At 52.0% G+C, this 115,343-nt stretch carries 96 protein-coding genes (2 of these 96 running past the window's edge); 43 read left to right on the forward strand and 53 right to left on the reverse strand.

Going from position 1 to position 115,343, the window contains the following annotated elements:
- From ACVB80_RS10360 to ACVB80_RS10375, 4 genes are all read left to right on the forward strand, one after another.
- Positions 1-391: the 3' portion of a GumC family protein gene (locus tag ACVB80_RS10360; protein WP_481081212.1), read on the forward strand. It extends 1,031 nt beyond the left edge of the window; only the last 391 of its 1,422 coding nucleotides appear in the window; its start codon lies beyond the left edge, outside the window; it ends in the stop codon at positions 389-391.
- A gap of 170 nt (positions 392-561) precedes the next feature.
- Positions 562-1,650 carry a glycosyltransferase gene (locus ACVB80_RS10365; protein ID WP_481081213.1) on the forward strand — a complete coding sequence of 363 codons (1,089 nt, stop codon included), beginning with the start codon at positions 562-564 and terminating at the stop codon, positions 1,648-1,650.
- A gap of 2 nt (positions 1,651-1,652) precedes the next feature.
- Positions 1,653-2,840, forward strand: coding sequence for a glycosyltransferase family 2 protein (locus ACVB80_RS10370; protein WP_481081214.1), 1,188 nt, complete (start codon positions 1,653-1,655; stop codon positions 2,838-2,840).
- 9 nt (positions 2,841-2,849) lie between these two features.
- A complete protein-coding gene (locus ACVB80_RS10375; protein ID WP_481081215.1) occupies positions 2,850-3,479 on the forward strand; it encodes a sugar transferase in 630 nt (209 codons plus the stop codon).
- Between the two features lie 47 nt (positions 3,480-3,526).
- Here the strand turns inward: ACVB80_RS10375 and ACVB80_RS10380 are convergent, their stop codons facing one another.
- The gene (locus ACVB80_RS10380) at positions 3,527-5,572 is read right to left on the reverse strand and encodes an alpha-amylase family glycosyl hydrolase (protein ID WP_481081216.1); all 2,046 of its coding nucleotides are present in this window, start codon (positions 5,570-5,572) and stop codon (positions 3,527-3,529) included.
- 293 nt (positions 5,573-5,865) lie between these two features.
- Here ACVB80_RS10380 and ACVB80_RS10385 point away from each other — a divergent pair, with 293 nt between their 5' ends.
- Both ACVB80_RS10385 and ACVB80_RS10390 read left to right on the forward strand, forming a co-directional pair.
- Positions 5,866-6,960: a NapC/NirT family cytochrome c gene (locus tag ACVB80_RS10385; protein WP_481081217.1), complete on the forward strand. Its 1,095-nt coding sequence runs from the start codon at positions 5,866-5,868 to the stop codon at positions 6,958-6,960.
- 20 nt (positions 6,961-6,980) lie between these two features.
- Positions 6,981-9,440 (forward strand): trimethylamine-N-oxide reductase 2, encoded by a 2,460-nt coding sequence (locus tag ACVB80_RS10390; protein WP_481081218.1) that lies wholly within the window; start codon positions 6,981-6,983, stop codon positions 9,438-9,440.
- Between the two features lie 111 nt (positions 9,441-9,551).
- Here the strand turns inward: ACVB80_RS10390 and ACVB80_RS10395 are convergent, their stop codons facing one another.
- Both ACVB80_RS10395 and ACVB80_RS10400 read right to left on the reverse strand, forming a co-directional pair.
- Positions 9,552-11,108, reverse strand: a complete 1,557-nt coding sequence (locus ACVB80_RS10395) for a hypothetical protein (RefSeq protein ID WP_481081219.1) — start codon at positions 11,106-11,108, stop codon at positions 9,552-9,554.
- A gap of 188 nt (positions 11,109-11,296) precedes the next feature.
- Positions 11,297-12,928 (reverse strand): glycoside hydrolase family 13 protein, encoded by a 1,632-nt coding sequence (locus ACVB80_RS10400; protein ID WP_481081220.1) that lies wholly within the window; start codon positions 12,926-12,928, stop codon positions 11,297-11,299.
- A gap of 221 nt (positions 12,929-13,149) precedes the next feature.
- Here ACVB80_RS10400 and ACVB80_RS10405 point away from each other — a divergent pair, with 221 nt between their 5' ends.
- Entirely contained in the window at positions 13,150-14,061 is a 912-nt protein-coding gene (locus ACVB80_RS10405) for a LysR family transcriptional regulator (protein ID WP_481081221.1), read from the forward strand.
- Between the two features lie 52 nt (positions 14,062-14,113).
- On the opposite strand, the gene ACVB80_RS10410 is transcribed toward ACVB80_RS10405, so the two are convergent.
- Together ACVB80_RS10410 and ACVB80_RS10415 are read right to left on the reverse strand one after the other, a co-directional pair.
- Positions 14,114-15,367: a hypothetical protein gene (locus ACVB80_RS10410; protein WP_481081222.1), complete on the reverse strand. Its 1,254-nt coding sequence runs from the start codon at positions 15,365-15,367 to the stop codon at positions 14,114-14,116.
- A 22-nt stretch (positions 15,368-15,389) separates the two neighbouring features.
- Positions 15,390-16,784 (reverse strand): thrombospondin type 3 repeat-containing protein, encoded by a 1,395-nt coding sequence (locus ACVB80_RS10415; protein ID WP_481081223.1) that lies wholly within the window; start codon positions 16,782-16,784, stop codon positions 15,390-15,392.
- A 255-nt stretch (positions 16,785-17,039) separates the two neighbouring features.
- On the opposite strand from ACVB80_RS10415, the gene ACVB80_RS10420 reads away from it, so the two are divergent.
- On the forward strand, positions 17,040-18,428 hold the full coding sequence (locus tag ACVB80_RS10420; protein WP_481081224.1) for an SLC13 family permease: 1,389 nt from the start codon (positions 17,040-17,042) through the stop codon (positions 18,426-18,428).
- Between the two features lie 54 nt (positions 18,429-18,482).
- Here ACVB80_RS10420 and ACVB80_RS10425 read toward each other — a convergent pair whose 3' ends face one another.
- On the reverse strand, positions 18,483-18,878 hold the full coding sequence (locus ACVB80_RS10425; protein ID WP_481081225.1) for a PaaI family thioesterase: 396 nt from the start codon (positions 18,876-18,878) through the stop codon (positions 18,483-18,485).
- Positions 18,879-19,069: 191 nt separating this feature from the next.
- On the opposite strand from ACVB80_RS10425, the gene ACVB80_RS10430 reads away from it, so the two are divergent.
- A complete protein-coding gene (locus ACVB80_RS10430; protein WP_481081226.1) occupies positions 19,070-19,417 on the forward strand; it encodes a RidA family protein in 348 nt (115 codons plus the stop codon).
- A gap of 49 nt (positions 19,418-19,466) precedes the next feature.
- Here ACVB80_RS10430 and ACVB80_RS10435 read toward each other — a convergent pair whose 3' ends face one another.
- The gene (locus ACVB80_RS10435; RefSeq protein WP_481081227.1) at positions 19,467-19,886 is read right to left on the reverse strand and encodes a PACE efflux transporter; all 420 of its coding nucleotides are present in this window, start codon (positions 19,884-19,886) and stop codon (positions 19,467-19,469) included.
- A gap of 126 nt (positions 19,887-20,012) precedes the next feature.
- Between ACVB80_RS10435 and ACVB80_RS10440 the strand changes: the two genes are divergently transcribed.
- The 3 genes from ACVB80_RS10440 to ACVB80_RS10450 all read left to right on the forward strand — a co-directional run bounded on the left by ACVB80_RS10440 (position 20,013) and on the right by ACVB80_RS10450 (position 23,948).
- Complete coding sequence (locus ACVB80_RS10440; protein ID WP_481081228.1) at positions 20,013-20,891, forward strand: LysR family transcriptional regulator; 879 nt, start codon at positions 20,013-20,015, stop codon at positions 20,889-20,891.
- Between the two features lie 62 nt (positions 20,892-20,953).
- Positions 20,954-22,372, forward strand: coding sequence for an ATP-binding protein (locus tag ACVB80_RS10445; protein ID WP_481081229.1), 1,419 nt, complete (start codon positions 20,954-20,956; stop codon positions 22,370-22,372).
- Between the two features lie 871 nt (positions 22,373-23,243).
- Positions 23,244-23,948 (forward strand): response regulator, encoded by a 705-nt coding sequence (locus tag ACVB80_RS10450; RefSeq protein ID WP_481081230.1) that lies wholly within the window; start codon positions 23,244-23,246, stop codon positions 23,946-23,948.
- Between the two features lie 656 nt (positions 23,949-24,604).
- Here the strand turns inward: ACVB80_RS10450 and ACVB80_RS10455 are convergent.
- On the reverse strand, positions 24,605-25,075 hold the full coding sequence (locus ACVB80_RS10455; protein WP_481081231.1) for a GNAT family N-acetyltransferase: 471 nt from the start codon (positions 25,073-25,075) through the stop codon (positions 24,605-24,607).
- 1,127 nt (positions 25,076-26,202) lie between these two features.
- On the opposite strand from ACVB80_RS10455, the gene ltrA reads away from it, so the two are divergent.
- Entirely contained in the window at positions 26,203-27,675 is a 1,473-nt protein-coding gene (gene ltrA / locus ACVB80_RS10460) for a group II intron reverse transcriptase/maturase (protein ID WP_481081232.1), read from the forward strand.
- Positions 27,676-28,227: 552 nt separating this feature from the next.
- On the opposite strand, the gene ACVB80_RS10465 is transcribed toward ltrA, so the two are convergent.
- Positions 28,228-29,115: an NAD(P)-dependent oxidoreductase gene (locus ACVB80_RS10465; RefSeq protein WP_481081233.1), complete on the reverse strand. Its 888-nt coding sequence runs from the start codon at positions 29,113-29,115 to the stop codon at positions 28,228-28,230.
- 165 nt (positions 29,116-29,280) lie between these two features.
- On the opposite strand from ACVB80_RS10465, the gene ACVB80_RS10470 reads away from it, so the two are divergent.
- Both ACVB80_RS10470 and ACVB80_RS10475 read left to right on the forward strand, forming a co-directional pair.
- On the forward strand, positions 29,281-30,621 hold the full coding sequence (locus ACVB80_RS10470; protein WP_481081234.1) for an aminotransferase-like domain-containing protein: 1,341 nt from the start codon (positions 29,281-29,283) through the stop codon (positions 30,619-30,621).
- 367 nt (positions 30,622-30,988) lie between these two features.
- Positions 30,989-32,530: an Lcl C-terminal domain-containing protein gene (locus ACVB80_RS10475; protein WP_481081235.1), complete on the forward strand. Its 1,542-nt coding sequence runs from the start codon at positions 30,989-30,991 to the stop codon at positions 32,528-32,530.
- Positions 32,531-33,147: 617 nt separating this feature from the next.
- Here ACVB80_RS10475 and ACVB80_RS10480 read toward each other — a convergent pair.
- The 8 genes from ACVB80_RS10480 to ACVB80_RS10515 all read right to left on the reverse strand — a co-directional run bounded on the left by ACVB80_RS10480 (position 33,148) and on the right by ACVB80_RS10515 (position 45,192).
- Positions 33,148-34,686, reverse strand: a complete 1,539-nt coding sequence (locus ACVB80_RS10480; protein ID WP_481081236.1) for a phospholipase D family protein — start codon at positions 34,684-34,686, stop codon at positions 33,148-33,150.
- A 99-nt stretch (positions 34,687-34,785) separates the two neighbouring features.
- A complete protein-coding gene (locus ACVB80_RS10485; RefSeq protein ID WP_481081237.1) occupies positions 34,786-35,580 on the reverse strand; it encodes a hypothetical protein in 795 nt (264 codons plus the stop codon).
- A 124-nt stretch (positions 35,581-35,704) separates the two neighbouring features.
- Positions 35,705-36,085: a DUF3574 domain-containing protein gene (locus tag ACVB80_RS10490; protein ID WP_481081238.1), complete on the reverse strand. Its 381-nt coding sequence runs from the start codon at positions 36,083-36,085 to the stop codon at positions 35,705-35,707.
- Between the two features lie 10 nt (positions 36,086-36,095).
- Positions 36,096-38,297, reverse strand: coding sequence for a nucleoside hydrolase (locus tag ACVB80_RS10495; RefSeq protein ID WP_481081239.1), 2,202 nt, complete (start codon positions 38,295-38,297; stop codon positions 36,096-36,098).
- Entirely contained in the window at positions 38,288-43,345 is a 5,058-nt protein-coding gene (locus tag ACVB80_RS10500) for a diguanylate cyclase (RefSeq protein ID WP_481081240.1), read from the reverse strand. The genes ACVB80_RS10495 and ACVB80_RS10500 overlap by 10 nt, the downstream gene beginning before the upstream one ends.
- Positions 43,346-43,567: 222 nt before the next feature.
- Positions 43,568-44,299 carry an HAD-IIB family hydrolase gene (locus tag ACVB80_RS10505; RefSeq protein WP_481081241.1) on the reverse strand — a complete coding sequence of 244 codons (732 nt, stop codon included), beginning with the start codon at positions 44,297-44,299 and terminating at the stop codon, positions 43,568-43,570.
- 31 nt (positions 44,300-44,330) lie between these two features.
- Positions 44,331-44,684: an SH3 domain-containing protein gene (locus tag ACVB80_RS10510; protein ID WP_481081242.1), complete on the reverse strand. Its 354-nt coding sequence runs from the start codon at positions 44,682-44,684 to the stop codon at positions 44,331-44,333.
- Positions 44,685-44,820: 136 nt separating this feature from the next.
- Positions 44,821-45,192, reverse strand: coding sequence for a zf-TFIIB domain-containing protein (locus ACVB80_RS10515; protein ID WP_481081243.1), 372 nt, complete (start codon positions 45,190-45,192; stop codon positions 44,821-44,823).
- A 248-nt stretch (positions 45,193-45,440) separates the two neighbouring features.
- Between ACVB80_RS10515 and ACVB80_RS10520 the strand changes: the two genes are divergently transcribed.
- On the forward strand, positions 45,441-46,772 hold the full coding sequence (locus ACVB80_RS10520; RefSeq protein ID WP_481081244.1) for an Lcl C-terminal domain-containing protein: 1,332 nt from the start codon (positions 45,441-45,443) through the stop codon (positions 46,770-46,772).
- Between the two features lie 75 nt (positions 46,773-46,847).
- Here ACVB80_RS10520 and ACVB80_RS10525 read toward each other — a convergent pair whose 3' ends face one another.
- The 6 genes from ACVB80_RS10525 to ACVB80_RS10550 form a co-directional block, all read right to left on the reverse strand.
- Positions 46,848-48,734 (reverse strand): methyl-accepting chemotaxis protein, encoded by a 1,887-nt coding sequence (locus ACVB80_RS10525; RefSeq protein ID WP_481081245.1) that lies wholly within the window; start codon positions 48,732-48,734, stop codon positions 46,848-46,850.
- 283 nt (positions 48,735-49,017) lie between these two features.
- On the reverse strand, positions 49,018-49,215 hold the full coding sequence (nqrM, locus tag ACVB80_RS10530; protein WP_481081246.1) for a (Na+)-NQR maturation NqrM: 198 nt from the start codon (positions 49,213-49,215) through the stop codon (positions 49,018-49,020).
- A complete protein-coding gene (locus tag ACVB80_RS10535; protein ID WP_481081247.1) occupies positions 49,212-49,658 on the reverse strand; it encodes a NifB/NifX family molybdenum-iron cluster-binding protein in 447 nt (148 codons plus the stop codon). The genes nqrM and ACVB80_RS10535 overlap by 4 nt, the downstream gene beginning before the upstream one ends.
- On the reverse strand, positions 49,655-49,942 hold the full coding sequence (locus tag ACVB80_RS10540; protein ID WP_481081248.1) for a DUF134 domain-containing protein: 288 nt from the start codon (positions 49,940-49,942) through the stop codon (positions 49,655-49,657). The genes ACVB80_RS10535 and ACVB80_RS10540 overlap by 4 nt, the downstream gene beginning before the upstream one ends.
- A gap of 89 nt (positions 49,943-50,031) precedes the next feature.
- Complete coding sequence (locus ACVB80_RS10545) at positions 50,032-50,847, reverse strand: substrate-binding periplasmic protein (protein WP_481081249.1); 816 nt, start codon at positions 50,845-50,847, stop codon at positions 50,032-50,034.
- 8 nt (positions 50,848-50,855) lie between these two features.
- The gene (locus tag ACVB80_RS10550) at positions 50,856-52,751 is read right to left on the reverse strand and encodes a methyl-accepting chemotaxis protein (RefSeq protein ID WP_481081250.1); all 1,896 of its coding nucleotides are present in this window, start codon (positions 52,749-52,751) and stop codon (positions 50,856-50,858) included.
- A 203-nt stretch (positions 52,752-52,954) separates the two neighbouring features.
- Between ACVB80_RS10550 and ACVB80_RS10555 the strand changes: the two genes are divergently transcribed.
- A complete protein-coding gene (locus ACVB80_RS10555; protein WP_481081251.1) occupies positions 52,955-53,407 on the forward strand; it encodes an Mpo1 family 2-hydroxy fatty acid dioxygenase in 453 nt (150 codons plus the stop codon).
- Between the two features lie 31 nt (positions 53,408-53,438).
- On the opposite strand, the gene ACVB80_RS10560 is transcribed toward ACVB80_RS10555, so the two are convergent.
- Together ACVB80_RS10560 and ACVB80_RS10565 are read right to left on the reverse strand one after the other, a co-directional pair.
- Complete coding sequence (locus ACVB80_RS10560; RefSeq protein WP_481081252.1) at positions 53,439-54,020, reverse strand: HD domain-containing protein; 582 nt, start codon at positions 54,018-54,020, stop codon at positions 53,439-53,441.
- Between the two features lie 77 nt (positions 54,021-54,097).
- The gene (locus ACVB80_RS10565) at positions 54,098-55,165 is read right to left on the reverse strand and encodes an MBL fold metallo-hydrolase (RefSeq protein WP_481081253.1); all 1,068 of its coding nucleotides are present in this window, start codon (positions 55,163-55,165) and stop codon (positions 54,098-54,100) included.
- Between the two features lie 160 nt (positions 55,166-55,325).
- Here ACVB80_RS10565 and ACVB80_RS10570 point away from each other — a divergent pair, with 160 nt between their 5' ends.
- Complete coding sequence (locus ACVB80_RS10570) at positions 55,326-55,940, forward strand: TetR/AcrR family transcriptional regulator (RefSeq protein ID WP_481081254.1); 615 nt, start codon at positions 55,326-55,328, stop codon at positions 55,938-55,940.
- Between the two features lie 97 nt (positions 55,941-56,037).
- Positions 56,038-56,886 carry a TPR end-of-group domain-containing protein gene (locus ACVB80_RS10575; protein ID WP_481081255.1) on the forward strand — a complete coding sequence of 283 codons (849 nt, stop codon included), beginning with the start codon at positions 56,038-56,040 and terminating at the stop codon, positions 56,884-56,886.
- Here the strand turns inward: ACVB80_RS10575 and ACVB80_RS10580 are convergent.
- From ACVB80_RS10580 to ACVB80_RS10595, 4 genes are all read right to left on the reverse strand, one after another.
- The gene (locus ACVB80_RS10580; protein WP_481081256.1) at positions 56,836-57,417 is read right to left on the reverse strand and encodes a GNAT family N-acetyltransferase; all 582 of its coding nucleotides are present in this window, start codon (positions 57,415-57,417) and stop codon (positions 56,836-56,838) included. The genes ACVB80_RS10575 and ACVB80_RS10580 overlap by 51 nt on opposite strands.
- Positions 57,418-57,423: 6 nt before the next feature.
- On the reverse strand, positions 57,424-58,200 hold the full coding sequence (locus ACVB80_RS10585; RefSeq protein ID WP_481081257.1) for a substrate-binding periplasmic protein: 777 nt from the start codon (positions 58,198-58,200) through the stop codon (positions 57,424-57,426).
- 219 nt (positions 58,201-58,419) lie between these two features.
- On the reverse strand, positions 58,420-58,872 hold the full coding sequence (locus tag ACVB80_RS10590) for a GNAT family N-acetyltransferase (protein ID WP_481081258.1): 453 nt from the start codon (positions 58,870-58,872) through the stop codon (positions 58,420-58,422).
- A gap of 171 nt (positions 58,873-59,043) precedes the next feature.
- Positions 59,044-59,574, reverse strand: a complete 531-nt coding sequence (locus ACVB80_RS10595; protein WP_481081259.1) for a GNAT family N-acetyltransferase — start codon at positions 59,572-59,574, stop codon at positions 59,044-59,046.
- Positions 59,575-59,838: 264 nt separating this feature from the next.
- On the opposite strand from ACVB80_RS10595, the gene ACVB80_RS10600 reads away from it, so the two are divergent.
- The gene (locus tag ACVB80_RS10600; RefSeq protein ID WP_481081260.1) at positions 59,839-60,720 is read left to right on the forward strand and encodes an NAD-dependent epimerase/dehydratase family protein; all 882 of its coding nucleotides are present in this window, start codon (positions 59,839-59,841) and stop codon (positions 60,718-60,720) included.
- A 24-nt stretch (positions 60,721-60,744) separates the two neighbouring features.
- On the opposite strand, the gene ACVB80_RS10605 is transcribed toward ACVB80_RS10600, so the two are convergent.
- The 8 genes from ACVB80_RS10605 to ACVB80_RS10640 form a co-directional block, all read right to left on the reverse strand.
- Complete coding sequence (locus ACVB80_RS10605; protein ID WP_481081261.1) at positions 60,745-61,209, reverse strand: N-acetyltransferase family protein; 465 nt, start codon at positions 61,207-61,209, stop codon at positions 60,745-60,747.
- A gap of 16 nt (positions 61,210-61,225) precedes the next feature.
- On the reverse strand, positions 61,226-61,696 hold the full coding sequence (locus tag ACVB80_RS10610; RefSeq protein WP_481081262.1) for a GNAT family N-acetyltransferase: 471 nt from the start codon (positions 61,694-61,696) through the stop codon (positions 61,226-61,228).
- A gap of 90 nt (positions 61,697-61,786) precedes the next feature.
- The gene (locus ACVB80_RS10615) at positions 61,787-62,797 is read right to left on the reverse strand and encodes an alpha/beta hydrolase (protein ID WP_481081263.1); all 1,011 of its coding nucleotides are present in this window, start codon (positions 62,795-62,797) and stop codon (positions 61,787-61,789) included.
- A 194-nt stretch (positions 62,798-62,991) separates the two neighbouring features.
- Positions 62,992-63,183, reverse strand: coding sequence for a hypothetical protein (locus ACVB80_RS10620; RefSeq protein ID WP_481081264.1), 192 nt, complete (start codon positions 63,181-63,183; stop codon positions 62,992-62,994).
- Positions 63,184-63,270: 87 nt separating this feature from the next.
- Positions 63,271-64,116, reverse strand: coding sequence for an arginase family protein (locus ACVB80_RS10625; RefSeq protein WP_481081265.1), 846 nt, complete (start codon positions 64,114-64,116; stop codon positions 63,271-63,273).
- A gap of 3 nt (positions 64,117-64,119) precedes the next feature.
- Positions 64,120-64,842, reverse strand: a complete 723-nt coding sequence (locus tag ACVB80_RS10630; RefSeq protein WP_481081266.1) for an IclR family transcriptional regulator — start codon at positions 64,840-64,842, stop codon at positions 64,120-64,122.
- A gap of 118 nt (positions 64,843-64,960) precedes the next feature.
- Positions 64,961-67,300: a glycosyl hydrolase family 18 protein gene (locus tag ACVB80_RS10635; protein ID WP_481081267.1), complete on the reverse strand. Its 2,340-nt coding sequence runs from the start codon at positions 67,298-67,300 to the stop codon at positions 64,961-64,963.
- Positions 67,301-67,701: 401 nt separating this feature from the next.
- Entirely contained in the window at positions 67,702-69,015 is a 1,314-nt protein-coding gene (locus tag ACVB80_RS10640) for a carbohydrate porin (RefSeq protein ID WP_481081268.1), read from the reverse strand.
- Positions 69,016-69,391: 376 nt separating this feature from the next.
- Between ACVB80_RS10640 and ACVB80_RS10645 the strand changes: the two genes are divergently transcribed.
- The 6 genes from ACVB80_RS10645 (at position 69,392) to ACVB80_RS10670 (ending at position 74,470) form a co-directional block, all read left to right on the forward strand.
- Positions 69,392-70,396, forward strand: coding sequence for a LacI family DNA-binding transcriptional regulator (locus ACVB80_RS10645; protein ID WP_481081269.1), 1,005 nt, complete (start codon positions 69,392-69,394; stop codon positions 70,394-70,396).
- 310 nt (positions 70,397-70,706) lie between these two features.
- Positions 70,707-71,414 (forward strand): winged helix-turn-helix domain-containing protein, encoded by a 708-nt coding sequence (locus tag ACVB80_RS10650; protein ID WP_481081270.1) that lies wholly within the window; start codon positions 70,707-70,709, stop codon positions 71,412-71,414.
- Positions 71,392-71,925 carry a hypothetical protein gene (locus tag ACVB80_RS10655; protein ID WP_481081271.1) on the forward strand — a complete coding sequence of 178 codons (534 nt, stop codon included), beginning with the start codon at positions 71,392-71,394 and terminating at the stop codon, positions 71,923-71,925. The genes ACVB80_RS10650 and ACVB80_RS10655 overlap by 23 nt, the downstream gene beginning before the upstream one ends.
- 1 nt (position 71,926) lies before the next feature.
- A complete protein-coding gene (locus tag ACVB80_RS10660) occupies positions 71,927-72,691 on the forward strand; it encodes a winged helix-turn-helix domain-containing protein (RefSeq protein WP_481081272.1) in 765 nt (254 codons plus the stop codon).
- Positions 72,675-73,157 (forward strand): hypothetical protein, encoded by a 483-nt coding sequence (locus ACVB80_RS10665; protein ID WP_481081273.1) that lies wholly within the window; start codon positions 72,675-72,677, stop codon positions 73,155-73,157. Before ACVB80_RS10660 ends, ACVB80_RS10665 begins: the two co-directional genes overlap by 17 nt.
- A gap of 314 nt (positions 73,158-73,471) precedes the next feature.
- Complete coding sequence (locus tag ACVB80_RS10670; RefSeq protein WP_481081274.1) at positions 73,472-74,470, forward strand: GlxA family transcriptional regulator; 999 nt, start codon at positions 73,472-73,474, stop codon at positions 74,468-74,470.
- Between the two features lie 54 nt (positions 74,471-74,524).
- On the opposite strand, the gene ACVB80_RS10675 is transcribed toward ACVB80_RS10670, so the two are convergent.
- Together ACVB80_RS10675 and ACVB80_RS10680 are read right to left on the reverse strand one after the other, a co-directional pair.
- Positions 74,525-74,821, reverse strand: a complete 297-nt coding sequence (locus ACVB80_RS10675) for a hypothetical protein (RefSeq protein WP_481081275.1) — start codon at positions 74,819-74,821, stop codon at positions 74,525-74,527.
- Between the two features lie 12 nt (positions 74,822-74,833).
- Positions 74,834-75,406 carry a nucleoside 2-deoxyribosyltransferase gene (locus ACVB80_RS10680; RefSeq protein WP_481081276.1) on the reverse strand — a complete coding sequence of 191 codons (573 nt, stop codon included), beginning with the start codon at positions 75,404-75,406 and terminating at the stop codon, positions 74,834-74,836.
- A 431-nt stretch (positions 75,407-75,837) separates the two neighbouring features.
- Between ACVB80_RS10680 and exaC the strand changes: the two genes are divergently transcribed.
- A complete protein-coding gene (gene exaC / locus ACVB80_RS10685; protein ID WP_481081277.1) occupies positions 75,838-77,343 on the forward strand; it encodes an acetaldehyde dehydrogenase ExaC in 1,506 nt (501 codons plus the stop codon).
- Positions 77,344-77,416: 73 nt separating this feature from the next.
- Here the strand turns inward: exaC and ACVB80_RS10690 are convergent, their stop codons facing one another.
- A complete protein-coding gene (locus ACVB80_RS10690; protein WP_481081278.1) occupies positions 77,417-77,836 on the reverse strand; it encodes a GNAT family N-acetyltransferase in 420 nt (139 codons plus the stop codon).
- A gap of 169 nt (positions 77,837-78,005) precedes the next feature.
- Between ACVB80_RS10690 and ACVB80_RS10695 the strand changes: the two genes are divergently transcribed.
- The 3 genes from ACVB80_RS10695 (at position 78,006) to ACVB80_RS10705 (ending at position 82,877) form a co-directional block, all read left to right on the forward strand.
- On the forward strand, positions 78,006-79,181 hold the full coding sequence (locus ACVB80_RS10695) for an MFS transporter (protein WP_481081279.1): 1,176 nt from the start codon (positions 78,006-78,008) through the stop codon (positions 79,179-79,181).
- Positions 79,181-81,037, forward strand: coding sequence for a methyl-accepting chemotaxis protein (locus tag ACVB80_RS10700; RefSeq protein WP_481081280.1), 1,857 nt, complete (start codon positions 79,181-79,183; stop codon positions 81,035-81,037). The genes ACVB80_RS10695 and ACVB80_RS10700 overlap by 1 nt, the downstream gene beginning before the upstream one ends.
- Positions 81,038-81,299: 262 nt before the next feature.
- Complete coding sequence (locus tag ACVB80_RS10705; protein ID WP_481081281.1) at positions 81,300-82,877, forward strand: ABC transporter substrate binding protein; 1,578 nt, start codon at positions 81,300-81,302, stop codon at positions 82,875-82,877.
- Positions 82,878-82,932: 55 nt separating this feature from the next.
- On the opposite strand, the gene ACVB80_RS10710 is transcribed toward ACVB80_RS10705, so the two are convergent.
- Entirely contained in the window at positions 82,933-84,651 is a 1,719-nt protein-coding gene (locus ACVB80_RS10710; protein WP_481081282.1) for an ABC-F family ATP-binding cassette domain-containing protein, read from the reverse strand.
- A gap of 491 nt (positions 84,652-85,142) precedes the next feature.
- Here ACVB80_RS10710 and ACVB80_RS10715 point away from each other — a divergent pair, with 491 nt between their 5' ends.
- The 5 genes from ACVB80_RS10715 to ACVB80_RS10735 all read left to right on the forward strand — a co-directional run bounded on the left by ACVB80_RS10715 (position 85,143) and on the right by ACVB80_RS10735 (position 91,148).
- The gene (locus ACVB80_RS10715) at positions 85,143-86,663 is read left to right on the forward strand and encodes a DEAD/DEAH box helicase (RefSeq protein WP_481081283.1); all 1,521 of its coding nucleotides are present in this window, start codon (positions 85,143-85,145) and stop codon (positions 86,661-86,663) included.
- Between the two features lie 104 nt (positions 86,664-86,767).
- On the forward strand, positions 86,768-87,262 hold the full coding sequence (locus tag ACVB80_RS10720) for a hypothetical protein (RefSeq protein WP_481081284.1): 495 nt from the start codon (positions 86,768-86,770) through the stop codon (positions 87,260-87,262).
- A gap of 200 nt (positions 87,263-87,462) precedes the next feature.
- Positions 87,463-87,969 carry a type II secretion system protein gene (locus tag ACVB80_RS10725; protein ID WP_481081285.1) on the forward strand — a complete coding sequence of 169 codons (507 nt, stop codon included), beginning with the start codon at positions 87,463-87,465 and terminating at the stop codon, positions 87,967-87,969.
- 134 nt (positions 87,970-88,103) lie between these two features.
- A complete protein-coding gene (locus tag ACVB80_RS10730) occupies positions 88,104-89,705 on the forward strand; it encodes a sensor domain-containing diguanylate cyclase (protein WP_481081286.1) in 1,602 nt (533 codons plus the stop codon).
- Positions 89,706-89,879: 174 nt separating this feature from the next.
- Complete coding sequence (locus ACVB80_RS10735) at positions 89,880-91,148, forward strand: amidohydrolase (RefSeq protein WP_481081287.1); 1,269 nt, start codon at positions 89,880-89,882, stop codon at positions 91,146-91,148.
- Positions 91,149-91,222: 74 nt separating this feature from the next.
- On the opposite strand, the gene ACVB80_RS10740 is transcribed toward ACVB80_RS10735, so the two are convergent.
- The 6 genes from ACVB80_RS10740 to ACVB80_RS10765 form a co-directional block, all read right to left on the reverse strand.
- Entirely contained in the window at positions 91,223-94,642 is a 3,420-nt protein-coding gene (locus ACVB80_RS10740) for a hypothetical protein (protein WP_481081288.1), read from the reverse strand.
- Positions 94,643-94,749: 107 nt separating this feature from the next.
- Positions 94,750-95,724: an ABC transporter ATP-binding protein gene (locus ACVB80_RS10745; RefSeq protein WP_481081289.1), complete on the reverse strand. Its 975-nt coding sequence runs from the start codon at positions 95,722-95,724 to the stop codon at positions 94,750-94,752.
- Entirely contained in the window at positions 95,718-96,689 is a 972-nt protein-coding gene (locus ACVB80_RS10750; protein ID WP_481081290.1) for an ABC transporter ATP-binding protein, read from the reverse strand. The genes ACVB80_RS10745 and ACVB80_RS10750 overlap by 7 nt, the downstream gene beginning before the upstream one ends.
- On the reverse strand, positions 96,686-97,642 hold the full coding sequence (locus ACVB80_RS10755) for an ABC transporter permease (RefSeq protein WP_481081291.1): 957 nt from the start codon (positions 97,640-97,642) through the stop codon (positions 96,686-96,688). The genes ACVB80_RS10750 and ACVB80_RS10755 overlap by 4 nt, the downstream gene beginning before the upstream one ends.
- A 20-nt stretch (positions 97,643-97,662) precedes the next feature.
- On the reverse strand, positions 97,663-98,637 hold the full coding sequence (locus ACVB80_RS10760) for an ABC transporter permease (RefSeq protein ID WP_481081292.1): 975 nt from the start codon (positions 98,635-98,637) through the stop codon (positions 97,663-97,665).
- 49 nt (positions 98,638-98,686) lie between these two features.
- The gene (locus ACVB80_RS10765) at positions 98,687-100,321 is read right to left on the reverse strand and encodes an ABC transporter substrate-binding protein (protein ID WP_481081293.1); all 1,635 of its coding nucleotides are present in this window, start codon (positions 100,319-100,321) and stop codon (positions 98,687-98,689) included.
- Positions 100,322-100,954: 633 nt separating this feature from the next.
- Between ACVB80_RS10765 and ACVB80_RS10770 the strand changes: the two genes are divergently transcribed.
- The gene (locus tag ACVB80_RS10770; protein WP_481081294.1) at positions 100,955-101,716 is read left to right on the forward strand and encodes an ABC transporter substrate-binding protein; all 762 of its coding nucleotides are present in this window, start codon (positions 100,955-100,957) and stop codon (positions 101,714-101,716) included.
- 8 nt (positions 101,717-101,724) lie between these two features.
- Here the strand turns inward: ACVB80_RS10770 and ACVB80_RS10775 are convergent, their stop codons facing one another.
- Positions 101,725-102,222 (reverse strand): NUDIX hydrolase, encoded by a 498-nt coding sequence (locus ACVB80_RS10775; RefSeq protein WP_481081295.1) that lies wholly within the window; start codon positions 102,220-102,222, stop codon positions 101,725-101,727.
- Between the two features lie 117 nt (positions 102,223-102,339).
- On the opposite strand from ACVB80_RS10775, the gene ACVB80_RS10780 reads away from it, so the two are divergent.
- Together ACVB80_RS10780 and ACVB80_RS10785 are read left to right on the forward strand one after the other, a co-directional pair.
- Positions 102,340-104,034 (forward strand): ABC transporter substrate-binding protein, encoded by a 1,695-nt coding sequence (locus ACVB80_RS10780; protein WP_481081296.1) that lies wholly within the window; start codon positions 102,340-102,342, stop codon positions 104,032-104,034.
- Positions 104,018-104,749, forward strand: a complete 732-nt coding sequence (locus ACVB80_RS10785; RefSeq protein ID WP_481081297.1) for a substrate-binding periplasmic protein — start codon at positions 104,018-104,020, stop codon at positions 104,747-104,749. Before ACVB80_RS10780 ends, ACVB80_RS10785 begins: the two co-directional genes overlap by 17 nt.
- Positions 104,750-104,809: 60 nt before the next feature.
- Here ACVB80_RS10785 and ACVB80_RS10790 read toward each other — a convergent pair whose 3' ends face one another.
- Positions 104,810-105,385, reverse strand: a complete 576-nt coding sequence (locus ACVB80_RS10790; RefSeq protein ID WP_481081298.1) for a class I SAM-dependent DNA methyltransferase — start codon at positions 105,383-105,385, stop codon at positions 104,810-104,812.
- Positions 105,386-105,763: 378 nt separating this feature from the next.
- Here ACVB80_RS10790 and nhaD point away from each other — a divergent pair, with 378 nt between their 5' ends.
- Positions 105,764-107,134, forward strand: a complete 1,371-nt coding sequence (gene nhaD, locus ACVB80_RS10795; RefSeq protein WP_481081299.1) for a sodium:proton antiporter NhaD — start codon at positions 105,764-105,766, stop codon at positions 107,132-107,134.
- Between the two features lie 62 nt (positions 107,135-107,196).
- On the opposite strand, the gene ACVB80_RS10800 is transcribed toward nhaD, so the two are convergent.
- Positions 107,197-108,579, reverse strand: a complete 1,383-nt coding sequence (locus tag ACVB80_RS10800) for a diguanylate cyclase domain-containing protein (protein WP_481081300.1) — start codon at positions 108,577-108,579, stop codon at positions 107,197-107,199.
- A 318-nt stretch (positions 108,580-108,897) separates the two neighbouring features.
- Here ACVB80_RS10800 and ACVB80_RS10805 point away from each other — a divergent pair, with 318 nt between their 5' ends.
- The 4 genes from ACVB80_RS10805 (at position 108,898) to ACVB80_RS10820 (ending at position 111,215) form a co-directional block, all read left to right on the forward strand.
- On the forward strand, positions 108,898-109,899 hold the full coding sequence (locus tag ACVB80_RS10805) for a substrate-binding domain-containing protein (RefSeq protein ID WP_481081301.1): 1,002 nt from the start codon (positions 108,898-108,900) through the stop codon (positions 109,897-109,899).
- A gap of 129 nt (positions 109,900-110,028) precedes the next feature.
- Complete coding sequence (locus ACVB80_RS10810; RefSeq protein WP_481081302.1) at positions 110,029-110,271, forward strand: DUF6868 family protein; 243 nt, start codon at positions 110,029-110,031, stop codon at positions 110,269-110,271.
- Positions 110,272-110,329: 58 nt separating this feature from the next.
- Positions 110,330-110,833: a GNAT family N-acetyltransferase gene (locus tag ACVB80_RS10815; protein WP_481081303.1), complete on the forward strand. Its 504-nt coding sequence runs from the start codon at positions 110,330-110,332 to the stop codon at positions 110,831-110,833.
- Positions 110,820-111,215: a GFA family protein gene (locus ACVB80_RS10820; protein ID WP_481081304.1), complete on the forward strand. Its 396-nt coding sequence runs from the start codon at positions 110,820-110,822 to the stop codon at positions 111,213-111,215. The genes ACVB80_RS10815 and ACVB80_RS10820 overlap by 14 nt, the downstream gene beginning before the upstream one ends.
- A 275-nt stretch (positions 111,216-111,490) precedes the next feature.
- Here the strand turns inward: ACVB80_RS10820 and galM are convergent, their stop codons facing one another.
- From galM to ACVB80_RS10835, 3 genes are all read right to left on the reverse strand, one after another.
- A complete protein-coding gene (gene galM, locus ACVB80_RS10825; protein WP_481081305.1) occupies positions 111,491-112,519 on the reverse strand; it encodes a galactose-1-epimerase in 1,029 nt (342 codons plus the stop codon).
- Between the two features lie 30 nt (positions 112,520-112,549).
- Positions 112,550-114,670 carry an alpha-galactosidase gene (locus ACVB80_RS10830; protein ID WP_481081306.1) on the reverse strand — a complete coding sequence of 707 codons (2,121 nt, stop codon included), beginning with the start codon at positions 114,668-114,670 and terminating at the stop codon, positions 112,550-112,552.
- Positions 114,671-114,913: 243 nt separating this feature from the next.
- Positions 114,914-115,343, reverse strand: the 3' portion of a protein-coding gene (locus ACVB80_RS10835; protein ID WP_481081307.1) for a methyl-accepting chemotaxis protein. The gene runs 1,259 nt beyond the window's last position; 430 of the gene's 1,689 nt are visible here — the last part of the coding sequence; its start codon lies off the right edge, out of view; its stop codon occupies positions 114,914-114,916.

Here is a 115,343-nt window from a genome sequence, read left to right on the forward strand (position 1 = left end):
GCGCCAGATGATCCTGACCCTTGAGCAGAGCGCCAACCGCTTTGGTGACACAGCCAAACAGCTCTACCGCCTGCAGCGGGATGTGGACATTAAACGTCAGCTCTATGACGAGCTGATGGAGCGATATGAAATGGCCCAGCTGACCGGGGCGCTGGGCATATTTGAACAAAACAAACGGGTCAAAGTTATCGACCTTCCCTACACCCCAAGTGTGCCCGCCAACCTGCCGGTCATCGTGTTTATTCTGGCCGGGGTTATCGCCGGTATCGGACTGGGCGCCGGACTTGCAACACTGCTGGAGCTGTTTGACTCGACCATTCGCAGCCGCGAAGAGCTGGAACGAATTTCCGGGCTGCCGGTCCTGACCTCTATTCCACGGATACGCCAGTAACAGGCCAGGGACGTGCTGGCCTGGTCTCTTTCAGAATGATTCCTTATTTGATAAACAGAACTCAAAAGCTCACCACAAGCTCGTAACACCATGAATTTTAACGACATTCAATCTGGCACGCTCCATGCAGTCTCTTGTTAACCGAACCTAACTCATTACAGGGATGCGTTATGCAAAAACAAAATGGAAAAACAGTCATTCACGTAGTCCAGAGACTGGCCCCGGGTGGGCTGGAAGCCATGGTGCTGGATATGCTGGTCAGCTGTCAGCCTGCTCATAAGGTCACCATTGTCAGCCTTGAGGGCAGCAAAGATGACAGCCTCAAAGCCTGGCCAAGACTGACTCCGTTTTCAGACCAGCTGATTTTTCTGGAAAAGCCTCCGGGTGTTCGCCTTTCACTCATCTGGAAGCTGAGCAAACTCTTCTCACTGCTCAAGCCCGATGTGGTCCACAGCCATCATATCGGCCCGCTGCTGTATGCGGGACTGGCCGCCAAAACCGCCGGTGTCCCGGTTCACATTCATACCGAACACGACAGCTGGCACCTAAGTGATCCCAAACGCAGAAAAGTACAGGCACTGGCGCTGAAACTGAGTAAACCGACCCTGGTCGCAGACGCAGACCAGGTACTGCTGCAGATAAAACGCCACTTTCAGTACCGCCAGGTCTCCGTGATAAAAAACGGCATCGACTGCCGCAAGTTTGCCCCCGGCCCTCAGCACAGAGCCCGCCAGGAGCTGGGGCTGCCCCAAAAAGCCTGTCTTATTGGTACTGCCGGTCGCCTTGAGCATGTCAAAGGCCACGACACCCTGATCGCCGCACTGCGTTTTCTGCCCCGCCGGGTCGGGCTGGTCATCGCCGGAGACGGCAGTCAGAGACATCAGCTGTACGCACTGGCGCGCAGACTGGGTGTTGAGAAGCGGGTAAAGTTTCTCGGCCAGACCGATGATATGCCGCGTTTTTACCAGTCCCTGAATCTGTTCTGTCTTCCTTCACGCAACGAAGGCTTTCCCCTGAGTCCGCTGGAAGCTCAGGCGTGCAATATCCGGACTCTGGTCACCGACACTGGCGCAAGCCGCGAGACGTTGTGCCCGATCTCCGGCGGCGTTGTCAGACCGGAAAAACCACTGGAGATGGCGTTCATGATCGAACGGATGCTGCGCAGGCGCTGCCTGCAAAAACCAAGGGAGTTTGTGCTGGAAAACAACACCATTCAGAAAATGAGCGCCTCCTATCAGGCCCTGTTTAACGGAGTATGACCATGGCAGAACTGATTTTAAGCTGTCTGTTTGTGGTGTGTGCCACGCTGATTGTCTATCACCATATCGGCTATCCGCTGCTGCTGAAAAAGCTGGCAGGAAAAATTCCACAACGGGAAACAGACACAGCCCAGCGGGGTTATCGCAGCCATCAGACAGACTCCGGCCTCCCATCGGTCACCATACTGGTGCCCGCTTATAACGAAGCGCGCTGGATAGCAGACAAGATCCGAAACCTGGCCTGTCTGGATTACCCGCGGAACAAACTGGTTATCCGGATCGTCTGCGACGGATGCAGCGACAACACGGCGAACATTGCCCGGGATACCATTCAGGAAGCCACCTGTGCTGATACCCATTTTGAGATCCGTGAATATCAGCAAAACAAGGGCAAAGTAGCAATAATCAATCAGGAAATGGCTGAAACAGAAAGCGACATTACCGCCATGAGCGACGTCTCAGCGCTTATCTCTGTCGATGCGCTGCTGATTGCCGCAGAGCACTTTGAAGACATTCATACCGGCGTGGTTAATGCCACCTATCAGTTGCTCGACCAGAGCAACGCAGGTGAGAGTGGCTACTGGCGCTATCAGAGCCAGCTCAAACAGAGCGAAACCAGCCTGGGATCTTCACTGGGCTCTCACGGCGCGTTTTACCTGTTCCGTACTCATCTCTTCCGTCCGCTGGCGGCTAATACCATCAACGATGACTTCATTTTGCCAATGAACATCGTCCGTCAGGGGTACCGGGCTGATTACAACACCAGCATGGTCGCGCTGGAGCAGGAGCCCACCCCGCCTCAGGCTGACTTTCGCCGCCGTTTGCGCATTTCAGCGGGCAATATGCAGCAGGCCATTGAGCTGGCCGCCCTGTTCCTTCCCAAATATAAAGGCGTGGCCTTTGCGTTCATCTCCGGCAAAGGACTGCGCCTGGCAACGCCATACCTGATGATCCTCTGCCTTGGCACCAGCCTTGCCCTCGCCTGGCAGCCCCTGTTCGCCCTGATGCTTGGGCTTCAGCTGGCCGTCTATACGCTGGGGCTGGCGAGCTGGCGCTGGCCTGCTCTCTTTAGTCATAAAATCTGCCGCTGGCTCAGTTATCTGCTGGTTGGCCATACTGCAAATCTTCTCGGCGGACTCCGCTACCTGCTGGGAATGGAATCTCAACGATGGACCAAAGTGTCCCGTTAAGGAGTGAACATGAACACCTCAACCACCATCACTGTCACCAAACGTCTGTTCGACCTGGCCGGCGCCATCGCCGGAATACTGCTGACCCTGCCACTGTGGCCGGCTATCGCCGCCGCCATCGCTCTGACTTCACCCGGGCCAGTGTTCTACCGCCAGCTCAGGGTGGGGAAATCCACCCCGGAAAAAATGGAGTTTTTCGAAATCATTAAGTTCCGCACCATGTACCAGGACGCCGAAGCCCGCTCCGGCGCGGTCTGGGCAACCGAGGGTGACCCGCGTATCACCCCGGTTGGCCGCTTCCTTAGAAAGACCCGACTCGATGAACTGCCTCAGCTGATTAATGTGCTCAAAGGAGAGATGTCGTTGATTGGCCCAAGACCAGAGCGCCCGGGCTTTTATCAGAAGCTGGAAAACGCGATTCCGTTTTTCGTCGAGCGAACGTATGGCGTGCTGCCTGGGATCACCGGGCTGGCGCAGGTCAACCAGGGCTATGACACCTGTATTGATGATGTACGGCGTAAAGTCGGCTTTGACCACAGCTACGCGCTGTCACTGACCTCGGTATTCCGCTGGTTTGTTACTGATGTGAGCATTCTGATCCGTACCCTGTGGGTCATGGTGGATGGACGGGGACGATAGAGCCAAAAAAACAGGAGCCCGCAGGCTCCTGTTGTCTTTTTTTACGATTACTGACACTTAGCCAGCATCACCGACTCCGGCGCGCCGTTGTCCTTAAACTTCAGGCTCCAGACGTACTGGCCTGCATCCAGAACCGTAGCAGCGGTGTTTTTATCGTAACCACCGTGAGTCAGCGTGGTTTCTTTGCCCAGCGGCAGCATCAGACCATCAGCCGTGTACTGCGGGCTCCAGTCCGAGTCGGCAAACTGCACCCGGTAACCGCCCTTCTTCTCATCGATCACCAGCTGGTACACGCCCTTGCCTTTGTATTCCATCAGGCGCGAAGACTGATGCTTCCAGCCCGTCAGGTCGCCCACCACATACAGCTTGTCACTGACCGGCCCGGCCTCTGACACCGTTGGGTTATCACAGGAGGCCATAAACGCATCGCCTTCAATAACAGAGCCAGCCCCTGCTGTCGCGGCACCGACAGGGCCACTTTCAAGCGGGGAGTCCACTTTCAGGAACCGTGCCTGGAATGGGTCAAGGGTAACCGAATAGTGACCAGAAGCCGCGCTCATCGAATGCCCGCTTTCAAGGTCAGTCAGTGTCCCCGCAGAACCGAGCTGTTCTGAACTCAGGGACAGGGTCTGGGCCTGATTACTGGTGCTGACCAGATACACGACCGCATCATCACCGGACTGCTTGTGGTCCACATACGCGGTCTGAGAAGCGACGATATTAGTGCGTTTACCTCTGTAGAGCGCCGGGTGCGCACCACGAATGGTCATCAGGCTGGTGACGTACTCTTTCAGCGCTTTTTGCTCTGTGGTCAGGGTGTGCTTTGTCACCCCATCCACTTTACCGTCGGTACGGGCTACGTGGTCATCACACAGGCCCTGTACTGCGCAGTCGTTATCGACCTTAGCAGCAAACCCATCGAGTTCGTCGCCAATTTCATCCCCATAGTAAAGTGTGATAGGGCCGGTGTAAGCCGCCTGGAAAGAGAGAGCGGCGCGGTACCGTTGCCAGTATTCAGCGTCAACCGGGTCGGCAATATTGCCGCGTTGAAGCAGGTCGCCAAAGCGCACCAGGTCGTGGTTACCAATCATCAGGTTAGGTTTGGCATGATCAGGATAGATGCTGTGCAGGCGCATGCCTTCGTCCAGCCAGTCACCACCTTTTCCACCGGTACCACCTTCGCTGACCGCAAAGGTCTCAACCAGACGGTAGCGAACCGGGAAGTCAAACGCTGAGCAAAGGGCTGGCGCGCCTTCTGCGCCATAGCCGGTCTCGGTAATGTAGTTTTCGTTGTTCCAAATCTCCGCCACCATATAACCCAGCGGATTCACGGTTTCGCCTTTGGCGTTCTGGTAAGTCACCGAAGCCGATGCCTCATCAACCGCTTTACGGATTTCAGTCCAGGCCGGTGTCGGTACCTGATAAGCCTGGTCGAGACGCCAGCCGTCAATCTTCAGCTCTTTAATCCAGTACTGCGCCACCTCTTTGTAGAATGGCAGGCTCTCAGGGTAAGAAACCGGGTTGCTCTTACCGACCGGTTTCAGGCCAGACGGTGAAGCCACAACGTTCTCTTTGTGGTGACCAAACACCCCGTCAAACAGCACATACATGCCTCTGGCGTGGGCTTTTTCCACCAGTTCACGGGCATCTTCCATGGTGCCAAAACGCGGATCGATAGCGAAATAGTCAGTAGCAAAGTAACCGGTCGCATCCAGACGATCCGCCCAGTGATCCTGACCGTCCACCGGGACAGAGTTAAATACCGGTGTCAGCCACACCGTATTCATGCCCAGCGACTGAATATAATCGAGAGAATTGATGATCCCGCGGATATCCCCGTTGTGCGCACTGGTGCCATAACCGGTACCGTGGCCAATCGCCGGGTCTCCGTCCACAAAGCTCTCCACCATCACCTGGTAGATCCGAAGATCGTCTTCCGCCACTGCTTTACAGGCATAAGGCGCGACCGCCACTGCATCCGATGTTTTGTCTGCACTGGTACTGCTGCAGCCAGCAAGTAATCCACCGGCCAGCAGCGCAAGTGTCAGTTTGGTAAGTTTCACGTTTTGGCATCCTTTTCTGGTTATAGTCATGCCATGATATGCAAACTTATAAAAGTTAAATCATCCTTTAAAACATGGAGTTAGGGAGTAGACAAAGGGGTGAGTTATCCCGGTCACATTCGGTGATAACCCGAAACGACACCGGTCACATTTTGTACAGGCATTAACCTGAAAAATGCTTTCATCACGCGCAAAAGTGACGTGCTGCACAAATCCTCATCATTACCAGGGAAATGGTCAGTTATTCCCTGCACCAGCTTTACCTACCCCTAAAGTGTTACTACCCTCAAAGTGTTCAAAATACATACAGGGTGTAACAGACTATGTCGACAAAGAAACGCCTCGTTATTGTTGCTGCCGTCATCGGCCTGATCGCCGGCTGGATCACGCTGGGCGGCACTGCAGCCATCATGCACTATACCTCAGACACCAAATTCTGTGTCTCCTGTCACTCGATGCAAATCCCGTTTGAAGAGTATGAGGGTTCCATTCACTACAGTAATGCCAAAGGCATAAGGGCAGAGTGCTCTGACTGCCACATCCCTTCCGACCCCATTGGCTATGTCGTGACAAAAATCCGCGCCTCCAAAGACATCTACCACGAGTACATCACCGGAAAGATCGACACCGAAGAGAAGTATGAACAGCACAGAATGGCCATGGCTGAGACCGTCTGGGCGCAGTTCCGGGCCAACGACTCTGCAACCTGTCGTTCCTGTCACACCTTCGATGCCATGGATACTTACGAACAGAGTGAGGAAGCGGTAAAGATGCACGAGTACGGTATCGAAAACAATCAAACCTGTATCGACTGCCACAAAGGGGTTGCTCACTTCGCACCTGAACCTGAAATGGACAGCGAAGCGCTGGACCGTCTGATGGCCGCGACTGAGAACACCGATGCCGCTGCGAAAACCGTCTATCCGGTCACTCAGATTGATATCGGAGAGCTGGGCAGTATCAATCCGACAGCGAAACTCGATGTAATTGCTTCTGAAAACGGAATCCGAACCGTCGAGCTGCACGGGTATCAGATGAAAAATGCCGAACAGGTCCTGTACTTCGGAGAAGGCCAGCGGGCCATCGTTGCCATGCTGACCGAAGAGGGCCAGAAAGCACTCAAAACCGGAGAATACAAAGCAGACGAATACGGCAATGAATGGCGCAGCGCGATACTGACCGCACAAACCGACGCCCCGGTACTCGACTCACTTGAGCCGGTATGGGCGTACGCAGAGCAGCTCGATACGGTCTACTGCTCCACCTGTCACGCCAAAATCCCGGGCCATCACTTCACTGTGAATGCCTGGGGCCCGGTAGCCAAAGGGATGGGTGAACGTACTGATATCTCGGACGAAGACCTTGAACTTCTGACCAAATACTTCCAGAACCACGCCAAAGACGTGGCTGGCCACTGAGAAACAAAAGGACATAAATCATGACTGATATTACCCGTCGCGGATTTTTGAAAGGTACAGGCATGGCCGCTGGTGCGCTTGCCATCAACTCCCTCACTCCTCTGCCTGTCTCTGCTGCCAATAAGCGTGGGAAAGGCGTACTGACCGCCGGTCGTATGGGGCCGCTGCTGTGTGACGTAAAAGACGGCAAGCTGGTCGCGACCACTAACGCCCTGCCTCAGACAGTGCCCAACAGCCTGCAAAGCACCGGACCGGACCAGGTGTATACCAAAGCGCGGATCAAATACCCTATGGTGCGCAAAGGCTATCTGAACAACCCTGAAAGCCCGAAAGGCATGCGCGGGGACGATGAGTTTGTCCGTGTCTCCTGGGATCAGGCGCTGAAGCTTATCCATGAGCAACACATGCGGATCCGCAAAGCCAACGGCCCTGAATCTGTGTTTGCTGGCTCTTACGGCTGGCGTTCCAGTGGCGTGCTGCACAAAGCCCAGACCCTGCTTCAGCGCTATATGAGTATGGCAGGCGGCTACTCTGGCCATCTGGGTGACTACTCAACCGGTGCGGCTCAGGTGATCATGCCACACGTTATGGGCTCTATCGAAGTGTACGAGCAGCAAACCACTCACCCAATGGTCATGGAAAACTCTGACGTCGTTGTACTCTGGGGCATGAATCCACTCAACACCCTGAAAATCGCCTGGAGCTCAACCGACTGTACCGGCCTTGAGTTCTTCCACCAGCTGAAAAAATCCGGCAAAACCCTTATCGCTATAGACCCCATGCGCTCTGAGACCATCGAGTTCCTCGGTGACAGCGTAGAATGGATTGCGCCGCGCCCGATGACCGATGTCGCCATGATGCTGGGTATCGCTCATTCTCTGGTGAGCAAAGGCAAACACGATACTGAGTTCCTTGCCAAATACTCCGTTGGCTATGACAAGTTTGAAGCCTACCTGCTGGGTAAAACTGACGGTGTAGCCAAAACGCCGCAGTGGGCAGAGAAAGTCTGTGGCGTGCCTGCCAAGCAGCTCGAAGTGCTGGCAGACATTTTCAGTAAAAACCGCACTATGCTGATGGGTGGCTGGGGGATCCAGCGCCAGCAGTTTGGTGAGCAACGCCACTGGATGCTGGTTACCCTGGCAGCCATGCTGGGTCAAATCGGTCTTCCTGGCGGCGGCTTTGGATTCTCTTACCACTACTCTAACGGCGGTAACCCAACCCGTGATGCGGGCGTGCTTCCGGCTATCTCTTCTTCCATCGGTGGTGGCTCTTCCGCGGGTAATGACTGGGCAATTTCCGGCGCGGTCAACGCCTTCCCGGTAGCAAGGATCACCGAAGCTCTGGAAAATCCTGGTAAGAAATACATGCACAACGGTAAAGAGCTGACCTTCCCTGAGATCAAAATGATCTGGTGGGCCGGCGGTGGTAACTTCACTCACCACCAGGACACCAATCGCCTGATCAAAGCATGGCAGAAACCCGAGCTGGTTGTTATCTCCGAGATCTACTGGACAGCAGCAGCCAAGCACGCCGATGTGGTGCTGCCGATCACAACGTCGTTTGAACGCAACGATATGACCATGACCGGTGACTACAGTAACCAGCATCTGGTGCCAATGAAGAAAGTCGTCGAGCCACAGGGCGAAGCGCGCAACGACTTTGATGTATTTGCCGATATGGCAGAGCTCATTAAAGCTGGTGGGCGCGATGTCTTTACCGAAGGCAAAGACGAGATGGACTGGCTGAAAGAGTTCTACGATGCGGCTCAGAAATCCGGTAAAGCAGCCCGGATACGGATGCCGAAATTCGGTAAGTTCTGGGATGAAAACCAGCTGATTGAAATGAAGTTCAACAAGAAAGCCGCCAAATTTGTGCGCCATGCTGACTTCAGAAAAGATCCGGTACTCAACCCGCTCGGCACTCCAAGCGGTAAGATTGAGATCTATTCAAAAACCGTTGAAGGCTTTGCCCTGAAAGACTGCCCGGCTCACCCAACCTGGCTGGAACCGACCGAGTTCTACCCTAACGCGAAAAACGGCGAACTGCAGCTGATGACCGCTCACGCAGCGCACCGTCTGCATAGCCAGTTTAACTACGCCAAACTGCGTGAAGAGTATGCCATCGCCAACCGCGAACCTGTGTCCATCAACATGGAAGATGCGAAGAAACACGGCATCAAAACCGGTGACCTGGTACGGGTTTACAATGACCGCGGCCAGGTACTGGCAGGTGCGCTTGTCACCGATGGCATCAAACGGGGTGCGGTCTGTATCCACGAAGGCGGCTGGCCGGATCTGGATAAAGCCACCGGCCTGTGTAAAAACGGCGGCGCCAACGTACTGACCCTGGATATCCCGTCATCCCGCCTGGCCAACGGCTGTGCGGCTAACTCCGCTCTGGTGAAAATTGAGAAATACACCGGACCAGCACTGGAGCTGACGGCGTTTACTCCTCCGATAAATGCTCAGCCTGAAGTCTAAAACAAGCCGGGAAGCCAGCTGACAAGCTGGCTTCTTTTTGAGTTCAGCCCCCATCCAGGCTGGTGGGCTGAATACAAAAAGGCCGCTCTCGTAAAGGAGCGGCCACGTACATTACTTAAACTTACCAGGAAGAACTATATTAACCGGAGTACCAGCTTCAGTTGAAATCCCCCGCGGCATATAAACGTTACTAAAATTCAATTGGTAAGGAACCAGCTCTCCACCTTCCATCAAGCTGTAATTTATATCACCGCTGTCCGTCAGGCTAAGAGTCCCCTTTTCATCCTCGTTCAGTGCTTCACCACTCTCCTGAATAGGATACTCATAAAACGTTCTCCCATAAGAAGAGTGAAGACCATTCAATTGCAGTGTGTAACGATGCTTATCACCAGCGATAACAATCGTTGGCATTTGATCATCAGGCATTAGAACACTGGCCAGAACCTCGGTGTTGCCATTTTTTGAAAACTCAGGATTACTAACTATCTCCAGTCCGCCCGTCTCAGAGCTTTCTTCTACAGTGTCAAAAATCAACACTGTACTGTTTTTGAGTACCACAGCCGTTTTTTTAACATCACCGGCATGAACTGATAGCGTGTTGATCACGCCTAAGTCTGGACCAGAAACGATCCCGCCAGCTTCAGCGCTGAACTTAATATTTCTTACATTAGCCTCTGACTCTGATGATTTGGACAGCAGGCTTAAAAGAACGTCACGACTGGTCCCATCTTGTTGTTCAGGAATGTTCAGCGTAGCTAATACGCCGTTCTCACCGCCAACTGCAAATGGTACAAAGCCAGAATTCCATTTAAACTGGTCGTTTTGAACTTTGTCCTTTGTTTCAACATCAATAACAATATGCTGATCTTCTGTGTCCCGAAATGCCAGATACTTTCCAGAGAAGGAAACTTGGTTTTGTCCAATTGTCTTCACTAACTCAATATCGGCGAACTTCCTGACCGCCTTCGCAGGCTTCGAGTTGTCGGCAGGAATGTCAAATGAGAACAACTGGGACTCATTGCCGTTCTGATCGCTTGGTTCAACAAGAAACAGAGGTTTGTCAGTACTGTTATACACTGACTTAGCTGCAAGAACTTTTGAATCACCAGCGGCTTCCAGATCGGAGATATCAAGGTTCCAGGATTTACCTTCAGAATTAACAAGGTACATGCCCACTTCTCTCTCAGCAGTGCATTGCTGGCTCTTAACATTGAGTTTGACGTTTTCCGTCATTACAATGCGGTAACCGTTACCAAGGTCATCTTGCATACGTACAGCAACTGGCTCATCAACCAGTTTTCCGTCATCCAGGTAGCGACACCCCAGAGCTTCTATTTTTTTAACCTCAGTGCTCGTAAGAACCTTTCCGCTGTCTCTGGCATAAGCCACTTTGTTGACTGGTTTCCCAGCAATACCTTTCTCTTCACCAGATGTCTTAAACCACTGTGGTTTAACTACTTCTTTACCATCAGTAATAGGATATACGTTAAAATCAACCGTTGCCGCAATTTCATCTAGTGAGAACAGATCTGTGCTCTTAAGCGAAACATTCACAACCTGATCTTGAACCGGAGTCGGTTTTGGCTCAGGCTTCGGGTCCGAACCTCCGCTTCCGCCACATCCGACCAAAATTGCAGAGATACATACTGAGAGAGCTAGTTTTTTCATTGTTTACCTTTGAGGCTATTGATAACGACGACTTTAGGTTTGATGAGATACTACTTGCTAAATTTATGTATTATGTCAAAGCAATGTCAGAATAACTCTCATTTGACCAATGACGAATCATGAGACTTGACCAGGAAAACAAAGAGAGGAGAAAAAAGGGCGATACCACCAGGTATCGCCCATAACGGTTACAACTGAACCACAAAGGACTGGTAAGGCTGGAGAGAAACCCTTGATGCCAGTTCCGGCACCTGAGGGTAGTTACTGATAAGGCACTGCGCGTCCCTGCTTTGCAGTGTTTCTGGTAATTCAAATTCGACCACATCAGCGCTGAAGTTGTTCACCACCAGCAGCTGGTGCTGCTCATCACGGCGCAGATAAGCAAAGACCTTGCTGTGCTCCTCTGCGACCGGTACAAACTCACCATAAGTGATCACCGGGTACTGCTTACGCAGACTGACCAGTTTCTGGTAGTGGTAGAACACCGAATCCTGATCGTCCAGCGCGTGGGCAACGTTGATTTGCGGGTAGTTCGGGTTTACTTCAATCCATGGTGTGCCGCTGGTAAAGCCAGCCTGCGCTTCGCCGTTCCAGTGCATCGGGGTACGGGCGTTGTCACGGCTGTTGGCACCCAGCGCCGCCATCATCTCTTCATGGCTGACACCTGCATCGGTTTTCACCTTATAGAAATTAAGCGATTCGATATCCCGGTACTGCTCCAGGTTTTCGAACTTCACGTTAGTCATGCCGATCTCTTCCCCCTGGTAGATATAAGGGGTGCCTTTAAGAAGATGCAGAGCGGTGCCAAGCATCTTGGCTGACTCAACCCGGTATTGCCCGTCATCACCATATTTGGAAACCGCACGAGGGAGATCGTGGTTATTCCAGAACAGTGAGTTCCAGCCCTGGCCGTCCAGCTCCTGTTGCCACTTGGTCAGTACCTGCTTGAGTGCGCGCAGGTCTGTTGACTGTGGCTGCCATTTGTCGCCGTTGCCCCAGCCAAGCGTAATATGCTCGAACTGGAACACCATAGACAACTCTTCACGTTCCGGATGGCTGTACAGTTTGGCGATCTCCGGGGTCGCGCCCCAGGTTTCCCCAACCGTCAGCAGGTCTCTGTCCCCGAACGTTGCTCTGTTCATCTCCTGCAGCAAACCGTGAAGGCGCGGACCGTTACCGGTAATCCCTTTGTCGACTTCTTTGCCGATGAGGTCAATCACATCCAGACGGAAGCCACCGATGCCCTGGTCAATCCACCAGTTCATCATCTTATGCACTTCTTCCTGAACTTTTGGATTCTCCCAGTTCAGATCCGGCTGGCGACGGGAGAAGAGGTGGAAAAAGTACTGCCCGTTCTGCTCGTCCCACTGCCAGGCACTGCCACCAAAAACAGATTGCTGATCATCGGGCGGTGATCCGTCTGCTTTGGCATCACGCCAGATGTAAAAGTCCCGGTAAGGCGAGTCTTTGCTCTGGCGGGCCTGTTTAAACCACTCGTGTTCATCCGACGTGTGGTTCACAACCAGATCCATCACGATCTTAATACCACGGGCGTCAGCTTCACGGATCAGCGTCTTCATGTCATCCATGGTGCCAAATTCCGGTGCTATCGCCTGGTAATCGGAAATATCGTAGCCGTTGTCATCCATCGGAGACTGGTAAACGGGGGAAAGCCACAGGACGTTCACCCCAAGCTGGTTCAGATAATCGAGCCTTGAAGTGATGCCCGGGATATCACCGATACCATCACCGTTTGAGTCACAAAAGCTGCGCGGATAGATCTGGTAGACTACCGCATCATGCCACCATTTGTTGTCCATACGTTTCTGCACTACATATCAATAAGGAATACCCAAAGAATAGCGACTGCTGACTGATTTAGAAAATAGCCCTCCCCCAACCAGATATAGTATTTTCCTATATCACGAGACATCGAAGTGACGAGTTTCAAACAAATGCTATAGGTTTCGATGATTTCCTTTGACAGGAGTCGCACCTGTATCACACTCTTTTTTCATCACCTTTTAAGCACACTTCCGGCATGAACAAACACCACCACTATTTTCTTCACGTTGCCCATCACGGCTCGATTAAAAAAGCGGCAGATGCACTCAAACTCAGTCAGCCGTCACTGACCGCAGCAATTAAGAAACTCGAAGCTGAGCTGGGCGTTGCCCTGTTTGAGCGACGCTCAAAAGGTGTGGAGCTGACAGAATATGGCCACGTATTTCTCAACTACGCCAGAGAGCAGCAGGACAAACACCTTGAGCTGGTTCACCGCTTAAATGAGATGTCCCAGCGTCAGTTTGGCCGGATCAAACTCGGTACCGGTGAAGCCTGGTGGGAGTGTTTTGTGCGTGATGCGGTAAAAAGCTATCAGCAAAGTGCCCCTTCAAGCTCCTTTCATCTGGAGTTTGGTAACCACCTCTCGCTGATGCACCACCTTATCCGCAGCGAGCTGGACCTGTTTATTGGCCACGAAGTGCAGAACCTCTCTCAGGACGTCAAAGTCCGCTATATCCCGCTTATTCAGGAGCGTGAAGCCTATTATGTTCGCGACGGCCATCCGCTGCTGCACCACCCGGAGCCAACAGAGGCAATGGAAGAGTACCCGGTACTGCGCGCCACACCGGATCATATCCGCCACGGCTCAATGCTGCTGGACGCCCCGGTAACCCGCCAGGAGCTGGATATGCCCGCCAACCGGATCATCTATGACGTTGATTCACTTTCTGCCAGCGTCGATATGCTGCACCTCTCTCAGGCCGTAATGCCCTATACCAACAAGCTGGCACCGTGGCTGAAGACTAAAGGCATTACCTGCCTGGCGGTCAATGAAGAGAAAGTCGGGAACGTTGGGATCTACGTTCACACCGGGGAGTTGAGTGACAAGGTGGCGCTGTTTATTGAGAAGCTGGAGCAGGCGATTGGGGAATCTGAAGTAACGCACTAAACCGCTCCAAAAAAGCCCGGCACATTAGCCGGGCTGAAATGATCAGGGTCAGTTACTGACAGTCAAACGGGAAGCTTTTCTCATCCTGCAATGACCAGCCGGTAACGAAAGTACGGTTGAAATCACTGCACATTTGGGTGATTGGCATGTGAATAACCATATCACTGAAGGAACCTACATCTACGCTGCCGTAGCTGATAGCTTTATCTACCGTCAGGTTTGCCTGACGTGCAAAAATCAAACCGCTTACATTCAGGGTATCAGCCCTCTGGTGGGAACCTTCCGATACGTTCAGGCTATCAGCCTCAAAAGTGTTGTCGACACGTGCAGACGATGCAGAACGAACCATAAACTGCTTCACAGCCGCATTGCCTTTTGTTCGCATGCTACTGCTGTAAATCACATCACCGTTGTTTGCGGTCAGATCACCACTCACTTTCATTGCAGAGCTCAGTTTCACACTAAATGAGTCTGCAGTTACCGTAACAGCATTCAGCGCAGAAGCCGCTTTAAGATCAAGCGGACCACTCACTGTCAGAGTTTCAACCTGAGCAGACGCACCGTTATTCAGGTAAACGCTGTCTGCCGTCATGGTTTTACCGTGCAGACTTGCGCCGTTCGCCACCTCAATACTGGCAGTATTCAGGTTAGTAAACTCCATGGAAGCGCTGTTATCCAGATAGATGTGTTTGGCTTTTTCGGCAGGAGAAAACAGGAACAGGCGGGATGCCTGATTAACATACAGCTCTTTCTGTGTAAGGTCACTATTTAGTGCCAGTGCACTGTTCCCCGTAACGATAAGCTGAGCCAGCTCTGGCAGGGCGACACGGTCCAGATACACAGAACCACCACCGTCGGTCCAGAATGCCCGGGGAACATTGGTCGAGATCGTCACCTGGCTCAGGCTGACATCTGTTTTACCGCGCACCAGTACCGGTGCGGCAATCTCGCCACCTTCAATCCAGATATTATCGCGGGTTACCAATAGTTCGCCACCCTGCTGAGGGTCACCATTACAGGCACCGGTCAAAGTCAGCTTGGTAAAGCGGCTCGCCGTTGGCGCTTCAAAGTATTTAACCAGCGCGTTTGGATCTGCCGAACAGTCTACAGCATCCGCAACAAAGCCCTTATTTGCTTTGGCGCTGTTGATCATGTTTTCCAGATAGGTGAAGTTGCCATTCATATCGGCCGATTTAATCACATCCCCGGCTTTGAATACCGTCAGGGAGTCAGCTGCCATTCCTGGTTGTGAGGCCAGGCAGCCACCCGCTACCAACATTGCCAGCAAGCTTTTATTCATGTTCATAATATTTTCCTTAATTCTTCGATTAATTCCAGGTCGCCTGGTCAAATTTTGCGTTGTCAAAGGTTGCCGCGGTGCTCACAGTACAGGCATCGCCCACGCCATCTGCGTTACTGTCAGCCTGATCCGGGTTTGCGGTGTCCGGACAGTTGTCGCTCTTGTCACCAACGCCATCATCGTCTCTGTCAGCAGACTCGTTCGGATCATCCGGGAAGCGGTCTTTGTTATCGCCAATCCCATCCTTATCCCGGTCGTACTGCTCAGTGGGGTCTTCAGGAAATGCGTCCGCATTGTCACCCACTTTGTCCTGGTCACTGTCTTTCTGTTCGGTTGGATCTTTCGGGAAGGCATCCGCGTTGTCGCCGGTGCCGTCTTTATCGGTGTCCTTCCACTCTTTAGGATCGTCAGGGAACTCATCGGCGTTATCCCCTACTTTGTCTCCGTCCCTGTCATACTGTTCAGTCGGGTCTTCCGGGAAAGCATCGGCATTGTCTCCAAGACCATCAGCGTCTGAGTCTTTGCTTTCTTCAGGATCAGTAGGGAACGCATCGGCATTATCGCCTACGTTGTCGCCATCGGTATCGAACTGTTCAGAAGCGTCGTCCGGGTAGTTATCCGCGTTGTCCCCGACACCATCGCCATCCCTGTCACTGCTCTCCTGAGCGTTGAACGGAAACTTGTCTTCGTTGTCCGGAACCCCATCATCGTCATCATCGGTATCGTCAGTCACTTTGCGCCACTGGTCACCATCAATCACCACCACTTCATCTTCAGCCAGGTCTTTCACCAGCAGGGCTACGTCATCGGCTTTTTGCGCGACCGAATCGGTCTGCTGCGCCTGGCCTGACGTTTTCGGCATCACTTCTGCCTTAACCAGGGCTTCCGCTTTACGCATCACGTCTTCTTCAGCACCGGCAACGTAATCACCCAGAAGTTTATCGGCGGGAACATTCAGCTTTCCGGCCACTTCTTCGGCCGCCTGCTGTTTTGTCAGCGAAGGCGTTTTGATCATTGAGATCTGAACAAGAGTAGAAAGAGGGGTGATCTCAGTTTCACCTGCCGGAGCAGACATCAGATAGCCCGCTGAAACAGGAGTGTCCGGCGCGCTTTCATCAATAGTTTCCCCCGCAACAGCCCGGACTATCAAAGGATAACTCTCCGGATTGCTGATCCCCGATACGTCGAGGTTTGCCTTACCTCCGGAACCCGTTGTCGCTTTAGGCTCCCCCTCTTCCCAGCGATAGTTCTTATTTTTATCCAGCCAAACTTCTGCGTTGCGCAGATAACCATCAATGGCGGTAACCTGCATATAGCTTTTTGTTTCGGGCGTTGTTCCCGCACCCGAATCTCCGCCACCACATCCGCTGAGCACGGCAGCAGCCACCAGTGTCAGCACAGGATATAAATGACCCGTTTTCATAAGTACTTCCTTAGTTGAGTAAATGCTCAATACCATTCTAATACTTTCCCTAATGCCATTCTTCACCCAAATGGAGACAAAACCAGTTATTCACAGAGCCGATAGGGCATGTGCTGAAGTTCAAGAAACCAATATTCAGCAAATTATTTCTTTCTTGTTTTGAGTTGGTTAACAACATGCAAACAGAAACCGTGCTATCTGTTTAATGGTGTGAATTTAGTGTTTGCATTTTTCTTCAAACGGAAGCCTGAAGCTATGAACAAAAACGATAATATTCCTCTGCCCAGCAACACTCATGAGTGGTTTTTTAACCGCAGCAGTATCATCATCCTTCTTGATATTGCATTGTTCCTGGTGCTTTACCATACGCTGCCTTTTGAACCACAGATCGTACTGGGGATCAGTATGCTGCTGTTTATCGCCATCCTGTGGCTGACCGAGGCGCTGCATGTCACTATTACTGCACTGCTGGTTCCTTTGATGGCGGTTGGGCTGGGTATCTTTAATACCCAGACTGCGCTGAACAACTTTGCCAACTCCACCATTTTCCTCTTCCTGGGGGGCTTTGGTCTCGCTGCGGCCATGCGCCGTCAGGCTCTGGATAAAGTTATCGCAGACCACGTACTGCTGATGGCAAGGGGCAAGATGAGCACCGCTGTATTTATGCTGTTTGGTGCGACGGCTGCCCTGTCAATGTGGATCAGTAACACCGCCACCACAGCGATGATGCTGCCGCTGGTACTGGGTATTCTGGGCAAAGTAAACGAGGAAAGTGGCCATAAAACCTATGTGTTTGTACTGCTGGGTATCGCCTACAGCGCCAGTATCGGTGGTATCGCCACCATTGTGGGCAGCCCGCCGAATGCTATTGCAGCCGCCGAAGTTGGCCTGACATTTACTGAATGGATGAAGTATGGTGTGCCTGCAACCCTGATCCTGCTGCCATCTGCTATCACCCTGCTCTACTTTATTCTGCGGCCGGATCTGAAAGGCACCTTTGAGCTCAAGCACGAGCCGGTTGTCTGGGATAAAGGTAAGATCGTGACCCTAGGTATCTTTGCCCTGACCGTCACCCTGTGGATCTTCAGCAAACCAATCAATGCCATGCTGGGTGGCTTTGCCAAGTTCGATACCCTGGTTGCCCTGCTGGCGATTGTATTGATCAACTTCGCCCGGGTAGTGCACTGGAAAGACGTAGAAAGAACCGCAGACTGGGGCGTACTGCTGCTGTTTGGTGGTGGTATCTGTCTGAGTAATGTACTGAAAGCAACCGGCACCAGCCTGTTCCTTGCTAACGAACTGAGTGAAGCAATCTCCCACTTTGGGATCCTCTTCATCATCCTGATCATTGCCGCATTCGTGGTGTTCCTGACCGAGTTCGCCAGTAACACCGCCAGCGCCGCGCTGCTTGTTCCGGTATTCGCTGCCGTAGCAGAAGCATTTGGCATGTCACCGGTGATCCTGTCTGTACTGATTGCTGTCGCAGCATCCTGTGCCTTTATGCTGCCGGTAGCAACACCGCCAAACGCGATTGTGTTTGCATCCGGCTACATCAAGCAGCAGGAAATGATCCGGGTGGGCGTACTGCTCAATCTGCTGTGTATCGGTATCCTGACCCTGATCGCTTCCATGTTCTGGGCATAACTGACACTCAAAGTAAAACGGCCGCACTTAGCGGCCGTTTTCTTATATACATTGCTACACCTGCATAAACTTAGCTTCCGCCCGGGCGCACACCTCTCCTGCCGATATAATGGTCGCTTTCAGCTGTGATATTCCCCGCTTCTGACTCAGCAGTTCCGCACTGATTTTCAGCTCACTCTCCACCGGAACCGGCTTCAGATAGCGCACCTTAAGCTCAGCCGTCATCGCGGTAATGCCGCAGCCAAACAGGCAGCGCGTCATCGCCGCATCCAGCAGGGTACTGACAATGCCGCCGTGAAGCACATTGTCATAACTCTGAAGCACAGACGGCATAGTAACGGAAGCAGACAGCCTGCCGGGCTCTGTCTGAACATATTCCGGCGTTGGAAACAACGGGTGATCACTGCACACCAGGCAGGCCTGGTGAGAGGAAGGTAAAGCGTGAGACATCTGAAAATCCTTAATGCTGCGGTTGAATTTGCAGCGAGGTTTTTAGCATATGCCAGAAACCTCCTGACATCCAGAGCAAAAATATTTGTGTACAAGTGTAAAAATGCAAAATTATTTTATATTTCACATTGAATGATATGCCAGATTTTATACACTATGCGTTCCTGTAATCCGATAAAGCGAAAAACAACATGATCGAAAGAATGGAAACCAAGCAGCGCATGAGCCGCATCGTTAAACACAACGGTACTATCTACCTGTGTGGCCAGGTTTGTGCAGATGCAACTCAGGGCATCAAAGAGCAGACTCAGACTATGCTGGACAAAGTTGAAACCCTGCTTGAGCAGGCTGGCAGTGACAAAGAGCACATGCTGTCTGCAACTATCTACATCAAAGATATGCAATATTTCGCTGAAATGAACGAAGTATGGGATGCATGGGTACCTGAAGGTCACGCTCCTGCGCGTGCCTGTGTTGAAGCAAGCATGGCGCGCGACGCTCTGCTGGTTGAGATCTCTGTGATCGCTGCTGAGAAGTAATTCTCGACTCTGAATACTGAAAACGGCGCATTATGCGCCGTTTTTTTTATCAGGCTATCTGTGGCCTGCCCACTCTTGCTCTTACGATATCGTACAACCAGTTATACACCACCGCGTAAACGAGGAAGAACACAATCATGGTTATCTCAAGCGCCAGTACATCCCAGAAGCCGCGCTGCAGGATCCACATCAAAATCGGCAGGGTGATCAGCATCAGGCCAAACTCAAACATAATGCCGTGCATTACTCGCAGGCCCAGTTTGCGCTCCATCCGGTTAGCCCCGAACACCTTGTCAAAGCCCAGGTTGAAAACATAGTTCCAGGCCATCGCCAGCAGGCTCATCAGGATCGCTACTCCTGTCATGGTATGCGTATCAATTCCCCCCACCAGTTGACCCAGTGGGACCACCAGCAGCAGAGCAAACACTTCAAACAGCACACTGTGCAATACACGTTCTTTTTTAGTCATGGTTTTCGCCTTATTTGTTCATTTCCGGCCCGGACGCTCAGATTAAATGTGATCGGAACCGGATTTACTGGCGATTCTATCTGTTAATATGCGATTTAAAAGTTAGATACTATCGGTTTTACAGATATGCTAAACCTCAACCAGCTGCACACCTTTGTCACCTGCGCCGAACAGGGCTCGTTCTCTGCCGGGGCCCGTAAACTCGGAAAAGCCCAGTCTGTGGTCAGCCAGGCCATCGCCAACCTGGAGATTGACCTGGACCAGGCGCTGTTTGACCGCAGCGGCCGCTCTCCGGTTCTTACCCCTGCAGGCAACCGGATGCTGGAACACGCCAAAGCTATCCTGGCCCAGGCACAGGAGATGGAGCAGGCAGCGCTCAGTCTCTCTATGGGCGCTGAAACCGAAATCGTCATGTGCGTAGACAATGCCCTGCTTACCCCGCCATTGCTTAAGATGCTGAGTGAGTTTCGCAGCCGGTTTAAAGCTACCCACCTTGAGCTGCATGTGGTGGAGAACCGCCAGATCGCGCCCAAAATCAAAGCCGGCAAGGCCCACCTGGGGCTGATGCTGCTCGATCCTCACCTGATGATTGGTGTCGAACAGAGTTTTATCGGCAAGGTCGATTTCTTTACCGCCGTTCATCCCGGCCATCCGCTGGCGAGCTACCCTGAGATCAGCCGGGGCGATCTCTCCCGCTACCCGCAAATTGTACTTTCCAGCCGGGAAAGCGCCCTGCCCGACTACGCCCCGGTGATTTCTCCGGAACTGATCTCCTGTAACGATTTTCAGATGATGGGACAACTGGCAGCGGCCTCTCTGGGATGGACATATATACCGGCGCATATCGCACAGCCTCTGATTGATGAGGGCAAACTGGCCAAAGTCGATGTACTATTTGATACAAAGACCTGGCAGGTACCGGTTGACCGTATTACCCAGCTGGGCTCAGTCCGGGGGCCTGCACTGAGCTGGCTGATGAGTGCGACTGAGCAGGTGTTCAGCTGATAAGTAAACACCTGCCGGAATGATTTAAACTCAGCAAAAGCAACAAGAATAAGAAGGCAAGGATGCGACTGTCGATATTTACCAAACTGTTTTGCTCTTTTCTGCTGGTCAGCCTGGTGCTGTTTTCCGCCAGTGCGCTGCTGATCAACACCAGCCTGAAACAGGGATTGCAGGATTATCTGAACCAACAGGAGCTGGAAAAGGTCACTACCCTTTCCGGGCTGGCGTCCTCTCTTTATCAGGAGCATGGAAACTGGGATCCGGTACGCGCCCGTCCCTACCTGTGGGCCGACCTGCTGCGCGAACTTGGCGAAATGCCGCCACCCCAGCGGCGTATGCCCGGCCAGAAAGCCCCGGCATTCAATGGCCAGACTCCGCTCAGCCACCGTATCAACCTGCTTGATGAAAAAAAAGAGATGGTACTGGGGCCAAGGGAAAACATCCTCAACCCTCCCGCAAACAGCGCCCTGACTTTTGAAGCCATTAAGTCCGGTGACAACACCGTAGGCTGGATAGCCATCCGCCAGAGCCTGAGTATTGCAGAACCGCTGGCCGACAGTTTTTTCCAGCACCAGCGCAAACAGGTTTACCTAATCATGGCAATGGCCGCAGCCGCTTCACTGCTTATCGCGCTGATGCTGATGCGCACCTGGCTAAAACCACTCAAGGCCCTGCGCCAGGGCACTCAGGCGCTGATCCAAGGCAACCTTGAGCACACCATATCAACCCGTAGTTATGATGAGTTTGATGATCTCGTCAGCGCCTTTAATCACCTCAGCGACGCTCTCAAACACCAGAAAGAACTGCGTGAGCAATGGCTGGCAGACATAGCACACGAACTTCGCACACCGCTGGCGGTGTTGCGCAGTGAAATTGAAGCCATGCAGGACGGGATCCGCCAGCCAACTCCGGCGCATATCGACAGCCTGCATGACCAGGTCCTGAACCTGACCAAACTGGTAGCAGACCTCAATACCCTTTCACAAACGGAGCACTCAGGCTTTTATAAGCTAAGCGAGACTCTTGATTACTCAGACCTGGCAGGCAGGATTTGTCTGCAAAACCAGACCCGCTTTGAACAGCACCAGCTAACCCTTGAGTGGGATATCGCACAGGGCATTACCGGCCAGGGCGACACCAAATCCATTACCCAGCTGATAAACAACCTGCTGGAAAACAGCCTGCGCTATACCGATGCAGGCGGCAACGCCAGTGTTACTGCGCGCCGCATCAGTAACGTACTGGAACTCAGCATCTCAGACACGGCACCTGGGGTACCAGAGAAGTCTCTGGGTAAGTTATTTGAGCGGTTATACCGGGTGGATAAATCCAGAAGCCGCGCCGAAGGCGGCAGCGGACTTGGGCTGGCGATCTGCAGGAATATCGTTCAGGCTCACGGCGGCAGCATCAGCGCCGGACACTCATCAACCGGTGGGCTTTGCGTTACTGTCCGGTTGCCACTTGGCGACAATAAACAATAGTGTGATGCCGGCCAGAGCTATTGTTCTGGCTGGCATCACACATCCTCATACTTGCCCTAATGCTTTATGAAATGCATTTCAATACAAAAAACCTGGTTTTACACTCCTCTTGCATTTGCTGACATTCCTCTGACCTAACAACCCTCAAACTGGTGATAAATTAACCCCATCGAGAGAAACGTTAGACATAGAAAGTAATACCACTGACCGCTAACTAAGCGTCAAGGTGTTACGGGTTTCAAGCTGATGCTGGCCAGCAATCCTGCCGCTTCAGTAAATTTCTGTTGATGCCTCATCAAGATACTGTCCCGAAAGACTTCAAGGTAAACGGATTTCACCTATGTATGCTTGCTTAACCAGGCTGCACAGATTTATTCCGTTGATGATTTACAAGCTCTTCATCAACCTTAATTTTGACATTGGAGATTAGGCCATGAAAAAATTCGTTGTATTACTTGCAAGCATTATGTTCAGTGTCTCTGTATTTGCTAATTCCGGGAGCACAAACGGAGCAGGTTCCGGCGCAGGCGGCCCATTTGTAGAGTGTAAACTTAACGATGGTCGTGTAGATTTCACACCGGTCATGAACTGCCAGCACAAAGGCGGAGAAGTAATCAGATAATAACTGCATCTGAAATCTGGCTTCATATTTAAGAGAAGGCTTGTTGTACATGTACAACAAGCCTTTTTTCTTGCTTTCTTAAACACATAAAAGATCAATTACTTTTTATATCACTTCGCTCACGCTCCATTCACAGCAAAATCAGAAACTGCGAACAGAGAGCATGCCAATCACGTGAAATGGCGCTAAGCTAACCGCTAAAGAACTCACATACTGGCGTTATGAGTCCAGCCATCACAAGGAGTCCCGGTGACAGGAAGTAAACATATTCTGATCGTAGAAGACGAGCCATCCCTGTCTCAGGTCATGGCCGAATACCTGCAACACGCCGGTTTTCAGACCCACCAAATCGCTGACGGAACGCAGGCCATCCCGTGGCTACGGGCCAACTCAACCCAACTGGTACTGCTCGACCTTATGCTGCCGGGCCGCGACGGCCTGGATATTTACCGCGAGCTGCGCACTTTCAGTGACGTTCCGGTGGTAATGGCGACCGCCAAAGTCGAAGAGATCGACCGCCTGCTGGGACTTGAGCTGGGCGCCGATGACTATATCTGCAAACCCTACAGCCCACGGGAAGTCGTCGCCCGAATCAAAAACGTCCTGCGCCGCAGCCAGGCTGCCAATACGCCGGTAACCGCCGAGCCGGTACTGAAGATCGATCCCCCAACCATGACCGCTACCCTGCACGGTCAGTCACTCAGCCTGACTCCGGCCGAGTTTCGCCTGCTGGCACACTTTTATACCAACCAGGGGCGAATCTACTCCAGGGATCAGCTTATCGAGCATATCTACGATGACCACCGGATCGTCTCCGACCGGACCATCGACAGTCATATTAAAAACCTGCGTAAGAAAATGCAGCAGCTTGATCCGGAAGGGGATTATATTAAGTCGGTTTATAGTGTGGGGTATAAGCTGGAGTTGCCGGTTGGGTGTTGCCGTGGCTTATAAGTGGACAAAAGTGAGTTTAGGGCTTCGGTAGCTATCTACCTTTCGGATAACTTTTGGTATCCCAAAACGCAGAACGGCGCCACTTTACGAGGAGCCACTCGTGAAAAGTTCTGGACATTAGCTTCCATCCCCGACCCAAGGTTTCAGATTCACTTTATGCAGATTTTTTCGGAGAACATACAAAACACGATTAACTCTTAAAACGCTTCTGCCCCGAACTGTGTTAGAGCAGGTACTCGTAACATTTCTACAAGCACCTTTTTGACTTAATTCCTCTAATTCATTTAGTAAAAATAAAATGCACAGCACCATGGTGGCTATTGAGGTTCATACCCCAATGGTTACCACCAAAATTAAAAAAGGAGGTTGTCTTGTGAGTAACATTATCGTTGAAATTGTGAAAACCCATATCCAGAGAATGGTTGTTGGGGGATTAAGGTAAGTCACGAGAGTGGAGATCTGTTTTTCGATACTGGTTACATTTATGAAGGACAAGGTGCAGCGCATAGGGCATTTTGTAAATTGTTAGATAGCTTACCTCAGAAAGACTCTTAATCTGTTTCTGTTAAGAATATTCGTGACGGGCTTGGTAAGATATATTTTGGAAGTCCTGATAAATAAAAGCTACCTCGTTATGATGTGGCTCAGTTTAAAAATCATATTAACTTTTCCATTATGAAAGCATCTGAAAGTTCTTTTGTTAGGGTAAATCCCATTTTCTCCCAAAAGCCCTTAACTGGATTAGTTTTTCTTACACCAAGTCTAAGTTTATTTGCATTCATACTATTTTTACAAAGTTCTTCTAACATAGAGAAAATCATTCTACCTATACCGATGGATTGCTTTTGTTCCTGAATGGCAAACAATCCCACATAGCAAACATTCTCTTCTGGGAAGTCCTCAAGTAAGTCAATTAGGCCTGCAGGAGTTCCATTAATTGAGATAATAAAAACATGCTTTTTTCTGAGCTCAAATACTGGGGGTGTATCAAAGAAAAACTCCTCAGCGGCACTGATTGGGTCGCTCTTGCCTGCCACATTTATGCTGTACGTTTTCAAGTCAGAAAAAATCTTGCACACGACTTCCAAATCAATCTCATATTCCGCTTTTCTAATATCGGCTTTCATTTCCTTACCTTTGACTTAGTGAAGATACATTCCTCGTCACTAGAATAAAGCTATCATTTAGCCAAGTCTATCTGAAGGGGGGCCTGATAGATGACGAGTGCACGATTTTTATAACCGCTATTGAGTAAAAAAAAGCCACCTCCTGAGCCTGCGTTTCAGCGAAACTGAATCTGCCTTTGACTACATGGCTGCGACGCGTGAATCTGATGATACCTTTGTCTGACAATCGCTGCGTAAGCTCTCGCAATCCCGAACATTTCTGTATGATAAAGTTGTCTATTTCATTGAGCCGACGAAAGAAAATTAACGTTTGATCAATCAGGGGCATATGAGTTAGAGCAATCTGTCAGATCTGATTAAACCTTGAATTGAAAAGTGACAGATTGCGTCCTGACTAATCCACTTTAATCCCCTCTATTACCGTTAAACGTAGTTGTGCGGCGAACTTAGTAACGTGGATAGGTTGCCTACCATATTGAACTGTATCGTTATACCTGAGGTAATCCGCTTAACGCTAAATTAGCAAAGTCGCTGACACGTTTCTGTCCGTGCGACGTGAAGTCGCATGAAGCGCTGTTCACCGCGATAAGAGTGAACCGTTTGTATCACCAGACGACCCTAAGGCTCTGAATAAAGCAGCGAGCCTGACAATGTAACGAAGTTTGGTACTGTGCCAAACGGGAGCAGAACCGCGAGGAGATGCTCCTCCTGATAACCACGAATTGGGTGAGTGCTAGGGAATCAGTATGATGAACGAAAGTGAATCCATGTAAGGTGCGTTATATGATGAAGCAGCGGAAGTGGTTAATACGCTGTGGCCAAACGGCGATGGGAGTAGGAAAGAGGTTGGACAATACTCTTTCGTGATCGATAGGCTCCTCGCACTATAGTGGGCATCTAACCTGATATTGCGCGACATACGGAACACGGTAAGCCAGTATCGTTCCTTCGGGAAAGCTATCTGCGAAGATAGCCGATAGCGGTGCTGGTAAAGGAGGTTGGAAAAAGCGAATGCTGCATTGTAATGATGCAGATACAGACGGATGTCTGACACGAAAGTGTGCCCACTTCCAACTGGTCTCCCATTGCAAGATGATTTGGAAAACTTTATTTAAGAAGGAACGCAGATGATCTCTTCTCATGAAGTGAGTGCCCCTTCTGGCAGCGCCCAATGGCAATCCATCGACTGGAAAGCGGTTGAGCGCCATGTGTTAAGGCTCCAGATGCGCATTGCAAAAGCAATCCGAGAAGGTAAACACGGTAAGGCGAAAGCACTACAGTGGATACTGACTCACTCGAAAGCAGCAAAGCTTCTCGCTGTTCGTCGAGTATCACAAAACAAAGGCAGTAAAACGCCAGGAATTGACGGCGACATCTGGAACACCGATGCACGTCGAATGGCGGCAGTCAGTTTACTGAGCAGAAAAGGCTATCGAGCCAAACCGCTCAGAAGGATCTATATCCCAAAGAAAAACGGCAAGCTGAGACCATTAGGTATCCCGTGTATGGTAGACCGAGCGCAGCAAGCGTTACACCTTCTAGCACTAGAACCTATATCTGAAACAATTGCCGACCCTAACAGCTATGGTTTTAGACCCAATCGAAGCGCAGCCGATGCAATACAGCAGTGCTTCAAATGCCTGTGCAAAAAGGGAGCAGCACAATGGGTTCTTGAGGGTGATATCAAAGCTTGTTTCGACAAGATAGGTCACCAGTGGCTACTTGATAATATCCCGACAGACAAAAGGATGCTCAAGCAATGGCTGGAATGTGGCTATATAGACAAAGGGCTATTCTACAAAACGGCAGAGGGTACACCACAAGGCGGGATAATTTCGCCAACCTTGATGTTGCTCACTCTTGTCGGACTAGAAAAGTTAACTAAGTCTATCGCTCGCAAGACAGGCAGCAGAGTAAACTTTATAGGTTATGCTGACGACTTTGTTATCACTGGGTCTTCAAAGGAAGTTCTTGTGAATGACATTAAGCCGCAACTGATGGCTTTCCTACAAGAAAGAGGTTTAACGCTTTCTGAAGAGAAAACGCATGTAACTCATATCAATGATGGTTTTGACTTTCTTGGCTTCAACGCCAGAAAGTACAAAGGGAAACTGCTCATTAAACCGAGCAAGTCCAACGTATTATCATTCTTACGAAACATGCGTAACCTCATTAGAAAACACGCAACAATCCCAGTAGCCGATCTCATCAAGATGATAAATCCAAAACTACGAGGATGGGCGAATTACTATCGCCATTGTGTTGCTAAACAAACCTTCGGCTATGTTGGTCATCAGATGTTTCTAGCGTTATGGCGATGGTCAGTCAGGCGTCACCCAAACAAGGGGCGCAAGTGGGTCGCACATAAGTATTTTCTGAGCTTGCAAGGTCAATGGACTTTCCATGGCTGGTTCAAAAAGGCAGGAAAGTATGGCGTGATCAGGCTGTTTGACATCGCTAAGGTGCCAATTAAGCGACATGTAAAAATCATGAGTCAGGCGAATCCGTTTGATCCTTTTTGGGAAGGTTTTCTCAATGAACGCAAGGTGAAAAACACAGGTCGTAACTCATGGTTTGACCCTATCGCCACTGCTTTGTGAGTTGCTGGGTAACAATAACGCCTTAGTGGAGGCTTGAGCCGTATGCAGTGAAAGTTGCACGTACGGTTCTTAGGAGGGCGGCATCTGGTAACAGGTGTCGCCTATCCGACAGTTCCGAGATATGTCTGCCAGCGAATTTGCATAACAATGCAGTTGAGTTTTACTGGTTAAGAACGCCGTTCCTGCATGTTTTTGGGAGGTTTTGCTCATGCACTATCCGTCATCAGGCATGAGCAAAATTTGGTCAGGCTTCTCACTTTGCCCTGCTAGCCTGTCAGATGAGTACCTCTGGACAATTTCGAGCATCACGATTTTGAGGCTTCAGTTTGTTCCATACAGCCATAACAATAACTTATGCGTTGGTGTTTTTTCCTGTCCAAGCGCAATCTGAGGTAGTAATCCAGCTAGTACGAAAGAGGATACGAGAATAAGTCCTCCTCTGCCTGCGACGCTATCTATGAAACCTGCTACAAAAACTGAAGTCATGAGCGCTATTAGTTCCAGAGAGTAGAGTAATATCGTTTCCTAACCATTCCATGGGTATCACACCGACTATTCGTTATCATATGCTTTTATAAGCACTGATGTATCCATGCGACCAAACCCTCTTTCTTGCAAAGAAAGATATTGGTTATCTACCTCTTCAGTAAGGGGCAAAAACAAACCATTCTTCCTTGCTTCGTTTAGACAAAACCCAAGGTCTTTACGCATCCAATCGATTGCAAACCCAAAATCAAACCTGTTTTCAGACATGGTGACAGCGCGGTTTTCCATCTGCCATGAGCCAGCAGCTCCATGTTTAAGAACATCAACAATCTGCTCTATGTTTAATCCTGATTTTTGAGCAAGAAGCACCGCCTCACTAAGTCCCTTTAACACCCCAGCAATGCAGATTTGGTTTACCATCTTACATCTCTGCCCCTGTCCATTTTCACCTAGTAGAACCGCTTGGTTGGAGTAGCTTGAAAGTACTGGAGAAACGGCTTCAAAAGCAGCTTTTTTCCCACCGCACATAACGGTTAATGATCCATTCTCAGCACCTGACTGGCCTCCTGACACTGGCGCATCAATGAAATGTATACCTTTCTCTACACACTTCATCGCAAGCTCTTCTGCCAACTCTGCTGATGTTGTCGTGTGGTCGAGCAGAATAGAACCTGCTCGCATGCTATTAAGTACGCCAGTGTCTCCGTATACAACACTCCGCACGTCATCATCATTTCCGACACAGAGAGCAACAACGTCCGCATCCATAGCTGCATCTGATGGTGTTGCCGCTGACTCACCTGAATACTCAGTCGTCCATTTTCGAGCCTTAGAGACGGTACGATTATATACAGTGACATAAAAACCTTGGTTCGAAAGGTGTCCCGCCATTGGATAACCCATTACACCTAGGCCGATGAAGGTGACTTTCGAAATCTCGTTTACCTGATTCATTCTTTATTTCCTTATTACTGATGATGTCTGAGCGCATTGAAATACCTTAATTGATCGTATTGACATATGTCAATACGATCTGGTTACCTAAGTTTATTAATTTTCTAATTCAATTAAACTAGGTCATAATCTAAGAGAGTGATTGAAGTATCTGTAGGAGAATGTGTGAGCAACGCTAAGTTTGTTAAAATTGCAAAGGTTATTGAGAGGCGAATCAATAAGGGGGAGTACCAGCCTAACTCAAAGCTACCGACTCACAGAGTACTTGCATCTGAGTTGGATACAACACCTGCTACAATCGCCAAAGCCTATAACCTGCTAGCTGATAAAGGTAGGGTCGAGTCATACGTTGGTAGGGGAACCTATGTATGTGAAAAGTCTGACTTAGGTAAAGCTATTCAGGCACCTGACGATGACGACGGTTACAACTTCTCTATTCTCCAGCCTTGTTTGTACAAAAATGTAGACGCAATCCAAAGGGCATACAAGCTAACTGCTGACAGGGTTACACCTGAACTAATAGGGTACGTTGAACATTCAGGACATGAAGCACATCGTCAGGCTGGTAGTACCTGGGCTAAGCATTTTGGATTGGAAGGTGGTAATGCGGCAAATACGATACTAACCAATGGTGCACAACATGCACTTTCTCTGCTCATCAATGCTCTCACTAAACCAGGCGATACCATTGCCGTTGAGTCTCTGACTTACCCAGGCATCTTTGCTATAGCGAATCTTTCTGGCCGCAATATCGTCGGAGTTCCGATGGATGAGTATGGTGTATCACCAGAAGCTTTAGACTCGGTTATTGCGGAGCATAAGCCTAAACTGGTTATTATTATTCCGTCCCACCAGAACCCGACAGGAATAACCATGCCTGTGCCCCGTCGTGAAGAGGTGGCTAAGGTTGTCAGTAAACACAACATCTGGCTTGTTGAGGACGACATCTATTGTTTTCTGGATGAGAAGCCGATACCAGCCATCAGCAATTTTATACCTGAGCAAGCTTTTCATATTTCAGCGCTATCAAAAGCAATAAGTCCCGCGATGAGGTGTGGATTTATCAAAGCACCAGATAGCCAAATTGCACTGATAAATGCTCACATTCGAACCAACATTTGGCTTCCTTCTCCTATGAACTTTTGTGCAGCCACTCACCTTATTGAATCTGGTGAAGCGTTTGATCTAGCGCAATCTCAGCGCATCACTGCTCAAGAGCGACAATCGTTAGCTCGCCAAATCATGCCATCCATCCAGTGTCGATCTACTGGATACCATATTTGGTTGCCATTGCCGAGCCAGTGGAAAGCAGAACATTTGGTTCAGGAAGCCAAAAACCAAAACCTTCTTGTCAGTAGCGGCAGCTATTTTGATGTAAACGAAATGGAAACAAGTCATATCCGCCTTTCATTAATGTCTATCAGTACAGAAGAGAGGCTACAGGAAGGAATGAGTAAACTAAAGAATCTGCTAGATTCAAGGGTAAGTACGCTATTTCCGTGTTAACCATGTTGAAAGAAATTAGTGAATAAGTACACAAGTGGCGAGCCTGATACAAAATAAACGAAATGCTCGTTTTTGGGAGATTCCTTTCACCACTCCGGTAATAGCAACCATAAGCAAAAGTACGGTAATCTCAGTGGCACAATCTGCCACTGAGTAATTACGTTAACACAGAATGGGGCAAAAGCTTGTTGCTAATCTCCAAATGCCATCCCCATTTCCTTCAGGCCAGAGTGGGTACTTTGAGTCCGGTATGCATTCCAACGCTGGAGCGTTGGAACGAGAGAAAAAGCTACTTCCACAATCTCTCCATATTTGCTCCTCAATTGAGCAGTACATTGAACCTGTAGCGAAAGAGAAGGAGACAGCCATGAACACTCAATTCAGACTCTGCCGTACAGGCCTTTTTATTTGTGCCGCGCTGGGTGCGGCCGCTGCCAGTGCAGCGAACCTGACTTACCCGATTGTCGATACTAACCAAAACAGTTGTGTGGGTACCAAAAACGCACTCGCGAGCTGCCCGCAACCGGGGGATGACACTTATGGTCAGGATGCCCAGTACATGGGTAACCAGCCGGATTATCAGCGCAATGGCGACGGGACTGTAACCGATAAGGTCACCGGCCTGATGTGGACTGACACCACAGATACCAACGGTGATGGCGTGATCAACGCAACAGACAAAATGACCTGGGACGAAGCAATGGCCTGGGCAGAAAACCTGAATAAAGCAGGCCATTCTGACTGGCGTCTGCCGACCATCAAAGAGCTCTACTCACTGATCCTGTTTGATGCAGAAGACCCGAGCCGCATTATGGCCTCTTCCGGCACCTTCAGCATGACGCCGTTTATCAATATCGACTACTTCGCCTTTAACGGCGGCGATATGGACGCGGGGGAGCGTCTTATCGACAGCCAGTACGCGACCAGCACCAAATACGTCTCCACCACCATGAAAGGCGCAGAAACCATGTTTGGCGTGAACTTCATCGATGGCCGGATCAAGGGCTATGGGCTGGAATCACCCCGTGGGGATGAGAAGACTTTCTATGTGCTTGCTGTGCGCGGTAATCCTAAGTATGGCATCAATGACTTCAGTGCGGCGGTTAATGGCACCGTTACCGATAACGCCACCGGCCTGACCTGGCAGCAGGGCGACAGTGGTGAGAACATGGACTTCCCGTCTGCACTGGGTTACTGCGAGAACTTAACCCTGAATGGCAGCAGTGACTGGCGTTTGCCGAATGTTAAAGAGCTGCAATCCATCGTCGATTACACCCGTTCACCGGATACCACCGGCAGCGCTGCTATCGACCCGGTGTTTGATACCACGCCAATTACCAATGAAGCCGGTCAGAAAGATTTCGCTTCCTACTGGAGCAGCACGACCCACATGGACAGCGAAAGCACCCGTGCAGGCGCTTATGTCTCCTTTGGCCGCTCGATGGGCAAGATGAACGGCGAATGGATGGATGTGCACGGCGCGGGCGCCCAGCGCAGCGATGATAAAACCGGTGACCCGTCCCGCTTCAGCGATGGCCGTGGTCCTCAGGGGGATGCGGTTCGCATCAATAACATGGTGCGCTGCGTGACTGGCGGTGAGGCAGAGTTCGTTGCAGAGCCAACCGGTACCAGCCGTGGTCAATTCACCGTTGAACTGAGCGGGGAACAGAATACTCAGCCAGGTGGTGCTAACCGCCAGGCACACTCACAGGGCCAGCAAAAGGGTGACCGTCAGATGCCGCCACGGGGAGGAAAAGACCCGTTCAGCATGCTTGACCGTAATGGTGACGGGAAGATTTCTAAGGCGGAAGCCAAAGGGCCGCTGGCGAGGGACTTCTCTAAGCTGGATAAGAATGGGGATGGGTATCTGAGTGACGGGGAAGTGCCGCCGCCTCCGGGGAGGAAATGATCCTGTATACTCTCAGATCACTTCACGAGATCCCGGCTCAGGGCCGGGATGACAGTTTTCAACTTATCTTATTGTATTAAATAAAAATAGTGTCACCCCGGACGCGTTCCACTGAAGTTTTTACACTCTCACTGGCGGGCGCGAGCCGGGATCTGGTGGGGCTGGCGCAAGGATTATCAATGAACTGTGCCTGTCATTTCCTGACAGACGAGAGCTGTTACTCCTTTAGTCCTCAGCTCGATTTACGAGGTCCCGGCTCAGGGCCGGGATGACAACTTTTCAACTTATCTTATTGTATTAAATAGAAATAGTGTCATCCCGGACGCGTTCCACTGAAGTTTTCACACTCTCACAGGCGGGCGCGAGCCGGGATCTGGTAGGGCTGGCTCAAGAGTTATCAATACACTGTTCCTGTCATTTCCTGACAGACGAGAGCTGTTACTCCTTTAGTCCTCAGCTCTCTTTACGAGATCCCGGCTCAGGGTCGGGATGACAACTTTCAACTTATCTTATTGTATTAAATAGAAATAATGTCATCCCGGACGCGTTCCACTGGAGTTTTTACACTCTCACTGGCGGGCGCGAGCCGGGATCTGGTGGGGCTTAGTTAAATAACCTCAAAGAATATCCTTTGGCACAACCCGCCTCGCTTTCACCCCAATCCGCTTCGACAGACTCACTTCTGAATCCGGATTAAATTCATGACTTATCAGCCAGGCGTTTTCCGGTTCCATCTCCAGCAGCATGTTCTGTTTCACCAGCTCTGTAAGCTGCGGTGAGTGGATCACCGTCATACACTCGGTGTTGAGGTTTGCGCTGCGCGGATCAAAGTTATAGGTGCCGATCACCGTAACTTCACCATCGATAGTCATGGTCTTGGCGTGCAGACCAAATACAGGCACTGTGGGCAGCTTTTTAAACATGTGCTCTGTCATCACCCGATGGCGGATTTGGGCATCCGGCCGGAACTCATACACCTCAACACCGGTATTGAGCAGCGCTTTCCGGTTGCGCTGATAGCCGCTGAACGCTTCCAGGTTATCGTTAGATGCGAGACTGTTGGTCAGGATCTTGATCTCCACTCCCCTCTCCACCAGCGATTTTAAGAATGCCCGGTCCGATTTGGTTGTTACCAGGTACGGCGTCTGAATGGTGAGGCTTTTTCTGGCAGACTCAGCCAGTTCAACCAGCTTTTTCTGGGTGGCGCTGCCACCGCCCAGAAACTCTGTTCTGTCATTCTTACCCGGTTTGTCGGCGACATACTCCACCTTATCCAGCCACAGGAACTTGCCCTCATCAGTAAGGCGTTTAAAGGTGTCAGGAACCTGCGCTATCTCTGCCCTTATCTCCGGGTGAAAATGCTCCGGGTCGCAGGCATAAGAGTTAAGCCGGGCAAAATCCGTATCCCCTTCCCACGGGTTACTGTCATACAGATTTTCTATCGACACACTCAGGGAATGCTGCCAGTACTCCTCAAACGACGTCTCCATATCCCCGACCACTTTACCGGCCAGGAACACGTCCCTGTCCCGGAAGTTGTATTCATGGTCAAAACCAAAATACTCATCAGCCACATTACGGCCGCCGGTGATCGCAAGCTGACCGTCGACAATAAATACCTTGTTGTGCATCCGCTGATTCAGGCCATGAAAATCAAATGCCAGCGTGGTCACCTTATCAATCAGGTTCTTGCCGATATTAACATTAGGGTTGTAGATTTTAATTTCCATGTTCGGATGACCTGCCAGCATCAGCAGCTCATCTCCCCTGGCTTCGAGCATAATATCGTCCACCAGCACCCGAACTTTGACACCGCGGTCTGCTGCACGGACAAGGTAATCGGTCGCAATCAGCCCAACATTATCGACAGAAAAGATAAAGTACTGAATATCAATGGTGGTTTCAGCGTGATCTGTTAACCAGGCGCGGGACATCATGGCTTCGGTGCCCTGCTCCAGCACATACACCCCGGTCTTGTTTTCCATTTTCTGTTTGTACGGACGGATAAAGTCAGCAAGTGGGTTGGTTTCCTGCCGGGTCAGCCCGCTGCAGTGATCCTGCTGAGAAAGGGGGACGCTGTCTGGCTCCGCGCAGCCGCTGAAGATCAGGAGCGCGGCAACTGCCAGCACCGCTTTTTTAACGTATTTGATATTCATGCAATGAGTGATTAGTTAAGAGCTGTTCCATTCAGAATAACACATCACCAGGAACTCATCTTATGAAGCCGGGATTAAAAATCTCACTGAACCAAGGAATTAGCAGGAAACATGCCCAGTCAGCTTCCTGCGTAAAAACTTCACCAGAGACGAAAACACATTGCCAAAAGTGAGCGGCACCAGGGTAAGCAAGCCATTTCCCTTACCGTATTCCGGGTTGGTGTGGATATAGAACTGCACCACAGGATGGGTATTGGCATGCCAGTATTGAGTATCACTGCCAGACTCGCGGGTTATCCAGCCCACTTTTCTGACCAGCCAGCTCTGCCCTTCAACGCCTTCCAGTCCGAAAGCGTCTGCCATTTCTGACATCATCGCTTTCCTGTGCGGAGAGATATCGCGGCCAGGCAGCGGATAGCACTGACCAAAGTAGTGGGAGAACATATACAGCACACAGGGATGAACAAAGGAGCCCAGGTAATACAGGGAAGCAAACGGATGCAGCATCCGGTATTTAATCGCCTGTACAAAAGCAAACCACAGGGTCTGGCTACACTCCCGGTACGCGCGCAGTATCCCCGCTTCCGCCCTGACGATCACCCGGTTTCGCCCGGCAATCCGTTTATTAAACCGGTGCATCGCACAGTATCCGACCCACTCCCTGGCGTCATTCATATAGATACGGATCCGGGTATAAACGGCAGGGGAGTCCACCACATAGGACTGAAAACTCTCCCGGCTGACTCCATCAAAGATTTGGCAGTGGAGCTGATAGAGAGAATCAGTGAAGCTCTGCTTTTCCTGTGCACTCAGCCGGGCCGGATCAACGGTCAGGGTATGGCGGATAAAGCGCGGCGCAGGCGCGACTGGCAGGTGACGGGCTTTTATTGTCATTTTTACCACCGCAAACAAAAGGGCTCACTTTAATTTTAGTTGAGTGAGCCCTTGTTGGTGGCAGTTTTGATGATTTAATCAGTAACAATCACTGACTGCTCTTAAGAGCTGTGGCACCAGCTTCTCACTTCTGCTCCCCGTGCACAAACTCCAGCTTCGAGACCGGGTACTTAACCAGCATAACCGAGTCCTGTTTAAACTCTTCAGCGTAGGTTTTCGCCAGTACTTCCGCTTCTGCGAGCTGGTCTTCCTCCATCACTATCGTGACGATTTTGGCCGGCTCCGGCTCCCCCTTCCAGTATCCTTTGGAACTGATAACGTTGAAGCCATCAAAGCGCTTAACGATTTGCTCATCACGGAACCTTGCCCACTCCTCTGCGGACACCTCTCCCCCGTCTGGGACAGAAAGTCCAAAATAGAGCTGAACGGTATAGACATCCGCTGCCAGCGTCGCCGGTTGAAAAAACAGGGCTGCACAAAGCAGACATACCCTTGTCAGTCGCATACTGTCACCTTTATATACCTCTCAGGTAACCACGTTTCCTGCCACATTCCATCTCCCACTGAACACCGTATGGGTCACGCCAGTAAAAGAATGAAACCGGGAAAGGATTGAGCATCATAGGAGGATTGTCAGCCTCTTCTCTGTCTCCATGGTCTGCCGGGTATTTCAGTATCTCCACTCCAGGCTGGTCTTTGAGGTAATTAAAGGCTTCCATCACATCATCCACCTCCAGCGCGGTATGCCGGATCCCGCCAAGATCATTGGTGTTCTTCAGCGTGATTTCGCTGCTGCCCTCAGGGTAGCGATACCGCATCAGCTCCAGATAGAGCCCAACGGTTGGATGATGCAGAAAACGAATATCCACATCCACTTTTCCGTCGAGAAATCCGGCGTCTTTGGCAAAGGAGGTCAGCGTCAGGCCGGGGTAATCCATTATCTTCCCTTCGTCGTCCCAGGCCTGTTCAAATCCCAGCGTCCGGCGGTAAAACGCTGTCGCTTTATCGATGTCATCAACCACAATATTGAGATGAGAAACGGCTGATATAAACTTGCCCGGGTCATTGGGCTGGGTGATCCCGCCGATCAGCAGCTCTGAAAAGTTCTCCGCTACGTCATAACAAAACAGCACAGAGTGCTGGCTGACACACTGCTCTGACGCAACCAGGTAAGGCTTGTAATGGGAAGAAAGCCCAAACCTTCCGCTTTGGGTGTCATCTGCCGCAATTCGGATCTCAACCGGGACTTTTCGCCACTTAAACAAATTAGGATTTTTGGCAAAACCGGCCGCCAGTGCATCAAATGGATTAAAGCCCCTCGCGCCAAATGCCTTCTCCCAGTGGTCCAGCCAGGGTTGCGAGTTCGTCTGCAGGTATTTCCCGGCTCTGCCCGATGCGCCCAGAGTATCCAGATCCGCCTGGGTGAGCAGTACCTTCCGGGCCAGCTCAAATGGAGTGAAGACCAGAGGGACAGATTTTTCGAGCAGGATCCGGAACGCATCTGGGTCCAGGTCAAAGTTAAGATCCCGGAATGGGACTTCCTGATTCGGGCCGACGATAAAATTGAGATCTTCACTGCTGCGCCCGGCCACCAGAATGACCTGATTGATCCGGGGAACCAGTTCGGGATACAGCAAAACCAGCGAAGCGATATTGGTGGCAGGCCCGATGGCGACGATAGTCGTCGGCTCTTTTCTCAGCTGCTTCGCCAGCGCTCTGGTAGCATCTGTCTCTGTGATGGCATTAATATCCATCGCTGCGGCAGCCCCTTTAACAACGGGCAAGGCGGTGGGGCCAAAGCGGTCAGCAATCTCCGAAGCCCGTTCATACGCCGAGTCCAAATCAGTGTTGCCAAAAACCGCACTGATCCCCTTTACTTTCAGATCAGAGGCATTAAACAGGCTGAGGATCGCATACGCATCATCGACATCACATGGCGTGCCGGATTCAGATGCTTTGCCAGCTGAAAGGTCGGTATCTATCCAGACCGCGGGTTTTGCCAGCGCATCCAGAACCGTACTGACCACCAATGCCGTAGAGCTCGGATTCTGACCCGATATCAGCCCCCGTTCACACACCACAAACTTATCACCAGCCCGGCCTTTTTCAAATATCGCCCCCTGCTCCACCAGAGCATCCTCCAGGTGGTACGGCAGCGCCTCAATGTACTCAGGAGGAGTCAGGGTTTCTTCACTGTCAGTAAATGACGTTATCTTAAGCCCCTGAACCAACGGCGTATTATCCGGCTTTCTCGCTGAGAGCAGACCTGTCGGGCCATGGCAGACCGTTCCTATCAGCTTGTCGTCGGCATAAAACTCAGAGACGACACGGGCCAGCCCCCGGCTTTGCCTGAAATCCCACAGCGTGCCATGTCCGCCACTTAAGAAAAGGGTGGTAAACCCTCTTGTATCTATCTCATCAATTGCCGGGGTATTTTCAAGTTGCTGCATGGCGTAAGCAGAAGAGAGAAAACGCTCCACCGATGGCGTCAGGGCCTCCCCTTCAATGCTTAAAGGGTCAGCCTGAGCCTGTCCACCCTTTATCGAAGCAATCGTGACCTCATAACCCGCGTCATAGAACGCCCAGAAAGGCGTTGCCAGTTCTTCAAACCAGAACCCTGTTTTTTTACCGGTGTCTCCCAGCTGCGTATGACTTGTTACTACAAGCAGCGCAGATCTTACTGACCGGCTGTTATTGGGTGTTCTTCTTACGTGCATTCATGGATCCTTTCATTTTCTGTCACAATCTGGTTTCGTCCGGCTTCTTTCGCCTTATACAGGCCACGGTCAACCCGTTTCAGCAACCCATTCAGGCTGTCTCCCGGCTGGTATTGCACCACGCCAATACTGGTGGTGACCTGACCGCACGGACCGTGGTCTGTTTGCATGATCTTTTCCCGCAGCCTCTGCGCATGTGCAAGTGCTTCCCTCTGCGGACTGCGGCAAATAACGATAAACTCTTCCCCTCCCCAGCGTCCGGCAACATCTCCGTCCTGAGTATACGTCTTCAGCAATGAGGCAATGTTCAGCAGTACTCTGTCACCCATATCATGGCCAAAGGTGTCATTGACGGATTTAAAGTAATCCAGGTCCAGCATCAGCACCGAAAACACCTCTTCGGTCAGACGGCTCTGCTCTATGGCCGCAATCAGTTTGTCTTCGATATAACGGCGGTTGTACAGGCCGGTGAGCTGATCCGTCGTCGACAGAATGGCCAGCTCTTTGTTCTTCGCCTGAAGCTGATTATTGGCTTCGTACAGCTTGCGGGTTCTCTCTTCAACCAGTTGCTCCAGGTTCTTATTGAGCTTCTCAAGATCCCGGTACATCCTGGCATTTTCAAGTGAGATAGCAGCCTGCGATGAGATGATTTTCAGGGTATGGATCCGGTCTGACTGGAACGCATCCGTCAGCATGGTGTTTTCCAGATACAACACGCCGGACATGGCTTTCTGACGAACAAGGGGAATACAAAGTACCGATACCGGCGAGTGACTGCTGAGGTAAGGGCAGCGTTCAAACTGTTCATCTGCGTCCTGAGACGGGAAGACGACCGTAGTACCTGAGTTAATGACGTATCTGACCACCATTTGAGAAAGGAAGCCGGCCTCAGACAGACCGACCAGACGTTCATCCGGGGCCCCGTCACCACATTCCACCCGTTTGGTGACGACAAAGTCATCGTCCTGTTTGAGTAAAAGCATGCCCCGGGTTGCTCCGGCATTTTCAATCGCCAGACTCAGCAACTCTTCGGCCAGTTTTTCCAGGTGGATGTGCTGAGAAATAGCCTGAGAAGCTTTTATTACCGAGCCCATATCCAGAATCGCGGAAAAATCCTCACTCTCAAGAGCCAAGCTTTTCACCGGATAGAGCCCCGGGTTGTCTGCAGCTTTGTCCTCTGCCAGTTCAGGGTAGTACTCCTGCATCCAGCTGACTTTACCTGAAGCTCCCCACTGTTCGTAACCCGCCATGGAGCGACGAAGATAGATCTGCGCCTGATACTGTTTATCCAGTTGTTGCCAGAAGATGCCCGTCAACTCATCGCACAGGGCTGCATCATGCAAAAAGCGCGCTTCAAGCGCCGATTCACGCGCAGAGTCGTAATACTCCATCGCCGCCATATAATCACCTTCAAGCCTGGCGACCTCACCTTTTAACATCAGATATTTATGCTTGAAGTTAGCCGGACAGAGCTCTGCCCATCCTTCAAATTTCTTCAGCTGAATGGTGATAGCTTCCAGATAAACCTGCTTATCTTCCCCTTCCAGCTCTGTACAGGCGGCTGCCAGATGAAGGCCGGTGTACAGACAGGAGTCCACCTGAATAATCTGCGCCTGTACCGTGTTTTCGATAACCGGAAGCCATTGGTCAAGTTCAGATTTGGGCAGAATGTGACGCGCCATCAGTGAAGCCCGCAACCAGGAATAAGCGGTATGCCCCAGGAAGAACGGGGCGTCTTTATAATTTTCCAGGGTCTCTGAAAGCGAAAATGCTTTATCATCCATGGAGGTAAACTGCAGGGTTTCCCCCTTCAAATGGCGGAGTGGCTGCAGCACGATCAACTTCAGCAGGGTGGCGATATCGCTCATCCGCTGACTGTTCAGATACTCAAGACTGGTTTCTGCCTGAGCGATCACCTCATCGAGAGGCGTACCCGAAGCAAGCATGACGTGCGGCAGCTGAAGAAATACCCAGCCAGCATAAGGAGAGCCCGACTCCAGCGACAGTCTGGAGGCCTGATGCCAGTAATAATGGCTGGTATGCAAAGGCTCAAGCCAGTGATTAATACCCAGGGCAAATACATGATAGGTATAGTTTTTGTATGCAGGTGATGCATATTTGTCTGCCAGTTGCACCGCTACGCGGCCAATTTCGTGGCCGGTTCTGTAATCGCCACCCGAGCAGAGAATTGTGGCATAGTTGATAAGCCCTGCAGAAGTCACCCTGCAACTGCCCCGTTCGAGCGACAACCTGGTACTTATCGCCGCGACAACCGCCAGAACCGGCCCCCGCCCAAGCAGATAAGCATCGGTGAAAGTGTTAAAACAGAGCTCGTGAGTCAGAAGCATATCCGGGTCTTCATCCTCTGGCTGAGCCAATAGCCACTCTGTGCCTTTCTGTTCCATCAGCGTCTGAATTCTGGACTGCTCCTCACCAAAACGCTCCATCAGCGCCTGATCGTCATCCGGCAGCGTTATCCCTAACAGCTCCAGTGCCTCCAGCTCATACCCGATCGACTGCTGATACCGTCCCTGATGGTGATACTGCTTCGCCTGGATTGTACATACCCGGAGCCTGTCCTGCTCTGTACGAACCTTTTCTCTCAGCTCTTTAAAGCAGGCTTCTGCCTCGTCAAACTCTGAAACCAGGTAACAGGCCTGGGCGTAGCCGGTATACACCTCTGCTGTCAGTGAATAGTCCTGCTGCCAGCTGTTTTCACTCAGGCAGGCTTTGGCATGAGTCAGCAGGATATGTGCCCGCCTGTAGGCGGCTGATTGCCTGGCTTTCTCTGCGGCTTTCAGGTTCAGGCCGATCAACGCCCGGCGATCATCATCGCTGGCACAGCGGACGCCCTGATTCAGGTGCTCTGCCGCATCAAACAGCAGTTCAGCAGAGTCATCAAAGTTCATCTGCTGACGTAACTGCTGACCTATCTTCCAGTGGAGTTGTTCACGCTCCTGATCCGGAAGCATATCGCAGGCTGCCTGCTGGATCCTGTCATGTGCGAAGCGAAGCGGACAAGAGTGCAGCTCAGCAGGGTCCACCTCCGTCAGCAATTCAAAATCCAGCTCGAAGAGCTGAACATAGCCTTTGGCTATTGCCGGGATCAGCTCTTTGGCGGTGCTGGTGATCCCTTCACCATTGAGCTGGCTCAGCATTCCCAGAGTGAACTGGTGGCCAATACAGCCCGCCGTTTTCAGCAGCGTCAGGGTATTCTCCGGCAGGCGGGTAAGGTGGGCTTGCAACATCTCTGCGACATTATCCGCGTAGGGTGTCGCCATTATGGCTTTCAGGTCCCAGCGCCAGCTGCGCTTCTCATAATCAAACCAGACCGCTTCGGATGTATACAGATTTGTCAGCATAGTCCTGAGAAACAAAGGGTTACCATGCGTCTTGCTCAGCAGGTGTTCGCTGAGCTTACTGAGTTCTCCCTCCGGAGGAAGCTGAAAAGTATCTGCCAGCATCTCCGTCATCGCCTCTGAAGGCAGGTCGCTGAGATTGATAATCCGGGTATTAGCACACGCTTCCTGAAGCCCGGTCATAGCCATGGCCAACGGATGACCACTCAGTACTTCATTGCTCCGGTAAGCGCCGATAATGACAAAATGGCTGCGGCTGAGCGACGGTGCCAGGCCCTCCAGCAGAGCCAGGCTTGAGTAGTCCACCCATTGCAAGTCATCCAGAAACAGGACAATGGGCATTTCAGACTGCCCGAAGCAGTGCAGCAGGTTGAAAAACGTGGTGTTAAAGCGGTCTGACGTGGCTTCCAGAGAAAGCTTTGCCACTGCAGGCTGAGGGCCAGTCAGCAGTTCCAGCTCAGGCAGCACCTCTGTAAGTATTGCCCCGTTTGATCCTATTGCATTTATGATTTCAGAGCGCCACCGGGCGATTGTCTCTGCATCTTCTGCCATCAGTTGCCGGATCAGGCCGGACAGCGCCTGAAGTATCGCCGAATAAGGCTGGTGTCTGAGAAACTGATCATACTTACCGGTAGCGATGTAGCCGCCTTTCCCGGCAAGGGGCCGGTATAACTCCCGGACCAGCGATGTTTTGCCCACTCCGGATGGCCCGGCAACAAAAACCAGCTGTCCCTCTCCTGCATTGGCCTGTTCAAATGCCTTCGTTAGACGGATGGTTTCTTCCTGCCTGCCATAGAGTTTTTCCGGCAACAAAAACCGGTCATTGAGATCTGCACTGCCCAGCGTCGTCCCGGTGATCCGCCCTGTTGCCTGATACTGAGCCAGACAGTAACAGAGATCGACTTCTATCCCTTCTGCACTTTGATAGCGGTTATCGGGATCCTTACTCATTAGTTTCAGCACGAGATCCGAGAGCAGTTCCGGGATGGCCGCATCAACTTCCGTCAACGGTCTGGGTTCAAGGGCAATATGGCTGTAGATCAGCTCATTGGTATCCGTTGTGGTAAACGGCAGCGTTTTGGTAAACAACTCATAAAAGATCACACCCAGCGAGTAAAAGTCAGTGCGAAAGTCCAGTCCCCGGTTCATACGTCCGGTCTGCTCTGGAGATATATAACATCTCGAGCCTTCAACAGAGCTGGAATTCACTACCCGGCGGGCACGGTCAGTGAAAATGACTGAGGAATCGTAGTCAATGAGAAAGACTAGGTCACCATCAGGAGCGATCAGAATGTTATTGGGGGAAATGTCTCTGTGGCAAAAAGACTGCCGATGCAGCTCCCCTATCCGTCGTGTCACTGAGATTGCCAGTTCAAGTGCATGAAGCAATGAAACGGACTCAGCCTGCTGGTATTTCCTTAATGTCTGCCCTTCTATCCAGCTTCGCACCAAAACACCGGAGTTTTTCGTTTGGACAAAGTCCAGCGCCTCCGGCAATCCGTTGCCTTTCAGGCTTTTCAGTATCTGAAACTCACGCTTTAAAGAGGACAGATGCCGGGCATCCGGAAAAGGGGAAGACGGAGTTTTAAGACTGACAGCAGCCTGGTCTGATTCCCGAATCGCATAATAAACGCGGTTATGATCTCCGTTTGAGATCAGTTCAATATTTGAGTATCCCTCTACCTGCATGAATAGGACTCTCCTGTACCGTTACTGAGGTTGCTCCAGCCCTGAGCCAGGCCGGACAGCATGCTATAAATATGACATGGACTCCATACTAAAGGACCAGCTAATTAGCTTTAATTCATTAAATGTCAAATCATTGCTGACACAAACGGCTTCGTACTCTTTTTGTGACCCGGGTTGCGGAACCTATTGAAACAAATAGAGCTGCATACTGTTTACTCTGTATTAGCTCACGAGTTGGCGTTGCCAATACCTTAGCCCTTCCAGTACCCCTTCAGCATGAGTGGCACTGCTGGTATACACCTGCTCCAGCTCAGAAAGATGCGCCACCTCTTCATAATGGTTCGCGACCAGAATAGCGTTCACTCCACTGATGGTCAGCATCGCCGCGTCATTGGCTGAGTCACCGGCAACACAAATCTCGTGCGCCTGCAGGCCGTGTTTGCTCATCAGGTAATGGATGGCGCTGGCTTTGTTAAAATCTTTTGGTGTGATGTCTAGAAACCATTCATGAGAGTAGAGCAGGTCGGCTTCAATCCCTCCATCGCGGAGTGCACTTTCCACTTCCCCGCACTGCTGAGGGGTCAGTTTTCCCTCATAAGTGACTTTAAAGTCCCCCTGGTGCCTGGCTTCGCCCATTCCCAGAAAATCCAGCCGTTCGAGCTGTGACAATATAGCCGGCTTATCCCAGATGGCATGCATCATCTCCTGCCAGGTCACATCGGTGACCAGCTCCTGGCCATGGTGGATCTGAGTGCCCACGTCACTAATGATGGTGTGCGGGGAGGGATAGTTTTCAGTTGTCAGCCCTTCCCTGATGGAGGGCAGCGTCCGTCCTGTCGCAATAACAAAATTCAGTCCCGCCTGCTCACCCAGATATTGGGTAAACCGGTCCACCCCCTGTGACGGACCGCCATACAGGGTGCCGTCAAAATCGCATATCAGCATTTTTATCATGATAACTACCTGCTAATTGTTCCCTTGTACTTCAGTCCCGCTCCGGAGAAAGGTGATTCAGTGGCGCCCATGCCATCTGCTGCGGCTCACTCTCTTTATATCCCCATATCCAGCCATTAAGACTGAACTCAGCGACCAGCACTTCATCCGGTGTCAGAGTGTGTTCCCTTGCACAATAGTCCTTTTGTGCTGTCGCCTGCTCTCTGTCCAGCTCCAGCACCTGCCGTGGTACCCAGCCCTCTTTTCCTGCGCCTTTGCACAGCACCCAGTTGGGCCAGTCGCCGTGCGGATCGGACTCTTCAATCAGCTCAAGAACTTCTCCCTTAACTATAGTGATCGGGTTCTCCGGTGCATCATCGTAAGCTTTAATTGCGCGGTATTTCATGTCGTTTCCTTTTCTGTGAATCCATAAGCACCAGTCTGAATAAGAGTTCTCCATGCTACTACTGCAAAAACAAAAAGCCATGTTCCCGGATCCGGTCCGTGACCATGGCTTTATTTGGTGTCAATCAGGGTGCTGGCTATACGCGCTCAGTCAGTCCAAACTTCTTGAAAAAGTCTGACAGATCCAGAGTCGCCAGATCCTTAAACTCACCTGCATCGTAGAAACGGCCTTTACAGGTCGGGCAGCTTTCAAACCAGATATGTGGCTGCTTCGGAGCCACCAGTCTCAGCATCTGATTATTCGGGCACACCGGACAGTTGATCCGGTCGATCGCATTAAATGCCTTTCCTTCAATTTCATCACCGGTATCAATCACATCCGCCAGTGGTTTCATGTCCTCAACTTCATATACATCAATCCAAAGCCCTTTACAGCCGGTGCATCTTTCCACATCACCCAGCGGAGTCTGCAGCTGTTCAAAATCAGAATTACATTTTGGACACTTCATCTCTTTTCCTTTTTTTCTTACCTTCCGCACCCCGTGCGAACAAACAGAAGTCATTACAACCAAATAAGCAATGCGCATCAATGAATTAGATTGCATTATGGCAATTAATGCACCTCAGTGCACAAAACTGAGATCCGGCAACTGTCTTCATTGATTTTTCCGAAAGGAACCATCTCCTGATTTCCTCCATATTTGCTCCGCATTTGGTCAGTAATCTGAACATAACCACCAAATGGAGGAGAACGGACATGAAAGCGCAATATATGGCACTGCTTGGCATCGTACTGCTGGCAGGCTGCAATGGAACCAGCAGCGAAGACAACAGCACCTCTGGCGAGAGCAGCAGCGCCACGCCAGGCATCTCTGGCGGCTACCCAATTGTAGATACCAACCAGAACACCTGCACCAACCTGACCGCCGTGATCAACAACTGCCCTGGCAACGGTGAAAGTACCTATGGTCAGGATGCCCAATACGCCGGGTACGCTCCCTCGTATACTAACAATGGCGATGGAACCATTACCGATAATGTCACCGGACTGATGTGGCTTGGCACCACAGATATCAATGGCGACGGAGCAATCAACAAATCAGACAAACTCAGCTTCGATGAGGGAGCCACTTATGCCGATGGGCTGGTTTATGCCGGCTACAGTGACTGGCGGGTACCCACTATTAAAGAGCTCTACTCGCTGATCCTGTTTGATGGTACCGACCCAAGCGGCGTCTCTTCCTCTGGCAGTTATTCCATCATGCCCTTTATCCATATCGACTACTTCAGTTTCAACTCCGGAGATATGGACGCGGGTGAACGCCTTATCGACAGCCAGTACCTGACCAGTACCCGCTATGTCACAACCACCATGAATGGCGATGAAACTATGTTTGGGGTGAACTTTATTGACGGCCGGATCAAAGGCTATGGCCTGGTGGAGCCCCAAACTGGTGAGGACAAAGGCTTCTATGTATTGCTGGTTCGGGGAAATAACGACTACGGCAAAAACCTGCTCAGCGATCCCGGAGATGGCACTATTACAGACTCAGCAACCGGACTGACCTGGCAGCAGGCCGACAGCGGAACCAGCATGGATTTTCCGACCGCGCTTTCTTACTGTGAAAACCTGGACCTGGCCGGACGAAGCGACTGGCGGCTGCCAAATGTCAAAGAGCTGCAGTCGATCGTTGATTACACCCGTTCGCCGGAGACCACTTACAGCGCGGCTATCGACCCTGTATTCAGTGCCACCAGCATCACCAATGAAAATGGCGTGACCGACTGGGGAATGTACTGGAGCAGCACCACCCACCTGAGCATGCAGGGTGGCCATGCCGGCGCTTATGTCGCTTTTGGCCGGGCAATGGGCTATATGAACGGCAACTGGCTGGATGTACACGGCGCAGGCGCTCAGCGCAGCGATCCTAAAGTGGGGGACGCGTCGAACTACCCTACCGGTCATGGCCCTCAGGGCGACGCCATCCGGATTGACAACATGGTGCGCTGCGTCACCGATGACTACAGCCGGTTTGAAAGCCAGCCAACACAGACATCAAGATCAGAGTTCTCAGTCACGATTGACTGAGCCACCTCCCAAAAAAAAAGCGCCCGATGGCCGGGCGCTTTCATTATTTTTTGCAGGCTGACGCCGTTTGCCAGGTTAGCTCAGTTTAAAAGTGGCAACCTTCGCACTTAAATCTGAAGCCTGATTTTTCAGCTCATGAGACTCGCCCAGGCTGTCCTGTGCGCCTGCTACCAACTGGTCGGTCACGTCTTTAATCGCGGTCACGTTTTGGGTGATCTCACCGGTTACGTGAGTCTGCTCTTCAGCGGCCGTCGCGATCTGAGTTGCCATATCACTGATAAGCGCGACAGCAGCATTGATTTCTTCCAGCGCAAGGGTAGCCTGATCGGCATCTTCTACCGTGCTCAGCGCCAGCTTCGAGCTGGTTTCCATCAGATCCACCGCCTGAGAGGTGGTGTTTTGCAAGGTATCTATGGTCGCTTTGATCTCTTCAGTCGAAGCATGAGTACGCTGAGAAAGCACACGAACCTCATCGGCTACTACGGCAAAGCCACGGCCCTGCTCACCGGCACGGGCGGCTTCAATCGCGGCGTTCAGCGCCAGCAGGTTAGTCTGCTCAGCAATACCCTGAATGGTCGCCAGTACCGTCGAAATCTCCTGAGCGTGCTGGTTCAGGTCACCAATTACGCGACTGGTCTCATTCACTTCGCCCGCCAGGCTGTTGATAGAACCTTTGGTATCCACCACCAGCTTAAGGCCGTTATTGGTGCTCGCAGATGAATCCTGAGCCGCTTTAGCCGTTTGCTCAGCGTGAGACGCAATCTCCTGAGTCGCAGAGGCCATTTCAGTTACCGCCGTCGCGACCATGGTGATCTCCTGCTGCTGATGGTTCAGCTCAGACACAGAGCGGTTTGCACGGTCGGTACTCTTGTCTGACTGCAGATTCAGCGTTTCAGACTGGCTACGGATATGACCAATCAGCTGCTGAAGGCTGCCAACAAAGGTATTAAAGTTCTTCGCCAGCTTGCCTACTTCGTCATCGCTGTCCACGTCGATGCGCTGAGTCAGGTCACCGCTGCCGTTTGCGATCTGCTCCAGCGCAAGGGAAACGTTATTCAGCGGGCGGAACAGCATATTACACAGCATATTAAACAGCAGGGTACACAGCACCACCACACCAAGGGTTACCAGAATCTGGCCAATTACGGCATCAAACAACGGCGCGACCAGTGAGTTATGGTCAACTAATGCAACCGTTGTCAGTGAAGTGCCCGGGATCTGGCGGCCGTACAGCACCCAGGTATCCCCTTTGATCTGTACCTGCATATCCGCACCGGAAGCCGCAGCCTGACGGATATCCGCGTAGTTCAGACCCAACTGGGCCACGCTCTTGTTCAGCAGTGAAGTGTCCGGGTGAGTGAAGATATTACCCTGGTCATTGGCGATAAACATGTAGCCGTCACCCGGCAGGATCACCTGCTCCAGGCCTTTAATGATATCGGTGATCTCTACATCCGCACCCAGCACGACCTGCTGACCGTGAAGCTGCATCGCTTTACCCAGGGAAACTACGTTCGCGCCGGTTGCCGCTGCGACCGTTGGGTTATCCATAAACACGCTGGCCGGATTAGCCACCGCATTGGTGTACCACCCCCACAGACGCGGGTCATTGTTACCTTCAGGCAGCACAACGCCATTAGCGTTCTTTTGAGAACCGTCCGGGTAAGCCAGAAATACGTTGTCAAAAGCAGCAGCGTCACGCACCTGTTTAAGGTGAGTAACCAAAGAGTCTTCCTGCGATTCGCTGCTCAGAGATTTTAGTGAACGTTCTTTGGAAAGCAGCCAGTCAGCTACATACTGGTTATAGGACGACGCAGCACTTTCAAGGCGCTGTTCTACTTCTGTATCCAGGCGCTCAAGTGAGGCGCGGAATGACAGCACTTCGACCAGTAATCCCCCGAGAATAATGGCCGCACTGGCAGAGATCGCCAGTTTGTTTTTCAGCGTGAGTTTTTTGAACATGAGATACCCTGCTATTGTTTTTTATGGGTTGGAATTGCGGCAAATCAGCGATCGATGTCGCTAATGGCAAGCGGCATATATTTTACGCATCAAAATATATATTTATATCATTTAAACGATCACCTGACCTGAAAGTGGGAGATCAGCCACATTTCTGATTGCTGACTCATTAACCGACGCGCACCGGGTACTGGCGAGCAGTTCCTTTGTGGTGACCTCACCCCTCCTTAAAACGCAAAAGCCAGCCCCGGGGGGCTGGCTGAAAAACAACAGCAGTGCTGGATTACTTCTTTTCCGGCTCACTAATCTGATACAACCGGTGCTCATCGCAGGCAGTTTCGCAGTTACACACCTTATCAACCCCGACATTATTGAGCCCGCCGCAACTGCCCTGAATAGCTTTACGGCCGAAAATCACACCAAAGGCCATCAGTACGATAACCAGCAGGAAAACACCAAAAGTGATCAATAAGGTACTCATTTCTTAATTCCACTGACGGTGAACTGACGGGGAGCCATGGCAGCCGGCATTGAAGCCATCACCAGCTTTGGCCGGGCTTTGCTTTTGCAGCCACAACCCTGCTTATTGTTTTTGCACGGGCGTCCCTGTGCGACCCCGGTCAGTTCAGGAAGATCGCTTTTCAGCGCGTCTTCCAGCGACATACGACCCGGGGCGCGAAACACCCGGATCCCCGCATCAAACAGGTTCGCAAGCATCTTCTGGCCGATATTTCGTACCAGCACCGCGTCAGCTTCCTGCTCTTTAATCATTGCCAGCAGAGATTTCTTACCACCACAACCACCAGCGTTCAGGGCCGGGTTATCTTTTACCTGATACTGACAGCCCTGGATAAACAAAAACTGATCAGCTTTGGAAAAGTGACCGGCTACACGTTCATTCTGATAGGGAATTGCATACTTCATTCTTCATTCTCCGGATTGAGCATCAGCGCCTGGCCCTCGATAAGACTGGTTGCCACTTTCTGACGGGCTTTTTTGACAATATTGCCAAATGTCTGGCGGGACACCGCCATCTGCTCCGCCCCTTCCTGCTGACTCAACCCAAGCATATCTGCAAGACGCAGTGCTTCGAGTTCTTCCGGCAACAGGGAAACCTGTGGCAGCTCGCTCACCGGAACACCATTGGGCTTAAAGCAGCTGAACGCTGCCCGGCCACAGATCCGGCGGCATTTTTTGGGTCTGGCCATAAATGCTCCTGTACTAAACTGAAACCAGCATACGCCCGTTTTTGGCATATGCCAACAATTATTTCTGGCATATGCTAAAAACTTAAAACTCAGTGGAGGATCTGATATTGCTGAAGCAGTTCAGGGGTGATAACTGCCGGAGTCAGAAAATGAGATTTCAGAACACTCTGGATAAGAGAGTGCTCACTCATCATCTTCAGCACGGTCTGGTTAAAGCGGCGGACGAACTCAGGGGCAGCATGCTGTTTCGGAAAACCAACAAAATACAGTACGGGTTTATGTCCCCACGCGTAACGGATATCTCTCAGATTTTCATTCCCTGCCTGATATAAACCGACATCCCGGTTACTGTAATAGGCGTCAAACCGTCCCTTATCCAGCATCTTAAGGATGCTGCCAGAGGCATTGGTTTTAGTAAGAATACTGAAAGGAACGAACCCGTGAACGTTCATCTCATCCCGCAAGTTGAGCAGCGAGACATAGGTGTTGGACGGGCTGAAAACAGCCACTGTCAGTCCCTGCAGATCCGGCTTACCACGTACTGCTCTATCCGAGCTCCGGCGCACAAAGAAACCATATTCTGATGAGACCAGCGGCACCGAAAAATAATACTGCTGGGCACGCTGCTCATTCCAGCCAAGCGGAAAGAGGGCCATCACCTCCCCGTCATTCACCATTTTCTTTGCCCGCCGGTTTGGCCAAAGGTTAATGTGACACTCTTCCCCCATCTCACGACATGCCGCTTCAACGATTTCCACAAAAGGACCGGAGGCCTGTCCTCTCAGTCCCTCCATGGCGTATGGGGGAAACTCAAATGTACCCATTTCATAGCCGGCACCTGTCGCAACGCTGGCGGGGCTCAATACCGCCAGCGACAACACCAGAACCAGTACACGGACAAACATACGTTACCTCACGCGAGTTTGAATTGTGACAACAACTGTTCCAGCTGCTCTGACAGCATGGTCAGCTGACGGGCCTGGTCAGCCCCCTGCTGAGACTCCTGCATAAAGGACTCGGCAACGCCACGGATAGCATCCGTATTGCGGCCAATTTCGTCCGTAACAGAAGTTTGCTCTTCCGCTGCGGTAGCAATCTGAGTCGACATATCGCTGATCTGGCTGATCGCCAATGCAATCTCGGCAAATGCATCACTCGCATTCTGCGCATCCTCCACGCTGGTCAGCGCCAGCTTATGACACTGCGCCATCACATCAACCGCCTGCCCGGTGGTTGACTGAAGTGTTGAGATCATCGCGGTGATCTCTTCTGTGGATTTGTGAGTACGCTGAGAAAGTACCCTTACCTCATCGGCGACCACAGCAAAGCCGCGACCCTGCTCACCTGCACGGGCCGCTTCTATAGCGGCATTCAGCGCCAGCAGGTTAGTCTGCTCTGCAATATCACTGATGGTGCTGACGATAGTATTGATCTCCTGACCGTGTGCACTGAGCTCAGTAATAATCTCCGTTGCACCATTAACCTGACCGGACAGATTTTCAATCGAAGCCTGACAGGTGCTGGCGACCTGCTGACCTTTTTCACTGACCTTAACAGAATCCGCTGAAGCATTAGCGGTATGCTCACAGTTGTTCGCTATCTCCTGAGTAGCTGAAGCCATCTCGGTAACAGCGGTGGCCACCATGGTCACTTCATCCTGTTGCGCCCTGGCCTGCTGCTCCTGATTTGCTGCTGCACCGGAAACGTTTTCTGCCTGACCGCTGACCTGGACCGTTACATCACGGACCTTGCACAAGAGATCCTGAAGCTGAGCGACAAACAGATTAAAGTTCTCGGCCAGCATTCCGACTTCATCCCGGCTTTTAACCGTGATTCGCTGGGTCAGGTCCCCGCCCCCTTCTGAGATAGTTTTCAACGCATCTGATACAGTCATCAGATTCGCCAGCAGGGCACGGATCAGCGGTACTACCAATGCGACTACAACGACAATAATCACTACCGCCACCATTATCAGGAACATCGCCATCTCACTGACAGGACTGAGCAACACCTTCTCTTGACCCATCATCACGATAGTCCAGTCCGTTCCTTTAATCGTATTGGCTGCTACAAGATAATGAACATCCCCAATCGCCAGCTTCGGCAAACGATCCTGTTCTTTAAGGCTAACCAGCTGGTTAACCGGCATGTCTGCGCCCATTTCAGCATATGGCTTGTTGCGCTGCGCCGCATCCGGGTGCGCAATCACGGTTCCGTCACGGGATACCAGAAACGCCAGACCATCCCCCGGTACCGACATATTGGTGACGTCTTCTGTCAGGCTGCCAAGGTTTACACTCGCGCCGACCACACCCGCAAACTCACCGTTTACATACAGAGATTTGGCAATAGTAATGGTAAGTAAGCCGGTAGATGCCCCGATAAATGGTTTGGTAACAACCACATCCCGGCTGCCACTAGCCTGTTTGTACCAGCCACGGATACGTGGGTCATACCCCTGAACGGTATTAAAACCGCTGTTACGATACATATCGCCATTTTTCAGGCCAAGATAAGCCAAATCGAATCCTGATGCCTGCTGCGCCTGCTTGAGGGCACGCAGAATATCATCCTGATCAGAGGTCGTTTCCAGCACACTCACCAGGGAGGAAATGGAGTCTTTTCGGGAATCGAGCCAGTGCTCAATATCCAGGGCAGCAAGGCGGCTGTAACTGTTGGTGGTCGAAGCAATCGTATCCTGGGTCTGGTCGGTCACCCGGAAATACGCAATGCTGGTTAATACGGCGGTGGTCAACGCAAGCGATGTCGCAAACGCCAACGCAATTTTGTGCATCAGTTTTAAGTTCATATCGCACTACCCCTGGGAAATGAGCTGGTCAGAAAAAGTCTATTGATATATGTATCAGACTAGTCAGCCTTTACTGGTTCCGCCAATGCCCATGTCAAAAATATTGATATAAAAGTCACCTGCATCAGAACCTTATCTCATGCCTTGCTGAATACCGGAAAACGTTGAATACTTTTAACAGACAGATAACAGGGTCAAATGGGATGAAAACGCTTGAACAGTGGCTGGATGCGTACGGTGAAAGCCACCAAAACCCGGTTAATATCCGGATTCACAAAATCGCCGTTCCCGGGATCTATCTCTCCGTTACCGGGCTGCTTTGGTCAATACCGCAACTGACCCTGTTGGGTATCACCCTGAACTGGGCACTGGTGGCGCTGGTGCCTGTGCTTATTTTTTACGCCCGGCTTTCGGTAAGCATCATGCTGGTAATGGCGGCGTTAAGTGGGATATGTATAGGACTGGTTGCGGTGCTTGATCAGAATGGAAATCCGGTACCTGAGTGGTCACTGGGGCTTTTCATCGCGCTGTGGGCAGCGCAGTTTATCGGCCATAAGATTGAGGGGAAAAAGCCGTCTTTCTTTGATGATGTGAAGTTTTTACTGATTGGCCCGGTTTGGGTGTTCAGAAACTTCTCTTCACGCAAGCAGAGCTAAAAAAAGCAGACCCTCAAAGCCTGCTTATCTGCTATTCAAATATCCCGTTCTCTGCCGCCTGCTCAAGGCGTTCTTCCACGGCCTGCCATAACTGCTCACTGCCGGCTGAGATTCGTGAACCATTGAAACCCAGCACCTGCTCTTTGCTGACGTTATGCTCTTTCCAGCTGTGGCCACGGCCATTGATGTTGTGCAGCAGCGGGGGAACACGGTCTATCGCTTTGGCAAAACGGGCATCGGCGGTTTCGCCGCCTTCAAACTCGCTCCACAGGGCCAGGTACTCATCGGTTTTATTGCCCGGCAGCATATCCAGGATGCGTTTTACTCCGGCAAGCTCTTCACCTTTCTGCTCCGGGGTTTCACTGGCGTAGATGATTTTATCACCGGCGTCGATTTCACCGAGATCGTGGATCAGCAGCATCTTTATCACCCGGTCGATATCCACCGGCTCATTGGCATACTCTTTCAGCATCAGTGCACTCAGGCAAACGTGCCAGCTGTGCTCTGCTGAGTTTTCATAGCGCTCCAGGCCCACCGGACGGGTCTTGCGAATCACATTTTTCAGTTTTTCGACTTCCACCATGAAATCGAGTACCTGGCTTACCGGGTTCATTGTTCTCTCCTGTGTTATGCCCGGGCAGCATAAACAAAAACGGTGCGCAATGCACACCGTTTTCCTGGGGTTCTGAACTACTCCGCAGTCTCTGTAACCGGCTGCATCGCGATCTGTTGCGGCTCTTCCGTTACCACCATATCGCGCCACCAGGCGTAGCTGCTGGCCTGTGGTTGATCCAGGCTGACCGACTGACCAAATACCGGAGTCAGCAGCTCCACACTGTGTTGTTCTGCCAGTTCTGAGATCTTCTCCAGCGGCTCGTACCAGTCGTGCAGCGAGAGATCAAAAGTACCGTTGTGAATGGGCATCATAACTTCGCCGCGCAGGTCCAGGTGCGCCTGCATGCTTTGCTCCGGCATCATATGGATATCGCTCCACAGCTCATTGTATGCCCCGGTTTCAACCATAGTCAGATCAAACGGACCGTATTTCTCACCGATCTGTTTGAAACCGCTGAAGTAACCACTGTCGCCACTGAAAAACAGATTACGTTGCGCGCTCTGAATAACCCAGCCAGCCCACAGAGTCTGGTTACTGTCAGTCAGGCCACGACCAGAGAAATGCTGGGTCGGTGTTGCCACCAGTTTGATTCCGTCGAGCTCTGTTTCCTGCCACCAGTCAAGTTGGTGGATTTTCTCTGCAGGTACACCCCATTTTTGCAGCAGATCGCCGACTTTCAGCGGAGTCACAAAATGGCTGACTTTCTCTGCCAGTTTTGTAATGGTGGCTTTATCCAGGTGGTCATAATGGTCATGGCTTATCACCACAATATCGACAGACGGCAGCGCGTTCACATCGATCGGGTTTGGGTGAAAACGTTTTGGCCCCGCCCACTGCACCGGTGAGGCGCGCACACTCATCACCGGGTCGGTCATTACCAGTTTGCCATCCAGACGAAGCAGTACCGATGAATGGCCGATGCGGTAAAGGCGGTCTTCCTCACCTTCACGCAGCTCCTCTGCCGTCATCATCTGCAGCGGTACCGGCTCTTTTGGCGCCGGGGCAAGCCGCTTTGTGGTCAGATACGCTTTGGCAATTTTTAGAATGCTGCTGACGTCATTGCCATAAGTCATTTCCGGGTTGGTGAACTTGCCACCCTCTGTCATCGTACTGGTCAAAACTGCTCCCGCGGTCACTGTCATCGCTAATACCCCTGCTATTACCCGTCTGTTCATTTGCAAACACCAAAAGTAAACTAGTCAGTGCAGTTTACTTTTCATTTTTTAAAAAGTAAACCGTGCAGTGCACTTTTGGTTTCATGTACAATGGTGCAAACCCGAAATAGCAGCGTTAATACACTTGATGGACAGTCCAAAGAAATCCCGCAGCGAACTGAAACGTGAAGCGATTATTCAGGCCGCAACCGAAGCGTTTAAACAGCATGGCGTCGCCAATACCAGCATGGATAAGCTGGCTCAGTTAGCTCAGGTCTCAAAACGAACGGTGTATAACCACTTTAAAACCAAAGAAGATTTAGTGATGCATCTGCTGTCAGACCTGTGGGAACAGGCCATGGTGCAGGTGGACTTCCCCTACCAGCCGGAGCAACCGCTGGAAGAGCAACTGAAATCCCTGGTGGAGATGGAAGTAAACTTTATCAGTGCACCGGATTACATCGACCTGGCCCGGGTGGCCTTTGGTCACCTTTTCTATCATCCGGATGCCCTGCAAAAAGAGCTGGAGAAAATCAGTTGTCAGGAAACGGCCGTCCATCGCTGGCTTCAGGCGGCAATGGATGACAGCAGGCTGATTAAACAGGATGTGTTTTTTGCCAATACCCAGCTGCATGCCCTTATCAAAGGAGTTTGCTTCTGGCCTCAGCTGATGGGTTTCAGCGGGCCGCTGACAGAGGAGCAAACCCGCCAGCTGGTCGATGAAACCGTAGCAATGTTTTTAGCCCGTTATCAAAAGAGCTGACTCCGACGGCCGAATTTCGTGCCCCCCAACACAGCGCGCGGTCAATCCGCGCGCTATTCTTTTGTTTGTTATATAAATTTCTGACAAAGGAGCCGTAATGAGAAATGTCCTCACCCTGATCTGCCTGCTGTGTATCCCTCTCTTATCCTTTGCAGAATCTCAGCCCAAAGCTTATTCAGAGGAGAGCATCTATGACAAACCGCTGATGGAGCGCTATGTACTGGATGAGCTCAAGGCGCTGCGCACCGATTATCAGGCACTGGAGAAAAACCTGATCCGCGAAATCACCGACCGGGAACTGGCAGTAGCCGAGCACTCGATGGGGTATGCCAACACCACGGTCACTTTTTTCTTCTATGTGATCGCCGGTATCGCCTCACTGATCGCGTTTGTCGGCTGGCAGTCCCTGCGGGAGATCAAGGCCAACACCAAGCGTATGGCGGAAGAGCAGTTAACTGAAATAACCAAAGTATATGAGAAAAAATTCCAGGCGCTGGAGCGGGAGCTCAAACGCAAGACCAATATCATCAGTCAGAATAACCGGGAAATTGAACTGATCAACGAGATCCACACCCTTTGGTTGCGGGCGCAAAATATGCAGACCCCGGAGCAGAAAATGGAAGTGTATGACGAGATCCTGCAGTTGCGACCAGGCGACCTGGAAGCCCTGACCTACAAGGCCGATGCCGCGATGGAGATCCGGGAGTTCCACTGGGCACTGAGCCTGTGTAACCGGGTACTGGAAGTAGACGACAATAATGCCCACGCCCTCTACCAACGCGCCTGTGCCTATTCTTGTCTTGGAGCAGAAGAGCAGGCGATCAATGATCTGGAAACCGCCATCTCGATAACCGGCTCTCTGGTCGACCTGGCTCAGGAAGAGCCTGACTTTGAGCTACTCCACGGCAATGATCGATTTGAGGCGCTCATCCTCAGCCAGGAGTAACTGCCACTCCTGCCTGCGGATGGCATAGATAACCGTATCCCACCAGCGCGCTTTGAAATACCTGTGCTCAGTAAAGTGCGCTTCTTTTTTCATTCCAAACTGCTTACACAAGCGAATCGCCGCGTGGTTGTCGGCGATAGTCTCCGCATACACCCGGTGAACATCCAGCTGCTCAAAGCCAAAACGAACCATGGCTGCCATCGCCTCGGCCGCCAGCCCGGTCCCCTGCGCATCCGGAGAGACGCCACAACCCACTGAGGCCTGTCTGTCACCCTCAAGGCGAAGACCACAGGTACCAATCAGCTCACCACTTTGCCTGTCTTCAATCGCAAGCTGATAGGCGGTACGAGGCTTCTCCTGCGCCTGACGGACAAACAGCTCCACCAGGGTACGCTGATGGGCTTCACTGCAGTCTTTCTCACTGTAAAAGCGCTGGTATTTGGTGTGCTGGCTGAAGCGGACATAAGCATCCGCATCCTCAGGACAAAAATCCCGCAGCACAAGGCGGGAGGTGGTCAAAATCCGTGACATAGCTTGTTATTTCCCGTCAGTTGGCTTCGCAGAAAGGTAGCGTTCAGTAATGGCCTGTATTTCTCCGTCACGGAGCATATCAGTGATCACCTGATTAAACATTTGCCTGAAGTCTGAATGGTATGGGTACTCCTCAACCAGGCGGGTAAATCCCAAATGACCGTAGTTCACTTTCGCAATCCCGCCGATCACAATACCCCGGTAGGGAGATATATCAATATACCTGTCATTGATATAGACATCGATGCGCCCCTCCTGCAGTTTTAGCAGGTTGCTGTGGTTGTTGGGGGCTTCCTCTACCTTGATCACCCCCTCTTCCACCGCATCACCAAACTCATCTCCCCCCATGGAGTGGGTACCAAAACCACGGTTTAACCCTACCGTCAGTCCGAGATAGTCTCTTGGCCAGACAGAGCGTTTATCAAGCAGTTCAGGCTTGCCAAAAATTACCACTTCTTCACGTAATATCGGTGTAGAAAACGCCATCCAGGACTCCCGGACAGCAGCATGATAAGGAGGGAAAATTGCAAAAATGCGACCGCTTTTCAGATACTTCAGACCCCGTTTCCAGGGGATCATCTTTATCGTGACGTCATAATCAGGCATTCTGGAAAAGGCAATGGAAAGGATATCGACATAGATCCCTTTGCCGACACCTCCCTCTTCATAAGAGTACGGAGGGTAATCATCGTCACCGTAAACGATTACTTTTTGGGCGGCAGAAACCAGCCCTGCCGACAAAAACAGGGCACTCACCAGTATTATCAGGCGAATCAGCCGCATTCGTCTCCCCAAACTTCTAACCGCACTCCATTAATAAAAGCATAGGCAGAGCACCGGACAGACGCCACAGGCGGTCACTCTTTGAAACAATACTGTCATATAACGATAAGCAGGCAAGACCGGCACGCCATCCCTTCAGGCCTCTGGGACAGCAGAGATATTTGTCGCATACGAATCACCGGGCAGACAAGAAACGACCCGCAATCCGGGCCGCCTGTTTTATTGCATCACAGCCTCTGCCGGCCGCTCCAGCTCATACTCAAACTGGTTCTCACCGACTTTCTCAAATCCCAGCCGCTGATAAAGTTTATACGCCGGATTGCTCTTGATAACACTCAGACCAACACCAGAACCGGATGCTTTGGCAATATCAATCAATGTACTGACCAGGCTGCTGCCGATTTTGAGATTCTGATAACCGGGATGGATTTGAATCTGGATCAGGTACCACTGATTCCTGTCCTCCTGAAACTCTGCCTTAAACAAACCAACCGGAATACCATCCAGTTCAACAATCCGGGCGCAGTCAAACTTATAAGTCACACGATTCAGATACTCATCTTCTGAAACAGACATCCCAGCCTGCTGAAGATGCTCACGCATGGTGGAGTCGCGCAGCTCAACCAAAAAATTGATATCCGAATCCAGCGCTTTTCGTAACGATATGTCCATCAGAGTCATCCCTTACAATTTACATCTGTTCTGCATCATGTCGAATGCTTAAGTTCACTGCAAGCAACAACCCCGGCACACTGCCGGATATGAGAAAGCGGGCTCACCGGCCCGCTGCAAGAAATGAACCGAATCAGAAATAATGTGCGATACAGCGCTCTGTTACGCGGCTCACAACCCCGTCTTAACGTAAATCACCGTATTACACAGGTCACCGGATGGCAGTCTGCGATGATTTTTCAGCGTGGCCTCAAGTGAGTACCCACACCACTCAGCAACACCGCGGCTTTTGGCGTTACTCTCTGCTGCGCGGATCTCTACCCGGTTTGCGTTAAGCTCTGTAAAGGCGTAGTGCTCCACCGCCCGCACGGCTTCGGCCATATAGCCATGCCCGATACTGGCATTTCTCAGCCAGTAGCCAATCTCAAATGAAGGAACCTCTTTATCACGGATGATCAGTCCAACCGCACCATGAAGCTGGCCAGACTCCTTGTCAATCAGCGAATAGCGCAGCTCATTTTCAAACTTCTCAAAATTGGCGATGGCCTCTTTGGTATTTTCTACCGATGCTTCTTCAGTTAAAGAGAATGGCACCCAGGGCAGATACACTGCCAGCTGCTCCTCACTTTCCCGGATCGCTTCCAGCATCTGCGGCTGGTATTCCATACACGGCGGGACAAGGGTTAATCTTTCTGTTTCCATAACGGCACCTTTCCTTATCTTTCAGTGAAGCCGCGCTCACACTGAACTTACCTGACTGTTCTGACGTAGTTATTTACCTTTTTGAGTCAATCACATACAACTCACTGATTAACATAACAAATACCTATACCATGCGTACAGGGAAACGAATGGGTAATCACACGCATATTTATAAGGCAATCCAGATTCTCCTCATCACCACCCCGTGGTGTTAACATTACCCGCTAACGTATTGCGGTAAGCCGGAATTAAGAGACATAAGCGATGAAGATTTTAGTAACAGGCTCGGCCGGAAGGGTTGGGCGGGCGATCTATATCAGACTGATGAAAACCCATGATGTGGTCGGCCTGGACAAAACGCCCTGCTCTACCGCTGACTTTGTGGGTGATATTCGCGACACCGCACTGCTCACAAAAGCGCTGGAAGATGTGGATGTCATTGTTCATACGGCAGCTCTGCACGCGCCTCATGTCGGACTGGTGAGCGATGACGATTTTCAGGCCATCAACGTTGATGCGACTGAAAAGCTGGCACTGCAGGGGATAAAATCCGGTGTTCAGCATTTTGTCTTCACCAGCACAACTGCGCTGTATGGACATGCCTCCACACCAAATGGTATCGCTGGCTGGATTGACGAGCAGGTAAAGCCGCAACCCAAATCCGTTTATCACAGAAGCAAGATACTCGCAGAGAAAAAGCTGCAGGATATTTCAAACCTGTTCAGCCTGCCCGTAACCGTGTTGCAAATGTCCCGCTGCTTTCCGGAGCCGGCCGACCTGATGGCAGTCTACCGCCTGACCCGGGGAATCGACGCCCGGGATGTGGCCAGTGCTCATCAGTGTGCGATTGAAAAACGTCTCAGAGGGTTTAACCGGTTTATCGTCTCCGGAGCGACGCCATTTCACCGTTCAGAGTGCAAAAGCCTGTTTCAGGATGCGGATGAAGTTATCAAAAGCAAGTGCCCCGAACTTGCTTCGGCTTTTGAGCAACGGGGCTGGGCTCTCCCGTCATGCCTTGACCGCGTATATGATTCATCGGCCGCTCAGGAGAAACTGGGCTGGTCTCCCCAACATGACTGGGAAAGCGTACTGGAGATGCTGGACACTGAAATGGCGGAAGTATTCCCAGTGTTAAAACGAAACTGACGGGGCGCCGGTTCAGCGACGCTTTCATCCCTTACGCATGTGGATTAAAGCAACGTCCTGCCCGTCCGGGGCACGCCTTGGCTCAGCGCCAAAAGGAACAAAGCCAAGCCTGGTGTACAACAGCAGCGCCCGGGTATTGTAGTTAAACACCGACAGACACGGCACTGCATTATGCTCTTCCCGGCAGACGGTGCTGAGTTTTTCAATCATTGCCCGGCCAATCCCCTGACCTTTGTGACTGTCCGCGACAATGACATTTCCGATAAAGGCGCTGTCCGACGGCCTGACATTATAGAGATTACCGAACGCAACCACGCGTCCTTCTGCAAGGCACACCGTCAGATTGGATCTCTTTTGTGCAATCGACCGTATTTGTCCCGTATCCCACGGATACGCGGCCGAGGGGCAACATGAATACAGTTCAGCCGGAGTCGATGCCAGCTGAGCTATCTCAGGGAAGTGCGCTTCCGTTGCATTTACAAATTCCATTTGTTTCTTTGCGTCCTTACTCCAGATTCTTGGTCATCAGCCGCTGCTCGTCGTAAAAACCCAGCTTCTGGTAGCATTCAATGGCTCCGGTATTGTGCTGCCAGACATGAAGGTCGATGCAGGTGGCGCCACGTTCTGTGGCCCAGTCTTCGAACTGATCCACAAGACTGGCAGCGATGCCTTTTCCTCTTTCAGACTGAGTCACCAGCAGCTCATCCAGGTAAGCAAAGCAGCGTTTAGGCTGCCAGCGGGATGCATTAGTCACGATCAGGCGGCCAAGCAAAACGGCGCACAGCTGCGGCCCGGATGAGGCCACCAGCAGACAGGTGTCCGGGTCAGCCAGCATATCACTGAGCTCGGATTCAGTCAGAAGATCATCAGTCAGGGCGACGCGATCGGGTGCGGTGTTGTGGTTAAAGCAGTTCTGTTGTGTAAACAGGGCGACCAGGTGCTGATAGTCGCCTGAGCTGGCAGGTCTGATGGACATATATCTGATGGTATGGTGATAGCTGTAAGCTGCTCACCATACCATTTCACAGCAGAGACACCAATAGCGACTCCTCTGCTGCTCAGTGTATTACAGATGCCCTTCGAGGAACTGATTCATCTTTTTGCGAGCGGTCACCGCTTCCGGGATATGGAACGAGTACGCCTGGAACACATGCCACATGCCTTCATACAGGTCCAGTTTGACCTGCCCACCCTGTGCGTCCATCGCCTGGTAAAGGCGAACCATACCGCTCAGCAGAAGCTCTTTGGTCCCGCCCTGAATAAGCACCGGCGGAAATGGCTTACTGTAATCACCATAAACCGGAGATACATAAGGGTGTTTCTGCTCAGCAACCGGTGCATACGCATCGGCAGATGGCTTAAGCAGCAGTTCATAACGGTACAGTGGCTCAGCCTCTTTCAGGGTATGGTAAGTATCACCGGTTTCGGTAATGTCTGCCCACGGAGACCACAAAACCAGCGCCGCAGGCAGATCCATGTTCAGGTCACGCATTTTCAGTACCGAGCCTGCGACCAGGCCACCGCCGGCAGAATCACCGTACATGGCAATATCCGACATCTTATAGCCCTGAGCCATCAGAGCTTTAAGCACTGAAATCACCTGATCGGTCACGGTCTGGTACTGAGCAAAAGGCGCAAGGGTATAGTCCACCGCGATCACCCGCAGGCCGGTATCCGCCGCGACCGGTACGCTGCTGGCCAGGGTCGATTCCGGACGATAAGCCACATACGCGCCGCCATGGATGTACACCAGCACTTTGCCGTTGTCTTTCCAGTTTTGCGGGCGAATATCAAGCACCGGAACGCCGGACAGCTTTGTTTCCGTGATCGACGGATGATACATGGCAACCGCTGCATCATTGAGCGGTTTCACCTGCTCATCGCTCATCTGCTGCAGCGCCTTCCAGCCAGCAGCATCAATGTTTTCCGGGATCACTGATGCCTCTTTGGCCTCGTGGGTAAAACTGCTTCTTAAGAACTCCTGCCCTTCAGGAGAGATGGTATCGGGCACATAGAAGTCTGCTCCCACCGCATGGAATGAGGTCAGCGCACAAGCAATTAAAGTAGATTTCTTCATACGGGATTATTAATTATAACGTTCGACATAAAACCAGATATTACACCCGGCACATATCGGAGTAAACCCCGAAACACACAAAAGCTGTGCCTGAAATAAAGCCTGCATCACTCATTTGTTTGCCTGTCCTATATTACAGGCACAAAAAAAGAGAGGTACCAGACCTCTCTTCATTATGCTGACATTCCAGCGATTTAACCTAAAATCTTAACCTGATTCAGTGGCTGCGGGCTCTCTTCCGCGCTGGCCGTGGCAGTGTGTGATGCTACATACTGGCTGGCCATAAAAACCTGTCCTTGTTTAGCGATAGTATCCGGAGTTACCAGTTCAGCCGCGATTGCACTTCCGTAAGTGATTAACAGGGCTGCTGCGATGGTATATTTCATTTTGGACCTCTCTAAACTTGATTGCGGTCACATTTTAATCCAAGTTTTTATAGAAGTCTTCAACTTTTTTTTAGTTTTTTGCGCAACTTAACTTACCTGCATAGCATCATGTTGCGTACTAGTATGCTGGTCTAAAAGTACACCCGCCGGACAAAGCATATCAATCAGGTGTTTAGCCTGTCTGGAAAAGATCTGATACTCGTACTGACCACACAACTGAACCATGGAAAGCTTGCCGGTCGCATGACAAAAACCCACTACCCGGTCCAGCCAGTGCGCATCCAGTACCGGCGTTGCGCCATAGCGGTGGCTTGGTACAACCGACGCCAGATCGATATCCAGGATCAGATGATCAACCCTGGAGCTCAAATAGCTGAGCTGATCTTTGAGCTTACCGCGGCTGCGAAGATTGCATTCTGCATTACTGAGCCAGTAAGCCCCCATATCTTCCGCGTGCTCCAGGCCCGCGACGTTGTAACAGCCAGGATCGATACCCAGCGCCAGATACTCAGCCTGAGGGTTACGTGACAACACATAGTGGTAGCAGGATCCCCTGGTCAGCTCCAGGGTTGGTTCCAGGGCAAAACGGTGACTGATATGAATGATCCCCACGCGCTCCCCGGCCGCACGGATGCTGTCCACCATGTTCTCATGACAGTTGGTCAGCAGCACCGGCAACCGGCCTTCCTGCTGCCAGTTACCAAGCTGACTGAGATAGAAATCCTGGGCGATACTGCTTTTCACCTCAGAGACAAAATGCCCTCCGGAGCTCAGACTGCCACCGGTGTACCACTGGTGCGCAGACTCCAGCACCGCAGACATGGCCAAAAACTCCTGCTCACTCATCAGGGGCAGCCTGACACAACGGCTGACCAGAACCTGTTTGCTGTGATTGGTGGTTTTCTTTTTCCATCTCAGTCGCTCAAAGAACATGTTTTATCCCTCCGGTGGCAGTGCCCTCGCCGCCTGCAATACGTGCAGGACGATTCGCTGTTTGTCTGATTCAATTCGGTGTTCAGGGGCCATCACAGAAACCGCGCCGATCAGCTTGCTGGCTTTAAATACCGGCGCACTGATCCCCGATACCCCGGGGTCAATCTCCGAGGTACTGATGGCATAACCATCACGGCGGATCTGCTCAAGCTCACTCTCCCACTCCTCCGGCTGCTGGCCAAAATGGGCCAGGATCCGGTTACGTCTGTCCTGGGGCATAAACGCCAGCATCACCTTGGAAGACGCGCCCTTTTGCAGTGGCTGGCAACGGCCGGTAACAAAGCTGCACCGCAGCGCCTGCTGACTTTCCTTCTGAGAAACGCACAACGCCTGCGTTCCCGCGGGTACCAGGTAAGCCGCCAGCTCTCCGGTCTGGTAAGCGAGGCGGTTTAAAACGCTCTCGATACCCGGCATGCGGAGCTGACTCATCTGATAACTGTGCATCAACATCAGTGCCGCCGGCCCAACCACCAGAGCTTTTTGCTGCGGACTCTCTTCGATGAGATTCCACTCCCGCAGCGGCTTGAGATAACGGTAAAGGCTGCTGAGCGGCATACCCAGCTCCTGACTGAGTGCTTTAGCACTGACAGGCCCCCCATACGCCGCGATAAACATAAGGATTTGCAGTGATTTTTCCCCTGACTTTCCGACCATAACTCTGCTCATAAAAAACACAAAACCGGATTATCAGAATATGGGAAAAAGAGGATTACGAAAACGGTATGTTCTCACATGATGAGAAAACGCCCCGCAAAAGCAGGGCGCTGGCTGGTAAATGGGAAACTTAAATCAGTTCCCAGACATCGCTGGTGCCGGGCTCATTGCCCTGGGTCCACCATTTGGCACGGTAAGTGCTGCCCTGGTAAGTGACCTGGTCACCACCGGAGTACGCCTTACCCGCGTTCCATTCTTTGACGGTGCCGTCATCGAACTCTTCCCACACGTCAGATGTACCCGGTTCATCGCCCTTAGTCCACCATTTGGCGGTGTACTTAATGCCGTTGTGGATGACTTCATCCCCGCCGACGTATACCGCTGTTGGCTCCCAGGTCGAATCACCGCCGCCACTGGCTTTCACCGTTACGGCCACTGCGCCGCTGTCGCTGTCAGTGCCGTCAGTCACGGTTACCGTGATGCTCACCTGAGTATCTGTGGTCACCGTTGGCGCCTGATAGGTGATGGTAGCCTGATTGCCGCTTTGACTGACCGTGCCATGAGAAGCAGAGAAAGTCAGGCTGTCGCCATCTGCGTCTGTTGCAGAAACCGTGATGGTCAGCGACTCACCCGAGTTCACCTGCTGCGCGCCAGGAACCGTCAGCTCCGGTGGTGTGTTCTCCACGATGCCGCTGCCTTTCACGCTCACCACTACGCTCTTACTCTGCTGGGCACGCCCGTCAGAAACAGTAACAACCACCGTTTCCTGCAGATCAGTCGCGCTGTTTGGCGCGGTGTAAGTCACTTCTGCCTGGCCACTGCCCAGCTCGCGTACCGTTGCACCCTGTGCGCTGAAGCTCAGCGAATCACCGTCCGCGTCGGTCGCAGAGACCGTAAAGATGATGGTCTCACCGGCATTGGCAGACTGAGCACCCGGCACTGTCAGCTCCGGCGGGGTATTCGGCACAACGTTTTTGCTGAACACGCCATCAATCTTCTCTGCCAGTGGCGAAGTCAGATTGGTACACTCTTTCAGCTTGCTGCCATGGCTGACAAAACTGCCTTCACACTTGATGTCACCGGCTACCTGCCAGACGATAATACCGCCGAGGTTATGGTCCATGATGTACTGGGCTTTTTTCTCAATCGAAGCCGGATCGTCATAGCTCAGGAAGTATTTGTCTTTCACCGCGTAAGGCACTTCGGCGTTAGCATCCCACTGGTGGCTCCAGCCCGCCTGCTTCACGATGTAGTTGTAGCTTGGCTGACCTTCAAACGCCGCCCAGTTGGTCAGGTCAACCGCCGATTCGGTCGGACCATCAACCGAGAAGTTCACCATACGTTTTTCAGTCGGAGCGCCAACATACGCGGTCGCTTCAGTGGTCTGTACGCCACGGCCGTAGAACGCGGCACCAAAGTTGATCTTATCTGACGGAATGCCTTTTGCGGCCATCCACTGACGCAGATGATCCAGGTTCAGGCCGTCGTACTCTTCTTCAGGATACGGATAGAGCGGCGCGTTATGCCCGGCAACGTTAGACCAGCCACCGTTGAGGTCGTAGGTCATCATGTTGAAGTAGTCCATCGAAGCCGCAAGGCGGGTCCAGTCATAGCCTTCCAGTTTAGCCACCGATGCGGAGAATGCCGCAGTCAGCAGTTTATCCGGACCAATACGCTGGCGGATGTCTTCCATCAGCTGCTCAAAATTATCGTAGTCTTCCGGGCTGCCCTGGAAGTTCATGCCACCAAAGCCCGGGTATTCCCAGTCGATGTCGATACCGTCAAAACCCAGCGCCATCAGCGCATCCACATCCTGCAGGAAGCGGGCTTTTTTCACCGGGTCGGCCGCCATTTCAGGGAAGTGTTTCGACATACTCCAGCCACCAAGCGAAGCCATCACCTTCACCCCTTTGGCATGGGCAAGGTCAATCAGACCCGGTGCGCCACCTTCTTTTTTCAGTGGCAGCGGATAGTTACCGGTAATACCGGAAGGCTCGTGTTTCCACTGCTGAGCACCATTTGGCACAAAGCCCTGGTCCTGAACTTTCTTCAGCTGCTCTGCCTGCCAGGGTTCATTGCCCGGATACTCCCAAAGGTATTCCAGTTCACCCCAGAGGATGTGCAGATCCCAGCTTGAGTAAACGTCGGTGTGAAGCAGCGGAGCCGGCTCCTGCACGGAACCGTCCTGGTAAATGCTTTTATTGCGGTAATCACCGCTGTGCAGCGAGCCATCTTTGGCGACACCAAAGAATGAGAAGTTGAGGATGGAATAGATATCCATATCCACGTTGAGGTGAGTCGCTTCACCTTTAACACTGAATCCTGCTTCCGGACCTTTCCAGGCTTCCCACTGGGTGAGATAACCGATCACAGCCTTATCGTGAGACGGGGCTGCATGTACAGAGGCCGCTGAAAGCAATAGAGCTGCGACGGAACCAGCCAGTAAGGTTTTATTCATGACCTTTTTCATGATGTTCTCCATATCATCTATTGTTTTCTGCACGCGCGCAAAAGCGCGTCGTGTACCCACTGCTTATTTCAACTTATTCTGTTTTTTATAAATAATGATGAAACGGGCACATCAATAAGATCGGCGTTTTACCGGCAAAATACGAACACGATTTCCGGAGAGTTTGATAGCGAGTCAAATAAATCGACCACGCTTATTTATTTTGACAAATTAACTGGAACGGGGATCTATTTTATATATTTCATCAACCGCCAGCAGCTGAGATAATTGTGTGACGGTGGTTCAGAAGTGCGTTAAGTCCGGTGAGGATAATTCGCGAGCAGAATAATCCCGAAGAGCCGGGATAAAACGAAAAAAGGCAGCCACAAAGGCTGCCAAAACTCCCCCTTAGGAATGGTGTCTTACCACCACATATCAGCCTGGATACCAACAATCAGATCTGCTTTATCACGATGGTCGCCATCCAGGTAAGTCGCCATGAAACGGATCTCAGGGGTTGGTCCCATACCTGAGTTCACGGATACAGTAGGCGCAACAGTGAATTTGTAATCGTAGCTGGTTGACACATCGCCGCTGGTCGATTCGCCGCGGTTATACTGGTAACCCGCTTCGGTCATCACAAAGAAGTTTTTGCTCACAGGGAACGTCGGACGGATCATCGCCGATGCCCAGCTGTCTTTGCTGCCGTCTTCGATGTCGTTGTACTGACCCTGAATCGAATGGAAGATGCTCACGCCATTTTCGAAGAAGTAACCACCCCATACCAGAGCACGGGCAGACACATCGCCTTCATTGGCGGCTTTCACACACGAAGTACCGCAATCACTGCCGGTGATCTTCCATGACGTGACGTTGTTACCCGGCTTGTAGGTATTGTAAGTGGTCAGGGTACCACCCAGCAGCTGACCAGAACCCAAGCCCTTACCTACCTGACCGATGTATTTCGTAAAGCCTTTTTCAGACAGGCCGAACACGCTGTCAGAGTGAACAATCGCCGTCAGGTCCGCACCATTGCTCGCGTATTTTTTGTCAACGCCACCTTCTTTAATAATGTTATCCGGCAGGTACTTCGCCATACCGTGCAGCTCTACCTTGCCAAAGTTCACACCCACATGCAGCGCGTGCATGATGTTGTTGCTGTCGCCCCAGAAACCGGTATCACCCGAGTTATCACTGGCGATATAGCCAAAGTCCCACTTGTTGCCGCCCAGCTCGATACCTTCAATACCCACACCGGTACCCGACATATCGGTGTAGAAGAAATCGGTCATAAAGATATAGTTATCTTTTCCGTAGAAACGCTTACCGCCCCACAGCACACCTGTATCGGTCACGCCTTCAAACTCAACAAAGGTTTCAACCATACCAATAGAACTGTTTGTCGCATCGGCATTGGCACCAAGCTGGTTGGTTGCCTGTTTTGAGTTATCAGCACCCGCACGGGTTTTGATGCGGATTTTCTGGCCGTCATCGTTTTCAAAATTCTTTTGCAGCGCCAGCTCAAAGTGGTTATCAGACTCGATACCCAGGCGGCCCAGACGCTCTTTAGATGCCGGAAACTTCGCTCGTTTAAAGTCATCATTCTTGCTCAGCAGTACGCCCGCACGGAAGTAGCCGTGGAACTCAAAACCGTCATCAGCAGCTGAAGCAACAGGCGCAACGCTCGCACCTGACAGGGCCAGAAGGCAGGCAAGGGATACTTTGGAAAGGTTCATATAAACTCCATTTTTTGCAGTCACGCCAAGAAAGCGCTTTCTTTTATAATCGAATAAGAAGACAGAAAACTCAGTCACACTTCAATTACACCGGCTACTAATATTCTCTCCCGGACCAGGTAATTTGGTAAGTTTCCTGTCTCACCACCAGCACGGCGAGTATATAACCAGCGTTAATGATAAAACCGTGAACTATCTCAACAAAGAAAGCGCTTTCACAGATAAGGATCACAAAACCATCATCAGGGGATCCCAAAATGTGAGCAAACACGCTGTTTTAACCCTTACCGTCCCCCACAGCGCAACCAGGGTTAGATAAGAAACCGCTTCCCGGGTAACATAGCTGCATTGCAACAGATATACAGGATGCATTCGATTGATCACCATTAAAGAAGTGGCAGAGTTCGCCAAAGTTTCCCAGTCCACCGTTTCCCGTGCGCTGAACGGCCACGCCTCCGTAAAGGAAGCCAACCGCAAGAAAGTCTTTGATGCCATTGAAAAGCTGGGTTACCAGCCAAATGCATTCGCCCAGGCACTGGCTTCCAACCGCTCTTACAGCATTGGTATGCTGGTCGGCACCCTTGATGGTCCTTTCTATGGCCCGCTGATGCATACCGTGGAAGGCATGGTGCGTAAAGAGAACTACCACCTGATCCTGACCAGCGGCCAGGAACGCTATGAAGAAGAGCAGGAGTCGATACGCTTCCTTCATTCAAAAAAAGTCGATGGACTGGTGCTGACCTCAGACATGCTCAGTGACAGCGACATCCTTGAAATTTCAAAACAGACCCCGGCCACCATACTGATGAACCGCTATATCCCGGAAATGGCCGACCGCTGTATCTGTATGGATAACGAACTCGGTGGAGAGCTGGCGGTGGAGCACCTGATTGAGTGTGGTCACACCAAAATTGGCTGTGTCACCGGTCAGCTGAGCAAAAACGACAGCCGGGATCGCCTGCAGGGTTACCGTAACGCGCTGGGTAAACACGGCATGCAGTACGACCCGAACCTGGTAATAGAAGGGCGTTTTGACCACAGTGGCAACCATGAGACCATCGGCCGCCTGCTTGACCGCGCACCGGAGATCACTGCCCTGTTCTGTATGAACGACAATATTGCCCTTGCAGCCTATGGTGTATGCCACGAACGTGGCCTGAGAGTAGGTAAAGACATATCCATCGTCGGTTTCGATAACGATGCCAGCAGCCCGTACGTCAGCCCGGCACTGACCACCATTAACTTCCCGAAGCAGCAGATGGCCGAAGAAGCCGCCAAAGGTGTACTCAGCATCATCAAAGGCAAGGGAACCGAAGGGCTGAAAACCCGGCTGGCCCCGGATCTTATCGTACGGAACTCGGTGAACAGGATTTCTGACTGATCCTGTCTGATCCGGCTCCTGAACCCCAGGCGGGCCGGATCAGCCTTCCCCGGCCAGGTCGATAATATCGCCCGGGAACGGCTTCCCTCCTCTTCATAGACAGGTCAAACAGGACGTCTTTCACCGCCATTCGCGACAAAGCATTTCGCTGACACATCATTCACTGATAAAATATTCGGTCGCATTACAGCAGAGCTGCCGCATATTAAATGAAAGCTCTTAAATAGCAGTAAATTATATTTATACCAGTGATCAGGTATCTCTAGCCTGGATACGTCCAGAGGGTGGCCCCTATTTGCAGAGTAAAATGATGTGGAACTTTAATTCCGGAAAACAGCTTTTAACAGACACGACTACAGGTGAGACCCGCCGTCTCAATAAAACGGAATCTGAACTTCTCTGCTTACTGCTGAAAAACCAGCATCGTACAGTCAGCCGGGAGGAGATCTTAAACCTCGTATGGCAAAACAAAGTGGTTTCTGATGCCAGCATCACCCGCTCTGTGGCACTGCTGCGTCAGGCCCTGAATGACAACGCTGAAGAGCAGCGCTTTATCCGTACCATTCCCAGGGAAGGATACCGCGTGGCCGCTGAGCAGTTCATGCTGGCCGATGAAGTCCTGGCCATCAATAAAACAACAAAAGCAGAAAGCCGCCCATCACTGAGGTGGCTTCCGTTGTGTGTGATCCTGGCCGTTGCCAACTGCGCTCTGTTTTGGGTGTTGTTTGTTCCACCCAAAATACCTCCTCCGGCTAACCTCTCCAGTTTCCGGATTGGGACTAACCTGTTTTCGCTGGAAAACGACGATCCTGTTGGCCAGTTGCTGGCAGAAGCTTTGATTCACTCCCCGTTACCTGGGCTGGTCGATTTCTATATCAGTTCGAATCAGACCCGTATCTATGTTGCCTGTGTCGTTCATCAGGCAAAAAGTGGCCAACCCCGGGCGCGAAATTTTTCCTTTGATATCAGCCACCCGGTTAAGGAGATGAGTCAGCATGTCGTCTCACACTGCCACTAAACTGCCTGCAGTTCTTGCGTTAGCACTGGCCCTGCTGATACCGGTTCAACTGATGCTGGCAGACATGGCGGTGCCCGATTTTGCCATGAACAAACACACCAGGATCGACAAACTCATCCTGACTTACGGTAAAGAGTCTCAGGATTTTCGTTCCCGGCATATTGAGTACCAGTTGCGGCGCTATTGGCGAAACCGCTATCTGCTGGATGCACACATTACTTTTAACAACGGAGAAACCGCCGATATGCAGTTTATGCTCGCATTCTGGCCATGGGATACGTACTCCGTGAACTTTCTTCAGGAAAAAATCATCAGCCAGAGTAAATACTTTGACCTGCCTGAACGGCATATTCTGTTTGACGGCGGAACCGAGAACTTCAGCGTCTTTATCGAAAACGACAAGCTGTACTGTTACATACAGATATCCAACCAGGCACTCCAGTGTGTCGATGTAAACCAGAAACAAATAGCCCCTGAAAGCCAGGCAGGCAGCACGGCAAGGGAGTTATAGAATGTGGGTATTTAATCCGGCGATAAGAAGGCAACTGAGCCACCCTAAGTCGGGCAGAAGCAAAAAAATCAAATCAACGGAAAGCCGGATTCTGGAACTCCTTATTGAAAAAGAGGGAAGAGTTGTTTCCAAACAGGAACTCACTGAGCATGTATGGCGGGACAGGATTGTCACGGCATCCAGCCTGACTCAATCGATAGCCCAGCTTCGCATTGCTCTGGAAGACAGCGGAAAAGAACAGAAGATCATAAAAACCATACCCAAACAGGGCTACATGCTCAATAAAGGGATGATTACTGTTGCTGCTCCGGTAAACAAACCGGTAGCTGAACCTGCCTCTGCACCGCCGGTGCAACCCGGGGATGGAACAGGAACCAGGGCTTCAAAGAGGAGTATTCCCCCGGCCCTCTCCTGGCTGTTACTGGTACTTCTTGGGCTCCTGAGCGTCACTCTGCTGCTCTGGTTAACCACGCTTTTAGTGCACAGCCTCAACATCAGAGAACACAGGTGGCTCACTCAGCAATACGAGGGGGTTGAGTATACCTATCAGGACTCGCCAACCGGCGTGCGGCTGTTTGAATCCCTGAAAGGCGGGAGCAACGGAAAAGTGACCCGTTTGTTTATGTCCAAGAATCCTGACCAGATCTACATCGCCTGTATTTTCCACTCCAGCAGGTTTAACGAGGTCGGCTCGGTTAACCTGAGCTTCTCTTCGGGCTTATCTACTGCAGAGATTAAGGAGGCGGTCAATGCGCACTGTCAATAAGATCAACCTGCTCCTGCTGGTACTCAGCCTGATTCTGGGGCTGGCGATCATCACTGTCACCCGGTTCAATCACCCGCCTTTTCTTGAAGGGAAGGACAACACCCTGCTGTTTAGCCATGGGGTCACATTCAGCTCAAAAGGCGAACAAACCTACAATGAGCTCCACACTATTGATCAGCACTGGCACGGACTGCACAGCCTCCACTCAACCATTGCACCCGAGAATGGAACGACCAGTCTTAAGAACTTCTCATCGGTCTGTTTCTGGAGCAGCAGCCTTTTTTCTCTCCGTAACCCACAACGAAACGCAGCCTACACCCGGGAAAAAGAGCCGGACGCAACGGAAGCTCACCTGCTTGATGATCAGGCCGAACAGTTCTTTCAAATCCTTTATCAGGATAACGTAAACTTCTGCCACTCCAGCCTTCTGACCGGAAATGTTCGCTGTGTGACTGCAGAGCAGTAAGCGTTCTGCTGCGCTGCTTTTCTGTTTCAGAAACGCAGCGCAAAGGCAGACTCAGCCGGATAAAAAACAAACCATTCGAGCAAAATTACACCACTAAAATAGAGTAATTACTTCAATTCATTCAACACTTTTAGTTAAAACAATGTAAGCACTGGCAAGACAAAATCCAAGCCACTGTTTTACAACACATTAATCACCCGAGCGTGTTGCATATCACCTCATTCAACATAATAGGTGAAAATCATATAAGTTAACTGGTTATGGTGCGGTATTTCGGACAAATTAGTACCGAACCCCAAAACCAGAAGGAAAAAATGGTGCGAGCGAAACTGCACAACAAGAGAACAATGCGGATCACCGCTTTGCTTTATGACGGGATGCCTGCAACCTCTGTTTCCGGTCCTGTCGAAATGTTGTCAACAGCCTGCCAGTTAGCCGGTTTTCCTCCGCCAGAAGTGTGCTTTGTATCACCGAACAGCGAGAATGTTTGCAGTCTGGGAGGAGTATGTGTCTGCCCGAACTCTGACTGGCGATGCGTCGACTCAACCGACATCCTGTTGGTAGGCTCATGTGGTGACCCGGCCAACGAAACATTTATCTTTGCTGACGAGTTTTGCAACTGGCTCAACAGAATCGGCAAACAAGCAGCGTATGTACTGTCTATCTGTACCGGTGCTTTTGTACTTGCTCAGCAGGGACTGCTTGCCCGGAAAAACGCTACCACACACTGGGTACACAGCAATACATTTCGTGACCGCTTTCCTGAAGTGCGTTTACTGACCAACCGCCGCGTTACGCGGGACCGCAACATTATCTGTACGTCCGGAGTATACGAGTATTATGAAGCAACACAGATGATCATCGAGGAATGGTTTGGCTCACTGCACCTGAAGACCTGCAAACAATACCTGTATGGCGACATTGACCGTGTTCAGCAGGAGTGTCTGGCCAGCTTTGTCCCTTACCGGCAACACAACGACAGCCAGATCCATACCCTGCAGGACTGGATGCATAAAAGCGACTCCGCCTCTCTGACTGTGGCCAGATGTGCAGAGAAGATCTACCTGAGTGAGCGCCAGATGAAACGGCGCTTTAAAGCGGCCACCGGAGAAACACCGATGAATTACATTCAGAGAATACGGGTTGCTATAGCAAGAGACAAACTGGACAAATCCCAGCTGACCATTGACCAGATCAGCCAACTGGTAGGCTATTCGGACACCAACCACTTCCGGCTGCTGTTTAAGAAGTTTCACCAGATGACACCAACTGAGTACCGTAAAAGCACTCAACTCAACAGTGTATCGGGATAAAGATTTGAGGTATGTGGCTGCCGGTATCTAAGGCAGCCAAACAACACCAGGAAATCAGAAATGAAGCGTACTATAGATCTTCGCTTCGAGAGCCTTCATGCTGGTAGTGTTGATTTCAGCAATGCCATCTTTGAGAGAATAAACCAGCTCAACTCTGTTCGTCAGTGTAAGTACTCCACCGGTTTCAACCGCCATCAGGCTGCCATCACACTCAAAGTCACTTGAGATCGGCTGGCATTGAGCTATCTTGAACTTTCTCCCGTGCAGCTCGATCGCGATATCCAGCCTCTCCGCATGGGCGGTGATCAAAGGCAACATATGGACCAGTTCAACTTCATTAAAAACAATCATTATTTCTCTCTACTAACAACAAACGCACTCATAGTGCAAAACCAGGTTTATTAAGCATTTTTCGAAACCTGCAAGTTCACGGTATTTCTGTGCTCCTTCACCCTGGTGACTAAGAACAATTGAGGCGCTGACACCGCCATCGATCATCAGGTTATCTACCAGGTCAAAGTTCTCCAGAGTCATACCGTTGCCATCACAAAACCCGCCATCCGGGTTTTCACGTACAGCCACCAGATCTTCACGGTTGCGGGTAAGGAAGTTACGGGCATCATTGCTGTAACCAAAAACCATTTTCCCCAGCCCTTTCGCCAGACCAATTTCGTATACCGTGCCAACGTCAGCACTGGTTCCGCGAAACGGCGTCAGGTTTGCAACCACCGCATCCGCTTCAGCGATCAAAGCCTCATTCGCACGCGCAATTTCCAGTCCAAACTCGGCCGGTTTCTTTCCCGAACAGTCAAGTTCATTGTCGAGAGGGTATAAACCTATAAAGCCATATTTCTCACAGAGTGCTTTCTTCAGGTTTCCTATTTCAATCGAGTCACTCAGGAACACTTCCGGCCCCGCCAGATACACTTTTTTCATCACCCCTCCATACTCTCCGTGACAAGTGTTTTTATTATGGGCAACCAACCAAACATTAACTATATAAAACCAGGCACCCAACAGAGCGCAATATATTAACTTACCCCAATAAATACACAGAGTTATAGTAAAATAAAAAGAAACAACGTCACATATACCATACAAAGTTGTCCTAATATCCCAACAGATTTACAGAGCATCTGATACTTTCATAATTAAACCGCTTGTTTCATATAATGAAATGGCTGACATTCCGGACATAAGACAATGTCAATTAGGACTTTAAACACTCACAAACAAACGCAACCTATTGATATGTTGAAATTATTAGCATCAACTAACACTAACTAGAAAACTGGTTTTATATTTATTCCAGTCTGATAGTGAGGATAATTATCCGCAGAAACAAAATAAACCAATCAGGGGTAATAATGTTATACGCACATCCAAATACAGACGGCGCTGCTGTAGAATTTAAACAAAGATACCAGAACTACATCGGTGGCCAGTGGGTACTTCCGGTTAAAGGTAATTACTTCACCAATCATTCTCCGGTAAACAACAGCATTATTTGTGAGGTTCCGGCATCCACTTCTGAAGATATTGATGCAGCAGTAGAAGCTGCTCATAAAGCCCGCTCAGGCTGGGCTGCAACATCTGTAACCGAGCGCTCTAACCTACTGCTCAAAATTGCAGACCGCATCGAAGCGAATCTGGAGATGCTGGCTGTCGCTGAGACATGGGATAACGGTAAACCGGTTCGTGAAACCCTGGCAGCGGACATTCCTCTTGTTGTTGACCACTTCCGCTACTTTGCCGGCTGTATCCGCGCCCAGGAAGGTACTGCTGCAGAGCTGGATAACATGACCGCAAGCTACCACTTCCCGGAACCGGTTGGTGTTGTAGGCCAGATCATCCCATGGAACTTCCCACTGCTGATGGCCGCATGGAAACTAGCACCGGCACTGGCAGCAGGCTGCTGTGTGGTACTGAAACCTGCAGAGCAGACTCCGGCTTCTATCCTGGTTCTGATGGAGCTTATTGAAGACCTTATCCCGGCAGGTGTAGTAAATATCGTTAACGGCTTCGGTCCGGAAGCAGGCCAGGCTCTGGCGACTCATAAAGGCATCGCGAAAGTGGCGTTTACCGGCTCGACAGAGGTAGGCCAGCACGTTCTGAAATGCGCAGCAGACAACCTGATCCCGTCGACCGTAGAGCTGGGTGGTAAGTCACCAAACATCTTTATGGAAGATATCTTCAACCACGAAGACAGCTACGTAGACAAGTGTGTAGAAGGCGTGCTTCTGGCATTCTTCAACCAGGGTGAGGTATGTACCTGTCCTTCACGCCTTCTGATCCAGGAATCAATCTACGACCGCTTTATGGAAAAACTGCTTGAGCGCATGAAAACCATCGTGCAGGGCAACCCGATGGATACCGATACTCAGGTAGGCTCTCAGGTATCTCTGGAGCAGTTTGACAAGATCCGCAGTTACATTGCACTGGGTCAGGAAGAAGGTGCTGAGCTGCTGGCGGGTGGTAACAGTTCAGACAATGGCGGTTACTTTGTGGAGCCTACTCTGCTGAAAGGCCACAACAAAATGCGAATCTTCCAGGAAGAGATCTTTGGCCCGGTAGTAGCGGTTACCACGTTTAAAACTATCGAAGAAGCTCTTGAGATTGCCAACGACACGGAGTACGGCCTGGGCGCCGGTATCTGGACCCGCGATAACAACACGGCTTACCGCTTTGCCCGCGAAATCGAAGCCGGTCGTGTATGGGTAAACTGCTACCACGCTTACCCGGCTCACGCAGCATTCGGTGGTTACAAAAAATCAGGCATCGGCCGTGAAACGCACAAAATGATGCTGGATCACTACCAAAACACCAAGAATATGCTGGTTAGCTACAGCGTAAACCCTCTGGGTTTCTTCTGACGATTTACGGAATAGATCAACAGCTGACAGCATTACCCAAAAGGTCTGGCTTTATGCCAGACCTTTTTCCATCTTAAGCGATATTTTTCTGCAAAAAGATCTTATCAATTCCCCGCACCGGAAAACCTGTGTACTGACCGACTTCGTGAAAACCGAGTTTCAGATAGAAGTCACGCGCCTGAAATGAGTAGGTATCCAGATAGATATCCGTAACGCCTTTTTCCAGCGCCGCCTGTTCCGCCTGCTGCATGATCCGGCTGCCAATACCGGCAGTACGGCTGTTTTCATCTACCCAGAGGTACTCTACAAACAGGGTATTGGTAAAGATCTGCCCGGTCAGCCCGCCCACAACTTCACCATCCGGGTTTCTGGCTACGCAGGCGACTTTCTCCAGCTCTGCTTCAGGGAAGTGCTGCATATTATAGCGATACAACCCCTGATAGATGGTATCTGAAAGCTCTTTATCCGGATTAACGATGAATTCTGTTTCCACTGCCTTTCTCCTCTCTGTTCTTCCCTTTGCTGAAATAAAGATTTTTATTGTTGAGCGATCGATCAAAGAAAATATTTTTCAATCCGTGCGATGATAATTGTTGCTCATGATATCGGAGCAACTGATACAGCTCAATTATCACCCATCCAAATACCGGTAAGGAGGCCAGGTGCAAAACAACAAATACCTCATTCTCATCAGTGTCATACTGCTACAGTCATGTCTCGGCGGTACCTATGCCTGGTCTATATTTGACCGGGCATTTACCTCAGAACTCAGCCTGTCAGCGACACTGGCTTCCCTGCCGTTTAACATCTTCTATGTCGTTTTCCCGCTCACTCTGCTGGTCGCGCGCGGCATCATCGAAAAGCTGGGAACACAGATAAGCGCCGTGGCCGGCATCGTTTTTTTTGCGCTGGGCTGGATGGTAGCAAGCCTTGGAGAACTCCATTTTGGGTTCACCCTGTTTGGTGTCGGCGTGCTTGGCGGCGTTGGAGTTGGGATCACCTATCTTATCCCGATTCTGGTCGGGGTCAGCTGGTTTCCAGCTCGTGCAGGACTGGTGACCGGACTCGCCGTAGGTGGCTTTGCTGCCGGAGCCATGCTGGTCGGCAGGCTGGCTTCGACGGCACTGACGATCTGGCAGGTTGGGCCGTTTGAAGCCCTGAGCTATGTCTCGGTCGCCTATCTGGTACTGGGGCTGTTTCCCGCCGTCATGATGAAACCGGCGGAACAATCTCAGCAGGCATCCTGCGCAGGGCTCAGGCTCTCTGAGCTGGTGCGCTCATTCACGTTCTGGCAGTTGTTTATTGCCATGACGGCAGGCCTGGCCGCAGGCTTTTTTGTTAACAGCAAGCTGATCACCATTGGCGTTCAGGCACCTCAATGGCTGCTGTCTCTGGTCACTCTTTTCGCACTTTCCAATGCCCTGGGGCGGGTCTGCTGGGGGGCGCTAAGTGACCGGTACAGCATCAACAGCTGTCTTATGCTTAATCTCGCCGGACAGGGCATAACACTGCTGTTACTGCTTGCCTGGCAACCTTTTGACTTTGCTGCAAACCTGCTGGCGATACTTGCTGGCTTTCACTACGGAGGCGTACTGGTACTGTATGCCAACAAGGTCCGGCTTCACTGGGGCAGCAGCGGGTTCAGCCAGGTTTACTCGTTCCTGTTCCTTTCCAATATTCTCGCTGCGCTGGTCAATACCCTGCTCAGTTCCGTTTTCGCTGCCTGGGGCACTTATCCGGTCGCAGCCCTGCTGATCCTGTTGCTGGCCAGCGGCACGATAGCCATTCAGTTTAACAGTAAGCCAACCTTCCGGCGGCAACCTGCCAGGAGTCTCTGATGAAGATCTCAATTGGTTTTAAACAAAAAATAGTTATCTGCTCTCTGGTTCTGATGATTATTTCGGTGGCTGTCAGCAGCCGCCTGCTGTTTGAAGACTACCGCAACGACCTGGAAGCCAGCGTTATCGACAGCACCAAAAGCGCGCTGGCACTGCAGCAGTTTAAATACCAGCAGTGGCTGGATGACAACCTCGACTCGCTGACACGAAGCGCAAAGTACTTTCAGCAACGACGCACTCCAAAAGAGATGGTGACCGCCCTGGGACTGATGGCAGAGACCGATCAGGTCGATGATGTGATCATCGCTTTCATAGATGGCACCGGCTTTTCTGCAAGCCAGGGAATGCTCAACAGTCAGGAGCATGACCCGAGAAAAATGCCCTGGTTTACCGGGGCTGCACAGGCAAAATCGGTTGTCGTCACCGAACCCTATACCGACCCTTATTCCGGCAGGGAGGTCATCAGTATCGCAGCGGCGGTAAAATATGGCGCCGTCACCCTTAATATCGAACTGAGCCGGCTGGAGGCCTTCTTTGACAGAGCGGCTGACGGACAGGCGATTTTTACCGATAACGGCGAGCCTGTTGCCGGGGGAATACCGTCGATTTCCCTGCTGGGAGAGCCCGTCATCAGCGATACAGCGAATGGAATCCATGTCGTCAAACAGCAAAGCGCGGGAAAAACGTATCTGCTGTTTTCCGCCCCGCTGAAAGTCACAGAAAGCCTTACCTGGAAGCTGCTGCTGAGAACTGACGAAAAAACGATAACGCAGAGACTCGACACTGCCGGACAAAAAGTACTGCTCTCAACAGTACTCAGCATTCTGGTTGCTGCGTTCCTGCTGACCCTGATGCTGAACTACCTCTATCGTCCGATCGCTGCGCTTAAAACCATGATAAGTGAACTTGGCCAGGGTAGTGGTGACCTGACCCGGAGACTGCAGGTAAACAGCCAGGATGACCTTGGTCAGATTGCCGCAGGCGTCAATCAGTTCATTGAATCAATACAAGCCCTTGTGAAGCAGGTTACCGGTGCTTCGGCCTCGATTACTGAGCGGATAGTAGCGCTTGAAAAGCAGACTCAGCAGAACCAGCAGGTGCTGGAACTGCACGCAAGGGAGACAGAGCAGATCGTCACCGCCATCACAGAAATGAGCGCTTCAGCCGATTCGGTCGCACACAGTACTGACTCAGCTACCCACTACAGCCAGCAGGTACTGAGTGAAATGCAGGACTCCCGCCTCGTGGTGACTCAAGCGGTCAGCAGTGTCTCCCTGTTTATGCAGCAGTTCCAGGCTATGTCAGGCAATATCGATTCGATGAACCAGAGCAGCGATCAAATCCGCCAGATCCTGGGCGAAATTGGCGGGATCGCCGAACAGACCAATTTGCTGGCCCTGAATGCCGCCATTGAAGCTGCAAGGGCCGGAGAGCAGGGACGTGGGTTCGCGGTGGTCGCTGACGAAGTGCGGGCGCTGGCCGCCAGGACAGGTTCCAGCACCGACCAGATCAACACTATGCTGCTGGAAGTCACCAACGCCTCCGGACAGGTATCCGCCAGCCTCAGCTCAACCGCACAGACCAGCCAGCAAACGGTCGACAACACCCAGGCAGTTGCTGAAAGCCTTGCGGTTATCGAAAGCTCAGTCGATAAGATCTCTGACATCAGCAGCCAGATAGCTGTCGCCTCAAAGCAACAGAGCACCGTCGCCGGTGAGGTGCACAGGAATATTGATACCATCAACGCCATGGTTCAGGAACTGCTGGCGGCAGCCGAAACCACCAGCCAGTCTATGGAACAGCTCAATGCCCGCAACGGTGAACTGAGCCAGCTGGTCAGGCAGTTCATTGTCTGAATATAACGCCCCTGCCCCGGGGCGTACTGACCCGTGACTATTTCTTTTTTAAAGGCTTACAGACAATACTGAGTCCACATAATCTGTGCTCAATCCTCCGTTCACAGACAATTTGTACCAGGATTAAGTCATTATAAAAATGTCAGTTTCACGGTTGGCAGAACAGATATCCGGAGGAATACAGCTGAACAGGTTTCTGCTTTCTTTCATCACTGCACTGTTATGGTTATCGCCCCTTAACGCAGGTGCTGCCACTCAAAAAGTGCTGATCCTCCACTCCTACCACCAGGGGCTGGAGTGGACCGATAATGTCAATGAAGGCCTGGCCTCGGTACTGAAAAGCCGCCCCGGCATCGAACTTTACTACGAATACCTGGATACCAAACGCAACGCCGGCGATGAGTACTCCACCAAACTGCTCGACCTTTACCGGGCCAGAAGCCACCGGATCCAGTTTGATCTTGCTATCGTCAGTGATAACGCGGCACTGGATTTCATCGTCCGTTATGATGAAGAATTTTACAACAACATCCCGGTTGTATTTTGCGGGATCAGCAATTTCACACCCAAAATGATCAACGGACTCAAACAGGCCACCGGCGTAGCAGAAACCCATAACGCTGAAGCGACGCTAAATCTGATGCTGGCTCTTCACCCTCAGACCGAGAAAGTCACCGTAGTGCTGGATAAGTCCACTACCGGTCAGGCGATAGAGCAAAACCTGGAAGGGCTGGCAGAACGCTTTGAAGACAGAGTGAATATCGAGCTGTTTACCGGCTTTACCTGGAGCATTCTTGAAAAGTACATCTCCGGTCTGGGTAAAGGCAACCTGCTTTATCTTTTAACCGTTAACCTCGATGCTCAGGACCGCTTCATTTCTTACCTGGATGGCCTGGCACTTATAGACAAAGCAGCAAATATTCCTATCTACAGCTCATGGGATTTTTACCTGGGCAAAGGCATTGTGGGTGGCGTGCTTACCTCCGGCTTTGAGCAGGGCAGACAGGCGGCCGAAATGGGACTGCGTATACTCGATGGGGAAGAAGCGTCAGCGATCCCGGTAATTACGGCTCCGCCTACCCGCACCGCGGTCGATTACCAGGTCATGCAAAAGTTTGGCCTCAACACCACTACACTTCCACCGGGGACTGAGATCATCAATCGCCCGCCGGGCATTACTGAACAGCTGAAGGAAATTCCACGCTGGATCTGGCTCAGCACCGGCAGCGTCACTGCCCTTCTGCTTATGGCCGTAATTGTACTGCGGATCCGCCAGTCCCTGATCCTGCAATCCAACCAGATGCTGGACCAGAAGGTAAGACTCAAGACCCGGGAGCTTGAGCACGCCAACAGCAAGCTGAAACAGATGTCGATCACCGACCCTCTGACCGGTCTGTACAACCGCCGTCATACCTCATCCACCCTCAACAGGCTGATAAGTGACGCCCGCCAGAATGACAAGCTCCTCTCTGTATTAATGCTTGATATCGACCACTTCAAATCGGTCAATGACACTCACGGCCACCCCTTTGGTGATAAAGTATTGATCACGGTAGCCAAACAGATCGAATCGCTGATCCGAAAAGAAGACATCGCCGGACGCTACGGTGGTGAGGAGTTTTTGATTCTGCTGCCAGATACCGATTACACCGATGCCATGACCATGGCGCAGCGTATACGCCGGCACATCCAGGCGCTGCAGTGGGAAATGGATGAGTTCAGGGTCACCATCAGCTGCGGCATAGCAAGCCTGGATGAACACGATGAGGAAGCCCTGCTGAATGAAGCGGACAGCCGGCTGTATCTGGCCAAGAAGGAAGGACGCAACAGGGTGAGATAAGTCATAAAGTGACTGGCAGGAAAAGCAGACCGGAAAAACCGGCCTGCTTTATCCATCAGATCCGCGCGTTGATCTCCTCTATCTCCTGCTGCCATTTCAGCTGCAAGGCCGGTTTCTGGTGCTTGACCTTACGATTCAGATCTTCTTCCAGCAGAGATTCCAGCTCAATAAGCCGTTCAAGCAACCTGTCGCAGTCACTGCCATACTCACCGGGAGTATCATCGGCAGGACCCATTACAGGCTCTGACCTGACTTCTGCCTGTTCAAGTATTGCGTAGATATCATCAACATCCAGATGCTCCTCCAGCCCACCGTCGCGGATAAGCCAGAAGCGGTTGCAGCCCTGCTCGATAAGCGCCCTGTCATGGCTGACAATCAGCGCCCCTCCCTGATAGCTTTGCAGGGTATCAATCAGCTCCTCTTTCCCCTCAAGGTCAAGGTGGTTGGTCGGCTCATCAAGAAACAACAAGTGATAGCACGCCAGAGTCAGGCCAATAAACAACAGCCTCGCCCGCTCACCACCGCTTAAGGTGGCGACCGTCTGCTGGTGACGCTGATACTCAAAGCCAGCGCTGATCAGCGCCATCTTACGCGCCTCTTCGCCAAGCGGAGCAAAGCGCTCAAGCGCTTCACTCAGAGACTCGTGATTGCTGACCTGCTCCAGTGACTGATCATAGTATCCAAGACGGCAGCGTGGGTGATAGTTCACCCGGGCAAGTTCAGCCTGCTGCAGCTCTACGTGCAAATAGTGCCGCCAGAGCCCGCCGAGCAGGGTAGATTTACCACTGCCGTTCGCGCCCAGTACTGCGACTCTGTCACCGCTTTTTACCTGCTTTGCCAGCACCTCAAACAGGGCCAGATCCGTGCCTTGTGGCCTCACCGTCATCTGCTCAATATCGAGCAACCGGTTTGCCGGCAGCGCTTCGCCTTTCAGCGTCAGCGTCCAGGGCGCACCGTCAGTCAGCTGAGTCTGCTGATCCACAAGCCGCTCTTTACGGGCCTGCATGGTTTTGGCTTTACGGGCCAGGTCCTCGTTATCGTAAACCTTTCCCCATATCGCCAGCCGTTTGGCGCTTTGCTCAAGACGGTCGATCTCTTTTTGCTCGCTGTGATGACGCGCCAGGTCCGCCTCATCCTGTTCACTCAGAGCCTGCCTCGCCTGAGAGCAGGGCAGATTAAAGTGACGCAGAGTGCGGTCACGCATGATCCAGGTGCTGTTGGTTACTCTGTCGAGCAACCGCTGATCATGGGATACCAGAACAAACGAGCCTTTCCAGCCAAGCAGAAAACGCTCCAGCCACAGCAGTGCAGGCAGGTCCAGGTGGTTACTCGGTTCATCGAGCAAAAGCAGGTCGGGCTCGCCGATCACCGCCCGGGCAAGAAGCAGGCGCATCTGCTGGCCGCCACTGAGACTGCCGACCGGCATCTGCCAATCCGGCTCGTCAAAGCCGAGCTCAGAAAGCAGCAGCTGCGCACGCCAGAGTTCATCAGCTGTAACTTTGTCTGCCAGAGCTTCGAGCAGAGTTGAACATTCAAGAAAGGCCGGAATATGCTGTTCAACATAGGCCATGACACACTTACCGGAAAGGGCATACTGTCCGCTGCCCGCTTCCAGACTGCCGGAGAGCAGTTTCATCAGGCTGCTTTTGCCACAACCGTTATGGCCGATAAGCCCGGTTTTCTCGCCTTTGCTGACGGTAAAAGAAACATCCTCAAACAGAGGTGTGGAAGAAAATGAAACAGAAAGTGATTGTGCGGATAAATAAGTACTCATAATAAACTCAAGAATTTTGGGTGCACGGCACCATTGTCAGTTGCTGACAATAATTCTCAGAGCCCGAGTGAAAGGAACTCAGTAAAGTTGTTGAGTTAACGCTTTATTAAATTTCGCTCAAGCCGGAATCATCGCAGCGCGATTTCACAAACTCTTGAGCGGGCTTCTATCCCAAAGAAGCGGGCGTTAAACAGACGCCACAATAACATAAGAATCCTCCTTCTATTTCTCTGTGAAAACACCACCATTTAATAACAGGCAGCACTTTCGGGTTATTGGGTGAGCAAACTATAAACATCTGGTGGTGATAAATCAAACAAGGCACAGACTCCCCTGTCACGCAATGAGACCACCTTCTCACAATCCATTCCCGCAAATAATCTGTGTTTTTTATTGCTACTCCCCGCCAAAAGCCGCAAAATGGCCCACTTTTCTCAGCCTGGCGGCTTTTCAGCCACGCTGAACTCTCTGTATTTACCAGGAATCAATTTATGGGTTTTACCTCTCTGGGCCTTTCGGCACCAATCCTCCGCGCAATTCAGGACAAAGGCTACGATAAGCCAACGCCAATTCAGGCACAGGCAATACCAGCCGTTTTGGAAGGCAAAGATGTGATGGCCGCAGCGCAGACAGGTACAGGTAAAACCGCTGGCTTTACCCTGCCAATCCTGGAGCGTCTGGATAAAGGTCCGCGCGTTCGCAGCAACCATGTACGCGCCCTGGTACTGACCCCAACCCGCGAGCTGGCAGCCCAGGTTCACGACTGCGCTGAAGAGTACAGCCGTCACCTGCGCCTGAGCTCTGCTGTTGTCTTTGGTGGTGTAAAGATCAACCCTCAGATGATGCGTCTTCGTAAAGGTGCAGACGTTCTGGTTGCGACCCCGGGCCGCCTGATGGATCTGTTTAACCAGAATGCGGTTAAGTTCGATCAGCTGGAAGTACTGGTGCTCGACGAAGCTGACCGCATGCTGGACATGGGCTTTATCCGCGATATCCGCAAGATCCTGGCTCTGCTGCCGGAGCGTCGCCAGAATCTGCTGTTCTCGGCAACCTTCTCTGATGAAATCCGCGAGCTGGCCAAAGGGCTGGTTAACAACCCGGTTGAAATCTCGGTGACCCCGGCTAACTCAACGGCGCGCACTATCGAGCAGTCCATCTATCCTGCGGACAAAAAGAAGAAGCCAGCCATGCTGGCTAAACTGATCAAAGACGGCGACTGGCAGCAGGTACTGGTGTTTACCCGCACCAAGCACGGCGCAAACAAGCTGACCCGTTTCCTGGAAGGCGAAAAGATCCCGGCCGCTGCGATTCACGGCAACAAGAGCCAGGGCGCCCGTACCCGTGCACTGGCTGATTTTAAATCCGGTGACATCCGCGTTCTGGTTGCGACTGATATTGCTGCACGCGGTATCGATATTCCACAGCTTCCTCAGGTAGTGAACTTTGAACTGCCAAACATCTCAGAAGACTACGTTCACCGTATTGGCCGTACCGGTCGTGCAGGCGAAGTGGGCCGCGCTTTCTCACTGGTGTGTGCCGATGAAGCCGCTGACCTGTTCGGCATCGAGCGCCTGATCCAGCAGGTACTGCCAAGACACCAACTGGAAGGTTTCGAACCAACCAACGTGGTACCGGAGTCTAAGCTCGATACCCGTCCAATCAAACCGAAAAAGCCAAAGAAACCTAAAAAGCCAAAGACTGACCACGCTGATGGCCAGCGCTCAGGTGAGAACGCCCGCGGTCACAAACCACAGGGTAAGAACAAGCGTCACCGCGGCGGTAAACCAGCCGGCAACGGCAAGCCTGCCGCTGGCGGTAAGCCGGGTAACAGTTCAAAGCCTGGTAATAACAGTAAGCCAGGTAACACCAAACCCGCTAATGGTGGCAAGCCTGGCAACAAATCTGGTGGCCAGGCAAACCGCGGCAAGTCCGGTTCGAATAACGGACCGCGTAAAGGTTCAGGTAACCGCCCGGCACGCAACAGCAGCCAGCGTGGTGGTAACAAAGCCTGATGAGTTAACAGAGAGTCCCTGATGGGGCTCTTTTTTTTGGATTGCGCGGTACGGGGTTCTCGGTCCCCGGGGCCAAATACTTTCAGGGCGATCATGAGAGCTGAATGTTTTGGTTTCTGCTCATCCTTTGCGTTTTCGGATCGCTTTGCGGGATCCCGGGTCAAGCCCTGGATGACAAAGTTATTGTTTATCTTGTTGAAATAAAAGAAATTCGTCATCCCGGACGCGTTCCACTGTACTGTTCAAACGCTCACTGGTGGGCGCGAGCCGGGATCCCGCCAGGAGAGCTGAGCAATCAACATTCCACCAAACTCACCACGGTCATCCTGAACGCGCTCCCGTTAATCTTCAACACTCTCAAAAGGTTAAGCGCGATTCAGGATCTGCTTTCCACGGGGGCAGTGTCACCTCGCGGCAGCGACTGCACCCCGAACACAGCGGATTCCGTACCACCTGTAGCTCCCGTGAGTTGCTGTCGCACAGGCCATACGGCGCGCGGTAAGCAGACCCTGAATCAGATTCAGGGTGACACAGTGGGTGTTGTGATGAACGAGCCCTGCAACAGGCAGGTGCTTTCTAAAAAAGTCATCCTGATTTAACAAAAAAAACATATCATTTAAAAAGACTCCTCCCGCACAGCTTCCGGCAGCGCACCCCGGACATCGTTTAACAAAGAACCTTTTGTCAGAGTTAAGTAAGAAAAACTAAGATCAAACGCTTAGCTGCGCTTAAAATTTGCACACAATGATTTAATAAAATACCATCCGTGTCATTCAAATCAATGAGGCGTTGCATTTAAATGAATAAAGCAAAGGGTTTTACATTAATCGAACTGGTGGTGGTCATCGTGATACTTGGTATCTTATCTGTGACTGCTGCGCCAAGTTTTTTAAATCTGACTTCTGATGCCCGCGCGGCAACGCTCAGAGGTGCTGAGGGCGCTATCCGCTCGGCAGACACAATTGTTTACGGTAAAGCGGCTTTAGAAGGAAAGGAAAATCAGGATTCCGCTGAGATAAAGCTTAAAGGACGCTCTGAACCACTCACAGTACGCTACGGGCATATTAACCTTGGGGCTGACAGCCTGAAAGCAGTCGCCGACCTGAATGGTTTCATTGTAGAAGAGACGATCATTCCAGATCACATGCTCATCGTCACTCAGGATAAAAACCTGGATATAGGAGACCCTGCATGGTTTCTGTACAACGAATGCCGACTTGAGATCCGTCAGAATCTGAACCAGACAGAGGATCCTGAAGACGACACTGGTGAACTGCTCTTCAAACAGATCACTTCCGGTTGCTAAAGTCTGAGATAACAGAAGATATATACTTATAAGCGCAGCAATCGCTGCGCTTTTGCCACCTGCTCTTCCAGGCAATATCCCTCACCCAAACTATACTTATATTTAACTCAGTAAGTTAATCCGGTGAACCAGATTTGCAAACCCACCAGACCAGACAACACCAAAACCGCTACTGTTCCTGGTGGAAGTTCCACAAGGGCTGGGTCACCTTTGCGGCCACCATTGCCCTGCTGGTACTCCTGGTTGGCCGGGTAATATTCAGCCAGTATCAGGAACAAAAACAACGATATATCAACAACGAACTGACTAACTTCGAAACCAAGGTCACTTCCGTCACCGGGGTTTACAAGCGATTCTCCGGATTCATTTTTGATGATTCAATCAACACCCCGGAAGTCATCAGTATTGTTGAGCAGGCCTGGTTTTCCGGTAAAAAGCAGCAAAACCAGTTGAGGGGAGAGCTATACACCCGGCTCGAAGACAGTTATCAGCGATACAAAAAGCACCACTTCCGCCAGCTCCACTTTCACTTTGCCAACGGCGACAGCTTTCTGCGCATGCACAAGCCACTTAAATACGGCGACAACCTGTTTGATGTCCGGGAAACCGTACGAACAGCCAACACAGAAAAGCGCTTTGTAGAGAGCTTTGAAGAGGGCCGGATTTTTAACGGCTACCGCTTTGTCTATCCACTGATTTCGGACCGGGGTCATGTGGGCAGTGTTGAGCTCTCGCTCTCCATGAGCACCATTATTGCCGCCCTGTCCGAACTCTACCCCTCCCCCGACTTCTACTTTATTGTCTCAGCCAAAGCGGTGCAGGCCAAAGTGTTTGCCGATATGAAAAGCAACTACCTGCTGAGCACTTTCTCTCACCAGTATGTATTTGACAAAGAGGTCTACCAAAACTCAGAACCAGACCTGCAATACAGCCGCTACCTTGAAGAACTGGTACTGCGGGATCACGACATCCAGAAACAAATCGACAGCGGAAAAAGCTTTGGCACCCTGATATCACTTACCGATCATACCCTGATCGCCTCCTTCCTTTCGGTCAAAAACATGAAAGGCGAGCACGTCGCCTACCTGATCTCTATCAATCAGGATGACACCATTACCACCTTCCATCGGGTGTATTACATCATCACGCTGCTGATCCTGGTGCTTTCTACCCTCTCTGTGGTGATGATGTATGCCCGGGAGAAAAACCGCCTGAAGTTTATCCGGCTGTCTGAAACCGACTACCTGACCCGCCTTTATACCCGGGGTAAGTTCAACGATTATGCGAGCTACGAGTTTGAACGGGCGGGACGGACTTCCAGCCATTTCAGCATCCTGATGCTGGATATCGATTTCTTTAAGAAAGTAAATGACCACTACGGCCACAACGCCGGAGACAAAGTACTGAGAAAACTCAGCAAACTGCTCAGTGCCCGAATTCGGGAGTCCGATGTGCTTGCCCGCTGGGGCGGGGAAGAGTTTATCTGCCTGCTGCCGGAAACCAGTGAAAGTCAGGGGCTTATTCTCGCTGAACATCTTCGCCACCTTATCAGCGGGCACTACTTTGAGCAGGTCGGCAGCCTGACCATCAGCCTTGGCGTGGCCGAGTATCACCCGGAAGACAACAGCCTGGAAGAGATCATCGACCGCGCCGACCAGGCCCTCTATTACGCCAAAGCCTGCGGCCGGAACCGCAGCTGTTGCTGGCAGGATGTACTTTCAGAGCGCAGATCCTGAACTGCTTCCCCATTTGTTCCAATTAGCGCCGGAACCTTGATTGCCACAACCATAGGTGCAACCATAGTCTGTAATGGTCTGGCTGCCGTTAGCACGACCGGAACTACCAAACACCCCAGGCATACGGATTGATGACTACTCAGGTCTGGATGGGCATGTAGTAATGAGATGATTATGCAAGATATTAACTTTGAACAGGTTCGCCAGTGGCGACGCCAGCTGCACCGCTTTCCCGAAATTGGCTGGACAGAATTTGTCACCACCGCCACCATCATTACTGCCCTGCGAAGGATGGACCTCAGTGTCACCGCCGGGCCAGGCATACTGAACCGGGAAAGCATCCCTGGCCGGGACCCAAAACTGGTGGAGACAGCACTTCAGGTCGCCCGGGACAAAGGCGTGGATCCTGCCCTGCTTCAGGAAATGGATGGCCTTACCGGCTGTATGATGGAGCTCGATACCGGTAAGCCTGGGCCAGTGTTTGGCTTTCGCTTCGATATCGACTGTGTTTACGTTCAGGAGTCCGACAGCGCAACGCATCAGCCGCAACTGAATGGTTTCGCTTCCTGTCGACCGGGTCTTATGCATGCCTGCGCCCACGATGGGCACGCCGCCATTGGCCTTGGGCTCGCAGCCTGGCTGAGCGCTAACCGCCACCAGCTCTGTGGCAAATACAAAATCCTGTTTCAGCCCGCAGAAGAAGGAGTCCGGGGCGCACGACCGGTTTGCGACAGCGGCGTGCTTGATGATATGGATTACCTGATGTCACTTCATCTGGGCTGCAATCTCGCCCACGGCGAAGTCACACTCGACCCGCGCGATTTCCTCTGTACCACTAAACTGGATGTACGCTTCAGCGGAAAGCCAGCCCACGCAGGAGCCGACCCCGAAAAAGGTCACAACGCTCTTGCCGGAGCCTGTATGGCCGTCAGCCAGATCCTGGCGGCTCCCCGCCACAGCCAGGGAATGTCCCGGGTAAATGTTGGAGTACTTAAAGCAGGGGAAGGACGCAACGTTGTTCCCTCTTCAGCTGAAATGGAGCTGGAAGTAAGGGGCGAAAATGCAGAAATAACCCAATACCTCACCGATTACGTGACGCGCTGCGTCGAAGGGGCCTGTGCGGTTCATCAGCTCGAATCAGAGCTCATCAAAACCGGTGAAGCGGTCGATTTTCGTAATGACAGCGAGCTTGTCTGCCTGTTTGAAGAGATCATTGAGCAAACCCCAGACCTCCGCCTCAGCGAGACTTCCCTTGGGGGAAGTGAAGATGCATCCCTGCTGATCCGCCATGTTCAGCAACGGGGCGGTAAAGCCATTTACATGCTGGTTGGCGCTGATCAACCTGCCGGGCACCATCAGGCGAGCTTTGATATTAATGAAGAGTCAATGCGTACTGCTCTTCGGCTTTTAACTGCTGGCATCCGGAAGCTGCAGCTTCGCTGAAAAACACCAGGAACAAAACACAGAAAACAGGAGCCTTACGGCTCCTGTTGGTGGGGGTGTGCCTGACGCTTACATCAGCGTAAGACTATTGCCGGGATAGTCACCCGAACCTGGTTGACTTCGCCGCTGCGGGCAAAGATGGCGCGGCTGGTGCTGTGAGACAGCTCGCCGCCACGGCGGACTTCACTCTCACCGTCTGCAAAGCTCACTTCGATGGTTTGCTCTGCTTCATCACTTTGAACAAACACGAACGGCACCTGGCAGTAAGTGAAGGCCAGTTCACCTTCGTTCACCCACTGGCTCTGCTGCTGGCTGTTTACGTTCTCAAAAGTAAACAGGGCTGACTGGCTCAGGAACTCATCGCGCTTGAGCAGGTTTGGCTTCACGGTGATCACGCCATCACGTACACCCAGCCCCAGCTCGCCAAAGCGGGTGATGATCTCCTCTTTTACCTGACCGGTCATCCCCGGCTGCTGCGCACCAGCCTGCTTTGGCGTGTGCGAATACGGATCCGTCGGGAACGCGCCGTAGTTGTCAGGAGTTTTGTTGAAGCCGATACCGTCCCGGACTTTGTAGTAGTACTCTGCCAGTTTGGCGGTTTCCACACTGGCCGGGTTCTGTTCAAACGCTGCCTGATAGTTCTCCTGCACCGCCAGCAACAGTTTGGAAACCATATGCCAGTAGATACAGCCCAGGCCTTCATAGCCAAACATGGTGCCCGACCGGCCGGTAAACTGCTTATGGTTAAACACCTGCTCGTACAGCGCTTCCACACGGCTGATGTCTTCATCCAGCACACCGCTGTAATCTGCCGACACCGTCTGCAATGCAGCGCTCAGGCTGTCGCCGTTTTCAAAGTCCGCATTGAAGTGGTACAGGCCTTCCAGGTCAATATTGATGATGCGCTGATCACCACGGGCCAGCATGCGCTGCAGCCACTCGCTGCCGGTCACTTCATCCGCCGGAATGCAGTTCTTGTCCATAAAATGAGCCAGATCGCGGTCCGGATAGAGCATAAAGCTGTGCTGATCGGCGCGGTACATCTCGCTGTCAAACAGCTTATCGAGCAGGTCCACCGCCTGTTTCGGGCTCAGTACACCGGCGCTCAGCACTGCTACCTGACCTTCCAGCATAGGGTAGAGCTCGCTCACACCCACGTTCTCTGCCGAGTAGTTGATGATGTTGTAGGCGTTGTACAGACCGTCTTCACGCTTGTTATTGCTGATGGTTTCATCCACCACCACCAGGCTCACTTCCACCAGCTTGTTCAGCGCACTCAGGTCAACCCGGGTCTTGCTGCTGAAGCGGCGGGTGCGGTACAGCTTGCTGCGGTAATCCGCGCCTGCTTTAGCCAGCTGAGTCAGAATCGCGCGGCGGGTCTGACGGGTCACCGTCTTCTGACGGATCTCACGGCCAGCCGATTCCAGGATCTGAATGGTCGCTTCCATCCACTCACACACTTCGGCAGAGACAGACAGCTGAGACGGTGCTTTGCACAGCAGCTCCTGCATAAACGCCAGGTAACGGCGGATGTAGTACAGGGTCACCATGGAGAGACCATTACCCACAATCGCATTGTTGGCATCGTTCCATTCCGGACGCTGGGTGTTTAGCCAGATACCGCCATCGAGTACCAGGTTGCTCAGTTTGGCCAGCAGTGGCACCAGCAGTTTCTCTGCCAGGTTCACCAGGTAAACTTCGCCGCGGTCATCGAGCATCAGGCGGCCATCGCTGCCAAGCTCAGATACGCGCTGCTCGATTTCACGCTGCAGCTCGGTATTAAAGGCTACGGTGTCTTTCGGGTTACGCATCAGCGAATCGGCGTCACACAGCTCATACGGTACGTTGGCGTAGCTGAAGCACTCGTTGCTCAGCATCTCAATCAGTTCGGTCTGCTGGTAACGGTTCGCCAGCTCCAGGAACTTGAGCAGATAGATGATCTGGTGGTCACCCCAGTAACCGATGTTGCTCCACGGATCGTCAAGCTCCAGCAGTTCCCAGTCGATACCGTCTTTGGTGATACGGTACGGGTTATAGCCGTCTGCCGTTGAGGCGTTGGTGAACTTGGCGATAAACGAAGTCAGGTACTCAGGGTAGCTGAGCGCGCTCGCTTCCCAGTTCTGGAAGATGTCACGCCAGTTGCCCTGGTAAGCCAGCAGCGGCTGACCGTCTTCGGTTTTTACTTTAATTTCATAGTGGTTCCACGGACGGCTCGGGTCACCGTGACGGCGGCCAAAGGTCAGCGGCAGGTACTCGTAGCACAGACGCAGCAGCTGGGCATCGCCGGTTTCACGGGCCCTGGAAATCAGCTCCTGATGGGTAAAACCATCTTCCAGCGCGTCAAAGAATGCCTGATTGCGGCTGGCGACCGCGCTGTTGGTCTGGCTGATGGTCGCCACCACATCGCCTTTTTCCAGACGATAGCCATCAACAAACACCCCGCCACGCATGTTGTTAAACAACACGTTGGCGTAGTGGTGCACACAGGTGCTCTCTTCACCGGTCAGCTGCCAGGCGTCGGCACCGGACATCAGGTGTTTCAGCTGCTGATGGTTATCGGCGATGCTGCGCTCGATATCCATTTCGGTGCGCGGGCTGAGCATCAGACGGGTGATATCGCTGTGGCTCTGGTCGATATCAGTCGCGATGTACCACTGGTTGGCTTCGTTTGCCGCCAGAGTAATGGATTTGTGCATCAGGTACGCGCCGCGCACGCCTTTGGTCAGGCTCTCCTGCTCCACATCGCTGCCCTGGATAAAAGCTTTGAGCTGAGCAGAAGAAAGCAGCACTTCACGGGCGTCGCTGTCGATGCTGAACGCGGTGGTTGCACGCAGGGATTCCGCCGGTGCAGCGCGGTCACTCAGGGTCGCGTACATAGAGTAGAGCGCCAGCGGGCCTTCATCGACCAGCTCGTTCCACTTGTAGGCATCCACCAGCGCGCTGCGGGTTTGCAGCGCCTGCAGCGGCGCGCCTGAAGGCAGCAGGTTCTGCACTCCATCCACCAGGTCGATTTCGCGGCTGGTTCCGCTGGTGTCTTTCAGCTCACTGCGGCGCACAAAACCAAACTCATCGCTCATCGCCCAGCGGTAGCTGAAGGTCAGGCCCAGATCCTGGTTGACCTCTTCAAAGATGATCTTATCGCCCACCGCGTTCTTATACAGGTTACGCTCCAGCTGGTACTGGCCGTCCAGGTGCGGGTTAAACGGCTGCCATACGCGGTTGCGGCCTTCGTGCTCAAGACGGATCACCGTGCGCGGGCCTGTGTTATCGGCGCTCTCATGGATATGGTCTACCGAGCGGTACGGGAACAGCGCGTTCTCCGGACGGGTACGGCCTGCAGACAGACAACCGGTCGATGAGACGAAGAACCAGTGGTTACCTGATGAAACCACGCTGACAAAGAACGGAGCCATCTGATCGACGTTGCTGATTTTGTAGTAACGCTCATCGGCCATATCGATAAATCCGCCGGCGATCGGGTTATGCTTTTCCATAAATAAAAACCTCAAGAAAGCGCTTTCTTGTACATTCCAAAAAAAGGCGTACCAAACGCATTATAAACTTTACCGGCAGACAGCAGCGGCTGCCTGCCACTTAACTGTTAAATGTGATGGCAGCGAACAAAGTGCTCATCTGCAATCTGGCGTGTTTCCGGCATACTCTTCTGGCAGGCTTCACCCGCTTTCGGGCAACGGCTGGCAAACGGGCAGCCAGTGCTGTCCGGGCGCCACATCGGAATTTCACCTTTTTTCACGTCGAGATCCCGGCGGCCTGCGTTACCCACTTCCGGCACCGCGGAAAGCAGCAGTTTTGAATACGGGTGCTGCGGGTTCTGGGTCACGCTGTCACTCTCACCCCACTCCACCATGTGTCCGACGTACATCACTGCGGTCTTCTCTGCAAAATAGCGGGCGGTGGCGATATCGTGGGTGATATACATAAACGAGATACCGTGCTTGTCTTTCAAATCCGCCATCAGGTTCAGAATGCCAAGGCGAACCGACACATCGAGCATCGATATAGGCTCATCGGCCAGGATCACTTCCGGATCCACTGCGATGGCACGGGCAATCGCAACACGCTGGCGCTGACCGCCACTCAGCTCGTGCGGGTATTTCTCTGCGGTCTCTTTGACCGGAGACAGGCCCACCAGCTCAAGCAGTTCGTACACCAGTTTCGGCACCGCATTTTTGTCGGCACGCTTATGAATAAGCAGCGGGCGGGCGATATGGTGATAGATGGTATGAACCGGGTTCAGCGAGCCAAACGGGTCCTGGAAAATCATCTGCACCTGACGGGCATACTCCAGCTCGCCGTTCTCTTCGATGTATTTCTCCAGCGGCTGGCCTTTAAAGGTCACGTCACCACCGGTGCGGTCAAAGATGCGGGTCAGAACACGGGCGCCAGTACTCTTGCCGGAACCGGACTCACCCACAATCGCCAGCGCTTCGCCTTTTTTCAGTTTGAAAGAGACGTCGTTCACGGCGCGCATCATGTTGGATTTGGCTGACTGGCCAACCGGGAAATCTTTTACCAGGTTATCGACCGACAGGATCACTTCTCTTTCTGCTAGCATGCCAGCTCTCCTTCAACCAGGTGGCAGGAAACCTGATGGCCTGCCTGAGTAAATTTCAGATTCGGTTTGGCGGTGCTGCATGGTGCGATGCACTTACTGCAGCGCGCCTGGAAGTTACAGCCCTGAGGGGTCTTCAGAAGGTTGACCGGGTTACCCGGAATACCGTACAGACGCTCTTTAGGACCGTGAATGGTCGGGAACGACGCGATCAGGCCCTGAGTGTATGGATGCTGCGGCGCGCCAAACACTTCCTGCGCATCACCCAGCTCAATCAGATTACCCGCGTACATCACACCAATGCGGTCTGCGATCTCACCCATCAGGCTGAGGTCGTGACTGATAAACAGGATGGAGAAACCAAACTTGGTTTTCAGGTCGTAAAGCTCGTTAAGGATTTCGCGCTCAACCACTACGTCCAGTGCCGTGGTCGGCTCATCCATGATGATAAGTTTTGGCTCCAGTGCCAGCGCAACCGCGATGACTACACGCTGACGCATGCCGCCACTTAACTGGTGCGGAAAGCTCGCCATACGGTCCGCGTGAATGCCCACAATATTCAGCAGCTCGACTGCTCTGTCATACGCTTCGCGGCGTGAGACCTTTTTATGCGCCAGAATCACGTCTGTCAGCTGCTCGCCAATGGTGATCACCGGGTTAAGCGAGTTCATCGCGCTCTGGAATACCACAGAGACATCGTTCCAGCGAAACTTACGCAGCTGACGGTCATTCATTTTCAGCACGTCCTGACCGTTGTAGACGATCTCACCTTCTGAGATCAGTGCCGGTGCTTTGTGCAGACGGGCGATAGCAAACGCCAGGGTACTCTTGCCACAGCCGGACTCACCGGCGATACCTAAGGTTTCACCCTCATTGATGGTGATGCTGACGTTGTTGACAGCACGCGCCACGCCGTTAGGGGAGACGTAATCCACGCACAGGTTGTTGATTTCCAGTAACTTGCTCATGCCAGCCCCCGACGTTTATCTGCTTGTTTTTTAAGTTGACGCCACAGTTTCATGTGTGGGCCGGTACGAAGTTTCGGGTTACTCACCTGGTCAATAGACATGTTGATCAGTGCCAGCGCACCACCGGTAATTGCCAGTGCCATCGCCGGTACCATCATCTCCCACCATGCACCGGTGTAGAGCGATGAAGAGGTCTGCGCCCAGTAAAGCATTGAGCCCCAGCTCACTTCGGTCGCATCACCCAGGCCCAGGATACCCAGACCGGCTTCTGCGCCCATGGCGTAAATCACTGCGCCAAGGAAACCACCAAATACGATAGAGATAAGGTTTGGCAGAATTTCCACCAGGATGATGCGCCATTTGGACTCACCCATCACTTCCGCCGAGATAATGAACTCCTTGCTGCGGATAGCCATGGTCTGGGAGCGAATAACCCGCGCGCCCCATGGCCAGGACGTGACCCCGAGCAGTACGGTTATCACCAGCGAGCCGACCTGCCCCAGGAAGGCGGCCAGTACAATGAGCAGCGGCAACTGCGGGAACACCAGAAATACGTTAGTCAGGAAGTTCAGACGCTCGTCAATCTTGCCGCCAAAGTAGCCGGATGAGACGCCAATCAACACCGCCAGAGTCATGGCAATCGCGCCTGCGCTGATCGCCACCGCCAGGGTTTTGCGCGCGCCGTACAGCACCTGGCTGTAAACGTCACGGCCGCTTCGGGTTGTCCCCAGCACGTGCTCTGCGTTTGGCGCCACGTGTGGGCGGGCTACGCGTTTTTCCGGGTTATGGGTTGCAAATACCGGTGCCATCAGCGCGCCAACCAGAACCAGCGTCAGCAGGAAAGTACCGATGATCGCTGGCGGGTTGCCGTAGAAGAAGTTGTAGCAACGGTGCCAGATGTTTTTGAGTGTTTTGGTCCACGACTTAGGCTGGACTGCAAATTCATTTTCCATTGTCTTTTCCATACATCACCTCAGTTGGAAATTCGTGGGTCCAGCCACACGTACAGCAGGTCTGCGATAAAGTTGGCCGTCAGAACTGCGGTCACCAGGATCAGCAGGATGGCCTGGATCAGCGGGTAGTCACGGGCGACGATGCCTTTAAGAAGAATGTTGCCAAGGCCCTGATAGTTAAAGACCACTTCGGTCATGATCGAACCGGCAAATGAGAAACCAATCGCCATCGCAATCGCAGTCGCTACCGGCAGAATCGCGTTACGGCCGGCGTAACGGTACATCACGCGGAAACTGCTCAGGCCTTTCGCCTCAGCCATAGTGACGTAATCCTCACCCAGCACGTTGATCATGGCGTTACGCATGTTGAAGACCCAGGTGGAGATACCCACTACCACCATTGAGCCCACCGGCAGCACGGCGTGTTTGGCGACGCTGGAAATAAACTCCCAGGTAAAGCCGGGTTCAAGTGACGGGTCGTAAGTGTAAGCCAGCGGCAGCAGTTCCATCTTGAGACCGAAGATATAGAACAGCAGCAGCGCGGTGACCACGTAAGGGAAGTTACTGATAAACGCCAGAACCGGTGGTACCACCTGACCAAAGAAGCCTTCGCGGTGATAGGAAGCATAAGTGCCGATGCTGACACCGATAATCAGCGCCACAATCAGTGAGCCCAGCGCGAGGAACATGGTCCACGGCAGCGCCATGGCAATCACGTCAGCTACATCAATCGGGAACATCAGCACTGACGGGCCCAGTTCCAGGGTGAAAACACTTTTCATGTACGCGAGGTACTGCTCAAAGATGTTGCCATCAACAAAGCCATACATCTCACGAACCGCATCCATCTGAGCCGGGTCCATCTGACCCTGAGCGGCAGCAAACAGGGCGTCAACCGGGTCGCCTGGCATCAGCCTGGGGAGCATGAAGTTAAACGAAATCGCGATTAAGAACGCGGTAAAATAAAAGCCAAAACGGCGAAAAATAAACGACATAACAAATCCTTACCTGGCCCCCTCTTTCGAGGGGGCTCTATGAGTGTAATTATTTAAGGTGCAGGTTATTCAGGATGATGACGCGCTTACCACCGTCGTACCAAACCGGCTGAACGTATGGGTCTTTCTCGCTTGGCCAGCCCGCGATCTTGTCAGAGCGGTACTGGAACCAGGTTGGGTTAGAGAACAGCGGAATAAACGGCAGATTCTGCGCGGTAAACTCCTGCAGCTCATCCAGGATCTGCTGCTGCTCTTTCTTGTCGCCGGTCTTACCGAAGCTCGCGATCAGGGCGTCGATCTTGTCAGAGTGAACGCCGTGGCCCGCGTGCCAGGTCTTACCGATACGTGATGTTTCAAAGTACTCCTGGTAAGCCAGGATCGGGTTAGTCGCTACCATCGACCAGTTGATCGACATGGTGTAGTTACTCTCTTTCAGGTTCTTGTCGTACACCGCCCAGTCAACGGTCTTCACGTTGGCTTTGATGCCCACTTCCTCAAAGTACTCAGTCGCCATCTGAACCACCTGGATCCAGTCAGTCCAGCCGTTTACCACCTCGATATCGAACTCAACGGTTTTGCCATCCGGCGTATCACGGAAGCCATCGTTGTTGCGGTCTTTAAGGCCTGCTTCATCCAGCAGCTTCTTCGCCTGATCCGGGTTGTAAGTGGTCAGGTTTTTGTACTTGTTGGTCACGTCTTTGTTGATAGAGGTTTCGTACAGCTCTGCGATACCGCCGGCGTTGAAGTTCGCGGTCGGGTAACCGTACGCGGCGATGTCCACAATCGCGTCACGGTCCAGCGACATAGACAGGGCCTGACGAACGCGTATGTCATCAAATGGCGCTTCTTTGGTGTTCACGTACAGGTGAATCGCATCGTTCGCCGGGTACCAGAAGTGGTTGTTTTTCGGGTCTGCGCCCACAAAGGTGCTTTCCACGTCAGCGATGAAGTTTGAGCCCCAGTCGATTTCGCCTTTGATCAGCGCCGGCTGAAGCTGGGAGTTATCGTTGTATGAACGGAAAGTCACACAATCCAGATAAGGACGGCCTTCCAGGTAGTAGTTCGGGTTGCGGCACAGCTCCATCTGCTGAGGCTTCACGTATTTCACCGTGGTCATCGGGCCGCTGCCAACCGGGTTCGGGTTAGTGAATGTAGTCAGGTCACCCGCTTTGGACCAGATGTGTTTTGGAACGATGTGGTAACGCTCAAGGTTCCAGATAAAGGTAGAGTCCGCTTCTGCCAGCTCAAATTTAATGGTGCGGTCGTCAGCAGCAGTAATGCTTTGCAGGTTCTTGCCAGACCAGATCCCTTTCTGGTCAAACGCCGGCGCTTCGCGGGTCAGTTCAAAACTGAATACCACGTCTTCCGCCGTCAGCTTCTGGCCGTCCGACCATTTCAGGTTCGGTTTCAGTTTCACCGTGATGGTTTTCAGATCGTCAGAGTAAGCCGCTGATTCTGCCAGGCGATAGTTGGTATCGCCGGTCATGTTGTTGAACACCATCAGGGGCTCGAACATGATCCCGTGTAACAGATCCTTGGTTGTGTACGGGTTAAAGTTCTGCACAAAGCCGGTGTTGATAATCGGCACACTCAGGGTACCACCCTGCTTGATCTCATTGGCAGAGACTGAAGCAGTGACGGCAGCGGCACACATGGCGAGGGTAAATTTAGTGGTTGTTTTCATCACGATGTCCTTGATCTTTGTGAATAAGACGCGCCTTCTTCCGACAGCAAAAACAAAAAGAAAGCGCTTTCTTTCGTCCGGATACTAGGCCGGGAATAAAAACGACACAAGAGTGTCATACTGAAAACACTACCCTGATCACAACAGCCCTGTTACCACTCTGCCACTGGCAAAATAACCAATTGTATTTAAAGGAATTAAGTAGGAATCACTTAGCTTAACCTGATAGCCTGGTGTGCCTGACAGCTCTTGATTATCAACGGTTTAAGTAAACATCCCAATCATCAATTTCTTGAATAGGATCACATTACCGTCCGGGCAAAATGCAAACGCTTTCCGGGAGTGCTTTGGAAGAAAGGCGGGTCAAGCCGGACAGTTCCGATACAGAACACTAATAACCAGACAGCAACCCATTCACCCTGTAACACCAGAAATACCGGGGGGACTCCTGCCACCAACCCGCTATCTGACAGTGATATAACAGCGCCCTGGCAGATCCTGAGTCCATAGGCTGGCCGGCCTGAATTGTGTGGCATTGTTCACAACACGTAAAGAAAGCGCTTTCGTAATTTACGACTGAATGCCAGATTACCCCACTCAGCAAGGCGATAAACAAAGTGACAAGGTATTAATATGGACAGGATTCACTTCTGGAATGGCAACAAAACGGCGGCCCGCCAGGCACACGAACTGGATCTGGTGCAGGCCATTTTCGGCCCACACATCCCGGTAACCGACGACCGCACCAGCTATCCGGCGGCAGAAGATGAGGGGCGGGTGTTCGAAAAAGGCTGCGATCTGCTGGTAACGGTGGCAGGTAATGCCAAGTTCTCCGGCCATCCGCATATCCCTCTTGAGACGCCGCTGGCAAAGGGCCTTACCGGACACCGCATTCTGATCGCCCGAAAGGATCTGAGTAAGGGGCTGGCCGGGATCAACCGGTTGTCTCAGCTCCAGCCTTACCGCTGCGGTGTCCCCGCGACCTGGGCAGACGCAGAGCTGTTCCGGGTCAACGGCTGTCATGTGGTTGAAAAAGGGAGCCTGGAAGATATGTTTGCCCGTATTGCGGACAGGGAGTGTGACTATCTGGCGCTCGGAGCCAATGAGGTCAGTCAGATATTTGAAGAATTTGGTGGAGACAAATACGGCCTGACCATCGAATCAGAACTGGTTCTCTACTACCCGCTGCCGCTGGTGTTTTATGTTCATCCTGACAAACCTGATCTGGCAGATCGCATTACAGAGGGCTGCACCCGGGAGAAACTGGAGGCACTGTTTGAGAAACACTACGGCCACTACCCGGTGCAGCACAACCTGACAGGCAGACGCCTGATTCGGCTGCAAAATCCGGCCCTGCCGCCAGGGCTGAACGGGCTGGATTCTGAGTTTGTCTGAAGGCTGACTCAGTTCTGATTTATCAGCCAGCTGAGTGCCATACGGGAGGAATCGAACGCAAAGCGCTCCGCGCTGATTTCTGAAATTTTCACCCACTCGAAGTGCGCCACATCATCACCGGCCTGCATGGCCGGCTTTTGGCTCAGCCTGGTCACCAGCACCGCATCACAGGTCTTGTAGGTAACGTCGCGATACACATAAGTATTCGGACACGAGCCAACATACTCAAACTGGTCACACTCAAAGCCCAGCTCTTCGGCCAGCTCACGGGTTGCTGCCTGCTCCGTGCTCTCATCCGGATCCACAAATCCGCCCGGCAGATCCCACATCCCCCTGCACGGATCTTTAGCGCGGGTCGCCACCAGCATTTCATCCCCACAGACAATAGCCACCGCCACGGCAGCCGCCACATTGTGAAATACAACAAAATCACACGCCTGGCACTGATACTGAGTACCGGACAGATTGTGCAGTGAACGGTCACCGCACCGAGGGCAGAACAACATACGATAAATCTCTTTCTTTATACGAATCAGGAAGCATAACAGAAGGCGATCCGGTTTAGCAGCCATTAATAAGCTGTTCCATAATAGAAATAACGTTACTTCCAACGCGGGATCTCAATGTCAAAGCAGCTGTCCATCCTCTTAACCCTGCTTATATGGGGGAGCCTGAGCGCTCCTTCTGCGGGCAATGCTGTGACGGACAAATGGCTGATGGAGTTTCAGCCTTCCACATTGAGCCTGCAACAGCAAAAGCAGGAACTCACCTGGTTTAAAAAGGCTGCCAGACCCTATCAGGGAATGCAGATCCGGGTGGTGTCAGAGCGGATCGCGACACACAAATACGAATCGGAAGTACTGGCCAAAGCTTTTTATGAGCTCACCGGCATTCACGTAATACACGAACTGACCGGAGAAGACGATGTAGTGAAAAAACTCTCCGCCCAGATCCTGACCGGCCGAAACCTCTATGATGCCTACATTAACGACAGTGACCTTATAGGCACCCATTCGCGCTCCGGGCATGTCACCATTCTGTCTGACTTTATCCACAACGAGGCGAGGAACATCACCCTGCCCACGCTGGATCTGGATGATTTTATCGGGCTGGCGTTTACCAAAGGCCCGGACGGAAAACTGTACCAGCTGCCCGACCAGCAATTCGCCAACCTCTACTGGTACCGTAAAGACTGGTTTGACCGTCCGGAGCTGAGACTGAAGTTTAAAAAACTCTATGGCTATAGCCTGGGCGTGCCGAAAAACTGGCAGGCTTATGAAGACATTGCAGAGTTCTTCTCTGAAAAAGTCCGCCATATCGACGGCGTTCGTATCTATGGCCACATGGATTACGCCAGTACCGACCCGTCCCTTGGCTGGCGGATTTCCGATGCCTGGCTCTCCATGGCAGGCGTAGGTGATACAGGGCTGCCCAACGGTTATCCGGTGGGTGACTGGGGCGTGCGGGTGGAAGGCTGCCGCCCGGCCGGTGCCAGTGTAGAGCGAGGCGGTGCAGTCAACAGCCCGGCAGCTGAATACGCCATCAACAAGTTCATCGAATGGCTGAAATACGCCCCACCGGAAGCACGGGAGCTTAACTTTACTCAGGCCGGAGAGTGGCCAGGCAAAGGCCTGATCGCCCAGCAGATCTTCTGGTATACCGCATTTGTCGCGGACCTGAACAAACCAGGCCTGCCGGTGGTCAACCAGGATGGCACCCCAAAATGGCGCATCGCTCCCTCTCCGCTCGGCAAGTACTGGCGGCCAGGCATGAAATCCGGTTACCAGGATACCGGAGCCTGGACGCTGCTCAACAGCACACCGCTCAAACGCCGTCAGGCCGCCTGGTTGTACGCCCAGTTTGTGGTGTCCAAAACCGTGTCACTGAAAAAGACGCTCACCGGCCTGACCCCAATCCGCCTCTCTGATATTGAGTCTGAAGTTATGACCCAACACGCCAGGTACCTCGGTGGCCTGGTGGAGTTTTACCGCAGCAACGGCAGAAATATCTGGACCCCAACCGGAAGTAATATTCCCGACTACCCGGAAATGGCGGGACTGTGGTGGAAATACATCTCGCGCATCACCGAAGGCCATATCAGTACGCGCCAGGGGCTGAAACTGCTGTCACTGGCAATGGATGCGCAACTCAAGCGGCTTGAAGAGAGCATGGATCACCCGTGTGCGCCCAGGCTAAACACGGCAAAATTCCGTCAGTACTGGCTCAGCCGCCCCGGCGCACCCAAACCGGAAATAAAAACGCAGCCAAAAGGGGAGACGGTCAGTTATGAGGAGGCGTGGAATGCGTGGGGTAATTAGCCTGATTCTGATTTGCTTGCTGAGTACAGCGCCAGCTGTGGCCAACTCTCTCAGCCGGTACACGGTGATCACGTATCCCTCAGATCCTTATGTGATTGAGGGAGACGGCGGGTATCAAGGCCTGTTGATTGAGATCATCGAAGAGTTGTTTCGCCGCGGGGGGATCGACTATCAGCTCAAAGTCATGCCGCTCAAGCGCGGAATGCACATCGCCCGGGAGAACCCCTACCATTGCGTGCTGCCTGTTGCCCGCTCGCAGGAGCGGGAAGCGGATTACCGCTGGGTAAGCCCGGTGCTTATCTCCCGTTACGGTTTGTTCACTCATCTGCCCGCTTATCCGCCGCTCATTACCCTGGCAGACGCCGCAACTTACCGGATAGGCAGTCACCGGGGGAGTATCGCCGGGGAGTACCTGAAGCAAATGGGCTACCAGGTGCAACTGACCTCAAGTGATACCCAAAATCTGGCAAAGCTGGAAAAAGGCCGGATAGACCTGTGGGCCAGTGATCTACTCACAGCCCGCGCATCTTCAACCAAAAGTGGTAAGGATCTCTACCCCGTGCTGGTGTTCTACTCCTCGCTGCGCGCCATGGCCTGTCACAAAACCACCAACCTGTATCAGCAACAGTGGCTGACCCAGGCGCTGATCAGTATGTACCAGGATGGCTTCATGGATGCGCTGCTGCATCGCTATGGGGTTAAAAGCCCCCTGTAAGCAGCAGATACAAAAACAGCGGGCTGAGCCCGCTGTTTTTCACCTGATTCATTAAAGTGCTTATTTCTGGGCAATGCCCATCACAACCTGCAGGCTGCCACGCTCAGTATCCATGCTGAACGGCACTTTGGTTTCAACCGATGAGAATCCTGCCCGGCTGAGAACTTTTTGTACTTTGACTTCTGTCAGGCCTTCTTTGCTGTCCTGCGCCAGCCAGTCCCAGTGGACAAACAGGCCGCCATCGTTCAGCAGGGATGCACACACTTCAGCCGCTTCGCTAAAGTCATCCAGAAAGCCGCACACCGAAGAGGCCACAATCAGGTCAAACTGATTTCTAAACGCCGGGTGGTAAGCCACCAGGCCACGGGACAGGTTATCCACGACCGGCTCAACATTCGGCAGCTCTTTTGCGTCAAGCTGTTCGATCATCATTTCAGAGCCATCAAGCGCGACAATCTCTTTGACCAGTGGAGACAGCTTTTGGGTCAGCAGGCCGGTTCCGCAACCAAAGTCGAGAACTTTCAGGCCGGAAAGGCTCACCAAATCATTCAGTTCTTTAAATGCCTTGTCTGCATACACAGCGGTGGCAGGATCCTTTTCCCACTGCTCTGCAACGTTGTCCCAATCGGTGGACATGATTTCTCTCCGATACATCAAAACTTTCATACAAAAACTGCCATCAGAATAAACCAAACACCATGTTTATACACCGCTGATACAACAAAAAAATGACGAAATCGGGCGGCAGGTCTAATTTGGTCGCATATCAGACAAGAGATCGTTGCTTTTTTAAACAGTTTTACACGCTGCATCTCACATCCTCTGAGCAAAACGATAAAAAGCGCACAAAATGCGAGACTTACCAAACAATGTCACGGTTATCCCCGCCCGTGTTGTATACACTTATAAAAAAAGAACGACGTGGTCTTATTAACTCAGGGAGTTGAGTTGTATATGAAACCGATAAGGTTGCTCGTAAGCGTGTTATCAGGGTGGACGCTTTCATTACCGGTCATGGCTTCTTCCGGTGGGCTCGATTTCACTCAATCCGGCATCGGATACGCCGCAGTGATTATCTTTGCTATCGCCTACTCACTGGTGATGGGTGAAGAGTTCATAAAACTTAAAAAATCCAAGCCCGTTCTGCTGGCTGCAGGGCTTATCTGGGTGCTGCTTGGCTATGCCTATCAGCAGGCAGGTGAGATCGAAGTCGCCAAACAGGCACTGGAGCACAACCTGCTGGAATATGCCCAACTTCTGCTGTTCCTGTTGGTAGCGATGACTTACATCAACGCCATGGAAGAACGAAGGCTGTTTGACTGGCTCAAAGCCTGGATGGTCAACAAAGGCTTTAACCTGCGTACCCTGTTCTGGATCACCGGCATCCTTTCATTCTTTATCTCCCCTATTGCCGATAACCTGACCACCGCCCTTTTGATGTGCGCTGTTGTGATGAAAGTGGGCGGAGACAACGACCGCTTTATCAACCTCGCCTGCGTCAACATCGTTGTCGCTGCCAACGCCGGCGGCGCATTCAGCCCTTTTGGCGATATTACCACCCTGATGGTATGGCAGGCAGGTTACGTCACCTTCCATCAGTTCCTGGGGCTCTTCCTGCCCTCTGTGGTCAACTATCTGATCCCGGCGCTGGTGATGTCTTTCTTCATCCCGGCTGAAACACCAAACGCCATTAAAGAAGTGGTCGAACTCAAACGCGGTGCCAAACGTATCGTTGCCCTCTTCCTTCTGACGATTGCCACCGCAGTCGGTTTCCATGGCTTCCTGCACTTCCCGCCAGTGATCGGCATGATGATGGGTCTGGCGTATCTTCAGTTCTTCGGCTTCTTCCTGGTCAAGACCCTGCCAGCCTCCCTGGCCCGCAAACGGGCACTTGCCGTCGCCAAACACGATGAAGAAGCGTTGCGACGCCTGGGCTCTGTGGTTCCGTTTGACGTGTTCAAGCGGGTATCACATGCGGAGTGGGATACTCTGCTGTTTTTCTACGGTGTGGTGATGTGTGTGGGCGGACTGAGCCTTATCGGATACCTGGATATGGTCTCCTATGTTATGTACACCCAATGGGACCATGTAGCCGCCAACACCATGGTGGGTGTACTGTCTGCTATCGTGGATAACATTCCAGTGATGTTTGCGGTTCTGGCTATGGAGCCGGATATGACGCTCGGCAACTGGCTGCTGGTCACCCTGACCGCCGGGGTCGGCGGCAGCATGCTCTCCATCGGCTCTGCTGCCGGTGTTGCGCTGATGGGTGCAGCAAACGGCAAATACACTTTCTTCGGCCACCTGAAATGGACACCGGTGATTGCACTGGGGTACGTGGCAAGTATCGCGCTGCATCTGGTGATCAGCAGCCAGTTGTTTTAACCGGACAGAAGCCGCCTGTGTCAGGGCTGTTTCTGGCAGAGAAGAAGGGGCCAGGAGAGCGGCTAATTTAGCTGCCCACCCTTGTGTCTGACTGAGCGCTTATCCTGGTACATACTTCTGTCAGCGGCAGACAGCATCGCTTCCACATCAAGCTGACTCGCCTTACCGTGATAAACAGAGTACCCGACACTTAATGATGTCCAGATCTTATGCCCATTCCAGTGCAGCGGGCTGGTGTCAATAATCAGATGAAGTTTGTGGATTACCCTATCTATATCCGCACTGTTTGTTGTCCTGTGGAGGATCACAATAAACTCATCCCCCCCTATTCTGGAAATGAAGTCTGACGTTCTTAATGACTTTGAGAGCCTTGACGCCACATGCCTGAGCAGTTCGTCCCCTGCTTCATGGCCAAACGAGTCGTTAATTCCTTTAAAAGCATTCAGGTCAATACTCAGAATGGTAAAGTCAATATCTGCCTCTTTTTTACTCGTCAGCCTGTTTAGCTCATTAAACAGAAAACGTCTGTTGGGAAGCTGAGTTAAATGATCGTGCAGGGAAGATTCCTGAGTACGAAGATAGTTAAAGAACAAAAACAGGGCCAGAAGATAGCCAAAAGAAACCGCGATGCCTCCAATCAAATAATACAGAAATACGAAGCCAGACACATAATCCGTGCTGTAAAGGTCATCATACCTGGCATACAGCCCCCAGCGGCTGTTTGGCAAAGAGACCGGATAGTTAAGATCGTAGTCCTCCGTAATGCTTTCGCTCCCTTCAAGCACTTTCTCAATCTTGTCCCCGTTATCCTCATACTTGACCAGAGCAACGGCGAGCCCCTCCAGATCATGAAGTCGCGACTGGTTCAGAAGTTCCTCGTAGCGCAGGACCACACTCAGGCCTCCCCAGTATTCTTTGTTATGGGGCATATCTGAGAAAATAGGGTATCTAGCGATCAGTGCCTGTCCGCCCTGCACCAACTCTAAAGGCCCGGCGATATAGACCTTTTGATTCCTGCGCGCTTTTTGCACAGTCGCATATTGGTTGGGGACAGTTCGAAAATCCAGTCCAATCGCTTTCTCATTTCCTTCTAACGGGTAAACCTGAGAGATCACGTTGTCAGGAGCAAGGCTGACATTCCTTACCAACTGAGCTTTGGACAAAAGCTGCTTTGCAACAGCATCCCAGTTCTGGACCCCCAGGTCCGGTTCAATGGCAATCAGGGTAGCCAGGCTGTCAGCAAGGTAGGTATCGCGAAATATACTGGCTTCGATACGATAGCGTACCAGGGCAAGTTTTTGCTGAAGCACTTCTTTCTTGTGCTGAACCTGTTTTTCGACAACGCTGTCCGCTACCAGAGTTACAACGGAGACCGAAAACAGCAGGTACACCAGTGTAAATACAGAGATAGCCAAAAGCTTGCGTTTTCGGGTAACCAGGAGCATCAAGTACCTCTCAGAATCTGTTGAGCTCAGCCGCAGCAAAATAATATAAAATACATATTTATCACTAAGTATACATTCATGCCACGCTATCAGAGAAACTCCGGGAAAATACTGGTATGTGCCGCTTTGACCTTCCCTTGTTTCTTCACTGCCTCTGATAACCAAAAGCGCTGCCCGGCCTGTCAGGGAAAACATTTACACTAACAGCAAACCCTTACCGTACGGTAGTTTCAGGGCCACCTCTCACTTTTGGTGTAACGCTGATTGCAGCATGTTTCAGTTCGTAGTTTAATACCGATAAATATTGAGAGGATCGTTATGGCTACGATTAAAGATGTTGCCCGGGAAGCTGGCGTCTCGGTGGCAACCGTTTCACGGGTTATCAACCAGTCACCCAAGGCCAGTGCCAAGTCTATTAAAGCAGTAACCAAAGCAATGAAGCTGCTCGGCTATCGTCCGAACGCCAACGCACGGGCGCTGGTGAGCCAGAGCACTAACACGGTTGGCGTACTGGTGGCGGATGTCTCCGACCCGTTTTTCGGTACCATGGTGAAAGCCGTGGACGAAGTGGCACACACTCAGGGAAAACACATCCTGGTCGGTAACGGCTATCACGATGAAAACGATGAGCGCCGCGCGATTGAGCTTCTGATCAACAGCCGCTGTGAAGCCCTGGTACTGCACACCAAAGCCCTGTCTGACGCAGAACTGATCGAATATGCAAAGGAAGTCAAAGGCCTGGTACTGATCAACCGTCACGTCCCTCAGCTGGCTGATCGCTGCATCTCTCTGGATAACTTCCGGGGCTCTTACCTGGCCACCGAGTACCTTATCCGCAACGGTCACTCTAAGATCGGCTGTATCGCATCTGCCCATGAAATCGAAGACTCCGAGCAGCGGGTTGCCGGTTACCTGGCAGCGCTGAAGGATAACGGTATTTCCCTGTCCAAAAGCTATATCGAGTACGGCGAACCTAACAGCGATGGTGGTGAATTCGCCATGACCAATCTGCTGACCAAATCCCTGCCGCTGACCGGCGTGATCGCCTACAACGACTACATGGCCGCCGGTGCCCTGTCTATTCTTGATGAGAACGGCATTCAGGTACCACAGCAAATGTCGATCATCGGCTTCGATGATGGTCTTATCGCCCGCTATATCCACCCGAAACTGACCACTGTCCGCTACCCGATTAAGATGATGGCCGAAAAAGCCGCCCGGCTGGCGCTGCAACTGGCAGCCGGGGAAGAGATTGAGCCGGAGCCGATGGTGTTCTCTCCAACTCTGGTACGGCGCAATTCGGTGTGGAAGCTGGATTAAGTACTCACTAACAACACACATCATTCCCCTGTACGAAAGAGCGGCTTAGCTGCTCTTTCTGCCTTTCTGCCATACTGGTTGTATATGGCTCCGAAACTGTTCAGGGCCACTGTCATCAGGAGGCCTTCAATGACTATCGACACGCTGAGAGAACTGTTCGGCTGGTGCACCGCAATCAACCTTGGTCTGATGATGTGGTGGTTCCTGTTTATTACCTTTGCGCCGGACTTTATATTCCGGATCCACAGCAGGATGTTCAACATCCCAAAAGAGCAGCTGGCCGTCATCCACTATGTTGGAATACTGGTGTATAAACTGATCGCGTTTGTATTTGTGTTTATTCCATACATTGCGCTGGTGATAATCAGCTGAGTATCCCGGTCGCCTGCTGCAGTATACGAATCAGGTCAACTCAAATGAGTACGCAATCATGAAAGATGACATCTTCGAACTGAATGTAAGCCAGATACCGGACGAAGACCTGGTTCACCTGCGCCAGGCTATTAATGAGGCTTTCTCAGAGTATGAAGACTATACAGGGAAGCCCTATTTACGCTTTGACTCCCACAAACGGTTTGTCCAAGCCCTTTCAAACAAAAACAATCACTTTTTAATCGTTAAACGGGGGGACAGGTTCACCGGAGGCGTTTGTTTCGAGTCACCTTCTCCTGAGTCAGATACACTTTACTTTGGCACCCTCTGGGTTGCAAAAAGCGAAAGAAACAGGGGGCTGGCAACCTGTCTGATTCAGCTGATGGAAGATGAAGCAAAGCGGCATAACAAAATGGGTCTGATGATACAACTGTTCAAAATACCAAAATTAGTTAAATATTATCAAAAGCTTGGATTTGCTTTTATCAATGACGACCAAACCGGCCCAATGGTTAAATACTTTAATAAAACGTCCCGGGGAGATAACAGTGCCAAAAACTGAACACTCAAAAGCAATATCCACCGCGATCTGCCACTGTGGCGCCATTGCCATTGAGTTTTCCGGAACGCCGGAAAAAGTCACTGAATGTAACTGCTCGATCTGCAGGCGACTTGGGGCCCTGTGGATCTACCGGGCAGTGAAAGACGTCTCGGTAATCTGTGATGAAGGAGCGACATCCACGTATATCTGGGGCGATAAAACCCTGGCTTTCCATCGATGTAATGTCTGTGGCTGCACCACACACTGGCAGCCTTTGGATGGGAAGTACACTTCCATGGGGATCAATGCCCGAATAATTGATGGCCTCTCGCCTGCGGATGTGGAAATCGCGCATGAGGAGTTTGGGGGAGATGGGTGTTTCTGGAGCAGAGGAGGGAAGTAATAAAACATAATCCTTTTGACTTTCCAGAGCATATCTTCTGAGTGCCCGGCCTTTACACCACACTATAGTTGAGCCCCGGTATTAGCCTGACCGTACAAAAAACGGCTGCCACCACGTTAAGGTGTATGGAAGCTGGGTATCAGAAGATGACTGACAGTTGCTGTTGAGTAAGTGCACGTAGTTTTCCCTTTTCAGAGTGCCCAGTGCAGCTCAGATATGCATTACCACGCCGGAGCGTGGTAACGAGGTGTGCTGAGTATAACGGGAGGCACTGCCTATTCTGCTACCTGAAACAGATAACTCACACTGTGCAGGTACTCTTCTCCCGGCTCCAGTATTGGGTTTGGCTGGGGCCAGTGCGGGTGGTTGGGTGAGTCCGGCAACAGCTGAGTTTCCAGGGCGACGCCATGGTGGTCCTGGTATACGCCGCCTTCACGTTTGGGCTCACCGCCCAGCCAGTTACCGGTGTAGAGCTGGATGGCGGGTTGATTGGTGATGACTGTCAGGCTGACTTCACCATCCGGCGCGGTCAAAGTGGCAACAGGCTCGTCTATATCACGCTCGACCGGGAAGAAGAACGCGTGGTCATAGCCTTTCGCGCTCTTTTGCTGATCGTCAGCCAGAAAGTCCTGACCGATGGTTTTCGGCTGCAGGAAATCAAAGCTGCTGCCGGAGACACGCTCAAGCTCACCAAACGGAATGCCAACTTCGTTTACCGGCAGGTATTGCAGGGCATCAATCTGAAGCTGGTGAGCCAGCACATCCCCTTCTCCCTGCAGGTTGAAGTAAGCATGATTGGTCAGCCCAAGCGGGGTTGGAGCATCCGTAGTGACACGATACTCAATGTTCACCGAGTTATCTTCACCAAGCCGGTAGTGCGCTTCTGCGGTCACATTGCCCGGAAAACCCTGATCCCCGGCCGGTGAATGCAGCCGGAACAGCACTTCGGTTTCACTTTGCTCTGCTATTTCCCAGCGACGGTGACTGAAGCCCTGCGGGCCGCCGTGAAGGGTATTGCCTGCCTGGTTGGTTTCAAGCTGAACTGTCTCTCCCATCCACAGATACTGACCTTTGCCGATCCGGTTAGCGTAACGGCCCACCGAAGCGCCCATATAAGCCCCGTGACGGAAATAATCCTCCACACCACCAGGTGAGAGCAGCACTTCACGCCCCCCCTTCCGGCAGGGCAGAATACAGCTCTGCCAGCATGCGCCAATGTCCATCAGCCGGATTGTCATACCGGCGCGGTTTGTCAGGGTGACCTGGGTGGCAGGCTTGCCATCCGGAGCGACCTGGTTACTCATACAACGTCTCTCTCTTACTTAAAATACCGCTTAAATACGCTCAAAATGCACCAGCATCGCCGCTTCCGGGTCGAGTACCGGCACACTTAATCCAAACTGTTTCAGATACTGGCCTTTTACCACCACCTCGCCGTCTGTCCCCCACTGTGGGTGACGCTTCATCAGGCCACCACTTGAAAGCGGGTAATCCACCAGGGTCACCCGGTATTGTGCGTCATCATCCAGCCAGTCCGGACGTAGCGGCTCTGCCAGCGCATGATCCGGCATCGCCAGCTGGGCGATCACCACCAGCGCTTCATCATCGGTCTGCACGCCGTAGGTGTGGCGACGCTCATCATGGTTATCCAGATAGAAACTACGCCCGGAATGGAGCAAATGACGGTAACGTTTATGCAGTGCAATATAGTGTGCAAACTGCTGCTTCTCCTGGCTGCTCTCTTTGACCGGATCGAGCTCCACACCCATGTGGCCGGTCAGGGCGGTCAGGCCACGCCAGTGAATATCGTGTACCCGGCGGGTAGTGTGACTGTGTTTTGGGCCGATATGGGCCCCCATCAGCTCAGGCGGGAAGAACAGGCTCATGTAGCGCTGCATGGTCTGGCGCTCCAGGGCATCGTTACAGTCTGAGGTCCAGAAACGGCAGGTGTACTCCAGTACTTTGTAATCGATACGGGCGCCGCCTGATGAGCAGGACTCAAACTCTACCTGCGGGTGCGCCTGGATGATTTTGTCAAACAGGCGATAGACTGCTTCAGTCTGACCATGCACTGCCGCACGGCCTTCATGGCTGGCATGGGCCAGCTCGCGATTCATATCCCACTTAACGTAGCCGATGTTGTACTCAGACAGCAGCGCGTCCAGGTGCTGATACAGGTAGTCAAAACATTCCGGGATCTGCAGGTTCAGCGCATGTTGATTGCGCCCGGTCGGGATGTGATAGCCATCGGTGTCCAGCAGCCACTCCGGATGAGCGCGGTACAGGTCGGAATCGGTATTGACCATCTCCGGCTCAACCCAGATGCCGAACTCCATTCCCAGCCGGTTTACGTGGTCAACTACCGGCTTCAGGCCGTGCGGGTATTTGTCTGTGTCGAGCACCCAGTCACCCAGTGATGTGGTGTCATCGTTGCGGCCTTTGAACCAGCCGTCGTCAATGATGAAGCGCTCAACGCCGATCTCCGCCGCTTCACTCGCCATGCGGCAGATATATGCAGGATCGTGTTCAAAGTAGATTCCTTCCCAGGTATTAAGATGCACCGGGCGTGGCTTGTTACGGTCAAAGCGGATCAGGGTTTCGCGCACATAATCATGGTTAGCGTGACGCACGCCGTTCAGCCCCTGCGGGCTGTAAGCGCAGTGCAGTTTCGGGGTCTGATAGCTTTCACCGGCGGCCAGCTCCACCTCGCCCATCGACAGCAGCTCGGCAAACTGTACCAGTCGGCGGCCATCACTTTTCACATCAGCGCGCCAGTGGTGGTTACCACTCCAGCCCAGATGGAATGACCACACCTCACCGCTCTGATCACTAAAACCCGGGGTACCCAGCAGGCAGCCCGGGAAGTATTCGGCAGAAGTACGGCCACGGCGGTTCTCCTGATGGAAGCCCCCGTGACTCAGGGTATGGCGCAGTGGCTGAAACTCGCGACTCCAGCGCCCGTGCAGTGCCAGCATCTCCTGGGCACGGTGCGGCAGTGGCATGGTCAGGGCCAGATTTTTCAGCTGGTACGACGAATCACCAAGGTTGGTCAGGGTAAGCTGATGATTGAGTACCCCGGAGGTCTGGTGCAGGCTGAACTCTGCATTCAGCCGAAGCCCGGCGACTTTATCTTCCAGTACAATCTCAGCCCGATTCTGGGTTTGGGTATGACTGACATAGCCAAACACCGGAGCCCAGTCACTGCCCTGGCGATGCCCTTCTATGCCTGGTGAGCCATAGCTGCCCCGGCCAAACTCGGGACACACCGTCAGCGGAATGTCTTCATCCAGGCGAGCCTGTCCGACCCCCCTGTCGCTGGCGATGCACAGTGCCTGATACTCCTGCTCACCAATCGGGGATATGGCTTCCCCCCAATAAAGGATCTCAACCGCAGGGGTTAATTTCACCACCAGGCTGGTGGTAGCGCTGTGTAACTGAAAAAACTGCTCAGGCATAGTGATTCCTTCACTGAGGACCGCTTACCAAAAGGCATGCCGGTCAGACTAAGAAAAAATATCAGTCGCTATCATAAGAAGAAATCCGGAATGAAACCTTAATGCCGCTCACAAATGTAAACGTTACCACCACAACAAAAATAAATCAGCTCAATAAAAAAGGAGAGCACAAAAAGCTCTCCCTCTATAAACTGCATCTGAACAAATTACGACCAGCCTCAGCAGACTGGAAACGTTATCAGCCTATACCCGAAATTGCGCCATCAGCCCCTGCAACTGCTGGACGCAGGCAGCCAACTGAGTACTGCCAGAGGCCGTCACGTCCGCGCCTTTGATCACTTCACCGCCCGCTTGTTTGATCCCCTCCAGGTTCTGGCTGATTTCTTCCGCCACCACTGACTGCTCTTCACTGGCTGCGGCTATCTGGCTGTTCATCCTGCTGATCTCTTCCATCAGCCCGGTGATGTTTTCAAACGTAGCTTTGGTCTGGTGGGCATTTTCGACACTCTGCTCAACATACTGGCGACTCTGCTCTACGGTACTGACCGCCGATTTTGAGTGCTGCTGCAGACTGGTGATCAAGTCGTCTATCTGCTGGGTGGCTTCCTGAGTCCGGCTGGCCAGTGCCCTGACTTCATCCGCGACCACGGCAAAGCCTCTGCCCTGTTCACCT

The sequence above is a fragment of the Vibrio sp. 9-16B-A1 genome, from assembly GCF_056726165.1.

Bases quoted from the DNA above. Each gene is read 5' to 3' on its own strand.
- ACVB80_RS10535 (WP_481081247.1), bottom strand. From the start codon at position 49,658: ATGAAGTATGCAATTCCCTATCAGAATGAACGTGTAGCCGGTCACTTT.
- ACVB80_RS10625 (WP_481081265.1), bottom strand. From the start codon at position 64,116: ATGTTCTTTGAGCGACTGAGATGGAAAAAGAAAACCACCAATCACAGC.
- ACVB80_RS10580 (WP_481081256.1), bottom strand. From the start codon at position 57,417: ATGTCACGGATTTTGACCACCTCCCGCCTTGTGCTGCGGGATTTTTGT.
- ACVB80_RS10560 (WP_481081252.1), bottom strand. From the start codon at position 54,020: ATGAACCCGGTAAGCCAGGTACTCGATTTCATGGTGGAAGTCGAAAAA.
- ACVB80_RS10670 (WP_481081274.1), top strand. From the start codon at position 73,472: ATGGTGCGAGCGAAACTGCACAACAAGAGAACAATGCGGATCACCGCT.
- ACVB80_RS10515 (WP_481081243.1), bottom strand. From the start codon at position 45,192: ATGAAGTGTCCAAAATGTAATTCTGATTTTGAACAGCTGCAGACTCCG.
- ACVB80_RS10545 (WP_481081249.1), bottom strand. From the start codon at position 50,847: ATGTTTGTCCGTGTACTGGTTCTGGTGTTGTCGCTGGCGGTATTGAGC.
- ACVB80_RS10650 (WP_481081270.1), top strand. From the start codon at position 70,707: ATGTGGAACTTTAATTCCGGAAAACAGCTTTTAACAGACACGACTACA.
- ACVB80_RS10425 (WP_481081225.1), bottom strand. From the start codon at position 18,878: ATGTCTCACGCTTTACCTTCCTCTCACCAGGCCTGCCTGGTGTGCAGT.
- ACVB80_RS10760 (WP_481081292.1), bottom strand. From the start codon at position 98,637: ATGTCGTTTATTTTTCGCCGTTTTGGCTTTTATTTTACCGCGTTCTTA.
- ACVB80_RS10735 (WP_481081287.1), top strand. From the start codon at position 89,880: ATGCAAGATATTAACTTTGAACAGGTTCGCCAGTGGCGACGCCAGCTG.
- ACVB80_RS10630 (WP_481081266.1), bottom strand. From the start codon at position 64,842: ATGAGCAGAGTTATGGTCGGAAAGTCAGGGGAAAAATCACTGCAAATC.
- ACVB80_RS10435 (WP_481081227.1), bottom strand. From the start codon at position 19,886: ATGACTAAAAAAGAACGTGTATTGCACAGTGTGCTGTTTGAAGTGTTT.
- ACVB80_RS10430 (WP_481081226.1), top strand. From the start codon at position 19,070: ATGATCGAAAGAATGGAAACCAAGCAGCGCATGAGCCGCATCGTTAAA.
- ACVB80_RS10800 (WP_481081300.1), bottom strand. From the start codon at position 108,579: ATGCTCCTGGTTACCCGAAAACGCAAGCTTTTGGCTATCTCTGTATTT.
- ACVB80_RS10380 (WP_481081216.1), bottom strand. From the start codon at position 5,572: ATGACTATAACCAGAAAAGGATGCCAAAACGTGAAACTTACCAAACTG.
- ACVB80_RS10775 (WP_481081295.1), bottom strand. From the start codon at position 102,222: ATGTTGTTCTGCCCTCGGTGCGGTGACCGTTCACTGCACAATCTGTCC.
- ACVB80_RS10465 (WP_481081233.1), bottom strand. From the start codon at position 29,115: ATGAATCAGGTAAACGAGATTTCGAAAGTCACCTTCATCGGCCTAGGT.
- ACVB80_RS10570 (WP_481081254.1), top strand. From the start codon at position 55,326: ATGGACAGTCCAAAGAAATCCCGCAGCGAACTGAAACGTGAAGCGATT.
- ACVB80_RS10550 (WP_481081250.1), bottom strand. From the start codon at position 52,751: ATGAACTTAAAACTGATGCACAAAATTGCGTTGGCGTTTGCGACATCG.
- galM (WP_481081305.1), bottom strand. From the start codon at position 112,519: ATGAGTAACCAGGTCGCTCCGGATGGCAAGCCTGCCACCCAGGTCACC.
- ACVB80_RS10615 (WP_481081263.1), bottom strand. From the start codon at position 62,797: ATGAAGAAATCTACTTTAATTGCTTGTGCGCTGACCTCATTCCATGCG.
- ACVB80_RS10595 (WP_481081259.1), bottom strand. From the start codon at position 59,574: ATGGAAACAGAAAGATTAACCCTTGTCCCGCCGTGTATGGAATACCAG.
- ACVB80_RS10780 (WP_481081296.1), top strand. From the start codon at position 102,340: ATGTCAAAGCAGCTGTCCATCCTCTTAACCCTGCTTATATGGGGGAGC.
- ACVB80_RS10405 (WP_481081221.1), top strand. From the start codon at position 13,150: ATGAACAAACACCACCACTATTTTCTTCACGTTGCCCATCACGGCTCG.
- ACVB80_RS10395 (WP_481081219.1), bottom strand. From the start codon at position 11,108: ATGAAAAAACTAGCTCTCTCAGTATGTATCTCTGCAATTTTGGTCGGA.
- ltrA (WP_481081232.1), top strand. From the start codon at position 26,203: ATGATCTCTTCTCATGAAGTGAGTGCCCCTTCTGGCAGCGCCCAATGG.
- ACVB80_RS10725 (WP_481081285.1), top strand. From the start codon at position 87,463: ATGAATAAAGCAAAGGGTTTTACATTAATCGAACTGGTGGTGGTCATC.
- ACVB80_RS10665 (WP_481081273.1), top strand. From the start codon at position 72,675: ATGCGCACTGTCAATAAGATCAACCTGCTCCTGCTGGTACTCAGCCTG.
- ACVB80_RS10755 (WP_481081291.1), bottom strand. From the start codon at position 97,642: ATGGAAAATGAATTTGCAGTCCAGCCTAAGTCGTGGACCAAAACACTC.
- ACVB80_RS10770 (WP_481081294.1), top strand. From the start codon at position 100,955: ATGGACAGGATTCACTTCTGGAATGGCAACAAAACGGCGGCCCGCCAG.
- ACVB80_RS10375 (WP_481081215.1), top strand. From the start codon at position 2,850: ATGAACACCTCAACCACCATCACTGTCACCAAACGTCTGTTCGACCTG.
- ACVB80_RS10605 (WP_481081261.1), bottom strand. From the start codon at position 61,209: ATGGAATTTGTAAATGCAACGGAAGCGCACTTCCCTGAGATAGCTCAG.
- ACVB80_RS10635 (WP_481081267.1), bottom strand. From the start codon at position 67,300: ATGAAAAAGGTCATGAATAAAACCTTACTGGCTGGTTCCGTCGCAGCT.
- ACVB80_RS10495 (WP_481081239.1), bottom strand. From the start codon at position 38,297: ATGCACGTAAGAAGAACACCCAATAACAGCCGGTCAGTAAGATCTGCG.
- ACVB80_RS10525 (WP_481081245.1), bottom strand. From the start codon at position 48,734: ATGTTCAAAAAACTCACGCTGAAAAACAAACTGGCGATCTCTGCCAGT.
- ACVB80_RS10500 (WP_481081240.1), bottom strand. From the start codon at position 43,345: ATGCAGGTAGAGGGATACTCAAATATTGAACTGATCTCAAACGGAGAT.
- ACVB80_RS10400 (WP_481081220.1), bottom strand. From the start codon at position 12,928: ATGGACAACAAATGGTGGCATGATGCGGTAGTCTACCAGATCTATCCG.
- ACVB80_RS10620 (WP_481081264.1), bottom strand. From the start codon at position 63,183: ATGAAATATACCATCGCAGCAGCCCTGTTAATCACTTACGGAAGTGCA.
- ACVB80_RS10610 (WP_481081262.1), bottom strand. From the start codon at position 61,696: ATGTCCATCAGACCTGCCAGCTCAGGCGACTATCAGCACCTGGTCGCC.
- ACVB80_RS10745 (WP_481081289.1), bottom strand. From the start codon at position 95,724: ATGCTAGCAGAAAGAGAAGTGATCCTGTCGGTCGATAACCTGGTAAAA.
- ACVB80_RS10370 (WP_481081214.1), top strand. From the start codon at position 1,653: ATGGCAGAACTGATTTTAAGCTGTCTGTTTGTGGTGTGTGCCACGCTG.
- ACVB80_RS10700 (WP_481081280.1), top strand. From the start codon at position 79,181: ATGAAGATCTCAATTGGTTTTAAACAAAAAATAGTTATCTGCTCTCTG.
- ACVB80_RS10590 (WP_481081258.1), bottom strand. From the start codon at position 58,872: ATGGACATATCGTTACGAAAAGCGCTGGATTCGGATATCAATTTTTTG.
- ACVB80_RS10675 (WP_481081275.1), bottom strand. From the start codon at position 74,821: ATGATTGTTTTTAATGAAGTTGAACTGGTCCATATGTTGCCTTTGATC.
- ACVB80_RS10555 (WP_481081251.1), top strand. From the start codon at position 52,955: ATGAAAACGCTTGAACAGTGGCTGGATGCGTACGGTGAAAGCCACCAA.
- ACVB80_RS10565 (WP_481081253.1), bottom strand. From the start codon at position 55,165: ATGACAGTGACCGCGGGAGCAGTTTTGACCAGTACGATGACAGAGGGT.
- ACVB80_RS10440 (WP_481081228.1), top strand. From the start codon at position 20,013: ATGCTAAACCTCAACCAGCTGCACACCTTTGTCACCTGCGCCGAACAG.
- ACVB80_RS10660 (WP_481081272.1), top strand. From the start codon at position 71,927: ATGTGGGTATTTAATCCGGCGATAAGAAGGCAACTGAGCCACCCTAAG.
- ACVB80_RS10830 (WP_481081306.1), bottom strand. From the start codon at position 114,670: ATGCCTGAGCAGTTTTTTCAGTTACACAGCGCTACCACCAGCCTGGTG.
- ACVB80_RS10385 (WP_481081217.1), top strand. From the start codon at position 5,866: ATGTCGACAAAGAAACGCCTCGTTATTGTTGCTGCCGTCATCGGCCTG.
- ACVB80_RS10765 (WP_481081293.1), bottom strand. From the start codon at position 100,321: ATGAAAACAACCACTAAATTTACCCTCGCCATGTGTGCCGCTGCCGTC.
- ACVB80_RS10715 (WP_481081283.1), top strand. From the start codon at position 85,143: ATGGGTTTTACCTCTCTGGGCCTTTCGGCACCAATCCTCCGCGCAATT.
- ACVB80_RS10365 (WP_481081213.1), top strand. From the start codon at position 562: ATGCAAAAACAAAATGGAAAAACAGTCATTCACGTAGTCCAGAGACTG.
- ACVB80_RS10520 (WP_481081244.1), top strand. From the start codon at position 45,441: ATGAAAGCGCAATATATGGCACTGCTTGGCATCGTACTGCTGGCAGGC.
- ACVB80_RS10750 (WP_481081290.1), bottom strand. From the start codon at position 96,689: ATGAGCAAGTTACTGGAAATCAACAACCTGTGCGTGGATTACGTCTCC.
- ACVB80_RS10475 (WP_481081235.1), top strand. From the start codon at position 30,989: ATGAACACTCAATTCAGACTCTGCCGTACAGGCCTTTTTATTTGTGCC.
- nhaD (WP_481081299.1), top strand. From the start codon at position 105,764: ATGGCTTCTTCCGGTGGGCTCGATTTCACTCAATCCGGCATCGGATAC.
- ACVB80_RS10810 (WP_481081302.1), top strand. From the start codon at position 110,029: ATGACTATCGACACGCTGAGAGAACTGTTCGGCTGGTGCACCGCAATC.
- ACVB80_RS10600 (WP_481081260.1), top strand. From the start codon at position 59,839: ATGAAGATTTTAGTAACAGGCTCGGCCGGAAGGGTTGGGCGGGCGATC.
- ACVB80_RS10575 (WP_481081255.1), top strand. From the start codon at position 56,038: ATGAGAAATGTCCTCACCCTGATCTGCCTGCTGTGTATCCCTCTCTTA.
- ACVB80_RS10480 (WP_481081236.1), bottom strand. From the start codon at position 34,686: ATGAATATCAAATACGTTAAAAAAGCGGTGCTGGCAGTTGCCGCGCTC.
- ACVB80_RS10445 (WP_481081229.1), top strand. From the start codon at position 20,954: ATGCGACTGTCGATATTTACCAAACTGTTTTGCTCTTTTCTGCTGGTC.
- ACVB80_RS10415 (WP_481081223.1), bottom strand. From the start codon at position 16,784: ATGAAAACGGGTCATTTATATCCTGTGCTGACACTGGTGGCTGCTGCC.
- ACVB80_RS10455 (WP_481081231.1), bottom strand. From the start codon at position 25,075: ATGAAAGCCGATATTAGAAAAGCGGAATATGAGATTGATTTGGAAGTC.
- ACVB80_RS10720 (WP_481081284.1), top strand. From the start codon at position 86,768: ATGTTTTGGTTTCTGCTCATCCTTTGCGTTTTCGGATCGCTTTGCGGG.
- nqrM (WP_481081246.1), bottom strand. From the start codon at position 49,215: ATGAGTACCTTATTGATCACTTTTGGTGTTTTCCTGCTGGTTATCGTA.
- ACVB80_RS10390 (WP_481081218.1), top strand. From the start codon at position 6,981: ATGACTGATATTACCCGTCGCGGATTTTTGAAAGGTACAGGCATGGCC.
- ACVB80_RS10485 (WP_481081237.1), bottom strand. From the start codon at position 35,580: ATGACAATAAAAGCCCGTCACCTGCCAGTCGCGCCTGCGCCGCGCTTT.
- ACVB80_RS10740 (WP_481081288.1), bottom strand. From the start codon at position 94,642: ATGGAAAAGCATAACCCGATCGCCGGCGGATTTATCGATATGGCCGAT.
- ACVB80_RS10805 (WP_481081301.1), top strand. From the start codon at position 108,898: ATGGCTACGATTAAAGATGTTGCCCGGGAAGCTGGCGTCTCGGTGGCA.
- ACVB80_RS10420 (WP_481081224.1), top strand. From the start codon at position 17,040: ATGAACAAAAACGATAATATTCCTCTGCCCAGCAACACTCATGAGTGG.
- ACVB80_RS10815 (WP_481081303.1), top strand. From the start codon at position 110,330: ATGAAAGATGACATCTTCGAACTGAATGTAAGCCAGATACCGGACGAA.
- ACVB80_RS10785 (WP_481081297.1), top strand. From the start codon at position 104,018: ATGCGTGGGGTAATTAGCCTGATTCTGATTTGCTTGCTGAGTACAGCG.
- ACVB80_RS10490 (WP_481081238.1), bottom strand. From the start codon at position 36,085: ATGCGACTGACAAGGGTATGTCTGCTTTGTGCAGCCCTGTTTTTTCAA.
- ACVB80_RS10790 (WP_481081298.1), bottom strand. From the start codon at position 105,385: ATGTCCACCGATTGGGACAACGTTGCAGAGCAGTGGGAAAAGGATCCT.
- ACVB80_RS10510 (WP_481081242.1), bottom strand. From the start codon at position 44,684: ATGAAATACCGCGCAATTAAAGCTTACGATGATGCACCGGAGAACCCG.
- ACVB80_RS10710 (WP_481081282.1), bottom strand. From the start codon at position 84,651: ATGAGTACTTATTTATCCGCACAATCACTTTCTGTTTCATTTTCTTCC.
- ACVB80_RS10505 (WP_481081241.1), bottom strand. From the start codon at position 44,299: ATGATAAAAATGCTGATATGCGATTTTGACGGCACCCTGTATGGCGGT.
- ACVB80_RS10585 (WP_481081257.1), bottom strand. From the start codon at position 58,200: ATGCGGCTGATTCGCCTGATAATACTGGTGAGTGCCCTGTTTTTGTCG.
- ACVB80_RS10680 (WP_481081276.1), bottom strand. From the start codon at position 75,406: ATGAAAAAAGTGTATCTGGCGGGGCCGGAAGTGTTCCTGAGTGACTCG.
- ACVB80_RS10640 (WP_481081268.1), bottom strand. From the start codon at position 69,015: ATGAACCTTTCCAAAGTATCCCTTGCCTGCCTTCTGGCCCTGTCAGGT.
- ACVB80_RS10655 (WP_481081271.1), top strand. From the start codon at position 71,392: ATGTCGTCTCACACTGCCACTAAACTGCCTGCAGTTCTTGCGTTAGCA.
- ACVB80_RS10410 (WP_481081222.1), bottom strand. From the start codon at position 15,367: ATGAACATGAATAAAAGCTTGCTGGCAATGTTGGTAGCGGGTGGCTGC.
- ACVB80_RS10540 (WP_481081248.1), bottom strand. From the start codon at position 49,942: ATGGCCAGACCCAAAAAATGCCGCCGGATCTGTGGCCGGGCAGCGTTC.
- exaC (WP_481081277.1), top strand. From the start codon at position 75,838: ATGTTATACGCACATCCAAATACAGACGGCGCTGCTGTAGAATTTAAA.